Source organism: Lysinibacillus sp. NPDC093712, from assembly GCF_050280025.1.
Lineage (GTDB): Bacteria > Bacillota > Bacilli > Bacillales_A > Planococcaceae > Lysinibacillus.
Genome location: NZ_JBNNUU010000001.1, coordinates 990,990 through 1,075,479, shown reverse-complemented (window position 1 = coordinate 1,075,479; position 84,490 = coordinate 990,990). Strand labels below are relative to the sequence as shown.

General features: G+C 35.3%; 77 protein-coding genes, 2 riboswitches and 1 other annotated feature (1 of these 80 running past the window's edge). Of the genes, 24 read left to right on the top strand and 53 right to left on the bottom strand.

The annotated features are described in order from the left end of the window. Nucleotides 1–281, bottom strand: a 281-nt coding sequence (locus ACQKNX_RS05640; RefSeq protein ID WP_427427974.1) for a gamma-type small acid-soluble spore protein, incomplete at its 3' end; no start/stop codon positions are given. A gap of 301 nt (nt 282–582) precedes the next feature. Here ACQKNX_RS05640 and adhP point away from each other — a divergent pair. From adhP to ACQKNX_RS05625, 3 genes are all read left to right on the top strand, one after another. Further along, complete coding sequence (gene adhP / locus ACQKNX_RS05635) at nt 583–1,599, top strand: alcohol dehydrogenase AdhP (RefSeq protein ID WP_402887402.1); 1,017 nt, start codon at nt 583–585, stop codon at nt 1,597–1,599. 384 nt (nt 1,600–1,983) lie between these two features. After that, nucleotides 1,984–2,304 (top strand): PadR family transcriptional regulator, encoded by a 321-nt coding sequence (locus tag ACQKNX_RS05630; RefSeq protein ID WP_427427973.1) that lies wholly within the window; start codon nt 1,984–1,986, stop codon nt 2,302–2,304. After that, nucleotides 2,297–3,496 (top strand): DUF2812 domain-containing protein, encoded by a 1,200-nt coding sequence (locus ACQKNX_RS05625; protein WP_427427972.1) that lies wholly within the window; start codon nt 2,297–2,299, stop codon nt 3,494–3,496. The genes ACQKNX_RS05630 and ACQKNX_RS05625 overlap by 8 nt, the downstream gene beginning before the upstream one ends. 537 nt (nt 3,497–4,033) lie before the next feature. On the opposite strand, the gene ACQKNX_RS05620 is transcribed toward ACQKNX_RS05625, so the two are convergent. After that, a complete protein-coding gene (locus ACQKNX_RS05620; RefSeq protein ID WP_427427971.1) occupies nt 4,034–4,522 on the bottom strand; it encodes a DUF6241 domain-containing protein in 489 nt (162 codons plus the stop codon). 573 nt (nt 4,523–5,095) lie between these two features. Between ACQKNX_RS05620 and ACQKNX_RS05615 the strand changes: the two genes are divergently transcribed. Both ACQKNX_RS05615 and ACQKNX_RS05610 read left to right on the top strand, forming a co-directional pair. Beyond that, nucleotides 5,096–5,443, top strand: coding sequence for a hypothetical protein (locus ACQKNX_RS05615; protein ID WP_427427970.1), 348 nt, complete (start codon nt 5,096–5,098; stop codon nt 5,441–5,443). 724 nt (nt 5,444–6,167) lie between these two features. Further along, nucleotides 6,168–7,967: a S9 family peptidase gene (locus tag ACQKNX_RS05610; RefSeq protein WP_427427969.1), complete on the top strand. Its 1,800-nt coding sequence runs from the start codon at nt 6,168–6,170 to the stop codon at nt 7,965–7,967. Between the two features lie 327 nt (nt 7,968–8,294). Here ACQKNX_RS05610 and ACQKNX_RS05605 read toward each other — a convergent pair whose 3' ends face one another. Further along, entirely contained in the window at nt 8,295–8,570 is a 276-nt protein-coding gene (locus tag ACQKNX_RS05605; protein ID WP_427427968.1) for a YqhV family protein, read from the bottom strand. Between the two features lie 561 nt (nt 8,571–9,131). Between ACQKNX_RS05605 and ACQKNX_RS05600 the strand changes: the two genes are divergently transcribed. Further along, nucleotides 9,132–10,037: an NAD(P)/FAD-dependent oxidoreductase gene (locus tag ACQKNX_RS05600; protein ID WP_427427967.1), complete on the top strand. Its 906-nt coding sequence runs from the start codon at nt 9,132–9,134 to the stop codon at nt 10,035–10,037. A 279-nt stretch (nt 10,038–10,316) separates the two neighbouring features. After that, nucleotides 10,317–10,814 (top strand): AAA family ATPase, encoded by a 498-nt coding sequence (locus tag ACQKNX_RS05595; RefSeq protein ID WP_427427966.1) that lies wholly within the window; start codon nt 10,317–10,319, stop codon nt 10,812–10,814. A gap of 477 nt (nt 10,815–11,291) precedes the next feature. On the opposite strand, the gene ACQKNX_RS05590 is transcribed toward ACQKNX_RS05595, so the two are convergent. From ACQKNX_RS05590 to ACQKNX_RS05570, 5 genes are all read right to left on the bottom strand, one after another. Further along, nucleotides 11,292–12,248, bottom strand: a complete 957-nt coding sequence (locus ACQKNX_RS05590) for an acetyl-CoA carboxylase carboxyltransferase subunit alpha (protein ID WP_427427965.1) — start codon at nt 12,246–12,248, stop codon at nt 11,292–11,294. Continuing rightward, the gene (accD, locus tag ACQKNX_RS05585) at nt 12,241–13,089 is read right to left on the bottom strand and encodes an acetyl-CoA carboxylase, carboxyltransferase subunit beta (RefSeq protein WP_427427964.1); all 849 of its coding nucleotides are present in this window, start codon (nt 13,087–13,089) and stop codon (nt 12,241–12,243) included. The genes ACQKNX_RS05590 and accD overlap by 8 nt, the downstream gene beginning before the upstream one ends. A gap of 332 nt (nt 13,090–13,421) precedes the next feature. Then, on the bottom strand, nt 13,422–13,595 hold the full coding sequence (locus ACQKNX_RS05580; protein ID WP_427427963.1) for a hypothetical protein: 174 nt from the start codon (nt 13,593–13,595) through the stop codon (nt 13,422–13,424). Beyond that, nucleotides 13,592–13,741 (bottom strand): hypothetical protein, encoded by a 150-nt coding sequence (locus ACQKNX_RS05575; protein ID WP_323645895.1) that lies wholly within the window; start codon nt 13,739–13,741, stop codon nt 13,592–13,594. The genes ACQKNX_RS05580 and ACQKNX_RS05575 overlap by 4 nt, the downstream gene beginning before the upstream one ends. A gap of 1,810 nt (nt 13,742–15,551) precedes the next feature. Beyond that, nucleotides 15,552–16,139, bottom strand: coding sequence for an SCO family protein (locus tag ACQKNX_RS05570; RefSeq protein ID WP_427427962.1), 588 nt, complete (start codon nt 16,137–16,139; stop codon nt 15,552–15,554). A 590-nt stretch (nt 16,140–16,729) separates the two neighbouring features. Here ACQKNX_RS05570 and ACQKNX_RS05565 point away from each other — a divergent pair. From ACQKNX_RS05565 to ACQKNX_RS05545, 5 genes are all read left to right on the top strand, one after another. Next, complete coding sequence (locus ACQKNX_RS05565) at nt 16,730–17,065, top strand: DUF485 domain-containing protein (RefSeq protein ID WP_427427961.1); 336 nt, start codon at nt 16,730–16,732, stop codon at nt 17,063–17,065. Then, a complete protein-coding gene (locus tag ACQKNX_RS05560; RefSeq protein ID WP_427427960.1) occupies nt 17,066–18,619 on the top strand; it encodes a solute symporter family protein in 1,554 nt (517 codons plus the stop codon). It abuts the gene before it with no gap. Nucleotides 18,620–19,078: 459 nt separating this feature from the next. Further along, nucleotides 19,079–19,417: a DUF485 domain-containing protein gene (locus ACQKNX_RS05555; RefSeq protein WP_427427959.1), complete on the top strand. Its 339-nt coding sequence runs from the start codon at nt 19,079–19,081 to the stop codon at nt 19,415–19,417. Beyond that, nucleotides 19,414–20,958, top strand: coding sequence for a solute symporter family protein (locus ACQKNX_RS05550; protein ID WP_427427958.1), 1,545 nt, complete (start codon nt 19,414–19,416; stop codon nt 20,956–20,958). The genes ACQKNX_RS05555 and ACQKNX_RS05550 overlap by 4 nt, the downstream gene beginning before the upstream one ends. 97 nt (nt 20,959–21,055) lie before the next feature. Further along, nucleotides 21,056–21,244 (top strand): hypothetical protein, encoded by a 189-nt coding sequence (locus tag ACQKNX_RS05545; protein WP_340824676.1) that lies wholly within the window; start codon nt 21,056–21,058, stop codon nt 21,242–21,244. 23 nt (nt 21,245–21,267) lie between these two features. Here the strand turns inward: ACQKNX_RS05545 and ACQKNX_RS05540 are convergent, their stop codons facing one another. The 10 genes from ACQKNX_RS05540 to parE form a co-directional block, all read right to left on the bottom strand. Then, nucleotides 21,268–22,017, bottom strand: a complete 750-nt coding sequence (locus ACQKNX_RS05540; RefSeq protein ID WP_427427957.1) for a TatD family hydrolase — start codon at nt 22,015–22,017, stop codon at nt 21,268–21,270. Further along, a complete protein-coding gene (locus ACQKNX_RS05535; RefSeq protein ID WP_427427956.1) occupies nt 22,007–22,756 on the bottom strand; it encodes an ABC transporter ATP-binding protein in 750 nt (249 codons plus the stop codon). The genes ACQKNX_RS05540 and ACQKNX_RS05535 overlap by 11 nt, the downstream gene beginning before the upstream one ends. Beyond that, the gene (locus ACQKNX_RS05530; RefSeq protein ID WP_427427955.1) at nt 22,731–23,504 is read right to left on the bottom strand and encodes an ABC transporter permease; all 774 of its coding nucleotides are present in this window, start codon (nt 23,502–23,504) and stop codon (nt 22,731–22,733) included. The genes ACQKNX_RS05535 and ACQKNX_RS05530 overlap by 26 nt, the downstream gene beginning before the upstream one ends. Then, nucleotides 23,501–23,794, bottom strand: coding sequence for a thiamine-binding protein (locus tag ACQKNX_RS05525; RefSeq protein WP_340824680.1), 294 nt, complete (start codon nt 23,792–23,794; stop codon nt 23,501–23,503). The genes ACQKNX_RS05530 and ACQKNX_RS05525 overlap by 4 nt, the downstream gene beginning before the upstream one ends. After that, entirely contained in the window at nt 23,795–24,790 is a 996-nt protein-coding gene (locus ACQKNX_RS05520) for an ABC transporter substrate-binding protein (RefSeq protein WP_427427954.1), read from the bottom strand. A 193-nt stretch (nt 24,791–24,983) separates the two neighbouring features. Beyond that, nucleotides 24,984–25,095: riboswitch (TPP riboswitch) on the bottom strand. A gap of 342 nt (nt 25,096–25,437) precedes the next feature. Continuing rightward, a complete protein-coding gene (locus ACQKNX_RS05515; RefSeq protein WP_427427953.1) occupies nt 25,438–26,436 on the bottom strand; it encodes a histidine kinase dimerization/phospho-acceptor domain-containing protein in 999 nt (332 codons plus the stop codon). Continuing rightward, complete coding sequence (locus ACQKNX_RS05510; RefSeq protein ID WP_427427952.1) at nt 26,433–27,101, bottom strand: response regulator transcription factor; 669 nt, start codon at nt 27,099–27,101, stop codon at nt 26,433–26,435. Before ACQKNX_RS05510 ends, ACQKNX_RS05515 begins: the two co-directional genes overlap by 4 nt. Before the next feature lie 13 nt (nt 27,102–27,114). Next, nucleotides 27,115–28,089 carry an alpha/beta fold hydrolase gene (locus tag ACQKNX_RS05505; RefSeq protein WP_427427951.1) on the bottom strand — a complete coding sequence of 325 codons (975 nt, stop codon included), beginning with the start codon at nt 28,087–28,089 and terminating at the stop codon, nt 27,115–27,117. A 390-nt stretch (nt 28,090–28,479) separates the two neighbouring features. Then, a complete protein-coding gene (parC, locus tag ACQKNX_RS05500) occupies nt 28,480–30,909 on the bottom strand; it encodes a DNA topoisomerase IV subunit A (RefSeq protein ID WP_427427950.1) in 2,430 nt (809 codons plus the stop codon). After that, nucleotides 30,906–32,882, bottom strand: coding sequence for a DNA topoisomerase IV subunit B (parE, locus tag ACQKNX_RS05495; protein WP_427427949.1), 1,977 nt, complete (start codon nt 32,880–32,882; stop codon nt 30,906–30,908). Before parE ends, parC begins: the two co-directional genes overlap by 4 nt. A gap of 652 nt (nt 32,883–33,534) precedes the next feature. Between parE and plsY the strand changes: the two genes are divergently transcribed. From plsY to ACQKNX_RS05465, 6 genes are all read left to right on the top strand, one after another. Next, a complete protein-coding gene (plsY, locus tag ACQKNX_RS05490; RefSeq protein ID WP_427427948.1) occupies nt 33,535–34,137 on the top strand; it encodes a glycerol-3-phosphate 1-O-acyltransferase PlsY in 603 nt (200 codons plus the stop codon). Nucleotides 34,138–34,155: 18 nt separating this feature from the next. Further along, complete coding sequence (locus tag ACQKNX_RS05485) at nt 34,156–34,446, top strand: HesB/YadR/YfhF family protein (protein WP_401016651.1); 291 nt, start codon at nt 34,156–34,158, stop codon at nt 34,444–34,446. 145 nt (nt 34,447–34,591) lie between these two features. Then, nucleotides 34,592–36,151: a spore germination protein gene (locus ACQKNX_RS05480; RefSeq protein WP_427427947.1), complete on the top strand. Its 1,560-nt coding sequence runs from the start codon at nt 34,592–34,594 to the stop codon at nt 36,149–36,151. Between the two features lie 21 nt (nt 36,152–36,172). Beyond that, entirely contained in the window at nt 36,173–37,369 is a 1,197-nt protein-coding gene (locus ACQKNX_RS05475; RefSeq protein ID WP_427427946.1) for a Ger(x)C family spore germination protein, read from the top strand. Nucleotides 37,370–37,376: 7 nt separating this feature from the next. After that, the gene (locus ACQKNX_RS05470; protein WP_427427945.1) at nt 37,377–37,610 is read left to right on the top strand and encodes a hypothetical protein; all 234 of its coding nucleotides are present in this window, start codon (nt 37,377–37,379) and stop codon (nt 37,608–37,610) included. Between the two features lie 27 nt (nt 37,611–37,637). Continuing rightward, nucleotides 37,638–38,870 carry a GerAB/ArcD/ProY family transporter gene (locus tag ACQKNX_RS05465; protein ID WP_427427944.1) on the top strand — a complete coding sequence of 411 codons (1,233 nt, stop codon included), beginning with the start codon at nt 37,638–37,640 and terminating at the stop codon, nt 38,868–38,870. A gap of 83 nt (nt 38,871–38,953) precedes the next feature. Here ACQKNX_RS05465 and metA read toward each other — a convergent pair whose 3' ends face one another. After that, complete coding sequence (gene metA, locus ACQKNX_RS05460) at nt 38,954–39,889, bottom strand: homoserine O-acetyltransferase MetA (protein WP_427427943.1); 936 nt, start codon at nt 39,887–39,889, stop codon at nt 38,954–38,956. Between the two features lie 104 nt (nt 39,890–39,993). After that, a riboswitch (SAM riboswitch) is annotated at nt 39,994–40,104 on the bottom strand. A 318-nt stretch (nt 40,105–40,422) separates the two neighbouring features. Here metA and ACQKNX_RS05455 point away from each other — a divergent pair. Further along, nucleotides 40,423–40,794 (top strand): nucleotide excision repair endonuclease, encoded by a 372-nt coding sequence (locus tag ACQKNX_RS05455; RefSeq protein WP_427427942.1) that lies wholly within the window; start codon nt 40,423–40,425, stop codon nt 40,792–40,794. Nucleotides 40,795–40,898: 104 nt separating this feature from the next. Here ACQKNX_RS05455 and panF read toward each other — a convergent pair whose 3' ends face one another. Beyond that, nucleotides 40,899–42,344 carry a sodium/pantothenate symporter gene (gene panF, locus ACQKNX_RS05450; RefSeq protein ID WP_427427941.1) on the bottom strand — a complete coding sequence of 482 codons (1,446 nt, stop codon included), beginning with the start codon at nt 42,342–42,344 and terminating at the stop codon, nt 40,899–40,901. Continuing rightward, a complete protein-coding gene (locus tag ACQKNX_RS05445) occupies nt 42,344–42,607 on the bottom strand; it encodes a YhdT family protein (protein WP_427427940.1) in 264 nt (87 codons plus the stop codon). Before ACQKNX_RS05445 ends, panF begins: the two co-directional genes overlap by 1 nt. A gap of 112 nt (nt 42,608–42,719) precedes the next feature. On the opposite strand from ACQKNX_RS05445, the gene ACQKNX_RS05440 reads away from it, so the two are divergent. Next, complete coding sequence (locus ACQKNX_RS05440; protein ID WP_427427939.1) at nt 42,720–42,986, top strand: hypothetical protein; 267 nt, start codon at nt 42,720–42,722, stop codon at nt 42,984–42,986. Here ACQKNX_RS05440 and ACQKNX_RS05435 read toward each other — a convergent pair. The 13 genes from ACQKNX_RS05435 to yeiL all read right to left on the bottom strand — a co-directional run bounded on the left by ACQKNX_RS05435 (nt 42,962) and on the right by yeiL (nt 58,763). After that, nucleotides 42,962–44,428: a class I adenylate-forming enzyme family protein gene (locus tag ACQKNX_RS05435; RefSeq protein WP_427427938.1), complete on the bottom strand. Its 1,467-nt coding sequence runs from the start codon at nt 44,426–44,428 to the stop codon at nt 42,962–42,964. The two genes, ACQKNX_RS05440 and ACQKNX_RS05435, sit on opposite strands and share 25 nt — an antisense overlap. 17 nt (nt 44,429–44,445) lie before the next feature. Further along, entirely contained in the window at nt 44,446–45,177 is a 732-nt protein-coding gene (gene fabG, locus ACQKNX_RS05430; protein ID WP_427427937.1) for a 3-oxoacyl-ACP reductase FabG, read from the bottom strand. Continuing rightward, nucleotides 45,161–46,072: an alpha/beta fold hydrolase gene (locus ACQKNX_RS05425; RefSeq protein WP_427427936.1), complete on the bottom strand. Its 912-nt coding sequence runs from the start codon at nt 46,070–46,072 to the stop codon at nt 45,161–45,163. The genes fabG and ACQKNX_RS05425 overlap by 17 nt, the downstream gene beginning before the upstream one ends. A 12-nt stretch (nt 46,073–46,084) precedes the next feature. Further along, entirely contained in the window at nt 46,085–47,089 is a 1,005-nt protein-coding gene (locus ACQKNX_RS05420) for a 3-oxoacyl-ACP synthase (protein ID WP_427427935.1), read from the bottom strand. Beyond that, complete coding sequence (locus ACQKNX_RS05415) at nt 47,086–48,102, bottom strand: branched-chain amino acid ABC transporter permease (protein WP_402762468.1); 1,017 nt, start codon at nt 48,100–48,102, stop codon at nt 47,086–47,088. The genes ACQKNX_RS05420 and ACQKNX_RS05415 overlap by 4 nt, the downstream gene beginning before the upstream one ends. Next, nucleotides 48,102–48,974, bottom strand: coding sequence for a branched-chain amino acid ABC transporter permease (locus ACQKNX_RS05410; protein WP_427427934.1), 873 nt, complete (start codon nt 48,972–48,974; stop codon nt 48,102–48,104). The genes ACQKNX_RS05415 and ACQKNX_RS05410 overlap by 1 nt, the downstream gene beginning before the upstream one ends. A 15-nt stretch (nt 48,975–48,989) precedes the next feature. Next, entirely contained in the window at nt 48,990–49,697 is a 708-nt protein-coding gene (locus ACQKNX_RS05405) for an ABC transporter ATP-binding protein (protein WP_427427933.1), read from the bottom strand. Next, nucleotides 49,672–50,448 (bottom strand): ABC transporter ATP-binding protein, encoded by a 777-nt coding sequence (locus tag ACQKNX_RS05400; protein WP_427427932.1) that lies wholly within the window; start codon nt 50,446–50,448, stop codon nt 49,672–49,674. Before ACQKNX_RS05400 ends, ACQKNX_RS05405 begins: the two co-directional genes overlap by 26 nt. A gap of 109 nt (nt 50,449–50,557) precedes the next feature. Continuing rightward, nucleotides 50,558–51,802: a substrate-binding domain-containing protein gene (locus ACQKNX_RS05395; protein ID WP_427427931.1), complete on the bottom strand. Its 1,245-nt coding sequence runs from the start codon at nt 51,800–51,802 to the stop codon at nt 50,558–50,560. A gap of 167 nt (nt 51,803–51,969) precedes the next feature. Continuing rightward, the gene (locus ACQKNX_RS05390; RefSeq protein WP_427427930.1) at nt 51,970–52,800 is read right to left on the bottom strand and encodes an alpha/beta fold hydrolase; all 831 of its coding nucleotides are present in this window, start codon (nt 52,798–52,800) and stop codon (nt 51,970–51,972) included. A 34-nt stretch (nt 52,801–52,834) separates the two neighbouring features. Beyond that, nucleotides 52,835–56,023: a BTAD domain-containing putative transcriptional regulator gene (locus ACQKNX_RS05385; protein WP_427427929.1), complete on the bottom strand. Its 3,189-nt coding sequence runs from the start codon at nt 56,021–56,023 to the stop codon at nt 52,835–52,837. A 495-nt stretch (nt 56,024–56,518) separates the two neighbouring features. Further along, nucleotides 56,519–57,499: a diaminopimelate dehydrogenase gene (locus ACQKNX_RS05380; protein ID WP_427427928.1), complete on the bottom strand. Its 981-nt coding sequence runs from the start codon at nt 57,497–57,499 to the stop codon at nt 56,519–56,521. 598 nt (nt 57,500–58,097) lie between these two features. Continuing rightward, on the bottom strand, nt 58,098–58,763 hold the full coding sequence (gene yeiL / locus ACQKNX_RS05375; protein WP_427427927.1) for a transcriptional regulator YeiL: 666 nt from the start codon (nt 58,761–58,763) through the stop codon (nt 58,098–58,100). Between the two features lie 97 nt (nt 58,764–58,860). Between yeiL and ACQKNX_RS05370 the strand changes: the two genes are divergently transcribed. Further along, entirely contained in the window at nt 58,861–60,012 is a 1,152-nt protein-coding gene (locus ACQKNX_RS05370; RefSeq protein ID WP_427427926.1) for an MFS transporter, read from the top strand. 57 nt (nt 60,013–60,069) lie between these two features. On the opposite strand, the gene ACQKNX_RS05365 is transcribed toward ACQKNX_RS05370, so the two are convergent. Together ACQKNX_RS05365 and ACQKNX_RS05360 are read right to left on the bottom strand one after the other, a co-directional pair. Continuing rightward, nucleotides 60,070–61,254: an oxalate decarboxylase family bicupin gene (locus ACQKNX_RS05365; protein ID WP_427427925.1), complete on the bottom strand. Its 1,185-nt coding sequence runs from the start codon at nt 61,252–61,254 to the stop codon at nt 60,070–60,072. A 178-nt stretch (nt 61,255–61,432) separates the two neighbouring features. Continuing rightward, nucleotides 61,433–61,666 carry a hypothetical protein gene (locus ACQKNX_RS05360; RefSeq protein ID WP_427427924.1) on the bottom strand — a complete coding sequence of 78 codons (234 nt, stop codon included), beginning with the start codon at nt 61,664–61,666 and terminating at the stop codon, nt 61,433–61,435. Between the two features lie 292 nt (nt 61,667–61,958). Between ACQKNX_RS05360 and ACQKNX_RS05355 the strand changes: the two genes are divergently transcribed. Next, nucleotides 61,959–62,537: a hypothetical protein gene (locus ACQKNX_RS05355; protein WP_427427923.1), complete on the top strand. Its 579-nt coding sequence runs from the start codon at nt 61,959–61,961 to the stop codon at nt 62,535–62,537. Nucleotides 62,538–62,904: 367 nt separating this feature from the next. Here ACQKNX_RS05355 and ACQKNX_RS05350 read toward each other — a convergent pair whose 3' ends face one another. Then, nucleotides 62,905–64,344 (bottom strand): PLP-dependent aminotransferase family protein, encoded by a 1,440-nt coding sequence (locus ACQKNX_RS05350; RefSeq protein WP_427427922.1) that lies wholly within the window; start codon nt 64,342–64,344, stop codon nt 62,905–62,907. 100 nt (nt 64,345–64,444) lie between these two features. Between ACQKNX_RS05350 and ACQKNX_RS05345 the strand changes: the two genes are divergently transcribed. After that, nucleotides 64,445–65,047 (top strand): LysE/ArgO family amino acid transporter, encoded by a 603-nt coding sequence (locus tag ACQKNX_RS05345; protein WP_427427921.1) that lies wholly within the window; start codon nt 64,445–64,447, stop codon nt 65,045–65,047. Between the two features lie 1,021 nt (nt 65,048–66,068). Here ACQKNX_RS05345 and ACQKNX_RS05340 read toward each other — a convergent pair. The 15 genes from ACQKNX_RS05340 to ACQKNX_RS05270 form a co-directional block, all read right to left on the bottom strand. Continuing rightward, on the bottom strand, nt 66,069–67,049 hold the full coding sequence (locus ACQKNX_RS05340) for a S8 family peptidase (RefSeq protein ID WP_427427920.1): 981 nt from the start codon (nt 67,047–67,049) through the stop codon (nt 66,069–66,071). Nucleotides 67,050–67,442: 393 nt separating this feature from the next. Then, nucleotides 67,443–69,158, bottom strand: a complete 1,716-nt coding sequence (locus tag ACQKNX_RS05335; RefSeq protein WP_427427919.1) for an ABC transporter ATP-binding protein — start codon at nt 69,156–69,158, stop codon at nt 67,443–67,445. A gap of 19 nt (nt 69,159–69,177) precedes the next feature. After that, entirely contained in the window at nt 69,178–70,521 is a 1,344-nt protein-coding gene (locus tag ACQKNX_RS05330; protein ID WP_427427918.1) for a lanthionine synthetase C family protein, read from the bottom strand. A 6-nt stretch (nt 70,522–70,527) separates the two neighbouring features. Further along, nucleotides 70,528–72,267, bottom strand: coding sequence for a thiopeptide-type bacteriocin biosynthesis protein (locus ACQKNX_RS05325; protein ID WP_427428267.1), 1,740 nt, complete (start codon nt 72,265–72,267; stop codon nt 70,528–70,530). Nucleotides 72,268–72,292: 25 nt separating this feature from the next. Continuing rightward, nucleotides 72,293–73,585, bottom strand: coding sequence for a lantibiotic dehydratase (locus ACQKNX_RS05320; RefSeq protein ID WP_427427917.1), 1,293 nt, complete (start codon nt 73,583–73,585; stop codon nt 72,293–72,295). Nucleotides 73,586–73,651: 66 nt separating this feature from the next. Next, nucleotides 73,652–73,837, bottom strand: coding sequence for an FDLD family class I lanthipeptide (locus ACQKNX_RS05315; protein ID WP_427427916.1), 186 nt, complete (start codon nt 73,835–73,837; stop codon nt 73,652–73,654). 256 nt (nt 73,838–74,093) lie between these two features. Then, nucleotides 74,094–74,291: an ATP-binding cassette domain-containing protein gene (locus ACQKNX_RS05310; protein ID WP_427428266.1), complete on the bottom strand. Its 198-nt coding sequence runs from the start codon at nt 74,289–74,291 to the stop codon at nt 74,094–74,096. Nucleotides 74,292–74,688: 397 nt separating this feature from the next. Beyond that, complete coding sequence (gene ileS / locus ACQKNX_RS05305; protein WP_427427915.1) at nt 74,689–77,781, bottom strand: isoleucine--tRNA ligase; 3,093 nt, start codon at nt 77,779–77,781, stop codon at nt 74,689–74,691. A 55-nt stretch (nt 77,782–77,836) separates the two neighbouring features. Continuing rightward, nucleotides 77,837–78,075, bottom strand: a binding site (T-box leader). A 36-nt stretch (nt 78,076–78,111) separates the two neighbouring features. Continuing rightward, the gene (locus ACQKNX_RS05300) at nt 78,112–78,960 is read right to left on the bottom strand and encodes a DUF2785 domain-containing protein (protein WP_427427914.1); all 849 of its coding nucleotides are present in this window, start codon (nt 78,958–78,960) and stop codon (nt 78,112–78,114) included. A 52-nt stretch (nt 78,961–79,012) separates the two neighbouring features. Beyond that, nucleotides 79,013–79,513 (bottom strand): GNAT family N-acetyltransferase, encoded by a 501-nt coding sequence (locus ACQKNX_RS05295; RefSeq protein ID WP_427427913.1) that lies wholly within the window; start codon nt 79,511–79,513, stop codon nt 79,013–79,015. Nucleotides 79,514–79,575: 62 nt separating this feature from the next. After that, nucleotides 79,576–79,980, bottom strand: coding sequence for a hypothetical protein (locus ACQKNX_RS05290; RefSeq protein ID WP_427427912.1), 405 nt, complete (start codon nt 79,978–79,980; stop codon nt 79,576–79,578). A gap of 213 nt (nt 79,981–80,193) precedes the next feature. Next, nucleotides 80,194–80,841, bottom strand: a complete 648-nt coding sequence (locus ACQKNX_RS05285; RefSeq protein WP_427427911.1) for a hypothetical protein — start codon at nt 80,839–80,841, stop codon at nt 80,194–80,196. 189 nt (nt 80,842–81,030) lie between these two features. Next, complete coding sequence (locus tag ACQKNX_RS05280) at nt 81,031–81,993, bottom strand: DUF3221 domain-containing protein (RefSeq protein WP_427427910.1); 963 nt, start codon at nt 81,991–81,993, stop codon at nt 81,031–81,033. Further along, complete coding sequence (locus tag ACQKNX_RS05275; protein ID WP_427427909.1) at nt 81,986–82,501, bottom strand: sigma-70 family RNA polymerase sigma factor; 516 nt, start codon at nt 82,499–82,501, stop codon at nt 81,986–81,988. Before ACQKNX_RS05275 ends, ACQKNX_RS05280 begins: the two co-directional genes overlap by 8 nt. A 68-nt stretch (nt 82,502–82,569) precedes the next feature. Beyond that, nucleotides 82,570–83,010, bottom strand: a complete 441-nt coding sequence (locus tag ACQKNX_RS05270) for an Lrp/AsnC family transcriptional regulator (protein ID WP_427427908.1) — start codon at nt 83,008–83,010, stop codon at nt 82,570–82,572. Nucleotides 83,011–83,150: 140 nt separating this feature from the next. Here ACQKNX_RS05270 and ACQKNX_RS05265 point away from each other — a divergent pair, with 140 nt between their 5' ends. After that, nucleotides 83,151–83,735, top strand: a complete 585-nt coding sequence (locus tag ACQKNX_RS05265; protein ID WP_427427907.1) for a DJ-1/PfpI family protein — start codon at nt 83,151–83,153, stop codon at nt 83,733–83,735. Between the two features lie 63 nt (nt 83,736–83,798). Here ACQKNX_RS05265 and ACQKNX_RS05260 read toward each other — a convergent pair whose 3' ends face one another. After that, nucleotides 83,799–84,490: the 3' portion of an MFS transporter gene (locus tag ACQKNX_RS05260; RefSeq protein ID WP_427427906.1), read on the bottom strand. It continues 553 nt past the right edge of the window; the window shows 692 of its 1,245 coding nt (coding positions 554–1,245); the start codon falls outside the window, past its right edge; its stop codon occupies nt 83,799–83,801.

Sequence of the window (84,490 nt, the reverse complement as noted above, 5' to 3'; positions counted from 1 at the left end):
TGTTGATTTTGTTGTTTCACTTGGTTTACATCCGTTTCAGTCCCAAATTCCACATCCATTGATTTCATCGAGTTCGTTGAACCAGAAGCATATTTTTTGTTCGTTTCTGCTTGTTGATTTTGTTGTTTCACTTGGTTTACATCCGTTTCAGTCCCAAATTCCACATCCATTGATTTCATCGAGTTCGTTGAACCAGAAGCATATTTTTTCTTCGCTTCTGCTTGTTGATTTTGTTGTTTCACATGATTTACATCTGTCTTATATTGATTATTGTTAGCCATTGAAAATCACCTCCTGCAACTAGTCTGTACAGAAGATGATTTAGTATCCTTAATTTATTTTAGAAAAGGTTAACAAATCTCATTCAGGAAAAGTAAAACGACGATCATCTAGATATAAGATATTTCACTTTATATAAAAATATAGCAATTTTTTGGGAAACTTGACTTATTTTTTATGAATTTATCTAAATATATTGTATTCATTTTAAATCTTTTTTAAAATGGAAGCGAATTCACATTTAAGTGCATGCACATTTGTTAATTAACATGAATTTCTTATTTTTAAGGAGGCATTTTAATTATGAAAGCAGCAGTCGTAACGAAAGACAAAACAGTAAGTGTAGAAGAGAAACAACTTAGACCATTACAGCCTGGTGAAGCATTAGTGCAAACAGAATATTGTGGTGTATGTCATACAGACCTACACGTTAAAAATGCCGATTTTGGTGATGTCACTGGGATTGTTCTAGGACACGAAGGTATTGGTAAAGTTATTGAAATTGCTGAAGGTGTTACTTCATTAAAAGTTGGAGACCGTGTATCAATCGCATGGATGTATGAGAGCTGTGGTCACTGTGAATATTGTACGACAGGTCGTGAAACATTATGTCGTGATGTTAAAAATGCAGGGTACACAGTTGATGGTGCGATGGCAGAACAAGTTATCGTATCAGCTGATTATGCTGTAAAAGTTCCTGATAATTTAGATCCAGCAGCTGCTTCTTCTGTAACTTGTGCAGGCGTTACAACTTACAAAGCTGTGAAAGTATCAAATATCCGTCCTGGACAATGGATAGGGATTTTTGGTATTGGTGGTCTAGGAAACTTAGCTGTACAATACGCGAAACATGTTTATGGTGCAAAAGTAATTGCATTTGATATAAATGATGATAAACTGGCGTTTGCTAAAGAAGTAGGGGCAGACGTAGTTGTCAACTTATTAAATGAAGACCCCGTTACAAAAGCGAAAGAACTGACAGATGGAAAAGGTTTAGATGCAACAGTGATTACAGCTGTAGCTAAAACGCCGTTCAACCAAGCTATTGATGTTGTTAAAGCTGGCGCACGCGTAGTTGCAGTTGGTTTACCTGTAGATAAAATGGATTTAGATATCCCACGTTTAGTTCTAGACGGTATTCAAGTAATTGGTACATTAGTAGGAACACGCCAAGATTTGCAGGAAGCATTCCAATTTGCAGCAGAAGGTAAAGTAGTACCGAAAGTAACATTACGTAAAATCGAAGAAATAAATGAAATTATGGAAGAAATGGAACAAGGTAAAATTACGGGCCGTATGGTTATTGACTTTACAAAATAATTGAGTTATTTATTGCAAGACAGGTGTAAATTTAATTTACACTTGTCTTTTTTATTGCTTTGGATTTTTTAAATATTTATGTAAGGTAAGTAGTTTATAATCAGATAACACTACATGCTACATAATTTTGTTTACTTAAAAATATACACTTTTGTCATAAAAAAATCGTGATACTAATACCTTATGCTTAGTTGAAATTGAGAAAAATACATTAGGCTGTTAGTTCTTTCTCAAATCATCTAACATGTAATTTTTTTCACAACAATTGACCACATACAAAATTATTTATATTTATTTACATTAGCCATACCATTAAGTACTATTATGTTATACGATATATCGCATAACATAATAGTTTATTGAACGAAAGAAGGGATGTAACCTATGGCATATAATGGGGGACCGATGACAGAAGCAATGTATTATGTATTACTAGCGTTAATGCGTCCTAACCACGGGTATCAGCTAATGCATTCCATTACAGAAGTTTCGAATGGCCGATTAAAAATGGGACCGGGGACACTTTATGGTGTACTCTCCCGAATGCAAAAAGACGGTTTTATTTCATTAGCGGAAGATGATGGCAGAAGGAAGACCTATCAAATTACAACAGAAGGAGAGCAAGCGCTACGTTTCGAGTACAGTCGATTAAAAGCGTTGATAAAAGATAGCACCATTTTAGAGGAAGGTGATGAGCATGAATAAAATCGTCCGTAAACTTCGACCTAGTGATTATTGGCGCATCGGAGAACATGAATCTTGGTTCTCAGACATGGCAGCAATGGGATTCCATCTAAAAAAGATGGGGTTACATTTCGCCCATTTTGTTAAAGGTGAACCGAAAAAAATGAGGTTCAGAATAGATGTATCCATAAATAAGAAGATTACGCCAGAACAAATACAGATGTATGAAGAAAGTGGATGGGATTATGTGACAAGCTATAATTTTTTTCACGTATATTCTTCACCCGTTGAACTCAATGCACCAGAACTACATACAGACCCCGCTGAGCAATCATACACATTAAAGGAACTGGATAAGAAATTAGTGATGAATGCATGTATAGCTACTGGTGCCATGATCTTAATGTTCGGTATGTTGGGTGCTATTTGGTTTCTTGATGGAACACCTACCCTCATTTTGGTTCAAGGATTGGCTATTCAACAAACTATAGTAACCGCCTTTATCGGATATACGACCTATAATGCGCTACAAGCAGCTTTTTCCATTCGTGCTTTGCGAAAAAATCTTATCGAAGGAAAACCGATTGATCATCATGCCCCTTGGAAAAAACACTACCGATTAAATTCAACTTTAGCTTTCCTCATCACAGTAGTTATTGGATTGAGTGCAATACTTCCATTGTTACAGCTTGTAAAAGGAGAGACGAAAACATTGCCCAAGGAAAATGTGGATTTACCCATTGTCAGATTAGCAGATATCGAGAAAAATCCTGCATTAATTCGAGGAGAAACTTCATATATGAGAGATGGTGTTGATTGGGAAAACCGATATACATATAATTGGGGTCCATTAGCACCGGTGCAATATGATACAGATGAAAGTGGAATCGTTCCCGGCGCAATGTGGGAAGACGGGAGTGGTGAATATTCACCAAGTATTCATACTAAGGTTTATCAGTTGAGCATCTCGGCACTAACGGATAATCTGATTGCTGATTTAATAAAAAGATATAGGTATGGGGATAGTCATGAAGATTTTGTTGAAACAAAACATCCCCAATTGGATCTATTAATTGTTCATGAGGAAGGTGCTTCAAAAGAAGTGTTTGCTTCTAATGGTAAAGCCGTTATATATGTTCGTTACTATGGATATGCAGAAATAAATTCAATAATAGAAAATCTAATAGAGAAGATTCATTTAATATCAGAATAAAAATTAATCAAACTTGTAGTGGACAGATTCAAACTCAATCTGGTCAAATCTCTAGCAATAGAAAAATTCAAATGCTGTTCTAAAGTAACGTCAAACAAGTTAGTCTGATGAAACCTTCAAAAAGGCTTAGCAGATATTCCTAAGCCTTTTATTACTCTAGCTTCATTCCCATACTCTCAAGCATTTCATACATGGACACCATCCTCAATCGGCAAGTTCGCTAACATTCGCTTTGGTTAGTGCTAACTCAGTATAAACCGCCTCTCGATTAAATATAGGAGGTTGTTCAATAAGTTTTTGTTCATTGTAATGAATAGGGGATAACATAGGAGCACATTCTTAACGAGATAGGTATGTACAAATCATCCACTAATATAGTGTGAAAAAAGACTGAAGTCAGAGTGAACTTTCTTTGGTTTTCACTTTGACTTCAATCTATAATTAGAAATATGCAGGTAATTTTAAATAATATGTAATTATAAGTTACCGATGCAATAGTAAATTATTGTAGTGTTGTTCGTTATTTAAGTAACTCACTCATCTATCATAGAGAGAATGTAATAGTTTATTGTCATCTTCAACTGTTGAAAAATCATTTTCTTTCCAACGTTTTAAAATTTCTAAATATGTGTCACTATTAAAAAAGACGGCTTTTTCTTCTTCGGCTATCTGCATCAAATTTTCTATTCGTTCTGGTGTTATATCAATTGAACCATCTTTTGCAAGAGTATCAAGCTTTTGGTACGTCATCTTTAGCATTACTTCTTGTACTAGACGCTCGTCAAACGTTTTATCTCCACTTTTCCAATCATCAAGCATAGCCGCATGAACATCATCTACCCAAGATAAATCTCTAGTCTTTGATGTAATAGATACTTCACTATTATCTTCGGCAACATCAGAACCTGTCTCTTTATTATTTTTAGTTACCCAAAATACACTTACACTTAATACTATAACAACAAATAGAAGACCCCATTTATAGCTTTTTTTCAATTTTTTCACCTCTATTAACAAGTGTCTCATAACAATTATCCCAAATTTATTACGCTCAAACAACCGAAAAGTCTCCTACTTACGTAGGAGACGAAGGTGTTTTTATTTAGTTCTATTAACGCTCGAAAGCATTTGTCGATGCTATATCTATTAGGTATTTGTAGTTTGCATCAGCATAGATCTTTGCAATAACTCGTACAAGTATCCCTTTCTTATTACAATTGGAACGATGAAAAATATAAAGAACAATATTGTATAGTTTTAGAACGATAATAATAAAAGAGCTCAAGTGCCTTCTTCAAGCCATTTTTTCGTTTTATTGCTCGTAGAAGGCATTTATTTTTGCGTTGTGAGAGCGATTGAGATGGGCTACGGTACGCATTACTGTATCTCGATACGTTATATAGCGTTTAGTTTTATTGTTAAAATAAAAAAGATTACATTAAAATTGAACTGCAAATGGACGCTGACATGAATTTACTGAATGTTGTATTTTTTTATAAACCAATAAGAAATAGTTGTGAATGGATAAGAACAATCTCAGTTGGATAAAATATTTGTGAACTTAAAAAGTTCAAATTCCAAGGTTTGGGAGGACTAAATATGTCATCTGAAATGGGAGAAACACCTCGTACTGGTCGAGACATTAACGATGGAATTGTACATTTTGGTGGGCAAGCTGAGAGTGTTTTTAGTTCATTAGCTGAACAAGCTCGACTTTCAATACAAAAGAAAGCAGACGACCTAACTGCACAGTATCTTGATAATAATCCTAATCCAGACTATTATGAATGTGTTGAATGTGTATCAGAGGGAGTTTTGACAGCAGGGAACGAAATAAAGGCTAGCAGTGGTTCTTGGGGAGATTCAGTAGATGCAGCACTTGAGGCTGGTGTTGGAACTACAGTAGCAAAAATAGCATGTAAAAGAATAGCGATGTCTAAACATTAATTTTAAAAAAGCGTAGGCGTAACAAGCTTATGCTTTTTGCTATTTATTGATTTCTTTTATCCTCTCCGCAATAGAATTTTTAGTTGTCAAAGTGTTGCAAGTTCTTGAATATACAGTAAACTCGCTAAAGAATTGCATTGTAACATATACTTTAGATTACTTAATGAGTTAAGAGTTTTTTGTCTTATATGTAACAATACATATTCGGTTGAATAGTAATAAATTTGCATAAAAAACGCAGCTAATAGATAGCTTCGCTTGATAGTGGAATATACGTTAACTCATCAAATTGTGAACGTGAGCTTCAATGGATTTAAGTTGATCTTTGTTAATTTTACTATGAGGTTGTGGAAACCAATGAACTTCATTATCATGAAAGATTCCTCTATAGTTATTCCCCTCAATGTTTATTTTAAATTGAAAATGCTCGTGAATATGACCTTCAAACAACGGTACAATTACTTCAAAATTTTGTAGCATTCCCTGAACTATTTTGCTTATGTCCTCATATTAACAACGTAAAATTAAAGAATAAGCCGAAAAAAGATTAGACTTTCATAAAAATAAAACAACAAAGTAATCTTTTAAGTTCATAACTTAAAAGATACTCACATATATGAAGATGTAGAAGCATTAATTCTACCATTATACATTGAAGAGTAATAATGGTATTTTATAAATAGATAGACTTTTCACTTAATTTAAAAAAGTAGGAGGTTTCATTATGGTATCTTTTTCTAAACCAGATGTAGAACAGTTTTTACGAACATTTTCGATTGGTGATTTTGCGGTTAGTCCAGATGAAAAACAACTAGTTTTCAGTACAAATTTAAGTGGCAAGTATAATTTATGGGCCATGAATTTACCAAGTACGTTCCCGACGCCGCTTACTTTTATTGACCAAAGCTGTCATGGCCTTCTCTATGATAAACAAGGGCGGTTCATCATTGCCGGTTTTGACCAAAATGGGGACGAAAATACGCAATTTTATGGACTTCCGCTTCAAGGTGGGACAATGAAGAAAATTATTTACGAAGAAGGAACTCGCAATGTTGGACCAATTTTATCAGAAGATGGGACTAAGCTTTATTATACATCTTCGAAAGGAAATCCAACGTATTTAAATGCATATGTCTATGATTTGGTTACTGGTGAGGAAGAAACAGTTCTTGTGGGAAAAGATGCGCCCACTTTTTTACTCGATTTTAGTCCGAATGAAGAGGTAGCCCTCTACTATAAACATTTTGCTAATACGTATACTCTCCTATACGCCAAACGAGGAGAGGAACATATTCTTCTGACACCGCTAACAGATCAGCAACATACGGTCAGTGACGCAGTTTTTGTATCGGATGAGCTTATCTATTTATTAACGAACTACGATGCTGATTTTACGTATTTGGCTTCGTATAATTTAGAGACAAATGAGTTCGTAAAATTGAAAGATTTGGAGAATGAAAGCTTTACTACGTTGAAATATAACAAAGAAAAGCATTGTCTGTATTTAATCAGTGAAAAAGGAGTAGAAGATCATTTATACATGCATGATTTGCTATCGGGTAATTGGGAAGAACTAGATTCACCATGCAGTGTCATTGAAAAACTGATAGTCACAAAATCCGGTAGTTTGTATTTATTAGGAAGAGGGGCTACAAAACCACATAATATTTATCAACTGAAGGAAAATGGATGGACATCTTTAACGGAATACACAGTTCCAGGTGTAGATCAAAGCGAATTAGTTGAACCAGATGTAATTACTTATTCTTCCTTTGATGGACTTGAAATAGAGTCCTTATTTTTCAAAGCTAAAAAGGAAAATGATAATGGTGAAATCATCTTTTGGCCACATGGTGGTCCGCAAGCTGCAGAGCGTAAATTTTTTAGAGCTTCCTTCCAATTCTTTTTAAATCATGGGTATAGCATCTTTGCTCCAAATTTCCGTGGTTCTACAGGCTATGGGTTGGCTTTCATGAAAATGGTAGAAGGAGATTGGGGACACGGTCCACGCCTTGATAATGTAGCTGGACTCGACTGGCTCATAGCAAATGACTACGCGGAAAAAGGCAATATTTTATTGATGGGGGGTAGTTATGGGGGTTACATGGCTTTATTACTTCATGGTAGACATGCTGATTATTTCAAAGCCGTAGTGGATATCTTTGGTCCATCTGATTTGTTCTCATTTATCAACTCGGTTCCTGAAGACTGGAAGCCAGTTATGGATCAATGGGTAGGAAACCCTGAAAGAGACAAGCAAAAACTTATTGAATACTCACCATTTACGTATCTAGAAACTATGGTGAAACCAATGCTAGTTATTCAAGGAGCGAATGATCCCCGTGTTGTGAAAGAGGAATCTGATCAAATCGTACAAGCTTTAAAAGAAAAAGGTCGAGATGTCGAGTACATGCTTCTTGAAGATGAAGGACATGGATTCTCTAAAAAAGAAAATGAAATTGCTGTTTATCAAAAAATCCTCTCATTTTTGAATCAATTCGTTGAATCTAAAGTGAAAGCGTAATGATGCGTTCATTGGAAAATAGAACCCCCGACTAAGAAGATACAATGAAAAAATGAAAAAATTCTTTCTTTAAGTAATGGTTGGAAGTTAAATAAAAAAGACTAGGTTCTACTATGATAGGACCTAGTCTCAATTGATATTTAAATATAAATACTATAGTAAATTAAGCTAAATGCCTTAATGTCAAAGTGTTTTCGTATTTTACTATCATTGGTATAGTGATATGTATGTTGAATTGAGCAGTCGTTAGATGTTAAGTAAATATACTAATGTAATTAATATCCATTACAAAACAACTTTTTGAAGATATTTCAAAAAACTTTAATATTACTTAATATGTGAGCTAATAAGAATAAGTGTAACTCCCGTAAATAGGCAAATGATTCTCGTCACAGGAATTTTATCAGCTAGTCCAAATAATGCAATTGCAGTCGTTATGATTAACACTGTTGGACCAACCAAAGCAAGCATCGTATTAATATAGAAAGCTTTTTCTAAACTATTTAACTTAAGCATCAATAATCCAGCACTTACTTCAATACTCCCAGACAATACGCGTAAAATAACCATAGCAAGAAGAGATTTTTCAATAATTGTCATCATCCTATCTATATAAGTATTTTTCGCTTATATTTTAATTCCATTATTAGAATAATTATAGACTTCTGTTTTAATGAAATATTAACATCAATATATGTATGATTCTAATCAAATAGAATTGGTTTTATATATCCATTTTCTGCTTTAAAAAATACATATAATAAAAACCTAAAGATTTATGGGGATTTTTAAAAGATGGAGACTTACAATTATATCAATTGAACAATAAATAAGTTTTCGAAAATTATATTTTTAGCTATTTTTGTCAACAACTTAACTGGTGATAAGCTAAAAAGTTGATAAGGAGTATTTCTCCTTATCAACTTTTTTAGTGTGTCGGACATGTCTGCAGTCTATCGAATTACACTGTATACAAAAAATGCTGTGAACAAAAGTACTTAAGCGAATGAGGCAGGATAGTGGAATAATTAAATGTTCTTCTTTATAAAAACAAAAAAACCAATATTAGTGTGTAAAGAATGGAAATTCATGAAGGGGGAATACTGTAGTTCTCTGTTGCAAATACAATTCAAAAATAAAACCATATCAATACGGAGGTAAAAAATGAATGTCCTTGATTGTATTATTATAGGTGGAGGTCCTTCTGGCTTAAGTGCTAGCTTAACATTAGGAAGGGCCAGAAGAAATATTGCATTATTTGACGATGGAACGAATAGGAATAAAGTGACACAATCATCACATGGATTTATTACTCGAGATGGGATAAAACCACAAGCGTTTAAAGAACTAGCGTTAAAAGAGGTGGAGAATTACCCGTCCGTATCTTATTTTAATGCAACAGTTACTGAAATCATTAAGGATATAAGTAACGAGCAATTTACTGTCAAAACATCTACTAGTGAGGAATTTGTTTCAGAAAAAATAATACTCGCCACTGGTATTCAAGAAATATTTACGATACCAAGTATAAAAAAGTTTTATGGGAAAAGTCTTTTTAGTTGTCCGTATTGTGATGGCTGGGAGCAAAAAGATAAGCCATTAGTAGTTATTGCAGAAAAAGAAGAGCATATACTGCATCTGACTAAGTTAATTTATAATTGGTCGCAGGATTTAGTTGTTTTAACGAATGGAGTTCAATTATCTAAAGAAGGTAAAATGGAGTTACAAATACACAATATCAAAATTATATCGGAAAAGATAAAAGACTTAATCGGTAATGGCGGTTACTTACAAAAAATAGCGTTTGAATCAGGAGCAACAATTAGTAGAACGGGGGGATTTGTTGCCCCATCTTATTATCGTCCAAATCAATTTGCTGAGAGGCTTGGCTGTGATATTCATGAAGATGGAAAAGTTATAACAGATGGTATTGGTAGAACATCCCAAAAAAATATATATATTGCAGGGGAAACCGAAAGATCTAAACCATCCTCTTTAATGATTTCAGCTGCTAAAGGTAATAAAGCTGGGGTCTCAGTAAATACTGATCTAACGATGGAACGCTTTTGATTTGTCATAAGACCTTCTGCTTTAACTTTAGCTAATATAATTACACATCAACGCCAATGTGTCACCACATATACTTCAACCATTGTGTTAGAGTAAGAAATAAAGAAGAACGGATTTTGATTTTAGAATTCGTTTTTTCTTTGTTGTTTAAAAAGGATTGAAGGTTTTTTGTTGAAGTTATTGAACTAACGGCATAGGTTTCCTAAAAAAATGGGTTGTCATTTTTAGTTTTACAAGGTGAGGCAAAAACCAATAAAATAAGCCCGGAGGAATAAAAATATGAAACAATTGGGGACTCTATACTTTTTCTGTGGAAAAATGGGGGCAGGAAAATCAACTAAATCAAAACAATTAGCTATAGAAAAACATGCGGTACTGTTATCTGAGGATGAATGGCTTTCATCCCTTTACCCTTATCAAATCACATCATTTGAAGAGTATCTAAAATTTTCAGCGCAGATCAAGCCGATGGTAAAAAAGCATGTTCAAAACATATTAACAGTTGGTACAGATGTAGTGATGGATTTTCCAGGTAACACTCAAAAACAGCGAAAATGGTTTTTGGATATAGGGTCAGAGGTCAATGCAAACCATCAACTAATTTTCCTTAATTTAAATAACGAGCAATGCTTATTTCAAATTGCCCAAAGGCGTAACGAACAACCCGAAAGAGCAGCTTTTGACACGGAAGCGACATTTAATCAAGTTACTAAATTTTTTGAAGCACCAGAAGCATCCGAGGGTTTGAATATTTTAGAGTTTAGTGGAAAAGAATAACAAGAAGTTCAAAACAGTGTTATAGAACCAGAAAATAATTAGCTCATATACAGAAAATGAAATGGGGAGTTAGAGGATATATTCAAACCCTCCTCCTCGCCAAATAATTTTAGTTTACATAATATAAATTATAGGAAGTTACGTTTCATTTAAAAGTATACTTATGATAGTGAGACAAAATTAAATGTACATAGACATCAAACTAAACTTTAAAGTTTGATTAAAAGTTTGTTACAAACGTTGATTTTATAATAATAGAAAAAACCCATGCATTTTGAAAAAAGATTGTTCAAAATGCATGGGTTTTATTTAAATGCGAAGTTATTTTTATCAAACTATATTACAAATTCGTTCTTTATTATAAATAATCGTTCTTTATTTTAATTGATCAAACTTTTTTACAAACTACAACTCTTTTTTCTTCCATCATTAGGATATTACGAACAAATTCACATGTCCAAAAACCTAAAAATGAATTTAAACTTCTGTATATTGTCCAATCTTTCTGAATTTCTCATAGCGATCTTCAATTAATTGTTCACCATTTAAAGAATTCAATGCTTTTAGTGTGACGCTTATACACTTTTTTATATAAAATGCTTGCTTCGCAACATCGCGGTGTGCACCACCCGTTATTTCAGGGATTATTCCATCAATAACGTCAAGCTCTTTTAAGTCAGGTGCTGTTATACGCATTGCTTCTGCTGCTTGCTTCCCTAGGCTACCATCTCGCCATAAAATCGATGCAGCCCCTTCAGGCGAGATAACCGAATACGTTGAGTTCTCTAACATAAAGACTCGATTAGCTACGCCTAATGCAATTGCACCACCACTTCCGCCTTCCCCAATAACAATACTAATGACTGGTACTGTGAGAATCGCCATTTCAGCAAGAGTTCTAGCAATGGCTTCACTTGGGCCGCGTTCCTCAGCTGCCTTACCTGGATAGGCGCCTTTCGTATCAATAAAACAAATAATTGGGCGCTTAAATTTCTCAGCCTGCTTCATTAAGCGTAATGCCTTACGATATCCTTCAGGGTGTGGCATACCAAAATTCCGTCGAATATTTTCTTTAGTTGATTTTCCTCGTTGATGTCCAACAATTGTTACGGGCTGTTCTTCAAAGAGAGCAATTCCTCCAAGAATAGCTGCATCATCACCAAATGTACGATCTCCATGTAACTCAATAAAGTTTTCACATATAGCTTCTATATATTGTAAAGTAGTTGGTCGTTCTGGATGTCTAGCAACCTGTACACGATCCCATGGCTTCATATTGGCATAAATAGATTGTTCTAGCTGTGTTAGACGTGTTTCAAGTTTTTCGATTTCGCCTGTCATGTCTACATTTGCCTCTGTAGCAATCGTTTTTAATTCATCAATTTTTTCTCGTAATTGTACTACTGGTTCTTCAAAAGCTAAATTTTTAGACATGTTGCACACCGTCTTTTGTATGCATTTTTACAAGTATTGCTACTTGGTTTCGTAAATCCTTCCGATGGAAAACTGCATCAAGCTGACCATGCGCTAGTAAAAACTCTGATTTTTGGAAATCATCTGGTAATTTTTCTCTTAATGTTTCTTCAATGACACGGCGACCAGCAAAGCCAATCAATGCTTGTGGTTCAGCAATATTAATATCTCCAACAGAGGCAAAGCTTGCTGAAACGCCACCGTATGTAGGGTGCGTCATGATCGAAATAAATAATAGTCCTTCTTCACTATGACGTTTTAATGCCACACTCGTTTTTACCATTTGCATTAATGATAGAATACCTTCTTGCATGCGCGCTCCACCACTAGCAGTAAAGATAATAACCGGTACACGTAATTCAATAGCTTTTTCAACGGCACGTGTGATTTTTTCTCCTACAACGGAGCCCATTGAGCCCATACGGAAATGAGAATCCATAATTGCTACAACAATTTCTTCTCCATCAAGAGTACCTACCCCAGTCAGTACAGCTTCGCTTAATCCCGTTTGTTGTTTAGCCACTGAAATTTTTTCTACATAATCAGGGAAATTAAGTGGATTACTTGTTTGTAAATGATCATCCATTGAAACAAATGAACCTTCATCTAAGAAATATGCTACGCGCTCCTGTGCAGTCATTTTGAAATGATGGTCGCATTTTGTACACACTTTATGATTTTTTTCTAATTCCTTTGTTAACTGAATGTGACGGCATTCTGGACATTTTGTCATAAGTCCTTCCGGAAATCCCTTTTCCTGTCCGTCCTCATTCTTTTTATTAAATAAGCTACGTATTGCCATGTTTTACTCCTCCTATGTTTGTCTAAATGCCTTGTTCAGCATTTATGTTCGTAAGCTTTTAATGCTTCTTTTTCATAGCCAAGCTGCATCGATTTCAACATAGTTTGAATGATTAATTTTTCTTCTTCTGTTGATTTTCGATTTAAACGGTCACCGGCCTAAACTGCTAATTGAAACCAGACTTTTAGTAAAAAACGATTTCTGACGTGATGATTATTTCTCGTAAAACATCCAGACAATTAATCGTACCTCTATCTCTAGCTTTACAAAAAACTGTCCCACATAGGTAGTGTTCACAGAGTCACTGTACAACTTATAACGCGGCTTCCAATTCATGAATTTGTCGCGTTAATTCGACATCCTTTTTTTGATTTTTCATCTTCTAATATAAACATCGACAATATTTCTACGAGCCGATGCTTTTGTGTAGAAGCTAGAAACGTACCTCCCCCATGTCTCGTTTCAATAAGACCTATCAACCCTAAACTTCGCAATGCCTCTCTCACAGAGGATCGCCCGACACCCAGACATTCTGAAAGGACTCATTCGGAAGGTACTTTTCACCAGCCTGTATTTTTTCCATTTTAATAAGTTGTCGTAATTGTTGGACGATATCTAAAAACACTTTCTTTTGTTCGGTTTTTTTATCCATACGATCAACTCCTCGGTCAATCTATTCGCTTTGGAATAATTATCGCTGTCGCTTTCCTTTCGCGCAGATAAACAATGCATCCAAAGGCTTTATCTTATTTCTACGAGCTGATGCTTTTGTGTGGAAGCTAGAAACGTACCTCCCACATGTCTCGTTTCTACTCTAAACTTCGCAATGCCTCTCTCACAGAGGATCGCCCGACACCTAGACGTCTGAAAGGACTCTTTCGGAAGGTGACTTTTCACCAGCCACCAGCCTGTATTTTTTCCATTTTAATAAGTTGTCGTAATTGTTGGACGATACCTAAAAACACTTTCTTTTGTTCGGTTTTTTTATCCATACGATCAACTCCTCGATCAATCTATTCGCCTTGGAATAATTATCGCTGTCGCTTTCCTTTCGCGCAGATAAACAATGCATTCGAAGGCTTTATCTTCATTCAGTAGGTGTTTGGATACCTACTATAAAGAAACAAAATCCACCACCTTCAGATGATGGCGTCTCTTACTGAATGAATCCAAAAGTGGTCTGGCCACTTTTGAAGTTGGCTTTATCTTACAAAATAATTATTTAAAAGTAAAGAAGAAACTGTATAAAAATTTATGCAATTTCTAAAATTACTTCAATTTCATATTCTTTTCGTCGTTTGTGCATATTTTACTTTCACTTGAGGTCTACCAAAGCGCTTTTCAATCGTTCTCTCACTGTAAAGCAAGTCATCTTCTAGTAACAGCTCTTGAACAAGATGAGAAACTTGCAGGAATAAGGTTACAGATACCCTTCCAAACTCATCCTGAAGCTAATAAAGGCCATTTGTAAACGGCGACTTACAAGGAAAGCACGTACCTGGCATTGTTCGGACGTGGCCCATTGAGCCAATATCCAGGGTTATTAATCGTAACTTTTTTTTTATGATTGTTCGCCACTTTACTAAATCAAGAGTTTCAGTATAAGTGTATATATCGCGAAAAAAACCAATAAATATGAACAAACTATCCGTATTAAAAAACAAGCAGGGTTAAAAACCTAGCTTGTTTGAAAATAATTTTCATATAAAAAATCCATATAATATCTAAACAGTCAGTTTCGTGTTACCCTTTTTCACTGTTTTATACGCTTACCACCTTTATTAAATGAATATCTGGAAGTTCTTTGTCCCTGTAATTCTTGTTAGAACTTCAAAACCATTTTTTTCTACTAAAAAATAAAGGTAGAGAAAATTTTAGCGTTTAACTAAATCTCTTAATATCTTATCGTATAATCGATAAATAAGAGACGTAATTTCCTCGACTATTTCATCAACAAATTCAACTACTTGTTCGTGTTTTCCACATTCTTATCTTCTTCTATCGAAAACACCATCTTACTTTAAGTGAAAAGGCATAAATCCTGGGTATTACAGCTAAAAATTTTCATCTAATTTTAGGGTAATCACAAATAAATTTAATACTTTTCACTGTACCTTCCTTTTCTGTAATAATAAATACATATGGATTAATTAAGATATTATGCTCAGAATAATCATTATAAAGTTCTAGAAAACTTGCATAAAGATAACTAAATAACAATTTACTAAAAATATTCGTTTATAAACTATAACAATGCACCTTTCTATAAAAATATTGAAAATCGGATTGAAATTTATTTTCATAGTGGAAATAAGGAAATATTTGAGAATAATAATTGTAACTCTTAAAGTTGCAAGAAGGGTTTATGTTTATTTTATTGGTTTTATGTAGTTTAGACTTTGGTGTCTTTTTACAATTAAAATAAACTCAGATAATCGTTAAATCATCTGAGTTTATTCATCTTATTTAGTTAATGCCTTCATATCTGCTACGATTGTTTCAACAGGTACATTTGTAGCGCCGTCATAATCTTTCACGACAACTCCGTCAGCATTTACTAAATAAAAGCTTGACATATGTACAACTTGATCAGAATTCGGATCATTTTTCACTAATGAATTAAATGATTTTCTAGCAAATTGCTCAATATACTGTTGCTTATAGCCAGTTAATAGCTGCCATTTGCTATCATCAATTACTGAATATGTTGTTAAATAATCTTTTAAAACATCTGGTGAATCTACTTCAGGATCTACACTAAATGCCACTATTTGATAATCCTTTACACCTTCATCCTTTAATGACTTCTGCACATCGGTCATATTATATGTCATCGGCGGACAAATCGAGTTGCAATTTGTAAATATGAACATGGCTAGCCAAGGTTTTCCTTTTAAGCTATCAAGACTTACTTGCTCATTGTTTTGATTTGTAAATGAAAAATCCTCTACATCAATGCTCATTTCAGGTTCAAATTTATAACTTCCACAAGCTGCCAAAATGGTGCTTAATACTAGTAATCCAACTAGCATGATCCTTTTCTTTCCCATCAAAATGTACACTTCCCTCCAATATATCATCGTATTTTATTGTATAAATAATAGAATACAAATACAAGATAATGAACTTGAATCATTTCCTTCATTATGTCATTTGCCCTTAAACTGTATGTTTTTGGTATTCTAAGGCTCATTCCACTCCTTTTATTCAAAAAATTTTCAAAAAAAATTCACAACATTTTTTTACTAATTTTCTTATTTCCCAATACGGTATTGTATTGTTATATAACAATGTTTTTTTGCCATTCTTTTATTACTTACATTTTATACAAAAATAAGAATAACATTAAATTTCTCTTTTGCGTTCATTTTTTCTCCTACATTCAATATTATTATCAATATGCTATTTCAGAAATACTATTTTACAACTAAAATACGTTCTCTTTCTTACAGATAATTTCTATTAAATCCTTATTATTTCTACATTATTTCGGCTATCTAAATTTAACTAAAAATTTAAAAAACTAAAAATTTAGTATTGCATTATAGGATTATACCTCATAAAATAAGTGAATATAACGACGATTAACAGAGAAATATGTCGTTTAAAACAGAAATATATAACTTTAGGGGGAATAATAATGGCTAACATTACTGGGAACAAAAACGTGCAATCAGTTGACTATAATGCAATTGAAGCTATGGAATCGTTCAACATTTTCGTGAAAAAGAAAAATACCTTCCTTTTCTCGATTACAGCAGGGTTTTTATTACTTTATATTCTATTGCCTATCCTTGCTTTTCAGCCTGTACTACAACAAAAAATTATTGGCAGTATAACGGGCGTTTGGATTTACTCAGCAGGACTTTTCATCATGACCATTATTCTTTGTACAGTATATGTAAAAAAAGCTGCTTCATTCGATAAAGCTGCTGCTGCAGTTCTTGCAGAGTATCAAGCGAAAGGTGGAAAATAAATGAATTTAGTATCAGTAGGTTTCTTTTTAGGAATCGTAGGTTTAACATTAATCGTTACGTATATTGCAGCAAAACGCACTTCTTCTGCAAGCGATTTCTATACAGCAGGTGGTGGTCTGAAAGGTTGGCAAAATGGTTTTGCAATTGCCGGTGATTACTTATCAGCAGCAGCATTTCTAGGAGTTTCTGGTGCTATTGCATTAACTGGTTTTGATGGCTTCTTCTTCTCTGTAGGTTATGTCGTTGCAAATTTAGTTCTATTATATGTAATTGCTGAACCAATGCGTAATCTAGGACGCTATACGCTGGCAGATATGTTAACGGCTCGCTTTAATGAAAAGCGTATTCGTGGTGTAGCTGCTACTGGAACAATTATTATCGTTATTCTCTATATGATTGCGCAATTAGTTGGTGCTGGAGCACTTATTAAATTATTATTTGGTATTGAGTACTGGGTTGCGGTGTTAATTGTAGGAGTTATGATGACCACTTATGTATTGTTTGGTGGTATGACGGCGACTTCTTGGGTACAAATTATTAAAGCTGGACTTTTACTATTTGGGACAGGTCTATTGGCTACGCTCGTACTAATGAAATTTGATTTCTCATTAGTAAAAATGTTTGATACGATTTCTGCCGATCATGGCGATAAATTTTTAGTACCAGGTATGAAATACTCTAGCTCAATTGACTCTGTATCGATGATGATGGCACTTGTCTTAGGTACATCAGGTTTGCCACATATATTAATGCGCTTCTTTACTGTGAAAGATGCGAAAACAGCTCGTTCTTCTATTTCTTGGACAACTTGGATTACAGCTATTTTCTTCTCGTTAACAATTTTCTTAGGCTTTGGTGCAATGCACTTTGTAGGTCTTGATAAAATCATCGCAGAAAGCATGGCTGGTAATACTGCTGCACCACTATTAGCTGAATTCCTTGGTGGTGATGTATTAATGTCATTCATCTGCGCTGTCGCTTTTGCAACAATTTTAGCGGTAGTCTCTGGTTTAGTATTAACTGGTGCATCTGCTATTTCTCATGATATATATGGAGAGATTATTAAAAACGGTAAATTAACTGAGAAACAACAGGTTGTAGCTGCTCGTACAGGCTCTATTTCTATTGCCATTGTTTCTATTATTCTTGCATTATTTGCTCAAAGCTTAAATGTTTCGTTCTTAGTATCTTTCGCATTCTGTATCGGAGCATCTGCTAATCTACCAGTTATTTTATACACAATTTACTGGAAAAAGTTCAATTCAACTGGTGCTGTTTCTGCAATGGTAACAGGTTTAGTTTCCTGCTTAGTTTTAGGCGCAATGGGTCCGAACGTTTGGAGCCCAATAGAAGGTGCTGCACTCTTTGTTGGGAATCCTTTAGTGCCACTAGCAGTTCCTGCAATTATTACGATTCCACTAGGCTTTATTGCCGGTTACTTAGGTTCCGTTCTTTCTGCAAGCAAAGTGTCTCAAGCCGAAGCAGATCGTATTTACAAAGAGATTCGAGTGAAAGCGAATACAGGTGTATCAGTTTCAGATATTTCTCATTAACAGATTTATATCGTAATCTAACATTAATTATTAATAAAAGGACTCGACTTCGGTCGGGTTTTTTTATTTTTTACTATAAAAATTCAAACATATTACTTATTGAACAATACTATTTATTTTCCAAATTTAAGAAAATATCCATTTTCCACTAGAGAAATAGTGTTTATTTTTTCTGGAAAAAACGCATTTTTTCTCGGTTATTACATCCTTATTTTTGTCAAGAAGCTAGTAATATCCATACCTCGCTAATTTATCTGAATATTCTAAAACCCTTTAATTTCTAGGCTTTGTCATGTATTTTCTGTTTCAAGACTATTTTTACAGAAATTTTTTTTCCATAATTTTTCTGAAATGTATTGCAATTTTGTGAACTGTCTCATAAAATTAAGATGTGAATTCACAAAAGTAGCAAAATTCAGTATTTAAGCAGTAAAAATAAACACAAAATGGGGAATGTTTATGGCGAACAATCAAGCAAGCAAAAGCATTGTAATTGATTATGATGCAATTGCAAAACAAGAATCGTTTAAAGCACTTGTAAAAAAGAAGAACGCATTTCTTTGGTCAATCACTGTATTCTTCTTAGCAGCTTACATGATGCTACCAATTCTTACATCTTACACAACAATCCTACACCAAAAAGCTTTTGGGGAAGTTACTTGGGTATGGATTTACGCAGCAGGATTATTCATTATGACTTGGAGCTTATGTCACCTATATGTTGCGAAAGCAAATAGCTATGACAAAGAAGCAAAAGCAATAATCGCTGAATACGAAAACGGAGGTGGCCGCCTATGAGCCCTATAGCAATATTCTTCTTCGTAGCAATCGTTGGTCTTACATTAATTATTACATGGTGGGCATCTAAACGTACTTCGTCTGCGACTGATTTTTACACTGCAGGTGGTGGCTTAACTGGCTGGCAAAATGGACTAGCTATTGCTGGTGACTACTTATCAGCAGCTTCTTTCCTAGGTATCGCTGGTGCCGTTGCATTATTCGGATTTGATGGATTCTTCTTCTCTATCGGTTATTTAGTAGCTTACTTAGTGGTTCTTTATATTGTAGCTGAGCCATTACGTAACCTTGGTAAATTCACATTAGCTGACATGATTACAGCACGTTTTAACAGTTCAAAAGTTCGTGGTACAGCAGCATTAAGTACAATTACAATTGTTTTATTCTACATGATTGCACAACTAGTTGGTGCAGGCGCACTTATTCAATTACTTCTAGGAATCGACTATTGGGTTGCAGTATTAATCGTAGGTGTTATGATGACAACTTACGTATTATTCGGTGGTATGACTGCAACTTCATGGGTACAAATTATTAAAGCTTGTCTATTAATGTTAGGTACAATCATTATTTCATTCTTAGTGTTAAAAGAGTTTGGCTTCAGTCTTTCAACAATGTTCACAGAAATGACTACTGCAACTGAAAGCGGTGCAGCATACTTAAATCCTGGTCTTAAATATACAAACGGTATTGATACAATTTCAATGTTAATTGCACTTGTATTAGGTACTGCGGGTCTTCCACATATCTTAATGCGTTTCTTTACAGTAAAAGACGCAAAAACTGCTCGTTCTTCAGTAATTTGGGCTACTTGGATTGTAGGTATTTTCTATGTATTAACAATCTTCTTAGGATTCGGTGCAGCAGCATTCGTTGGTAAAGAAAAAATTATTGCTGCTAACGCGGCTGGTAACATGGCTGCTCCACTTCTTGCAGAAGCACTTGGCGGAGACATTCTGTTCTCATTCGTTTGTGCGGTAGCATTTGCAACAATCTTAGCGGTAGTAGCAGGTCTTGTACTCTCTGGTGCATCTGCCCTATCACATGATATTTATGGCCAAATCATTAAAAAAGGTAAAATTACCGAAAAAGAGCAAGTACTTGCTGCTCGTATCGGTTCTATTACTATCTCTATAATATCTATCCTTCTTGCACTTGGTGCGCAAACATTAAACGTTGCGTTCTTAGTATCACTAGCATTCTGTATTGCAGGTTCTGCTAACTTACCAGTAATTATCTATACAATTTATTGGAAACGCTTTAATACTACTGGTGCAGTGACAGCAATGTTAACAGGTTTAATTTCTGCTTTAGTTCTTGTAGCTGTTTCTCCAAACCTTTGGAATCCAGTTGAAGGAAAAGCAATCTTCGTTGGTGAACCGTTAATTATGTTAACGAACCCTGCAATAATCTCTGTGCCACTTGGTTTCCTTGGTGGATTCATCGGAACATTACTTTCTAAAGAAACTGATGATGCAAAATACCGTGAAGTTGACGTTAAAGCAAACACTGGTATTTCTGTACAAGACGTATCTCACTAATATTATGACTAAAAACCTCGTAGGCATGTGCTTACGAGGTTTTACTTTTCTCTCCTTTTTCGGTAATATATTGGTAATATTATATGGAGGTATTATCATGGCACAATCTAAGGCTAAAAAGAAGCGTTTGCATTTAAAACGTACACAAGGTAAAGACGTTGAGAAAAAGCGTCAAACTTCCCCTTTCAGTACACATGAGCGCGTTACAAAAACGAAGCGTGCAACATTAGAACAAAATAGGACAAAGCATAGGAAACAGCCACATGTAGACGATTCGTCGTACTAGATGTGGCTGCTTTTGTCGTATCTTTATAAATTATAAAATATCTTCGTATTTCGTGTTACAATTTTTGCCGCTTCTTGTGCTGTTAAGCCTTTAATAGTTGCAATAACTTCAATGGTTTTAGACATCATATACGGCGAAGTGCGAGCTTTGTCAAAAGGTCCCTCAAATGGCCAAGGACCATCCGTTTCAACCATCATGAGTTCCAATGGATAGCTTTCAATCAATGCTTGAATTTCCGCTTCATAAACACAATCAGGTGTAATTGAAATATAATAGCCATTATGTATCATGCGCACAATCGCCTCTTCACTTCCCTTAAACCAATGAAAATGTGCTTTCTTCACACCATGTTGCTCAAGTAAATCACATGCGATTAAAGCGTCCTCATAAACAGCATGTAACACAATCGGTTTGTGAAGCTCTTTAGCCAACTTAATAAATTGTTCTAATAAATGTATATAACCTTGCTCATCAATGTTCTGAGCTTGTCTGCGATAATAAGGTAACCCGACCTCTCCAACGGCAATCATCTCATTAGCATGAAGCCGTATCCAATCAAATAAAGCTTGTCTGTCCTCGTCACTAGGTAAAGTTTGTTCAGGATGAAAACCATAGGCTGCCTTTACCTTATCGTATGATTTCGTTAACTTCAGCGTTTTCTGACTAGATTGCAAGTCCGTACTCACCGCAATGACATATTGTGCTTCTTCAAGTAGCAGAGGCACTTCTTCTTCCTTATACTGATCTAAATGAATATGTGCATCAATCAACATATGCATCGTCCTTTTCTTCTTTTAAGTAATGGAAAAGTTGCTGTTTTAATTGTGTAAACTGTGCACAATGGCGAATTTCCTCGGATCGTGGTCGTGCAAATGGAACAATTATCTCCTCCTTGATAGTAGCCGGACGTTTTGTTAATACAATAATGCGATCTGCTAAAAATAACGCCTCTTCGATACTATGTGTAACAAACAGGATTGATTTTTTATGTTCCTCCCAAATGGATAACAACCATGCTTGCATTTCTAATCTTGTAAACTCATCTAGCGCTGAAAACGGCTCATCTAGACATAAAATTGGTTTCTCACTAACGATAGCTCGTAGAAATGATACACGTTGTTGCATGCCTCCTGATAAAGCATGAGGATAAGCATTTTCAAAAGACGATAGGCCAACCTTTACTAGCCATTTTCTCGCAAGTTCTATATTAGGTCGATGCTGCAATTCTTCTACAATTGTGACATTTTCCAAAATTGTCCGCCACGGTAATAAGCAAGGTTGCTGTGGCATGTAGCCAATAGTGCCTGTCTTTTGCTGAATGTCTTCTCCATTTAACAAAATAGCACCATGATTCAAAGGCGTTATACCTCCTATTAATTGAAAGAGAGTGCTTTTACCACTACCGGAGGGACCTATGATTGCCACAAATTCGCCTTCCTTTACCGTAAAGGATAAGTTTTTAACTACTTCAAGCGAGCCAAAGGATTTAGATATGTCTTGAATGTTCAGCATGTGATCCCCTCCCCTTTACAACAAGCTTTTCAACAAAGCGGATAACACTAAATAACAACAAACTTAACAAAACTATCGCAAATATCGCCACAAATACACGATCCGTACGAAACGATGATTGAGCAAGTGTCATATAGACACCAATTCCCTTTTTCGCACCAAGCCATTCCGCGATGACAGCCCCCATCACACTATAAGTGGCTGCGATTTTAATACCAGAAAATATAGAAGGATAGGCAAATGGCCATTCTAATTTCCAAAATGTTTGCCCTTTTGTAGCACCTATCATTGCAATATAATGCTTAAGCTCAGATGACGTTTGACGAAATCCATCCATTGCCGCAATAACGATAGGAAAAAAACAAACGAGACAAATAATAATCAGCTTCGGTAACAGCCCGAAACCAAACCAAATAATTAATAAAGGTGCAAGGACAAGCACAGGCACATTTTGTGACACAATTAAAATCGGATACACAAATGCTCGTACCGTCGCTGAACGGTGTAATAATATCGCAACACTCAGGCCGAAAAATATACCAATAGCAAGGCCAAGCACCGCTAGCTGTATAGTAGCGAACACATGGGGCATGAACATTTGATAAGAGTGAACACCCTCCGTAACGATGGCACTCGGTGCTGGTAATAGCCAATGTGGGATATCAGCCAAACGGATAATGACTTCCCACATAACTAACAGGAAGGCGATAAAAATAATCGACCTTCCTTTCGTTACTACTTGTTTCATCCTCGATATTTCTCCGTTAACGTCCCCATTGTAATACCAGTTGGCTGATATAAAATTTTCACTTGCGTAATAACATTAATAGCACCCAATTCAATCATTTTTTTATTCATTTCTTCAATAATTTGGAGTAAGGTAGATAGTTCACCTTCCATTGTCGTTTCTAGTGGCTGCACTTCATAGCGCACACCTGAAGCATCGATAATCGCAATCGCCGCATCAACGAATGGAATCACATCCTCGTATTTTTCTGTTTTAGGTATAATTTGTACACTAATTAATGAATTAGCCATTTATTTTGCCCCTTTCTCTGGTAAGAAATCATTTGTAAATGCTTGCTCTGCATGAAATTCGCCTTCTAAAACGTTGTTCTTTGTCATCCAGTCCGCATAGTTTTCCCAAACTGCTAATTTTTGTTCGCCCCATTGCGCTGCATCATCTTGATATTTGTTTGCTAACCATTCCTGACTTTTATGGACAAGTGCTTTTTCTAAGTCAGGTACCGCTTCAAGCAATATATCAGCTGCTTCACTAGGATGCTCAATTGCATACTCATAACCTTTTGTAGTAGCAGCAACAAATGCCTTCACCACATCAGGATTATCCTTAATCATCTTTTCATTCGTTGCAAGTACAGGTGTATAATAATCGAGTTGCTCACTATAGTCTGTTAAATACTGCATATTTAATTTTTCTCCACGAAGCTCCGCCTCAATACCTGTCCAAGCATAATAGATCCATGCAAAATCTATATCCTTCTGCATCATTGTGAAAAAGTCTAAATCTCCAGCATTCACGATATCTAATTTCTTTATATCAGCCTGTTCTTTTTGCATAAGTGATTGTAAAACAGCTTGCTCAACTGGGGAACCCCAGCCACCATACGTTTTTCCTTCATAATCTTTTGGTGACGTAATGCCTTTTGAAGCATCTGATGCAAAGCCAGATGTATTATGCTGAATAATTGCGGCAATCGATACAAGCGGTACACCTTGTACACGTGCTTGGGTAATGCCTTCCTGATAGCTTACGCCAAACTGTGTTTTGCCCGATGCAACAAGTTGATCTGCACCAGCATCACCAGGTAATATTATGTCTACGTCTAAACCTTGCTCCTCAAAGTAGCCGAGTTTTTTCGCAACATAAAGTCCTGTATGATTCGTATTAGGTGTCCAGTCCAGTACAACGGATACCTTTTCCAATGTGCTTGTTTCCTCTTTGTTCTCTTTTTCGCTACAACCAACTAATGTTAATAATGCAGCAACAAGAACGAAAAACCACTTTTTCATGCTGTGTCCTCCAAGTCTAGTAGTTTGAAAGTGTTCACGATTGAATGTTTTCACCAGAAAAGGTATTCTCAGGCCATTTGCATCGCTTCTAATAGGTTACAACTAGTTTTAGACGGAATAATGAATCCTAAACAAAAAACGCCTAGGAATTATCCCAGACGTTTGCAAACGGTATCAAAAAATAGTATACGAATATTTTTGAATAGATGTTCCCTACGCTGGTACGAGCCAAATCAGGTTCAAAGGGTCAGCATCTAAATGGACGCAATCTCAGCTGGCAACTTCCAGCCCCCCTACATTCTTAACTTATGAACTTTTCGTTGATTATTATACCCATATCTATCGTAAAATGACAAGCTAGTAATTTTCATAATTGAAAAAAATGAGCTTTTACTGGACTATAATCTGCGACATGACTTTTGCAAATAGAAAAGGTTTTAAGCATGGAGTTTGGAGTAGCAGGCTATGCTGTATGGTATTTTGGGACAAATATCGCTTCCGAAAAAACAATCGAAAAATGTGTAAACAAAAGAACCCGAATCCATGTACTCCCCCCAATTCTTATATGATTTATGCATTTACCACGTTAAACATAAAGTTGATCTCAGATACAATTTTGGGAGGCTTTCAATTTGGTGGTGTTGCCATTACAAAAAGTTTGAATGTTGCGCATAACTTATGGTAACTTGAGTACCTTTTTCGTTAGATTGGATTGTACTCTGTAGTTCAAGCATTCGGCAAATATCTTCGATGATTTGTAGGCCAGTACCCTTTTCCTCCACATTAAACCCAACCCCATTATCTTTAAATATAATTAAGTTTTTTTGCAAAGTGATTTCCAATGTATCGCATGCTGCATGACGCAAAATATTTTGGAAGATATTATCAAATAATCTGTGCAACCAAATTTCATTACTCTTCCAATGGAATTTCGTTGAGGAATCGTTTAACACAATAGAGATTTGATTGACTTTATATAAAAAATTCCACTTTAAAATGATGGTATTGATAAGTTTTGGAACGTCTACTTTTTCCATGATTATATAGGAATTATCAACACGAGATAAGCGCTCAAAGTCATATTCATTGGATAATTTTGAAATATAGTTTATTTGTTCGTTTAGAGAATTGAAAATATCCTGATGTTGTGAAAAATCATTTTCGATTGTGTAAAGTTGTAAGCGCATAGCTGTTAAAGGCGTATTAATATCATGGCGCAACTGCGTTAAAAGTTCTAGTTTCATTTGCTCTTGTTGCATTATTTCAATTTCCTTCGATATCGTACGGTCAATGAGAAGGTTTACTGCATTGGTTAAATCCCCTAATTCATCATTTCTAGAGTAAGAAATCTTTTGAAGTCTCTTCTTGTCATTACTCGCCAACTCCATAATGGTTTGGTTTAATTCATTTATTCGTTTAATTAATGAATTAATAGATTTGGAGAATAAAATAGCCAAAGTAAAAAAACTGACGATAAATAAACCTAGCATTATTGGATAGGCTTTTGACTCAAAAAACTGGGTTTCTGTCTCATTTGAAAAATAATTGTAAATTACCGTTACAATAACATTAATCACTACAATAGAAAGAGGAACACTGAATATAACCGATAATAGCAATAGTTGATATTTCTTTTTTAGTTTCATTGTTTGACACGGGTATTCATACGATACCCTTCTCCATATACATTTTGAATAATCACACCATCTGTATCGGCAATCTTGTTGCGGAGCTTTTTAATATACACATTAATTAAATTGGGATTACGATCTTCTAGCTGCCAAAGGTAATCAATGAATTGTTCTTTAGATAAAATAAAATCTGCGTTTTCATAGAGGTAAAAGAATATTTTCTTTTCAATGGCTGTAAATTCGACTTCTTTATTATTTTGATTATTTATGACACGCTTATGAGTAACATCTATGGATAAATGCTGTATTTGTTTGTGAATTCCGTAAGAAGCTGCTAATCTATTCTTTATTCGTATTAATAATTCCCTCGGATCAAATGGCTTCACCATGTAATCTTCTCCAATTTCAAGCCCTCTTAATTTACTATCAATATCACTTCTAGCCGTTAAAAATATGATAGGAATATTATGCCCTAACTGATTAATTCGCATTGAAATCTGATACCCGTCCTCGCCTGGTAGCATAATATCCATAATGACAATGTCCACTTGCATAATAACGGTATATAAAGAAGCACCGTCTTTTAACCAGATTACTTTATAACCTTCTTTTTGAAGTATATTCTCCAATAAACTTCCAATCATTTCATCATCTTCTACAAGTAAAATTGAAAACAACATTTTCGTATATTCCTCACTTTTTTTCAACCTTCTCTTGCAAGAACTTTTGTGTTTCTTCATAGATTTCAGTTGGATAGTACAAGTAAATACTATGCTTGCTTTTTATTTGAATAACATTTGAAACGTCTAACTTCTTTGCAAAATCCTGATAGTCTTTTAGTGATGCTTTCGCCGCTTCAGAATTTTTATCAAGGTAAGCATCAATAAATAAAATAGGTGTTGTTTTTGGAATAGGTAAAGCGGTCGACTTTTTGCTATTAGTTACGGAATGTAGCATTTCTTGTTCCATATCATTGTTGATTCCTTGTTTATTTGAAATCGCCTTAAATATACTTTTTTCTTTTGAAGTCAGAAAATCTTTCTCTAAGACGGCTTCGTTATAGGCTAAAATCGGAAACACTCTTTGGAATCCTAATGCACTTAATATAGTTCCTGCCTTCATAAAAGTCTTTTCTACGAAACCTACAGGATGTTTTATATATTGAGAAGGTAAACCGATATCTAAAGCCACAATCGCTTTAACTTCTTTCGGATATTTCTGCGCCCAGTAAATAGCTTCGATTCCTGAAATAGAATGTGGTACTAAAATATAAGGGGGGTTATTGCCGCTTTTAATTAGTGCCTCCCTAGTTTGTTCTAATATTACATCTATATCTCGATCGTCGTTAAATTCATCACTATACCCATATCCTGCTCTTTCCACAACGGCAATTTTATTTTCTTTTGAGAAATGACGATACAAGCTTTTTAATTCATACATAGGTGCTGCTACTGCTGAGCCAGCCATGAATACAAATGTCTCTCCGTCTTGACCTTCAGAGTAAATATTTATCTTCTTCCCGTTAAAATCGATTAACTTGCCCGTATTATTCTCTAATAACGATGTCTCTTTATTCTCTTTGAACTTATGGAAGCTAAATACAGAGCCGATAAGCACAATCAATATTGTGAAGAAGCTTATCAAAAACCACTTTATCATTTTTTTCATTTTCTACTTCCCCCTTTCAATTATTAATACAAGGTTAAAGTAGAAAAATATAATTCTTATAAACTTTTGATAATTTTTTAGAAGTTAACAGCCACTGTACTAAAGTTTGTACACACATTAAAAAGACACGAATGCTTTTAAATCAATGATTCGTGACTTTCCTAGGAGCGCTTTATAACTGTTAGTTTAAATATATATCTTCTCTTCTTCTACTTAACTTTAACATAAGTATCCAATTTTAGTTTTATGTTTTTATTCAATTAATTTGACCGTTTGAATAAAAAAGCGTGCAAATTAATTGTGCCGTTTTTAACTGCAACACTTATTGAAAATACAGCCCATATCAAATAAAGCCCACGTTCTTTGAATGAACATGGGCAAAGTAGTTTGTTATTCTTCTTTTTTCGTTTTAACTACATGAGAAATGGCACCATCGGTAGCGATATCGACTTTAAAGGAGCCGTTTGAATGACGATCAGCGCGAGTTAACGCTTTAACATCAATGATTTCTTGTACGCCCTTATCCGTTTCAACAATAACCTGTTCCTCATCACTAGCCTTTACCACCGCAACAATTCGGTGTGGATTCGCTTTTAATTCTGTTAACACTTTTAACCCGCGTTTTGCGCGGCTCGCTATATCGACTTCTGCGACATTCATCTTTTTCACGGCACCACGTTGTGTAACAATGACAACATACTCCGTGTCAGACGGTTTTAATATTGTGACACCAACCAGTGCTTCCCCATCTTTTAATGTAATACCTTTCACACCACCAGTTTTAACGCCAGTGACAGGCAGCTCTTCAATCGGGAAGCGAATAGCATATGCAGTATCTGTGATTAATAATAATTCGGCATCATCTGATACAATGTCCGCAAGTATCATTTCATCACCCGATTTCACATTCATCGTTTTAATCGGTTTAGAATAACGTGTAACGGCATAATCAGCTAATGGTGAACGTTTGATTTGCCCTTCTTTTGTAGCCGTGAAAATATATGTGTTCGGCTGTTCAAACGAGTCAAAACCATAAACAGCAATAATGGTTTCTTCTTCACCTGTTGGCACAATACTTGATATATGCTGACCAAGATCCTTCCAACGAATATCCGGCAATTCATGCACAGGCTGATATATATAATTTCCACGATTAGTGAACAGCAGTACATGATGCTGTGTATTTAACGTTGCCTCATACAATAAATAATCCGAATCTTTCATCGCAAAATCTTGCCCATTGGACGCTGCGTGAGAACGAGTAGATGTACGCTTAATATAGCCATCTTTTGTCACTGTAACCACAACTTCTTCACTTGGCACAAGAACATCTAGCGTAATTTTAATTTCCTCAATTTCTTGTTCGATTTTCGAACGACGTGGCTCAGAAAAACGTTTTTTAATGTCGAGCAATTCTTGTTTTATGACACGAATAAGTTTAGCCTCACTATGCAAAATACCTTCTAGCTTTGCAATTAGTGCATTTAATTCATCTTGTTCATGACGTAGCTCTGTAATATCCGTATTTGTTAAACGGTATAATTGTAAGCTCACAATGGCCTCAGATTGAACTTCAGTAAAGTCATATTTCACCTGTAAATTTGTTTTCGCATCACGTTTATCATTCGATGAACGAATCGTCGCAATCACTTCATCTAAAATAGAAAGTGCTTTAATCAAACCATCTACAATATGCGAACGGTCTTTCGCCTTTTGCAAATCATAAATCGAGCGGTTTGTCACCACTTCCTTTTGATGGGCTATGTACGCATCAAGTAGCAGTGGCAAGGTCATCATTGTAGGACGACGGTTATGGATAGCAATCATATTAAAATTGTAGGCTACTTGCAAATCAGTAGTTTTGAATAAGTAATTTAAAATCCCTTGTCCTGGCACATCTTTTTTCAGCTCAACTACTACGCGTAATCCTGTACGATCGGATTCATCACGGATTTCCGCAATGCCTTCAAGTCGTTTATCGACACGTTGTTCATCAATTTTCTTAACAAGATTCGCCTTATTAACATCATACGGTAATTCCGTAATAACGATTTGCTCTTTTCCGCCTTTTAATGGTTCAATGGTTGCTTGAGCACGCACAATAATTTTGCCGCGCCCTGTTTCATAAGCTTTTTTAATGCCATCTACACCTTGGATAATCCCTCCTGTTGGGAAGTCAGGGCCTTTAATAACTGTCATGAGATCATCAACAGTAGCATTCGGTTGATCTAAACGCATTAAAACCGCATCTAACACCTCATTAAGCGCGTGAGGTGGAATATCCGTCGCATAACCAGCAGAAATCCCTGTCGAGCCGTTTACAAGCAAATTTGGGAAGCGAGCAGGTAATACAGTTGGTTCCATATCCTGATCATCAAAGTTCGGCACAAACTCCACCGTTTTTTTTCCTATATCACGTAGCATTTCAGCAGCAATTGCTGACAATCTTGCTTCTGTGTAACGCATTGCAGCTGGAGGGTCACCGTCAACGGAACCATTATTACCATGCATTTCAATCAACATATGACGAGCCTTCCAATCCTGACTCATACGCACCATTGCTTCATATACCGAACTATCACCATGTGGATGGTAGTTACCGATAACATTCCCGACTGTTTTTGCAGACTTACGGAACGGTTTTTCATTCGTATTTCCTTCTGTATACATTGCAAATAAAATACGACGTTGTACAGGTTTAAGACCGTCGCGCGCATCTGGCAACGCTCGGTCTTGAATTATATATTTACTATAGCGACCAAAACGGTCACCCATTACTTCTTCTAAAGGTAAATCTTGAAACTTTTCCGTACTACTCATGCTTGGTCCTCCTCTTGTTGGATGAATTCATTGTCTAAAATATTTGAATCATCCTCCATCCCGAAGTCTACATTTGCTTCGATCCATTTACGGCGCGGCTCAACTTTATCGCCCATTAACGTCGTCACACGACGCTCTGCACGTGCTCCATCCTCAATCGTTACACGAATTAAAGTACGTGTGTCAGGGTTCATCGTTGTATCCCACAGCTGATCTGCGTTCATCTCACCAAGACCTTTATAGCGTTGCAGGATATAGCCTTTTCCGACCTTTTTAATGGCTTTTTGTAAATCGTTTTCGGTCCAAGCATACTCAATGACCTCTTTTTTACCAACACCTCTAGATACTTTATAAAGTGGTGGTAATGCGATAAATACTTTACCTGACTCAATTAATGGACGCATGTAACGATAGAAGAACGTTAATAGTAACACCTGAATATGCGCGCCATCCGTATCAGCATCGGTCATAATGACAACTTTATCGTAGGCAGAATCTTCTACTGCGAAATCCGCTCCTACCCCAGCACCAATGGCATGAATAATCGTTGAAATTTCCTCGTTTTTCATAATATCTTGGAGCTTCGCTTTTTCTGTATTGATGACTTTACCACGTAACGGTAAAATTGCCTGGAATGTACGATCTCGCCCTTGTTTTGCAGAACCACCGGCAGAGTCACCTTCGACTAGATATAATTCGTTTCTTGCAGCATTACGAGATTGTGCAGGTGTTAGCTTTCCTGATAGAATCGTACTACCTTTTTTGTTTTTCTTCCCGTTACGAGCATCCTCACGCGCTTTTCGCGCCGCTTCACGAACTTGTTGTGCACGAATCGCTTTACGAACAAGGGAAGCTGATAGCTCCGCATTCTCTTCAAGAACATATAAAAGCTGCTCTGAAACAACGCTATCTACTGCAGAACGCGCCTCACTCGTACCAAGCTTACCTTTCGTTTGACCCTCAAATTGTAATAAATGCTCTGGAATACGAACAGAGATAATCGCCGCTAAACCTTCACGAATATCTGTTCCTTCAAGATTTTTATCTTTATCTTTCAATAGACCGATCTTACGTGCATATTCATTGAAAACTCGCGTCAACGCAGATTTTGCACCTGTTTCATGTGTACCACCGTCACGTGTACGAACGTTGTTAACAAACGATAAAATCGTTTCTGAATAACCGTCGTTGAATTGGAAGGCAAATTCAACCTCGATATCATCTTGTTCACCCTCTACATATTTCACAGGATGAAGAACATCTTTTTCCTCATTCAAATACGCAACGAAAGCTTCAATGCCGTTTTCATAAAAGAAAACATCACCTTTGCCTTCCTCGCGTTGATCGATTAACTCAATTTTTAATCCTTTTAATAAAAATGCAGACTCACGTAAACGTTCTGCAAGCGTATCATAATTGAATTTTGTGACTGAAAAGATCGTGTCGTCTGGTAGGAAATGGACAAGTGTTCCTGTTTGTTTTGTTTGACCAATTTCTTCAAGTGTCGTTGCAGGGTGTCCACCATTTTCAAAACGCTGCTTATACTTTTTGCCATCACGATGAATCGTTACTTCTAAAAATGTCGATAAAGCATTGACAACGGAAGAACCAACACCATGTAAGCCACCACTCGTTTTATAGCCGCCTTGCCCAAATTTACCGCCTGCATGTAATACAGTGAAAATAATTTCAGGGGTAGGCTTGCCCATTTTATGCATACCTGTTGGCATCCCTCGTCCAAAGTCTCGAACACTTAAGCTCTGATCTTTATGAATAGTGACAATGATATGAGAACCAAAGCCAGCTAGTGCTTCATCCACCGAATTATCCACGATTTCATATACAAGGTGATGAAGTCCTCTGCCGTCTGTGGAACCGATATACATGCCGGGTCGCTTTCGTACCGCTTCTAATCCTTCTAATACTTGAATGGCGTCATCATTATAGACGCTTGGTGACTGTTTATTCGCCAAAAGATTCCCCTCCAAAAAACAAACGCATGTTCTGATTACGTTCTCATCCTAATAATAATAGCATTTCCTGTCAATAGCTAGTGACAGATATATATATTTTTGTTTACGCTATGGCGTAATGTCTTCTATGAATTTTGTTAAACGACCAATCTAAGTCAGTTAACGGACATAAATGACTGCAACTGCCTGTAGCTTACTGCAATGACCACTATACAAAATCCACAACTATCGTCATAGGCTCTATCTTCATTCAGCCAGCAATAAACGCCAACTTCATGCTTACACTCAGCTTACCAAAACGTGATGAGTAGGTGTTTTCTGTTGAATGATGATTTTTTATAGCTTCACATAGAAATTAAAGATAGACTTCTATTCTACCAAAGGAATGTGTGATTGACAAAATTGCCATTTTACCTATATTTTTAAGAAAGGGCTTAGGTATTGATACTATAATAGTGTCGTACAACCTAACATAAGCTAACATAAGCCTGTGACTTTTGAAATCATGGTGAAATATTTTCCTTTTGTATTGAATTCAAGGCCCATGATGAAATCTCCTTCATATCATTGTAGATTAAAGAGAAAAAGTGTAAAATACTTGTTACAAACTATTAGTACCAAGTGTTATTATTTGGATGAAAGGAGTCCACCTATGTTAAACGGACTTATTATTTTATGTGCCTATCTTATCGGCTCTATACCTTCTGGGTTATGGATTGGCAAAATATTTTACAAAACAGATATTCGCGAGCATGGTAGTGGCAATTTAGGTGCTACCAACACCTTCCGTATATTAGGAAAAAAAGCAGGTTTAGTTGTTACAATCATGGATATTTTAAAAGGAACAGCTGCTGTGTTATTAGTTGCACTCCCAGTATTCTCTGATGCCACGATTCACGGACTTATTTTAGGGCTTGTTGCGGTGATTGGTCATATGTTTCCTATTTTTGCAAGCTTCCGTGGCGGAAAAGCTGTTGCCACATCAGCTGGCGTCCTACTAGGCTATTCTTGGCCACTATTCATTTTACTATTCATCGCATTTATCGTAACGTTAAAGCTTACGAAAATTGTCAGCCTAACATCGATGATTGCTGCACTAGTTGCATTAATCTATTCGATTATTTATTTTTTTGTGACAGGCGATTTCGCATTAGCTATATTAGTAGCATTTTTATTTATTTTTATTGTTTATCGTCACCGAGCAAATATTACCCGCATTAAAAATGGTACTGAACCAAAAGTGAAATGGCTTTAACATGAAAGGAGTTCACGCATGAATATCGCACTGACAGATGAAGCGCTTCAATGGTTTAAAAACGAAATGGAAGTCGAAACAGGAGATACAATCCGGTTTTATGCAAGATATGGTGGTTCAAGCCCTTTCCACGAAGGATTTTCTCTTGGGATGACTCGCGAAGAACCTCTCGAAATAGGCGTTCAAACTGTCATTGATGGTGTGACCTACTATATCGATGAGAAAGATCTATGGTTTTTTAACGATTATAACTTACACATTGACGTTGACAAACAACTTTACGAATTAAAATACGACTATTTAAAATAACACAGTGTTTCCTTTCACCAAAATGAAAGGAAACACTTTTTTCATTTTGAACAATAACAATCTTTAGTTTGCACTATTTGGTTTAGCTCTTCGTAAAATTGACCATCCTCTAACTAGTCAATCTATACTTTGAGGAGGAAACATAATGCCAGTTTCAGAAAACAACAATACCTCCCAACAGCAAAATCCTTCTACGAAGTTACTGCACACTTCTCTTTCAGAAAATATTTTTACGATTAAAGAAGCGCTAGGTAATAGTAACGATGTAATTATTCGTGAAATGACACTTGACCAACTCGATAAACTATCAATTGCTCTTATTTATATTGATGGTATATCCGATAAAAACATCATTACAGATTTTATAATAGAAAATTTAATGCTTGATAGCGAAATCGTCCCTGAGCATTCAGAAGAAAAAATACAAGATTATTTGAAAAAACATTGTATAACAGTCGGAGATGTCAAAGATATTTTAGATTTCACAGCACTTTTCTCTTATATTCTAAATGGAGATACCGTTATTTTGTTGGAAGGCCAGTCAGTTGCTATCGTGACCAGCACAAAAGGCGCAAAAGATAGAGCTGTAACAGAGCCACAAACAGAATCAGTAATTAGAGGTCCTAGAGAATCTTTTACAGAGACATTGCGTACTAACACCGCTTTGATTCGTCGTAAAATTAAGAGCCCTAACCTTTGGATAAAATCGCGGGTTATTGGCGAAATAACGCAAACTGACGTAGCTGTTATGTATATTAATGGCATTGCCAACGATAAAATTGTACAAGAGGTGCTTGACCGTTTAGATAAAATCGACATTGATGGCGTATTAGAAACCGGCTATTTAGAGGATTTTATTCAGGACTCTAAATTCTCTTTATTTCCAATGATTTATAATACGGAACGCCCAGATGTCGTTGCTGCAGAGTTGTTAGAAGGTAAAGTAGCAATATTAGTAGATGGAACACCTCTTGTACTAACCGTCCCTGTAGTATTTACATCTTTTTTACAGGCAGCAGAAGATTATTATCAAAATTGGATTATTAGTTCATTAATCCGACTGTTACGTTTTTTTGGTATTTGTCTTGCATTAGTAATGCCTTCCCTATATGTAGCCATTACTACCTTTCATCAAGAAATGCTTCCAACGGCAATGCTTATTAGTATCGCTTCACAGCGAGAAGGTGTGCCCTTCCCTGCTGTAGTAGAAGCACTAATTATGGAGATTGCCTTTGAAATATTGCGTGAAGCAGGTTTACGAATGCCTAGAACGATTGGTCCAGCAGTTTCAATTGTAGGAACTTTAGTAATTGGTCAAGCAGCCGTGGAAGCGGGCGTAGTATCAGCTGTAATGGTCATTATTGTTGCATTAACAGCCATTTGTAGCTTTTTGTTTCCTTCCTATGGCTTATCAAACACGATTCGTGTTCTACGTTTCCCATTGATGATTTTAGCCGCGATGTTTGGTTTATTTGGCGTTATGTTCGGCATTATGATAATCATTCTTCACTTATGCAGTTTACGTTCATTTGGTGTCCCATATATGAGTCCTTTTGGGCCACTAATATTGAAGGATCAAAAGGATGCAATGATTCTGTTCCCACGTAGAGATTTATTCACGAGACCACGGCTAATAAGTCAAAAAAATAATGTTAGAGAGCAAAATTATAGTAATCGTAATGTTAAAAATAAAAATGAACAATAATATGCAAATGAGGAATGCATCATGTCAAACATAAAAATGATTTTCATATTTATCATCCTCTCTTTACTATTAAGTGGTTGCTGGAGTAAACGTGAGTTAAACGAATTAGCAATTGTCGTAGCACTCGGTATAGATAAAATAGACGATGAATATGAAGTTTCTATCCAAGTCGTGGATACTAGTGAAATTTCCTCAAAGCAACCTTCTAGTGGACGATCGCCTGTCGTCACCTACCATGCAAAGGGAAAAAGTGTGTTTGAAGCAATTAGAAGAATGACGACATTAACACCACGGAGACCTTATTTTTCTCATCTGCAAATGGTAGTTATCGGTGAAAAATTAGCTGAAGAAGGAATAAACGAACCACTCGACTTTATTGCCAGAGATCATGAATTTCGAAACGATTTTGATGTCATCATATCGCATGGTTCAACAGCAAAAGAAGTACTAAATGTGTTAACACCAATTGAAAAAATGCCAGCCAATAAATTGTTAAATTCCATTAAGGTATCCGAAAAAGCTTGGGGTTCAACCTTATCTGTTACTACAGACGAATTACTTAACACCCTTAGTAGCAAAGAAAAAAGTGCTGTTTTAACAGCAGTTGAAATACATGGTGATACTAAATTAGGCATAGACCAAACAAATGTAGAACGAATTAAAACACCCGTTATTTTAAAATATGCTGGTATAGCGGTTTTTAAAGAAGATAGATTGGAAGGAATGTTATCAGAAGAGGAAAGCATTTCCTTTAATTTCTTGAATAATAAAATCGGTAGTACGGTCGTAGTACTCGCCTGCCCAAACAAGGGAGATTTATCGACCGAGATTACACAATCGAAAGCGAAAATTAAAGGGACTTTTGAAAAAGGGGTTCCTAAAATTTCTATTAAAATTGATGTAACCCAAAATATAGGCGAAGTAAATTGTGCAATTAATTTAACACAAAACAAAACCATTCGTTTCATTAATAAAAAGACAGAAGAACAAATAAAAGAACAAACGAAAAAAACGCTCGATATAATTCAAAAAAATTATAAGTTGGATATATTAGGATTTGGAGAAGCACTCAATCGGGAAGATCCGAAAAAATGGAAAGAAATTCAAAAAGAATGGTCTACAATATATCCTGAGATAGCTGTCGACATCAAAGTCAATATCGTTACCCAAGGATTAGGCACGATTCAAAATTCATTATTGTACAGTCCAAAGGAGTAGCCCAACGATGTTTATTACAATTGTATTATTGCTTGTCTCTTTGATCATTTCCTTTAGTGTCATTCCCTCTTTAATGAAAAAGGGCGAAAAAAAAACCATTATCGTCTTTTCTATCATATTAACGATTGGAACTGCACTAAATATCGCCATAGGCTTAAAAAAGAACATTCCCAGTCCTTTAGATTTTATTACATTTATTTTTACGCCTATTAGAAAATTATTACTCACACTTTTGCAATAAGAAAATGAAAAGAGAGGGTAGTGTACGATGGAAAAACAACTCATTAGCGCAAGACAATTTACAGTCATTACCCTTCTCTATTCCATTGGGACAGCCATATTAATTGTGCCGGCAAGTATTACAAAAGAACTTAAACAGGATGCTTGGATGGGTGCGGCTATTGGTGTACTTTTAAGCTTTTTATTAATAAAGTTATTTATTTCTTTAGGAAATCAAACCCCAAACCTTACATTTGTAGAAGCGAACGGAAAAATTTTCGGTAAATTCATCGGTGCATTGACATCGCTTTGTTTTATGTCTTTAACCTTTTTTTCAGCGGGCGAATTACTATATTTTATCGGGATTTTTATGCAAACCGAAGTGATGCCCGAAACTCCTACTCTGTCGTTTGCTGTATTATTTACGATTATTATCGTTTTCGCCTCGTATTTAGGGATTGAAGTTTTTGCTCGTTCGGTGGAAATATTGTTTCCAATATTTTTGTTAATTTTTATTATTTTTATTACTTGTATTTCGCCTCAAATCAATATTGAAAATATAATGCCAGTCTATGAAACAAACGCAAAATCATTATTAGTCGGTGTACTTACCTTTATGAGTCTTTTTTCATTCCCGCTTGTTGTATTGCTTATGTTTTTCCCTTCTGGAGTCAATGTAAAAATATCGGCTCAAAAAGGATATTATATTGGCACACTGATAGGAGGAATCGTATTAATCCTCATTATTGCCCTTTCAACACTCGTTCTTGGCCCAACTAATACATCTAGTAAGACATTTCCAAGCTATGCGCTCGCTCAAAGAATTTCGATAGGCAATTTTTTTCAGCGTGTTGAAATTATTATGGCTGTTATGTGGATTATATCGATTTACATTCGGACATTTATTTATTTTTATGCAACGGTACTTGGCTTAGGGCAAATTTTGAAAATAAAAGATCCTCGACCACTCATTTTACCTCTTGGAATGTGTATGTTTGCAATGGCTCAAATTGCTCATCCAAATATTGTGCATTCTAATAATTATAATCAGAAGATTTGGCCATTGTATTCAGGATTATTAACAGTTTTACTTCCATTGTTTTTACTAATAGTCGCAAAAATTCGAAAAATTAAAAAGACAGAAGCCAAGCAAAGCACCACAGATGAGCAGCAAGATTCGAAGGCACAGCAAGATTCAAAAGCACAACAAGATTCAAACACACAGCAAGATTCAAACACACAGCAAGATTCAAACAAACCAAACTCGTCCGAATCACAATAAGTTAACAATATAAACCACATTTCTCACTTTTAATGAGAAATGTGGTTTTTCTAATTATAAAACGGTATGTTACTAGTTCTAAATTAAATATGGTATTCAATTTCATCAACAAAGTCCCATTCGTACGGCGTTTCTTGGTATACATAATAGTTGAGCCAATTCGAAAATAGTAAATGCGTATGTGCTCGCCAAGTATTAATTGGCTCAATAGAAGGATCATTATTTGGAAAATAGTTAACAGGTATAGCAATATCAATTCCTTTTTCAACATCACGGTAATATTCATCAGCTAATGTTGTCGCGTCATATTCTAAGTGACCTGTAATCATTATGTTTTTATTATCCTTTGACTGCACGATAAAGACGCCAGCATCTTCTGAATAGGACAGTAAGCGTAAATCTGGGTGCTTACGTACTTCATCAATGGAAACCGATGTATAGCGTGAATGTGGCGCTGTAAATAAGTCACTAAAGCCACGCACTAGATCGACTGTTAAATCGGTAATTACATGTGAATATACGCCAGAACATTTTTCCGGCAGTTCAAATTTACCGATACCGTAATGGTGATATAGTGCAGCTTGTGCACCCCAACATATATGCATTACGGACGTAACATTTTTCACGGACCAATCCATTATTTCTGAGATTTCTTCCCAATAATTCACTTCTTCAAATGCCATTTTTTCAACAGGAGCCCCCGTAATAATCATACCGTCAAAGCGACGATGGCGAATCTCTTTAAACGTCGAATAAAATAGCTGTAAATGCGATTTACTAACATTTTTTGATTCGTGTGTTGCTGTATTTAAAAATGTAATATTCACTTGTAATGGTGTATTACCGAGTAATCGCAGTAATTGTAGCTCTGTCTTTTCTTTTTCTGGCATTAAATTAAAAATTAAAATATTTAAAGGACGAATTTGTTGCGTTTTGGCGCGGTCTTCCTCCATTACGAATATTTTTTCCCCACGTAAATGTTCTCCAGCTGGTAAGTTTTTTGGAATATTAATAGGCATGTTGCATTCCCCTTTTCGTTAATTTTTTCTCTCTATCTAAATAAAATTAAAAAATCCCCCTCATTCCTTTGGAGCAAGAATGAGAAGGATAATTATCACGTTCACTCTTATCTCTCAAAGGATAAATCCTTTGGTGGAATTAGCACCTTTCTAACAATTGTTAGAGGTTGCTGAAGCGTCATAGGGCCAAATCCCTCAGCTTCTCTTGATAAGATTATTTAATTAAAAAGAATTGTATCATGAACAATTAAGAATTTCAATAATACATAGAATATTTAGTATTTAAATGAATGGAAGCATATTTTTTGTTGAACACTATTATCAATTCTTCCTAAAGCTTTTGTAAGTTACGTAAATACGGGTAAAATCATTTTTAACATCTATTAGCCGACGTAGATGACAAACAAATGACAATTTACAGCCGATTACAGCAAAGTGTTGTAAATAGATTTTTGTACAAATAAATCGTAATGGTAATCAAAGAGGTATTATGTTAACATATACCTTTAGTAACAGAGAGGAACGTGAATATTTTGATTAAAATTGAACTCCCAAAACCAGACTTAGTAATTCGTCAACGTGAGCAAGTATTAAAACCTGGGGATGTAGAAATTCCGCCATTCCATGGTTTTATTGATTTCCATAAAATCACTCGCGAAAATGGTGGCATTTTCTTATTCTACAACGAAAAAAACGAGCTATTATTTGTAGGGAAAGCGCGTAAAATTCGTCAACGCATTAAAAAACATTTTGAAGATAATGTATCACCAATGAAAAAATACCGTGATGAAATTTTCAAAATTGAAGTATATGAAATTGATGATCCAATGGAACGTGAAATTTACGAAACATATGCAATTAACACATTCCGCGCAAAATATAATCTTGAAAAAGTATTTTATTAAAAAAATGCCGTTAGCATAAAACATGCTAGCGGTTTTTCTTTTCTTTTTACCTTCAAAAATGAAAAATACCCTGAGAGATTTGTCCTCCCAAGGTATTTTGATATTTAAATAAATATTTTTTCATCTTTAAATTTATTAGCTGTTAGATAACTTACGATGACAAAAATAATGAATGAAGCCACTATTGGGATTGTCACTGTATGCATGCCAAAGATTGACGGATAAAAACGATCAATCACAATATATAACGTCATGCCCGTAATCATGGAAGCAATAGCGCCGTATTTATTAGCCTTTTTCCAATATAACCCTAGGACAACTGACCAAATAAAGACAGCTTCTAGGCCGCCAAATGCAAATAAATTGAGCCACACAAGTAAGTCTGGTGGATTTAACGCAAATACAACGACCGCCAAACCAATTACTGTAGTTACAATGAAGCTGGCGCGCTTAATTTCTCCATCGTTGGCAGTTGGCTTCACGTAGTTTAAATAAATATCCTTCACGACTGTTGAACTAACTAACATAAGCAACGCATTAACCGTAGACATTGTTGCTGCCATTGGTGCTGCTAAAACAATACCCGCTAAAAATGGCGGTAAAACTTTTAACGTTAGTAGTGGCATTACCTTATCGCCAATTTCAATGCCTGGCATTACTGGACGCGCTAGTACACCAATTAGGTGCATACCGAACATAATTGTCCCAATGGCGATGGTACCAATAATAATCGCTAAATGCATACTTTTCGAATCTTTATAGCTCATAGCACGAACTGCAATTTGAGGTAGCCCAACTACGCCAACTCCTATTAAAATCCAAAATGTAGAGACATACAACGGAGTAAGTTCTCCTTCTGCACCAAATGGGGTCACTAGTTTTGGATTTTCTGCAACAAGGGATGTCATAATTTGATCGATTCCCCCACCTGCAACGATTGTCCCAATTAGTAAAATAACAGTACCAATTACCATTATCGAACCTTGTACCGTATCCGTTAAAGCTACAGCTCGGAAACCCCCGATAATAACATAAATTAATACCGACGCTGCAAAAATAAAGAGTGCCGCAGTATAATTTAAACCAGTTAATGATTCAATTAAGCGCGCTCCACCTACCCACTGTGCCATCATCGCAGAAAATAAAAAGACAATAATACTAATTGCAGATAAAATCACGATGACATGGCTGTTATAGCGTTCACGTAAGAAATCAATTAATGTAATCGCTTGATAACGGCGAGCGATTATCGCAAATTTCTTGCCTAAAATCATTAATACAAAATAACCCGCAGGTAGTTGTGCCATCGCTAACAGTACCCATCCAAGTCCCTTATTATAAGCGACACCTGGTCCACCAATAAAGCTACTTGCGCTTCCGTACGTGGCAATCATGGTCATTGCTAGAATAAAGCCTCCCATTTCACGACCACCAAGAAAATATTCCTGTAAAAACGAGTTCGATGAACGGACATGTTTATTCGCCCATATCCCTATTCCAAAAATGATAATTAAAAATATGAAGAGCGGAAAAATAACTTGCCAATGCATTATTCATCCACCTCCCCATCTTCAAATGGAACCTCTTTGAAAAAGAGTTTTAGGACGAGCCAAATTAAGACAATCATAAAAGCTGTTCCAGCAATACAACTATAGAAAAACCAAGCAGGGAAACCCCAAACATACGTATATTTTGTTGGATCCCCCGAGCCTAGGCCATATGCAAAGCCGTACCAAATAGCAAAGTTGACAATTACAAGTCCAATGCCAATGAGCGCTTCACGATGCGCAATTTTAAAGCGTTGATCTTTCAATATAGAATCCCCCTAACCTACTCTATTTTACTGGTATGTAGGTATTATGGGAAGCATTGTGAAAAAATAGATAAAAAAAACGAAACTTAGCGAATAGCGACTATCGAAAGAGGTGTTTCCAAGCTGTTTTGCTGCTATCAGCGATTTTAAAGGTTTTATCGGCGAATCCATACTCGCTATCAGCGATTTTGAAGGTTTTACCGGCGATTTCGTACTCACTATCAGCGATTTTGAAGGTTTTACCGGCGATTTCGTACTCACTATCAGCGATTTTGAAGGCTTTACCGGCGATTCCGTGCTCACTATCAGCGATTTTAAAGGTTTTACCGGCGATTCAATTCACCTTATTCATCATCAAGAGCTTTTCAATTGCATGTGAAGCGCCTTTTTGTCAATTTTCCCAACGATTGTTTTTGGTAATTCATCAAGAATGATAATTTTCTTTGGGATTTTATAGTGACCTAATTCGTTTCGACATAGTGCCTCCACTTCGTCAACTAGCGTAGCTGTCTCATGTTGGCAAACAATAAATGCCGTTACAATTTCGCCCCAATAGTTATCCGCTACCCCAATAACAGCCGCTTCTGTTACGAGCTGATGACGCAATAAACATTGCTCTACCTCTTGTGGATAAACATTTTCACCACCACTTATAATCATTTCTTTCCTGCGACCGACAATATAAAAATAACCATCCTCATCCATTGTGGCTAAATCACCGGTCCTTAACCATCCATCACGTATCGTATTGTCAGTTTCCTGCTGATTATTCCAATAAAATCTAAACATATGCTTGCCTCTAACAAATAGCTCTCCTACCTCATGAGCAGTGCAATTTTTTCCCTCTTTATTCATAATTTTTGCTTCATTAAATTGCATGCTCTTCCCTACTGCTCCTTTTTTTAAATAGGCATCTTCACAAGAGATATAAAAATTGTTCGGTCCAGCTTCCGTTAATCCATAGCCTTCTTTAAAATAAAGTCCCTTGTTAAAAAATGCATCGTATATCGGAAGTGGACACGGTGCCCCGCCAGATAAGAACACTTTCACAGATGGAAAACTACTTATCTGAAAGTAATTTGTTGAAATCATTGCTTGATACATGGTTGGCACAAATAAAGAAATGGTTGTCTTATAATGATTAATTGCTTTAAGAGCCGTTTCCGCTTCAAACTTATCTCCAATTACTACCGTACCGCCTGCCATAAGCAACGGGATGGATAAAGCATTTAGCCCCCCTGTATGGAACATCGGCATATAGTTTAACGTACAGTCTTCTTCACATAGCCCCCAACTAATAATTGTATTAATTGCATTCCAATTAACAGAATTAAAGGACAGAACTACCCCCTTTGCTTTACCGGTAGTGCCACCTGTATAAATCATTAGCCAAGGTTCATTTAAATCCATTTCTATCGTGCTAGGAACGGTTGCTGATTGCGGAACTTGTTGGATTGGATACATATTTTTTAGTTGTAAAGGACAGCGAATGTCCTGATCATAAAGAAGCAAGGAAGGTGTAGCATCTGCAATAATTTCGTTTAGTTCCTTCGTATTGAGGCGCCAATTTAGAGGGACATAAATAAGCCCTCGTAACCCACAAGCAAATAAAATGGCAAATAGATGCATGTTATTTCTTGCAAAAATCGCTACACGACTTCCCTTCTGTAACCCTTGTTCTTCGAAAAAACAGCTCCATTTTGCAATTTCATCTGTTAACTCTTGATATGTCCATTGTTCCTTTGTTTCTAGGTTAACTAATGCTAAACGATGCGGTGTTAAAGATGCACGATTTAAAATCCAAGCTTGCTCTGCAAACATCTTGAACTCCTCCTTTATCACATCATAATAGCGCCATCCACATGGAGTGTATGGCCATGGACATAGGAAGCCTCTTCAGATGCTAAAAATAAATAAGCATTCGCAATATCTCTTGGTGTTCCTAATCTTTGAAGCGGGACAATCGAACGCATTTTTTCTAGCACTGTTTCAGGCATCTTTTTAACCATATCTGTCTCTGTAAAGCCTGGAGCTACAGCATTTACGTTAATCCCTTTACGCCCAAGCTCTTTTGCCCATGTTTTTGTCATACCTACAATCGCGGCCTTTGTCGCAGCATAATTTGTTTGACCAACATTTCCATAAACTCCACTTACAGAGGAAGTGTTAATAATTTTACCGTATCCAGCAGCAACCATATGGGGGCTAACCTCTTGCGTACAGTGGAAGACCCCTGACAAATTCACATCAAGCACTTGCTGAAATTGATCCTCTGTCATTTTTGTCAGCATCGCATCACGCGTTATCCCTGCGTTATTGACTAAAATATCAATACGGCCAGCTTGTGCAATAACCGTTGTTACAAGCCTTTTTACACTGTCTCTTTCTGCGACATCAACCTGTACAAACGTAGCTTTTTCTCCTAGTTGATTGGCTGCGATAATCCCCGCATTGTCATCAAAATCAGCAATAAAAACAAAGGCACCTTCTTCAATAAACCGTTCTGCAGCTGCAAATCCGATGCCATTTGCAGCCCCTGTAATAATTGCTACTTTATTGTGTAAGCGCATTATGTTTCCCTCCAAATTGTAAAAATGTTTCGATTTCTAACGTAAGTTGTTGTAAATCATCAATAAGAGGAGAATGACCACAATTTTTCAAGCTAACAAACTGCGCATGCTTAGGTAAATCGATCATTGTTTCATCATTCATTTGCTCTGTTATGACTAAATCTCGGTCTCCTCTTAACACTAAAATAGGAATGTCCATTTGTTGTACATCATTCGTTCCTTTTGCTACTTCATTGTCGACAGCACTTACATTAAACATATTTAATGCATGATATACTTCAGCTAGATTTCTTTGCGTTTGCATATCTTCTACATATTCATCATAATGATCTGAATTTGGCTGATGATGAGTATAAATCAATGCATCCCAAATCGATTTTAAGCCTGGCGCATTTTTGCTATCATAGAAACCTTGGACTGTCTTAGTTTTAGACGTATCTACGAGTACTTCTTCATATGTGGAAGCCCTTTTAAATGAGGATTGATTACCCGTTCCTAAATCACTGTAAAATGGATAGCCTCTAGTCGAAGCCGAAGCTAATAAAATCAGCCGTTGACAATAACCAGGATAATTTGTGACAAACTGCATACTCACTGCTCCACCTGTAGACCAGCCAATCAAATCAAAGTGTTTTAATGCAAGCGTATCTACAAATAGTTTGACATCATCACTAAAATCTTTAATTGCGGTAATTGGTTGATGATAAGAAGAACCACCAAAACCACGTAAATCTATGGCGTAAATCGTATATTTTGCATCTAAAGCTTCCACTAGCACATCCCAATGTTTAGAGGAGGTCATATTTCCATGAATTAACAATAAAGTATGGCTACCCCCGTCCCGTTTACGATAAGCAATTGTTTCCCCATTTAATAGTTGAACTGTTTGTAACATTGCGCTTCCTCCCTATCCCCAACGAATTGTAATAGCTCCCCAGACATAGCCTATACCAGCACTTACAAGTGTTACGATGTCCCCATCCTGAATACGTTTTTCCTCTAAAGCAAGTTGTAATGATAAAATTTGATCGATTTGTCCAATATGACCGTAGTTTTCTAAATAAATGGATTGTTCCTCTTGTAAGCCAAGTTCTGACAATATATACGCATGTGCAGACTTTTTCATATGAAGCATCGCTAGGTAGCTAATATGTTCTTCTCTTAATCCACTCTTCGCTAAAGAGGATCGAATGACCTTCAAAAAATTATTTAATGATTTTTGTTCAAGCCGCTCCTTCATGCCTACTGGATCTAATACATCTAATTGATATCGATTTTGTGCTAAAAGTTCAGGAGTGAGTGGCTTCTTTGTACCTCCAACAGGGACTACAACATCCTCTGAAAAAGAACCATCCGTCATAATATCTGCCTCTAACAGGTGGTTTCTATCATAATTCTTTTGTAAAACAATCGCACCTCCACCTGCACCCAAATTATACATAAAGCGCGTTCGAGGATTTTGATAATCTATAAAATCAACATTACGATAGCCACCAGCGAGTAAAACGGTGTGAATAGCATCATCTGACTCCATTAAACTTTTTGCTAATTTAAGTGCCATAATCGTCGTACCACATCGTAATTGCACATCAAATGCCCAAGCATTGACTGCTCCAAGTTCGTCTTGCATTTTAATTGATGCCGTCCAAAGCGGATATTCCTTATGTTCCTCACCTATATAAATTACAACATCAATTGTTTTGGGCTCAATCCCCGCCTTTTGTAAGGCTTCTTGTGCAGCCCAAATGCCCATTTGCACAGTATGATCCTGTTCACCAGGAATTGGCTTTTCGTATATGCCCATCTTCTGGCGAATAATGTGCTCGGGAATAGACGAAAGATGGGCTATTTCGCTTGATGTCATTTTTGTTTGTGGAATATAAATACCTGTACTGACAATGCCTACAGTCATTCAAATCGCTCCTTCTCATGCGACAGTGCCGATGGTGTTTTACGTCTTTCTTTAAGCTTTACTCTCCATTTCCATACCATGAGCCGAATAGAACCGATAATTCCTTTTGGGAAAAAGATGACTGCTAAAATATAGAGAATCCCGAAGAAAATAATCCACCGCTCGAAAATTGGATAATCCCTAGCTAACCCTGAAAGTGTATGCTGTGCATATTCAATAACCGCTGCACCAAGCAATGGTCCGACTAATGTGCCTACTCCTCCTATAATCGTCATTAACAATGCATCAAGTGTTATGTCCATCGTCATAACACTTGTATTCACAAAACGCAGTGACAACGCATAGAGGGAACCCGCTAAGCTTGCTACAGTTCCAGCCACAATTGATGCAATTACTTTGTAGTGTAAAGTGTGAAAACCTAATGATTTCGTTCTTTGCTCATTTTCTCGTACAGCAATTAATATACGTCCCGTTGGCGACTGAACAAATCGATAAAGGGCAATAAAAATTACAACTAAACACGCTAATACAAAATAATAAAATGTAATTCGATCTTTAAAAATTTCTGGCGCTCTAAACGTAAATCCGTCATTGCCATATGTAATGGAACGCCATTTTTCAGCAACAACTAGAAACAGTCCAGAGAAGGCGAGCGTAAGCATCGCAAAAAAGTGACTTTTTAAACGCAATGTTAGCAATCCAACTAGGAAGCTTACAATACCTGCTAAAAACATTCCTATCACAATAGACAATAAAAAGATGGAAAGCGTCGTATCGACTTGTTTTAGCATAACTGCTGTTGTATAAGCACCAATTCCAAAGAACATAGCATGCCCAAATGACACGATACCCGTATATCCGAGCAAAATATCGTAGCTCATTGCTAAAATACCAAAGATAAAAATTTGCGTTAATAAAATAATGAGTGTCCTCGAGTCATTAACGAATGGAAGAAGAACGAGAATAGCTAGCAGTAAAACAAAACTAAGATGCTTCCACGTCAGCTTTTTCATCATGTCGATCTCTCCTTTCCGATTGTAAATAGGCCTTGAGGTCGGAAAATTAACACGATTGCCATTAAAATCATATTGACAGCAAGCGATAACACTGGCACATAATAAGCCATAAAGCTACCAGCGAGCCCTACTAAAATGGCAGCGAGCAGTGAACCAGAAAAACTTCCCATTCCACCTATGACGACGACGATAAAGCCTAAAATAGCATATTCCATTCCCATCTCAGCATAAATAACACCCGAATATGGCGCCATTAACATGCCACTCAATGCCGCTAACGCCGCACCTACCATAAAGACATATAAAAATACTTGTTTAATATGAATTCCAAGCGCCTGCGCCATTTCTTTATCCTGTACACCCGCTCGTACAATTAGCCCGATTTTTGTTCGTTTTAGCATGAATTGGAAAATGCCAAAAATTAAAAAACCTACTAAAATGATAAATAATCGATATTTTATAATAATGACGTCACCTATTTCCCAGCTTCCTGCTAAATAGCTAGGTGTTTTCACTGATACACCATTTGGTCCAAAAACGACTTTAATCATCTCTTGTAAAACAAGCATTAACCCTAAAGTAATTAAAATTTGTTGGATATGATTGCCGTATACCGGTGTAATTATAAATTTCTCCGTCAGTAAGCCTAAAATAGCACCTGCAACGATTGCGCCTACAATGCCAATTAAAAAGCTTTCTGTGTACATATAGGTAAATATTCCGGCGTAAGCGCCCCAAACAAATAATCCACCATGAGCAAAATTTAATACATCCATTAGCCCAAAAATTAACGTCAGTCCTGCTGCAAGCAAAAAGATTAACATGCCTGTAGCCAGCCCGTTGATTACTAAATTTACGATTAGCTCCAACGAAACACACCTCCTTTATCCGATTCCAAGATATTTACGTTTTAACTCTTCATTTTGGATAAGATCTTTCATGTTTCCTGAATGAACCGTTCGACCATCATCTATTAATGTGTACGTGTCACCAATTCGGCTCGCCATGATAAAGTTTTGCTCTACAAGGACGATGGACGTTTGCTTTTTCATTTCAACGATTGCCTCCATTACTTTCTCAACAACAATCGGCGCAAGTCCTTTTGACGGCTCATCAATTAAAATTAATTTACTGTCATTGATAAATGCTCTTGCCATTGACAGCATTTGTTTTTGACCACCTGAAAGATGACCGCCAGCCTTTTTCCAAAATTTCTTTAAATCCGGAAAAAGCTCGAGAACATATTGTTGCCGCTCCATTGCCGCACTGTCTTCCTTGCGCATTGCAACTTTCATATTTTCCTCTATCGTTAAATCCGCAAATATCCCTTGATTTTCAGGAACATAGCCAATGCCTAATTTAGCCACTTTGTGAGTAGGGCTTTTTTTTATTGATTTCATTCGAAATTCGACATCCCCTTTAGAAGCGGGTGTTAGCCCCATAATGGTTTTTAAAGTGGTCGTTTTTCCTGCGCCATTTCTCCCTAGCAAGACACTAACCTGTCCTTCAACCGCCTCAAAATTAACACCTTGCAAAATATGGTATTGCCCAATATGTGTATGAACATCATTTAATTTCAGTAAGGTGTTCATCGTAAAGACCCCCTAAATAGGCATTTTGAACAGTTTCATTTTGCATAATGGCATCTGGTGTTCCATCTGCAAGAAGCTGACCATTAAATAACACCATAATGGAGTCTGACAAATCTAAAATCATATCCATCTTGTGTTCAATAAGCAAAATTGTTTTGTCGCCATTATTTTTTATCGTACGAATCACCTCTAAAATGGCAGGTACTTCTTCTAATGACATGCCAGCAGTAGGTTCATCGAGCAGTAAAATTTCTGTATCTAGCGCTAGCAACATGGCAATTTCTAGCTTTCTCTTTTCACCATGGGACAGCATCGTCGTCAGCGCCTGTCTTTTATTATCAAGCAAAACAAGCGTCAATAGTTCCTCCGCTTTTTCTGTAATTGCCTTATAACTTTTATGATGGCGAAACAATTGATAGCGTATTTTTTCTTTAGATTGCACTGCTAGACGTACGTTCTCTAAAACAGTTAAATTCGGAAAAACATTTGTAATTTGAAATGACCGTCCTAGCCCCATGCGCGTCCTTTCAACCGATGACACTTGTGCTAGTGATTGCCCTTTGAAAAACACATCACCAGTAGTGGGCTTTAACTCCCCACTAATTAAATTAAAGAAGGTCGTTTTTCCTGCACCATTTGGTCCAATAATTGATTTCAAATGTTTTTCAGGCATCGTAAAGTTCACTTGATCGACTGCTGTATGGCCACCAAAACGAATTGTTAAGTTTTCTGTTCGTAAAATGGGCTCCATTTCAATCTCCTTTCTAGTGTTTCTATCACTCTTCATCTGCTCTCAACAGAAATGAGATGAAGAGAGACAGAACGACGTATACTTCTGTCTCTCAATTGTTTGGAAAAGTCTAGTTCATAACAGGTGGTGCAGTTTCCTCAGGGCTTAGTTCACGAATGAGCACTGGCACTGGGTAATCCACACCATCTTGTTGCTCTAAGCGAATAGAATACATTGATTGTAAAGCTTGATGATCTTCTTCTCGGAAAGTCATCTTGCCTTTTGGTGTTTCAAATGACATACCTTCCATAATGCCAATTAGTTTCTTTGCATCTGCGTCCCCTTGTGATTTTTTCAATGCTTCTACAATTGAAATAGCAGCAGACATCCCACCAGGGGTAAATAAATCTGGTACTTCATTAAAGCGTTTTTGATGCTCTTCTACTAACCATTTATTGACATCATTTTGCGGTAACGTATGATAATAAACCGAGAATCCTTCCATTCCTATTAGCGGATTCATAAATTTTAGGGCAATAATATCTGGCGCACCTGTAGAAATTTTTATGCCTTTTTCTTGAATTTTAAGATCGGCAATTTGATTCCAAGGAGAATTTGCCCCAGCCCATACGACAAATAAATAATCTGGCTTTGCATCAATTACCTTTTGTAAATTAGAAGTAAAGTCTGTTGCAGCTGGGTCTGCATACTCCTCTAGCACAATTTCTGCACCTAGTTTCTCTGCAGCTGTTTTAAATGCCTTCACACCATCCCAACCAAATGAATAATCTGGTGCAAATGTTGCAATTTTCACGCCTTTGCCTGCGATTGCAGCTGCTGCTGCGTATGCATCTTGTGAGGAGTTACGCCCTGTGCGGAATATATAGTCATTAAATTCAGCACCTGTAATACTATCTGCTACGGCTGGTTCAACGACCATAATTTTCTCGTATTCCTCTGCTAGCGGTAATACAGCGAGCGTATCACCTGAGCTAGATGAGCCAACTAAAAAATCTACCTTATCATCCTCTAATAGCTTTGTAGCCTTCTGTACTGCTACCTCAGGTTTTGTTTCTGTATCTTCATACACAATTTCGATTTTCTTCCCGTTTACCTCCATGCTACCGTTCGTTGCATATTCAATACCTAAATCAAAACCACGTTGTGTTTGCTTCCCATAGGATTCGAGGGCACCTGTCAAAGAAGCAAGTACACCGATTTTAATTGTGCCCCCCTCAGCTTTCACTTCAGACCCTTTATCCTCATCATTTGAAGCAGGATCATCTGCTGAATTTTCTTTTGCCCCTTCTCCATTGCAAGCCACCATCATCAGTGATAAAACGGCTAACAGTAACCATAACCAAACCTTTTTCATCCCAAAACCCCTTTCAAAATGAGTTGTAAAGAAAGCGCTTTCGTTGCTATGCACTAACTATATAAAAGTCCAGTTACAAATCAGTTACAAATTTCTTTCACTAAAAATAAGTAAATAAAAAAGAGTCCGGTACAAGACCGAACTCAAGTTATATAAAGTATTTTACCCTACAAGAAAGAAGATCGATTTGATTCGATTACTCGATCTAGCCACTCGCTCACAAGTGCATGAAAAATATTGGATTGTTCAATTTGTAGGTTATGACCTGCTCGATCTAAAATCGAGAATGTTGCTCTTGGGAATAACTCTATTACGTCAAAAGCATCTTTATAGCCTACAACCGCATCTTGTTTTCCTAATAAAAAGAGACTTGGTTGATGAAAAATAATATCCTCTAGGTGAAATGTAAAGCCGTAGCTTTGTTGAATCTTTTCTAGAAAATGCTCATCTGCTATTTGGCAACCGGCTAACACTTCATTTGAATATCGTTGCCAGTTAGATTCATCAAGGACAACTTGGTGGGAACTAAAATCGTCTACTTCTTGTTTCGTTAATGTATCTAAAAATGGTTGATCTACAGCTATGATCGAATGTGACGGCACTGTTCGATCTTGCTTTTCTGGTAAAATCAAAGGACAAATAAAAGCAGTACCTAAAATACGATCCCTATGAACTTGCATAATACCTCTTGCTAAATATCCACCATATGATTCACCCACTATTACATAAGGTTGATCGGGCACGAATGTATTGATAAACTCTAGCACAGTCGTTAACATTTCATCTGAATTGCTGATGTTTTCATAATCCTTTGTCTTACCCATACCTGGAAGGTCAATATAAATACGCTTCCAGCCATCACTTTCGTTAAAAATCGGCTCCATACATCCTTTCATAAGCCGATGATCTGGAGAAAATCCATGTAACATCATGATTGGTATTCCTTCACCAATCACTTCATAATAAATATTTGCATTCGTTACTTTCCAAAATGGCATATATGCCCCTCCAATATTTCAACGTATAAGTGTGCTAATTTATTATTAAATCAAAAACAGCCATTGTCGATTCCATCGGTGATGTATTGAGTTCTTTTTGTAATTGTTGCACACATTTTTCATACCATTTTAATGCAAGAGATCGGTTCCCTAATTGATAATAACTATACATTAAAAGTCGGTATCCTTCCTCCCAAAGTACATCTTCTTGAATCATCTTTTCGGCATAAAAAATAGCTTGTTTAAACTGTTGTTGTCGTGTTGCATTTTGAGCTAATCGTTCAAGTACTTCAATATATAAAGTTTGCAGCTTATCACGATCTTGCGTCAGCCAATCGATTTGCTTTTTTTCAGCATATAATACATCTGTGTAACTATCGGCAGCGATTTGCAACCATTCATCTGACAAGAGTGGATCAAATTCTTCCATACCTAGCGCATAATAATAATGAAAACGTTCTGCATCGATATGCAAAAATTGAATATGCTGTAGCTGATACATATTATTTTTACGATGAATAAAGAAGCTATCTTGACGAGCATTTCGACTCGGTTCAAGCACTTTTAATAAAGTGTTTAAAACTACTTTAAAGTCCCGATCCAATGTTTCTACTGACCGCTCTGGCCATAGTGCTTGAGCAATTTCCTCTTTGGGCATATACCTTTGGCGATGACAATATAAATAGACAAAAAGCTCCTTCGACTTTTCTCGCTGCCATTCTTTATCTCCTAATTTGCGATGATCTCTAATTAAATTTAAACTACCAAATAAATTTATTTGCATTTCATCAGCAGGATAAACGATATTCCCGTCCATTTGAAAATAATTCCGCATCGATTGAATCGCTGTATTGTCTTCCTTACAGCTCTCGCTATACTGTAATAGCTCATAAAAAATCGTTAAATTCGTTGGGCCGAGAATCGTTTTTCTTTGAAAAAAATAATCGTAGCCATTGTCCATACAATAACAAGCAAAATGCTGAAAACAATGTGTAAATGCTACTGCATTATTCTCTTTAAAGGCAATAACAGATTGGTAGAAAAAAACATGCATTTCCCCATATTGATCACCACAATCAAGAAATAGCTTTTGTGCCTTTGATAAAATTTGTTTTGCCTCTTGCCATTCATTACAAGAAATCATCACTTTTACTTCAGCAAGTAAAATAAGTGCTGTCATCCAAGCATCCTGAACTTGTTCCGTTTCCTGTAAGCCTAGTGCTAAGTACTTCCGAGCAGCGACAAAATCCCCTAGTGCATGTTTGGCAATTGCAAGTCCCATATATGGTTCAGCCTTTACTCGTGAAATATTAATGGTATTCATTAGCGCAATAGCTTTCTCATAAGCATCACAAGCCTCTACATAATTAGGATAATCTAATAACAGTAAAGCATGAGCTTTTCGATTATAGCCAACTGCCTCGATAAAAATGGACTTTTCACGTACCCCTCTCCGAATACCATGCTGTGCAGAATACCAAGCTTCTTCGCCCTGCCCTAATAAGGCGAAAACGAACGATGCTAAGAGCTCACTTTCCCTATGCATGGCTACCAATTGAGGGGGCATTTCCAATCTTTTAATCAATAGATTTTTTGCCTCCAACAGTTGTCCCGTTCTTAACAATATCCGCACATCAACATTTGCTCTATACAAAACAGCTTCACTTAAATTTACTTCTTCTATAAATTGGTTTGCCTTTTGCGCTTTTCCTAAATTCACTAGATTTTCAGTATACTGTCGTTGTAATTCTACATGTTCATCCTTACTTAATGCCGCAACAGGAGCTAATTGTAATGCTTGTTTTAAATAGGGCTCTGCTAAAGCAGGCTGAATTGTATCAAGATAAATGTGAGCTAATCCAGCCTGTGCCTTTGTCATAAAGAGTGTATCGTTATTCCTTTTAGCAAGCTGCTCACTCATTTCGTAAGCTTGTTTCGCTTTTTCATAATAGGCACGGTAGCGGTGGCACTCCCCTTCAAAAAAATACAAACGGTAAAACTTCATTTTAACATCAGTCGAAAAACGATGAATTTTCTCTAACAGCCATTCAAACTGTCCAGCTTTTACTATACTCTCTGCATGATCTTGCAGTAGTTCACCACTAAAATTTGCATCATCTGATTTAAAGGCATGATGTAAAATGGCATGAACGTTATTGTTATTGACGTAATATAAAGCTGCCTTTTTATGCAAATTCACATAGTTTGTCGGAAATTGCTTCCACTTCATTTCTAAAAATCGGCTAAACAGCGCATGAAAACGATAGGAGCCATTCTCAGCAACCGGTTGAATAAACAGATGTTTCTTCAATAACTGTTTCAGCGTGTCGGCGGTTTCTCTATTATAAAATTGCGTAATTAATTCCACTGAGAAAGTAGGGAAAATAGCTAAATTTAGTAGTGCATCTTGCTCAAATTTACGCATCTTTAAAAATACTTCTTCTGATAAGTAGGTAAACAGATCATTTGAATGAATCGTTAACCAGTAATCTAATGCTTCATTGTTCCATTGCTCAGCTAGCAATGCAATGCTAATTGCCCAGCCTTCCGTAATTTCTAATACTTTCAATATTTCATCTTCCGATAGATGTATCGCAGCATAATCTTCAAAAAAAACGGCGATTTCTTCAGCACAAAATGCTAAATCCCCTTCTGTAATAAAATGTGCTTTCATGTGCATTTTTAGTTTTCTAATAATATCCCAATTCGGTAATGTTCTAGAGGCAAAAATAAAGTGAATATTTGGAGGTGAAAATTCAATAATTTTTTCCATTACATAGTTAATATGAAATTCATGGTCTACTAAATGGTAGTCGTCAATAATGACGAAAAAGTTCTCTTGTATCTCACATAAACTATTAACAAATAGCTTATACCACCGATTCAATTCTTCGATTTTCGGAAAACGTGATAGCTGATTCCAATTATCAAATTGTTCACCAAATAGCGGTATAATTCGTCTAATACTATAAAATAAATGTCTTAGAAAGGGTAATATGTTATCGTCCTCTTCAGAAACACTATACCAAGAGAATTTACTTGATTCAGCATGTAAAAATTGTGCAAGAATAGTAGTCTTTCCATATCCAGCACCGCTATGAATAAATGTACAAGTGTGTCCAAGACCTTTTTTTAGTTTTTTCATTAATGATGCTCTACGAATACAATGATTAGATGGACTAGGTGGAATACATTTCGATTGAATAATAATATCTGCTGTCATTACTTACACATACCTCCCCATAATTACAGTAATACGGGTTGTGACATAAACTACTTGCCATTCTTTTCGAATAGTTAAATTATTGACAGTTTACCATATACTATATGTAGTTTTACATTATTCCAATGAATTGTTTCTGTAATCCTAGTATTTTATGTGCTACAAAAGAGAAAAAGTGTTAGATTAACTGCAATCAATCTAACACTTTTTTGCTATGTTGTTGATGGCGGATGCTTTTCACGGGCACATCGTAAGCCGTCACATCCGCAACGTGCATTTTGTTGCGGCTTACGTTTTGTGCGTCAACCGCTAGATTCTCCGCCTTTCGCTACCATCGACTAGTTTTCACTTTAAAATTATTAAATTTTTTGCAAAAGCAAGAATAGCTAATTTCTTCTCCATAAGAGCAAAAATTTACAAATACTTTTTCCAAACTCTTATTTTAAAACTAAAAAACCCGACTATCATTATAGATAATCGGGATTTGAGCTTTAATTATAATAAATCCTCACGTAATTGCGCAGCTGATTTTGGAGATAACAGACCGAATGGAATATCGAGTACTGTTTTTGCCCCTTTGTCGCCCGCTTGGCTTAAACGGTGTGCTGCACGAGCATACGCTACAAGGACACTTGATGTGAAGTTTGGATTACTTTCAAGTTTTAATGAGAATTCTAGAATTTGTTTATCGTCAGCGCCACTTTCTCCACTGCGAATAACGAAACCACCATGTGGCATACCTGTATGATTTGCATTAAACTCTTCTTCAGAGATAAAGTTTACAGTTGTGTTATATTCATCGAAATAATTTGGCATTGTAACAATTTCTTGCTCTACTTTTGCCGAATCTGCTCCTTCTTCAAGCACTACCCAACATTCACGTGCATGTTTTTCACGAGTAGTAAGCTCTGGATTTTCACCATTTCGAACGCGCTCCACAGCATCTTTGATTGGTAATGTATATTGTACTGCATTTTTTACCCCTTCAATACGACGAATAGCATCCGAGTGACCTTGACTTAAGCCATCACCCCAGAATGTGTACGTTGTACCTACTGGTAATACAGCCTCACCTAAGACACGATTTAAAGAGAATAAACCTGGATCCCAACCTACGGAAATAACAGATACTTTACCAGATTTTTGAGCTGCAGCGTCAACCGCTTCGAAAAACTCTGGAATTTTCGCATGAGTATCAAAACTGTCAATTGTGTTAAACCATTGCGCAAAATGTGGTCCTTGTTCAGGTAAATCAGTAGCGGAGCCACCACATAAAATCATTACATCAATGTCATCTTGAAATTTCTCAGCATCATCTACTAAATATACGTTCGCGTTACTTGCAACGCTTACTGATGAAGGATCACGACGTGTGAAAACTGCTACTAATTCCATATCTGGATTTTGCGAAATAGCAAATTCTACACCGCGCCCTAAATTTCCATAACCTACAATACCTACTCGAATTGCACTCATTAAAATTCCTCCTCACGTTAACGTGACAATGTGAAACCTTTCACGTTAAATCTAATTACAATAATACTTTGAGTTAGAAAAATTCACAATAGTTTGAGTACGTGTTTTTCTCATGAAATTATATAAGTTTTCTATGATTTCTATACATAAATGGCATGAATACGGTTACAAATTACTAAAAAATATAACGAACCATTAAGTTTTCGTAAAAGGCTTGTAAATCAAGACTTTTTCCAACATAGGTCTTGTACAATATAAATAACGATAAAGGGGGCATGTTGAATGAAAGGTAATTGTTATTCACTATGTAAAACAGCGGTTTTTTTAAATCCCAAAGAACACGTAATTTTTGTTTCACCATTGAGGATTCCAGTCGAGGTAAAGCTAAGATATTCTACAAGCAAATACTTTAGAAATCAGCGAGCGAAGAGGAAAACACCTTGTCCTGCCAATATGCCTTTATCCGTCCCAATACATGAAGGAGATAGTAACAAAGCACATAACTTTTACTATAGTGAGAAACAAATAGCTCGCTGGTTCATTAAAAAAAGTGAGTACAATAAAGCACAATGCAAGTGTGCTTTTTGCTAAGTAGTGTTTATTGAATTTCTTGTGCTAATTGAAGAAGTCGTTTTTCATTTATAATGTGGTAGCCATTCTTCTTTTTTTCTAAAATGTTGTCCTCACAAAACTGAGCTAGCACGTAGAGCAAATGACGATAGGAAACCCCCAAATACTCACATATTTCCGTATGTTTTTCTTTATAAATACCTTTGTCAGATGACAACTGTATGAAAGCAGCTAACCGATTTTCCAATGGATATGCCTGATTTTGTGTATATTTTGATGTCATCTTGGACGCTTTTTCACCTAGAAATACACATAATCTACGTAAAAAGGGCGCATCGGCGAGTAACATTTCTTTACATGCCTGCGTGGCTATAGATAAACAAATCGTTTCAGTCACCGTCTGTATCCCCTTTGTATATCTCGCCTCGTTTAATAATTCAATTTCTCCCATAAAGCAAGGTGCTTCAATATATTCAATCAAAGAAACCTTCCCATTCTTATGCGTCACATACAGTTTTGCTTTGCCTTCCATCATATAGTACATCGTATCTGGAAAAGATCCTTCTTTAAAAATCCATTCTCCTTTTTCAAATTTGCATATTTCTATAAATGGATGAATATCAAAAGAAAAAAATTCATCAATTCGAAAGGTTTCTATATAGTAAGAACGTTCTTCACCTGTAAGTTTTTGCATTTTTTATTGACTCCTGTTCAAAATATGAGATATCTCACATTATTGTAGCGAGGAACGTGCTATTATTCAACATAGTTAAATGGAGGTACCAAATTTTATGAACAATCAACGATGGCTTTCTCAAAATTTCTTTGCATTTTTTTTTACTTGGGGCATTTTCTTACCTTATTGGACAGGTTGGCTAGTCGATGCGAAACACCTAACCGTATCGCAAGCGAGTGTCGTTATGGGCTGTGGTCTTTTGGCTCGTGCAACGTCAAATCTTTTTTTCTTTCCAAGCCTCGCAAAATACGTACACAATAAACGACTTATTACGGTTTTAGCAATCGGAGCACTGCTGACGGCTTTACTTTACATTCCAAGCACTAGCTTTACCGCACTTCTATTTGTAACTATTTTATTCAGTATTTTTTACCCCGCTCTACTACCTGCCGTGGAAAGCAGTGCAGCAACGCTAGTACAACATGGCAATGTACATTATGGTAAAAGTCGCTCTTACGGATCATTTGGCTTCGTTATAGCGGTACTTATTATTAGTATGTTAACAGGCGTTTTTGGTAAACAAATTATTTTTTGGAGTATGATCCTTGGCATCATCGGTATGTTATTAATGCAACAAATGGCTACCCCAAAAGAGTTACTGATTGTTCCAACGAAAGAACAACGAGCTCAATCGCTTTCGATGAAAACATTATGGCGCATTAAAGGTTTTCCGATTGTGTTATTTATTGTTATTTTATTACAAGGGGCACATGCTTCTTACTATAGCTATGGCTATATTTATTTAGAGGATTTACATGTTGATCCATTCTATATGGGGATGATTATTAACATTGCGGTTATTTGTGAAATATTATATTTCATGAAGGCTGATACACTGTTTACGAAATGGCGTTCATCCTCACTATTGCTACTAGCGGCAAGTGGATCGTCTTTACGTTGGTTACTCATCTTCCTATTCCCAAACGTTTGGGTATTTATCGGCTCACAAGTATTACACGCCCTATCATTTGCACTTGCACACTATGCATTTATCGGTTATTTAACGAGAAACTTACCGAAGGAACAAATTCCAAATGCACAAGGCATATACTCAGCACTTGCAATGGGATTAAGCACCGCCATTCTTACTTTTTTAGGCGGCTATTTATACGAGATATCGCCAGGTCTTGCCTTTGCCGCAATGCTTATTTGTACAGTACCGGCAATCGGCATTTTACTAGCTACTCGAAATAAATTACAGTTTTAATAAACAAGCAGGTGAAGAAAGACTATGTAATCTTTCTCCACCTGCTTTTCTATATCCTCATCTTGGATAATAAGAAAATCCGGGATATTTTACTACTGGCCATTTTTCCTTGCGTAAAGCATTGAGAAGTTCAGGACCAACATGTAAATTGCTCTTTACTAATTCAGACGGCGTAAGCGCCATCCATTGATTTAATGAAACATCCTGAAATCTATCGCTCTTAAATATTTCCAGGAACCATAACGTTTCATTACCGGTATTCTGAATGTAGTGTCCATTTGCAAATGGCACATATCCGACATCTCCCGCACGATAATCAAAAGTTCTTGCTGTCCCATTCCCTGCAAACACTGTCATGCGACCTGTTCCTTGAAGGTAATATTGCCATTCATCATTATTCGGATGCCAATGTAGCTCCCTCATCGCACCGGGCTCAATCTCGACAAGCGCCGCGGCAATAGCTTTGGAAATCGGAAAATTCGTGGAATCTACAATTCTCACACTGCCACCAGGTGTTTTAATTGGCGTTTGGGCAAGCAAACTATGTTTAAATGTTTGAGGAATTTTACCGTATGGGGACTGTACTTGCTGTGTTTCGATAGGTCCGGGGACTTTATCTTGATAAATGTACACTTGTTCTTTTGGTATATGATTAAAAGCACTCATCGGAACACCAAAATTAGATGACAGCACATCTTTCGGCGTATGTGCAAACCAGTCAGATATAGATAATGTATTAAGATCTGAAAAATGGCCATCGTCAAACACTAGTAGAAATTCACAGCCATCTTCAAGCCCTTGAATCGAATGAGGGATTCCTGGTGGGAAATACCATAAATCACCCGGCCCAACATCGGCGATAAAATTACGCCCATTCTGATCGACCGCTGTGATGCGCGCATGGCCAATAAGCATATAAGACCATTCTGCTTGTTGATGCCAATGAAGCTCGCGCACGCCACCTGGTGTCAAACTCATATTGACACCTGCCAACGTTGTGGCGATTGGCAAATCTCGCACAGTAATTTCTCGAGACCATCCCCCATTATTCAATGTCATATGTGTATCAGAAAAAGAAAATTTCAAGTTCGGTAAAAGGCCTGCATCTGTTATTGGTGGAACTAGCATATCTGGATTTTCTAAATCCCGCATAATATCTCGCGGCCCTTTATCCACCCCGCCCGCACCATCATTGCGAATAGGTTGCGGAACATAATAATAGCCCTCTGGCTTGTTATCCAACTATTCACCTCTTCATCAAGTAGTCGTTATATAAAATGTATGATGTATCATTTGTTTTATTCTTTTAATGTAAGGTTTAGCACTTGTATTGATTAAAAATACATAGCCCCACTTTTGACCAAAGCTAGTCAAAAGTAGGGCCGGTATTTGACCCTATATGTATTTGCATTCTAATAAATTACTCATTCATTCTATGATGAGTAAAGCCTCTAACTAAGAAAAGAATACCTACGATAAAGAAAATTAAACTGAAAAGAAACAACACGTAGCCCGAATCAAAAAATGAATGATAGAAAGCTTCCTTACTTGCATATGTTAAATTTGAGACTAGGATAGCCGTCACAATATATTGTGTTGAAATGCAAATAGCTGCGATAAGTAAAAACAGTGAACCTACAATTTTGTCTTCCATAATACACTCCCCTTTAATTTATAAAAAAGTTAATATTATCTTTATTAAAAACGATATAAACGAAATTTACAAAAAAGTTGAAATTTATCTGATTGTTCTTAAAATTAATTATATAACAACCATTAAACGGGAGGAATATATATGAAATTTCATCTTTTAACCACTTAATAGTTTTAAATTTTTATCATCGCTTTCCTTGTCGCCTCAGCTATTCAATTAACTAAAAGGCACCAAAATGCCAACACCACTATTCCATATAGAAGTATATTAATGAAAGGAGAAGAGGAATAGTATGTTTGCGAAAAAAAATTCAATTGTAACGATTGTTTCATTGTCTTTAATTTCAAATTCAGTTATTTTGCCATTTAACCTTAGTGAAGCTAAAGCGGTGGAAAATAAAACTATAGAAGATGCTACTGACAATGTAATATTTTCTGAACAACAGCTTGAAGAAGCTCAAATTATAACAGATCATGTATCTTACGAAAGAAAAAATGGTGTTGGTGTTTTTACACTTTCTAATATCGCAGAGATGGAGATAAAATTACAAAACATTAATTCTATTATTACTGCTGAGGAGATTAATTTAGCAATTGCTGACATAAATACTAAATTAGCTGAAGAAAACGGAAATGGTGAAACGACAGAATTACTAGTTAAATCTAGAAATCTTATTCAATATGGAACTGATACTGCACCACGTATCGTAAAAAGATCTTGTAGTAAATGGTTAGGGGGCTTAGGTCTTGCTCATGTTACAGCTACTACAGGAGCAGGTCTATTATTAGGTATTCCAGGACCAGTAGGTTGGACAGTTGGGACTGGTATTGCTGCGGCTTACTATTTGGGGGCACTTGCATGTCCAAACTAAAAATTTTTTTGAAAACATACCAGCTTTCTGTTAATTTTTCAACTATCTTTATATTTACATGTCTAACCATGTATCATATCACACGAACCATCTACCCTACTGTCATACTTTATATTCTAATGGTGTTAAACATATTTTCTTTTGAATATTTTTTTAGTCGTAAATACAATACTCCACAAAAAAGAGCTATTCCAGCGACATTATATTTTATATTAACTGGCATTCTATCCTACTTAGGTTTTTTGCAGATACTGGATAAGTAATTGTTGATACTAGCCAATTAATATATATGAAGAAAAGCGTTTTGCTTCGTTTTTTACGATACAAAACGCTTTTTTATATTCCTCTATTTGCACAGGGGATTCTTTTAGTCCATTTTTCTTAAATGCGACTTTGCCACTTGAACCATCATCTCTATCCCATATTGCAATTCTTCTCTCGTTGCATAGGCATATGACAGACGGATATGCTGTGTATCTTGCGCATCATAGATATAGCCAGGATTGATGAGGATATTTAACTGCAATAACTTCATAAAAAATGATTTATCTACGATCGGTGCATTGAATTTTAGCCATATATAGAAACCACCCTTTGGCTTTTCCCAACTCGCCATGTCTTTCAATTTTTCATGTAATAAGCTCTCAACAAAGTTTGCCCTCTGCTGAAGCTCGGAACGTAAGCCTTCAATATGGCGTTCGTACTTTCCCGATTGCAGCCAGTGCAACACAATTTCCTGTGAAATGGCACTTGAACCATAGTCTGTTTGCATTTTAATATCTGCTAACCGCTCAATCACAGTTGTTGGTCCAATTAACCAGCCAATGCGTAGTCCAGGACTAAGTGTTTTGGAAACACTACCAATGTATAAAACTTGCCCACTATCATCCATTGATTTTATTGCTGAAGATTCCTCTTGGAAAAGCAATTCATGATAGACATCGTCCTCAATAATCGGAATACGAGATTGTTTGCACGCCTCATAGAGTTCCTGTTTTTCTAGTGATGTCCACACGCCTCCAGTTGGATTATTTAAGGTAGGAACAGCATAAAAAACAGCCTGCCTTTTTCTTTTTTTATGCGCTAAAGTTTGGGCAAGCCCTTCATCTCGGTCGATCGCCATCATTTGCATCCCGACCGATTGGAAAGGATGAACTGAATTTAAATAGGACGTTTTTTCTTGAAATACAATGGAACCTTGCTCTAGCAGACCGACCGCAATGAGCTGCAATGCTTGTAATGCACCTGAAACGATGCAAACATTTTCAGGTTCAGCCTGTATGCCTCTTTTATGTACATATTGGCAAATGGCTTCGCGCAGACGCTTATTACCTTGAGGAGATGAATACCCTAAAGCTTTCGGATGTAGGGATAACTCCTTTAAGGATGCCTCCATTTCACTCGTTGGCAAAAGGCTTGGTGCAAGCTCTCCAGTTCCTAAGCGAATAATATCATCCCTTTGTTCATATTCGTTGATCAATTGAATGGTATGGTAGTTTGGCTTGTGAAGACTTGTTTCAATATAAGTTTGCCAATTTGGTTGTCTTTGTTTAATTAAGGAATGCCAGGAAGAGTTCGCTACATAAATACCTGAGCCTACTGTCGTTTCCAGTATGCCCGCTGCCTTTAATTCCTCCAATGCCTGCTGAATAGTACTTCTGTTAACCCCTAATTGCATCGCAAGTTGTCTTTGCGTTGGTAACTTCGTACCTGCAACCCAATCCCCTCGCTCAATGCGCTCTGATATCCAAGTCACAATTTGTTGTTGTAAAGTACGATCCCCTTGTCTAGTTGGTTGCCAGTTCATGTTTTCACCTCGTAAATTGGGTGGGTGAAATACCATCCAATTGGTCGTTTTCTTTTAGTTATAACATAGGTAGAATGTGTAATGGAAGGAGGGATTGTCATTGGAGGCATTTCTGCATGGTATGATATTAGCATTTGGACTTATTTTACCTTTAGGTGTGCAAAACGTCTTTGTCTTTTCGCAAGGCGCTACGCAACAGCGTTTTGTACTTGCCTTACCCGCTAGCATTACAGCTGCATTGTGCGATACTTTATTGATTTTGCTTGCTGTTTTTGGTTTATCCGTTATTGTATTGCAATTCGAGTGGCTACGTATCGCCTTAATGTGCGTGGGAATTGTTTTCCTATTATATATGGGCTATAGCATTTGGCGCTCAAATCCGACAACCAGCGAAAAGAACGAAGCACTGCCTGTTAAAAAACAAATTTTATTTGCGCTATCAGTATCCTTATTAAATCCACATGCCATCTTAGACACAATCGGTGTTATTGGTACGAGCGCCTTAAAATATACTGGCACACAACAAGTACTCTTTACTGCAGCCTGTGTACTGATTTCTTGGCTATGGTTTTTTGGCCTCACATTGGCGGGTGCATCTTTTAAAAAGCTTGATAACTCTGGCAAGCTAATGAATATTTTCAATAAATGTTCAGCAATCTTCATTTGGGCAACCGCTATTTATTTACTTAGTGGTTTATTTTAATCAAGTACATAATGTAGATTACATTGATTTATCAACGTTTTGAGTTTTATGTATTACGTTTTAATAAGCTTATCTTTAAATATCGTTATTCATATTTGCAATGATGGTTGCTCCAAGTCGCCTTTTATAATTCTTTAATTTTCATTAAGACCACCCGATATGGAGTGGTCTTAATGTTTAAAAAACCTCTAATTTATAGTAATTTTTCTATAATTTTCAAATGAGTTTCAATCCTAGTAATAGCTATTCTGTATAGTCAGCTTTTTAATGCAAATTTCCCCTTTGTGCTCACGTTATTAATAAAATAGCTATAGCTGTAGCGAGTGCTAACAAAAGAATTTTTTATTTTAATGAATCAAAAAAACCCAATTTCAAAATTAAATTGGGTTTTTCTTTAGTTAAATTTCTATAAAAAATCATTGGGACAAACATTACCCTCATTTATCATTTCCATTTACACTCTCTGTTAAGGCTAAAGCTCGATAAGTCATTATACTTCCTACCGTTAGTATAGTTAATAATAGCAATGACATTTGAAATGTTCGTAGTCGCGAAAAGACTTTATTATTGAATCATAATAAGTATTAATTTTATTTTTACTTAAAATTCCTTCTCTTGCTTTTGAAGATAAAAGATCTAAAATAGAAACGTATTCAAATGGTATAACATAACTATCCTTTAATAAATCAAGTAATTTTAACTTAACGGAGTCCGAATTTAAACCATAACGCTTGAATGCGTACAAGTATTTCAAAAATATATGGGGTATATGGTTTTCAAAATAATATGGCTACTTTGTAGGTGCCTGATAAATAGGGAAATCATGAATCGTCGTATTTTAGAAGTTAGTTTTAACCAATCGGTACATCCATGGTTGGTTTTCGTCTCTACACATTCCACAAAACACAGATATAGCGGAACGAAGGGCGGATATCCCAACAATCACCAAATAGTCTGGCCATATATCGCAGTTACTCATTACCTTCTATATATCGAAAATCTAGAAGTAACTTTCGAAAATTTATGATATTGAATCATGTAAAAGTTTTAATAAATTATATGTATTAATCTCTTGGAGATTATTACAATTATTATTTTCATCTTTTGCTCTATAACTTTTCTTTAAATAATAGTTAATTATTCCAATACTTGGTTTTTCTCCGTTCAACTCTAAAAAATAACTAATGAAAAGAGCAATTGTTCCACTAAAATGTGCACAAGAAATACTTGTTCCATAACTTATAGTAAAGCCCTGCGGGAGGCCCAAATTTTTTCTTAAAGGATCTATGTTTTTTAAATGTTTTGGATAGGTTGTAATGATAACTTGCGTAGGATCATTAGTATCAAAAAACCATTCCCCACCCGGAGCAAGCAAACATTTATCACTGTAATTTGAATATGTTGAGAGTTCACCTAATTTATTGCTAGCTGCAACTATGTAAACGCTGGGGTTAAACCCTAACATATGTAATTCTGGGTGGCCATCTAAATTAATTTTAGTGTTACCTGCAGAAGTAATAATTAATATATTTTTATTAGTGGCCTCTTCTATCAATTGATTAATAATATTCAGTAAATTGGTATCATTAGTTTTTAGAAACATTGAAAGACTTATATTTATTACATCTACATTACAACTTATTGCATATTTGAATGCTTGTAAGAAGAGTCTTAATTTAAACTTTTTATTATCCGTTATTTTGCAAATAATCAAAGAAATATTGGGGGCTACACCCGTTAAAATCCCATTTCCACAAATAATTCCAGCAACCATAGTTCCATGACCATCGTAGTCCATTATATTTGTATGTTCACCTACAAAACTTCTCGAATTTTGAAAGTCTATGTTAGAAAGTAGATTTTCATGAGTATAGTCTATTCCACTATCGATAATAGCCACTTTAATTTCAGAACTTCCTTTAGAAAAATTATAAACTTCCCCATTTTTTGTTAACTTAGAAATATTCCACTGGTATTTGAACAGTGTACTATTATCAGACATTATTTGTCTCAAAAAAGAGTTGTATTTTACGGGAAAGTTCTTGCTTTTCCTCTCGATTTCTTATATTTGCGTTTAAAATTATCTTGGATAGTTCTGAGTTTTCCTCGAATATTCGCTTGTTTTTGTCATATAAATCCTTTATTTCTGGATTATATTTTGACAACTTGTCAACTCTTATATTTATTTTCCTTTGTGGAGTTCCATAGCCCAATGCAACATATGCATTTATTATCAAATCAACGATTATATCAAAGATTATAAACATATTCTAACACTCACCTCATAATTAGTTATATTAACGTTTGTCATTACTAGTTCTAGACGTACTTCTTATTTCAGTGGCTCGTTAAAAGATTTAATTTAAGTGTTGTCATATGGGCATCCTCTTATAAATTAGTTAATAGCTTGAGTTTCTACAAATAAAGCATATTTTTTATGAGTTTCTAATAATTCTTGATGTAATCCAATTCCTGTTATTTCCCCATTATCTAAGAATATAATCTGATCTGCATTTTTAATGGTAGATAATCTATGGGCAATTACTATAGTGGTTCTACTTTTCATCAATTTCTTTAAAGCATCTTGTACTAATTGTTCGCTTTCACTATCAAGACTAGCTGTCGCTTCATCTAATAAAAGAAGATTAGGATCACGTAAAAAAGCCCTACCAATAGCAATTCTTTGTCTTTGCCCACCAGATAGTTTTATACCCCTTTCACCTACAAGAGTATTAAAGCCATCTGGAAATTTTTTTATAAATTCATATGCATTTGCAAGTTTAGCATACTGTATTATTTTTTTATCATCTACATCTTCTACTCCATACATTAAATTTTCTTTAATAGTGCCATTTATCATAGCGCTCTCTTGCATAACATAACCAATAACATTACGCCATTCTTTTAATCCATAGTCTGAAATAGAAACTCCACCATAATAAATAGTGCCAACTTGTGGTTCATACATACGTTCTATTAAATAAAAGAGTGAAGATTTTCCTGATCCTGAAGGTCCGACTATAGCTGTAGTTTTATTTTCAGGAATCATAATATTTATATTTTTTAATACATTAACTTTTCCATCGTAACTAAAGCTTAAATTTTTTATTAATAATTTAGAATCTACATCATTTATAGGGATATTTGAGTTATATATTGCTTCTTTGGGCATAATGTATATTTCATACAATCTCTCTGTAGATCCTATAGTTTTTTTATAATCAGTATAGAATGAGGATAAAGATGCTATAGGAGTTATTGATTGAATTAAGTAAAAGAGTATAGCAACAAATGTACCTGCAGAAATTTCCCCATTAGATACTCTCAAACCACCATACCCTATTATTATTAAAAGCATTAGCATCATTGTACCTGTTACAATTGGCGATACGATTGCTTGAATTTTGGCTTCCTTTAAATTCAAATTAAATAGTTCAAATAATTTTCTTTCCCCATTTTTAAACTCTTTCGTTTCAGCACTATAACTTTTGACAAGCCTTATTTCAGTAAGGACCCGATTTAAAAAACCAATAAAATTAGCAGTTTCATTTTGCAAATTGAGAGATACTTTATAAGTGAGGTTCCCTATAGGTAATATTACAAATAAAGTAACTGGAATAATTGATAACATTGCTAATGTTAGTTTCCAATCTAGTACAATTAACATTGTTACTGAACCAACTATAATAATAATTTGCGAAAGTACATTAGGGATTTTCTCTGAAATAAAACTATTCATATTTTCAATATCATCTGTTAATCTACTTATTGTTTGTCCGCTGTCATTACTATCAAAATATGAAATTGGGAGTCCTAAAATGTGTTCCCACATTTTGCTTCTAATACAATATATTGCATTACCTCCTATATATTTCAGCATATAAAAAGAAACTCCGCTTAGAATGGAGTTAAAAATAAAAAATACAATTAAATATACAACCCAGCTCCATTTAATATTATCAATTGAAAAATCATCAATTATAGTTTTTGTGATAATTGGGAGTACTAAATTTATGAAAGAGGAAAGTATAGATAAGGTAATACTAATAATAATTATTTTCTTTGGCCAATTAACTAATTTAAGTAAGACTATAAGGTGATTTTTTTTCAATTTTTTAATGTCCTTTCTCTTAATCGCTCATTAAAAAAAGCCTTTCCCATTTGGTGAAAGATTTTCTTCCGATGTAATACAAAAGAACTAAATATATTCCAGAATTCCCAGTCAGTAGCCCTGTCTTATTAAATTTGTATTTTTCATTTTCAAATTTTTCTATATCCTTAAAGCCAAATTTTGATTTTTCATCATAACTTTTAATAAGTTCTTCTATAAAAAAACTTTCCATTTCTTCAAAAATAGGAAGTTTCGTATCTTCATTCATTATTATAATTAAATGTAATAATCCTGCTATTCCATGACAATAGCTAGGAGATATCAAATTATAATTGTTTTTATGTTTATTTACAGTATTAAAGAATTCCAATGAAAACTCTTTTAAATAGCTATTGTTTAAGGCTGCCCCTGTTTTCCATATAGTTCTAGCTATAGATAAGTCCCCATAACACCAACTAAAGTTAAGACAATCGCATTTCAAATATTTTCCATAATCATATTTTTCTAATGGAATCTTTTTTTCCCAATAAGATGTATCTTCATTTTTAGTTAAATTATGAATTAACCAATCAGTTATAAAGTATATTGCTTTTTCCAACTCTTTTTTATTGGTATAAACATCTAAAGATAAAGTCAATACTGCAAGAACTCCAGTAATACCATGAGATATACCAACATTAAAATTCCCTTGAGGAAATGCTTTTAATTCACTCTCAATAAATTGATTTTTTTGAGGAATGTACCAATTGGGTATTTCAAGATATTTAAATCTATGATTTCCACATAATTGAATTAAATATCCTATAGATTCATTAAAGAGAATTTCAAAATCATCATCATATTTTTTTGCTTCTAATAAGTAGACGACAATTCCAGATATCCCTTCTATTAAATCGTAATCGGGCATATGAACATCATGATTAATTAGATTTCGTTTTGCTACTTTAAGCTTTTCTTTTATTAGTTTTTTAAGAATACTGTTACATTCATTAAGTAGGCTAACATACCTTGTATTATTTTTTGAAACCGCTTGAATTGCCATACATATTCCTGTTAGACCAGTCCACAATCCTGGATTATCAATTTTAGAAATTCGCTGCCTATTAATACCTAATTTTAGTATTTCGTGTGAATAAGAGGAAAAATTATCTTTAGGGAAAATATAATCCATCTCACCAAGCAAAAAACAGTTGCTTAACAAACCATGATTCAAATCATAATAACTAAAATTATAAAACCATTCTTGAATTTTTTGAGGAAACTTTTTCGAGTCATTTGTTATATATGTTATTAAATCTTGTAGATTTTCAAAGTGATTAGCATAAACAATTGCTTTTTCTTCTATATTTGATTTATTTAGCATAATTGATCACCTTTTCTTATCTCTCATATAATCTTCTTTTTTCATGAAATATAGAAAGTTCATTACTCTTTGTTCACGTTCTGAATGTATACCATATCTATTCAAGTGCATATGCAAAAATGATAAAACAATTTGATTGTAATATTCTTTATTAGAGTGAATTTGTAAATATTTTTTCGAATAATCTTGTATTAATTTATTTAAATCGTTAACATCGCTTGATATAGTAAAATTAATTTCTTTAACAACCTCAAGATATATATTTTTATTATCTTTAAATAGTTTACGATAATCTTTATAGTATTTTTTATCGATACTCATATTCTTCTCTAACCATTTGAAACTACATTCATTACCTAAATAAGACTTCAACAAAATATCTAATGTTATTAATGAATAATACTCCAATTCAGTTTTAGATTTTTTAATAGCTGGTAATAAATTTAATATCAACAGACTATCCTTGCAAAAGATATTTTCAGCATATTTTATTAAAGATTGCCCTCCATATCTTTCAATTTCACGATTATATCCATCAAATGTTGCATTTATGATTAATTTTTTTCCCCGAAGTATATTAATCATTTCATTAATTCTTTCAATTATTGTTAATAGTTGATTTCCCATCTTAATTCTAAGTCTTATATGTGGATAAGGATCAGCATATCTAATGAAATAAAAATGATTTTCCAGTTTATTTTTTTGAATAAAGTCTGAAATATAATAAATAAGTAGATCATTACCTAAATTATTAGGATGATACAATTTTAAGTATAACCACTCATTTCCTAAATCTTTAAATCTGTTTTCTTTTGAATAGTAAGAAAGTGGACGTTGATTTAATACTTGAGATTTATTTGTATTATCTAAAAATGAGCTGCAAATAATTTCATTTACATATTGGGTATGTTTATCAGATAAAACACTAGTATTTATCATCTCATCTGCATCCATAAATTGAAAAACTCTCTTTTTTGATAATTCATTAATGAATAACTCAAACATACTTTCAGAGTGCGTATCTATAAATATATAATTATCAAAATCAATAATTTTGATAAATCTAGGTACTTTATATATAGTGAAAAAGTTTTGAACCAGTTTTGAAAGTGTTTGTATGTCTCTAAAAGATTCTTTTCGTATATCAATATTCCATAATTTGTTTTGTATAACTAAATTCCCGCTTTTTAACTTTGGTAGATATGGGAACCCCTCAAATTCTCCCCAATTAAATGGAATAATTGTTGCTCTCTTATAAGCAGCTAAATCTAATAAAAATCTATAGACATTAGGCATTCCAAATTGGTGATTTGCCATATGCGAAGTCATAGGGAATATTAATTTATCCTTTGATTTTGAAATTAAGTGAAATTGCGCTCCATCACTATAAATATAGATATCATCAATATCGATAGAGTTTTTAGAGGGATTTGTAGTAGAAGCAATCGAAATTTCATAATTAAATTTATTAGAAGCACTCATCACATTAGTTGATTTCCCTCTAATAGGTTGAATATTGATATTTGTCAATTCCTCGTTTAATTGAAGACTACTCTCTCTATCATATATTTCTGTATTAATAACTTCTTGTTGTACAGGAAATATATCAAGAAATCTACCCATAGTTTTACCTGCGAATATGGAAGCAATATTACCAGAAGGGTAAATCGTATAGTTATTATTGCTAAGCTCTTTACTAGATTCAGCGTATATTGAAAAATATAAGTCTAGGCTAGTAGAAGGAATATCTTTAATATCCGGAGGGGTATTATTAAGATATTCTGTTATATCTAATTCGTTCTCCTCTTAATAAAGATTCATATAAAATCTGTTTTAAAAATAAATTATTATCTTCTATTTTTTGTTTGCAATAGTCGTATTCTAACAAACCTACAGGATTTGTATATGTAGGAGGAGGACCTAGCTCAGTTTTATCCTCTAACAAATCTTTTACCGATACGGCATTATATACTCCATAATAATCAATGAATTTCCTTTGATAGTAGTCCATGTAGTCTCTGTTTGAATCGGTTATGCTGGATAATTTAATGATAGTTTTACTAAGTTTTTCCAAATCGTTTTTCAGAGAATTATTTAACACAACTTCTTGAGGATAATAAGAATCTATATGTATATATTCAGTAGCTTCTTCAATTTTTTTCATGTAATTTTCTATTGAATTTAAATTTCTGTAGTTAAAATTCAAATTATTCAGTGAATTAATCCTAGTCATTATTCTGTTTAAAATATCAGAATAAAAATGATTCCCATTTTCTAATTTTACTAGCTTTTCATGTAAATAATATATAGGGTCATCTATTGAATTCGAAAATTTTAACTCAGATATCAAAAAATCCTTTTTTATTAGCTCTAGAATATAATCAAGTACCTTAGATTCTGAAATCTCATTATTAGTTGCCTCATTTAAAATTTTTAAGAAGTCACTAACCTTATTCTCTTCTTCAAAATTGCTGAGTACGAAATTAAGTAAATTACTTTTTTTAAGAGAAACTTCTTCTACTGAGTGATTTTCTTTATTAGCACCATCTGTAAAATAACTCAGATAATATTTGTCTGATATTTCTATCAATAACTTATTACTTTTAAGAACCAAGTTTTTTAAGATTTCTCGATCATTTTCAATCTTTGAAATAAATTTATAAATCCACTCGTGACTAATTCTAATTTTATACTTTTGTTTACTTGTATCTAATGTTATAGAATAATTACCGTCTTTTTTAAATACACCCATACCGACATTAGAAAAGGTACTAAAAGGAGTAGGGCGAGAGAACATTCTTATATAATATTTTAATAAAGAAAAGTATATACTTTTTATGTCTTTTGCTTCTTTCTTATTTAAATTAATGCATGCTTTATATAATTGCGGACTAGCTGTTCTAATGGCAGTTTTAAATTTTTTATTTCTAAGCATTTTATTAATTCGTTCTTTTTTCTCAACATTTTCTTTATCAAATAAATAAATCATTTCAATTGCATCTAGGCCTAAGCTTGGGAATCGAAACATAAAGTTTTTTAATATATATGGCTTTCCCTGTTTCATAAGCTCACACTCTCTGTTTTGCTAGTATTAAGAAGATAGTTTGAATTATATTAAATAATAATTTTATTACCCACAGAAAATTGTACAAGCACTTGTGCAATTACAAGTACAAGAAGCTTTACAAGTCACTCTAGTTACAATTGTTCTGATGGGAGTCACAGTATTAAGATCTCCATCCATTTCCATAGAGCTATTGTCCACTTCGAAATCTAAATTAAAATCATTTTCATTAAAGTTTAAGATTTTTTCCATATCATATTCCTCCATTTAATATTTATTTCTCGTAATGGTTGACGTGTAATTAACGTTTCGCCTCACTATAATATCGGCTTTAATCAAGCCTCATTCAAAATTGGAAGAGCTGTTTGAACAACGCTGAGTGAATCGATATATTAAACTGGACGCGCAATGCAAAATTTGGATTTATAAGAAAGGACTAGCTCTTTCCTATAACTCTACATCCAAATAAAAGCTTCTAACAAATTAATTGGAATACAAAAGTGAAGAACTACACGAAAAGTAATCTAAAAGCAGGCCGTTCAATCAAAGCACCTATACTAGGATGCCTTTTTTCTGAATAGCTATATAATAATTGCCCTTTAGTTGCTGTTATTTGTCCCGTCATTATTTTAAACAAAGTTGATTTCCCTGCCCCATTTTTACCAATAACAGCACAAATTTCGCTGGCATTTATTTTAAAGCTGATGTTAGAATAACATTCTCTTTATATTCCTTACTTATATTTTCTACTTTTATTAATTTGAAAGACATTCTACTCACCCTCTTTGAAAATGAATATTATTTTTACAATTAGTATAAAATGCCTTTTGCAATATGGAAAGTATCTATTTTTTGAATATTTTGTGAACTAAAATGATATTATTTGTAGGAGGAGACATCTTGGAAACGATTAATTATTAAAATCCTAAAGTGGCAAGGCTATTTATCGGTGGAATATCTTTATAGTCTTAGGTTTTTCTCAAGGTTTAATCTTCTTTCTAATAGGGGCAATTTTATGCGTTATTATTTCAAATAAAAATAATAAGAAAAGCCGATTAAAAGGTTTTAGCGCTTCTTATAATCGACTTTTCCAAAACTATATATTAGAAATTAAAAGTAATCTCGATTTCCTTATCAAACAATTTCGCCTGAATGAAATTTTCTCCTGATTGCACTTCCCCGAACAAAATGTCATTTAACAATACATTAGCTTTTAATAAAGCAGTATAGTGTTGGATGATTCTCTTCGTTTCAGCATCTGCAGAGATTGAAATCGAAATATATTGTTCAACAGGTAATTGCCATTTTTTTCGTGTATCTTGGATCGTACGTATTAGCTCTCTTATTTGCCCTTCCTGAAGTAAGTCATTCGTTAGTTGGGTATTCAGTAAGACACGACATCCATTCTCTTCTGCCAATACATAATGCTCCTTCACAAGCGACTCTTTTACCACATGTGTTTTTAACAAAGTACGTTTTTGATTATCTATGTCTAATTCAATCGCACCTTTTAACTGTAGTGTATTTTTCTCAGCTTCACTTAATTGCATGACATAATCCTTTACTTTGTGCACCTGTGGTCCAAATGCTGCACCAGCTGTTTTGTAGTTTAGTTTGTAGTGAATGGTTTCATAAGCAGTAAAGTCCTGTGTCCACTTACATTCCTTCACATTTAATTCATCTCGAATAATATCATTATACTGAGCATAATCTTCCACTTCTCCAACTACTGACATCACCATTTCCTTTAATGGCTGCTTCACTTTAAGTCCTTCACTATTACGAATACTTCGACCAAGTTCAACTACTGCAAGAACATTGGCCATCTGTAGTTCAAGTTGTTGGTCTAGTATTTTTGCATCGTACTTCAGATAGTCTTGTAAATGGACACTTTCACCACATAAACTCCTGTATACATCTTCTGCAAGAAAAGGCGTAAATGGCGCAAGCAGTTTACTTACGTTTGTCAGCACTTCGTACAATGTACTGAAGGCACCACGTTTATCGTCTGATAGCCCGTTTGCCCAAAAACGTGACCGCGAACGACGTATATACCAATTGCTTAGCTCTTCAACAAGTTTGCCAATTTCCCTTGTAGCTTGTGTCATTTGAAAATCATCCATATATTTTGTCACAAGCTGAATTGTATGGTGTAACCGGGATTTTATCCAATTATCTAATTTCGTCCGTTTACCAGTTTTTTTAGCATCGTATTGAAAGCCATCTATATCCGCATACAACTGATAAAATTTAAATGTATTATCGAATGTATCAACGAGTTTGGACTTTGCCTCCATCACAATTTTCTTAGAAAACCGCTTCGAATTCCAAGGTGAACTATCCACTAAAAATGCCCATCGTAAAGCATCTGCACCATACTGTTGAATTAATTCAACTGGCTCTAATGCATTGCCTTTACTTTTCGACATTTTTTGTCCGTGCTCATCTAATACATGGCCTAAGGACAAGACATTTTTGTATGGCGCTTTCCCTGTAAATAATGTGGATACTGCTAATAAACTGTAGAAAAAGCCGCGTGTCTGGTCGATGCCTTCTATGACAACATCTGCAGGAAACTGATTGGAAAATGCATCAACATTATCAAAAGGATAATGATGCTGAGCGAACGGCATTGAGCCACTATCGAACCATACATCAATCACTTCAGGTGTACGTTGCATATCCCCTTGACATGAGGGACAACTACAAATTACGTCATCGATATATGGTTTGTGCAGTTCCATGTTTTCGTCCAATGCTTCTTTTGCTAGTTTATTTAGCACAGCAATACTATTTGGCGCTTCTTCATGACCACATGTCTCACAAATCCATATATTTAACGGTGTACCCCAGTAGCGATTTCTGCTAATGTTCCAGTCTACGATGTTTTCTAAGAAATTGCCAAAACGTCCGTGTTTAATATGGTCAGGATACCATGTTACTTGTTCATTATTTTGTAGGATTTGATCTTTTAATGCCGACATTTTGATAAACCAGCTATCTGTTGCATAGTAAAGTAGTGGTGAATCACAGCGCCAGCAATAAGGATAGCTATGTTCATATTTTTCTTTAGCAAACAGCAGCCCTTTTTCCGCAAGCATTTTGATGATATCGACATCGCAGTCTTTGACGAACTTACCCGTAAGCTCCGGCACTTCTTCTGTATAACAGCCTTTGACATCCACCACATTGATAAAAGAAAGCTGGTGTTGTTGCACAGTTTTATAGTCATCTTCGCCATATGCCGGAGCAGTATGCACAATGCCCGTTCCACTTTGATCCGTTACATAGTCTGCTAATACGACAACATGCCCTTTTTCAACTGTTACATATGAAAATGGCGGTTGATAGGCAACACCGGCAAAGTCTTGACCTACATGCTCACTTAACACTTCAACAGGTGCAGAAAATACTTTATCAACAAGTGTTTTAGCAAGGATATAAATGGTATTGTCATGTTTTACCCTTACGTATGTGATATGTGGATTCATGGCCAACGCTACATTGGCAGGCAATGTCCATGGCGTCGTCGTCCAACCAAGAAAATATTCGTCTTTATCTTTTCGTTTAAACATCGCTGTTACCGATAAATCTTTTACATCCTTATAGCCTTGTGCTACTTCATGAGAGCTTAAAGACGTTTGGCAACTTGGGCAATAAGGGGACACACGATGCCCTTTATATAAAAGCCTTTCATGATGCACATGACTTAAAATATGCCATACAGATTCTATATACTCATTACTTAACGTTAGATAAGGATCATCCAAGTCAATCCAATAGCCTAATTGTTCGGTAAACGTACGCCATTTCTTTTCGTACGTAAAAACGCTACCTTTACATTCCTTAATAAATTGTTCTACACCATAGTTTTCAATTTCTTGTTTACCGGATATCCCTAATTTTTTCTCCACACCTAATTCTACAGGTAACCCATGTGTATCCCAACCAGCTTTTCGTTCAACGTAGAAACCTTGCATTGTTTTATAACGCGCCACGACATCTTTTATCGTTCTGCCAAAAGCGTGACCGACGTGTGGTAAACCATTTGCTGTTGGTGGTCCTTCGTAAAATACAAAGGGCTTACTGGCAGAACGATTTTTAACGGAAGCTTGAAACGTTCTCTCTTCCTCCCATATTTTACGAACTCTTTCTTCTCTCTCTACAGTTGTCTCGTTGTTCTTCTTGACTTCCATATAATTTCCTCCTATACAGTAGTGTATAAAAGGCATACAAAAAACCCCGTCCCAAGTAAGGGACGGGGTTAACCGCGAATACCACCCTAATTCTATTGAAAACCGCTCAATAGCACTCAGCAACGTACAATCATACGTGTTCTTTTTAACGGTAGACACCCGAATTAGCTTACTCATTTCAGCTAATCTTCTCAGAGAGGATCTTCATGAAACATTTGCACACCGACTTCCACCAAAATGTCGGCTCTCTGTAGAACAAAATGAAACACTACTCTTTCTCATCAACGAATTTGTATGCTTTTATTGTCACTCATCGTAACAAACTGCCATTTACTTGTCAATATTCAGACAATCTACGACGCTTTGATGAAGTGCCGCATATTGAGGACTTTCAGCTGTTTTAATATAAAAACTTTTTAAAAATGTTTTCCAGTTAAATCGTACTATACGATAGTGTTGGACATCAAGCTGTTCCTTTTGAGCAGCCAACGTTGCCATCGTTTCATTTAATAATGCGATAACTTCTTGCTGCTGCAAACCTTGTTCCAGCATTGTGAAAATAGGTACTAATAGCCTTTCATCCTCATCATGAATAAAGGCATAATCTGTTTGCAACATCATGTTCCATAAAGGACGTAAAATATCCATAAAAGAAGCTTTCTTGAATTTCGGGCTTTTCACTAATTCATCTACAGCGTCTGACGCATGTGCCACACTATGAGCCCACCCTTTTACAGGTATATAGCCTCTTACATCTTTTTCAGCCAATAAATAAGTGCTGAACCTATTTGTCAGTTCCTCGATTTTGTGCACTTCTATAAAATCAGCTTCATTATCTTTTGCTAATATTAGTGCGATTAGTAACAAAGTAAACGTTCTAGTAAAAACTGAATCTGAATTATCTTCTCCAATGCCTTCACATAATAAAACAGTTAAACAGTAGTCCAACGTGTCGCTTAATATGGCATGATCTAATAAATTTCTTTCTAAAATCATTGTATAGAAGGAACCGTAGATTAAACCGTCTCGCAGTTCGCTATCTACCGAACCAATATGTGCAACCATAGACTGAATGAGTATTTGTTGATCTGCTTGTTGCCAGGCATTACTGTCATTTAGGAATGCTTGTAGTTCCTGCTTTAACTCCATTTCACTTAATAATTGGCCCTGTAATATCATATGTAGTTTCCCCTTTTTTTGTGTTTATTATAGGTCATAACAATGACTTTTTTTATGTGCCTTGCAGATTTTTCACCGCCAACATCGAATGATCCTGCATGATACCTGTTTCAATAAAACCAAATGAAGCGTATAATGTTTTCGCTGCGACATTCCCTATATGGTAAAAGAGGGATACATATTCTGCTTCCCCATCTGGCATCTTTTCCATTTCCATTAACATTTTTTCAAAGGCAAGTTTGCCATATCCTTTGCCCTGATAACTCTTTTCAATCATTATATGCCAAACAAAATAGCTCTTCTTTCCGTAAAAAACTTCCTTTTCAAATGATTCATGATCTAACGTATCATAAATATACATTAAAAATCCGACCGCAATCCCATCGGCATAAATGGCAATAGGATTTGCAGGTATCCCATCGGCATTTAACATATGAGCGTCAGCAAAGCTTCTCAAATTAGTTGTTTCTAGAAAATCTTTCTGATTTTCTGCCACTTCAAGTGCTATTACTTCTTCAATGTTTTCCCCAGTTATCTTTCGAAATTCAATCATTTTTCCACCTCTTCTTAGACATTCAAGCAAAAATACCTCACACATAGAATGAAATATCATAATCAATCTTGATTTAAATGCCATAATTTTTCCAATGAAATGTCCGCTAATTTATAGCCATACTTCTCAATTAGCAAACGATCAATAGCGATTTCTGGTTGCTCGGTATAAAATTTTGTTATTACATCACAATGCGCAAGTGCTAAATGCTCTGTTAATTGCTTTGCCAAATCCGCTAATGGCTCAATATGCCCGTCTTGGACATCGCTTTCTGAATAAATGCTAACGGATACATAATTAGTTCGTTGCTCGTCTTCATAAATGATAAAATCAGCTATATCCAATTCTTCCACAGCAACCTTTCTTCTTTCATCCACGATAACCAAGCTGTAATGGACTCGTTGTATACGTATTGTCCAGACTTCCAAATCTGTTAACCGTAATGTCCGTTCGAAATAATCAATCAATGATAAAGCTCCTCTAGTCATTATTATACAGATAATTACAATAATTGCACCTTAATCCAAAAGAAAAAACAGCTTATACTTGTAAGCTGTTTTTTTGCGTTGCTACTCTGAAATTTCGATTTCATCCAAATTCGCAACAAAATCGTATTGATTTATTTGTGTTTGTAAACTATAGGTGACATTGACGTTTTGACCGATTGTGAATTTCATCCGTTAATCATTGGTATACTTAATACTACTTTCTTGATATAGCCCATCTAACTTCCAACCATCATTAAATCGAACATATGTAAATTCCTTTTTCCAATTATCAGTGTACACAATAACTTTGCTGCTCCATGGAAAGGTCGAAGCGGAGAGCTGTCCGTGGCGAACAATAGATATGTCATCTACTACCTGAAGGAGTGTAGTAGGTGTAATTGTATTCAATATTAAATAATGATGTCGATCTGGAGTATCCTCAATTTCTTGCATTACCTGTTTGTGGAAGTTAATCACCTGTAGATTTGTCTGATAAAGTGAATAGACTAATGAACTACCAAATATAACGATTAGTGTTAGCACAATAAGAACATGCTTTTTCATTAATCCTATGTAAAACGCCCACTTTTTTTCTTTATTATATAAATGGATATATATTGCTATACTTATTGGCCATATAAATAGTAACTGCCAATATAGGACAACCCAAAAAACCTCGCCATCTGAAACGAAATATCGAATAGCATTGTAATTCAACAACCATAATGGCATCGACCAATGCCAAGCTGTTTCTACTTGTGACATACTTTTTATATAAATCAATAGGAGTGGGATACTGAGGAAAAAAGCAGTCGCATTATCCAATACGGCAAATAACAACTCATCACCTCCTTTATTTTAGTAAATATTGGAATTATTGTACCCGAAATCAATGATAAAGAAAAGGTTAGTTAGTGACTTTTGTACAAAAGTAAAATGAGCCTGCAATCAAACAGGCTCGAAAATAATCACATTGACCAACACCCAGTAAGTATAGGAGTCGAAAGGAATCGAGCTATAGCTAATTTCTTATCGATACTCCTCTACTATTTTTATCCCTAAGATATCTTTATAATCTATGAAAGGTTTAGAACCATCATTCCCAATCGCTTTACTATATTGCACTTCTACCTTATCGCCAACTGTTAGCGTTGGGGGGACATCAACTAAAGGGAACCATGTTCCATTTTTATGTTTTTGCACAAGCTCTTCAACGGATAATTGACCTACATCACTAATATCGACACCTGAAATTACTAAAAATTCATGTTCCTTTATTGCTAAGACTCTTCCACTTCTTACTGGTGTCATAGTACTTTGCTTATCAGGAATTTTATATTTCTCTCGTAAGGAGGCAATGTCTTTATGATAATACTGGTCTAAAAAGTCCATGGCTTCTTGTTCGACAAGCCACACCCGAATTTGATCACTAGTATCTTTATAATCGGCACGGCTTACTTCCATTAATAGATTCACTGTGGCGGATTTATAAGCAATCGCCTTGGCATATTCTGCAATAAACTCTTCTTCTGTCATTTGCAGTTTTTGTAGCCGTTCATCTAGTGTAGGCATTGTATCATTACCAAATACATCCATAATTAATTCGAGTTCTTGATTTACTTGCTCTTGTGAAGGCACTATCTTCTTAGATTTTGCATATGCAAAGTTCGATTCAAGATATAAAAAATTATCAAAACTTGCTCGATAGAGACGTTTTTTCCCATTCATGTAAGAATCTTTTTGTAGCTGTATTTCAATAATTCTTTCATCTAAAACTTGTGGAATTAATGTGGCTAGTTGTTGATGTTCTTTGTATTGATTAAGTATAAAAACTCCTAAACATATGCTCAAAATCATGGTTAGCACACCATATTGCCATCTCTTTGAAGATTTTTTTTCGTGGTGCTGTTCTATATGCTGAACAACTTTATCCATAACACGCTTTTTACTTTCTGTTAAATCCCTTACTTCTCGAATATCGACTTTACTCATGCAAAAGCACCTCCCATTCAACCTGTTGTAGTATCGGTTTTAGTAACTCTCGCCCACGTCGTAGCCTCGTTTTAATAGTACTTTCAGGAATATTTAACAGCTTCGCTATCTCCAGCACAGACATTTCTTCAAAATAAAAATGGATGATAACCTCACGTTGCTTTAATGGTAGAGTTAGGATAGCATTTTCAATTAATGATTTTTCATCTTGCTGAACAAGCATATCTCTTCTCTTGATTGTTTGTTGAGTAAAAATCTTTTGTTGCACCTGAATTTTCCGATATGTCCAACTCCTTAAATAATCTTTACTCCTGTTAATGACAAGTGTCGATAAATAAGCCTTTAACTCGCCACGTTCATCGTACTTTTGCTGGTTATTATAAAACTTTATAAAAACATCCTGTACGATATCTTCGGCACTTTGTAGATCTCTTACATAATAATAAGCAAGACGAATAAGTCGTTCTGTGTGCTGTTCCATTATTTCTTCCAGTTCCCTTACTAGCAACGTCTCGCCTCCCTTCTCTACCCTATAAACGGTGCTCAGGATCTAAAGGTTTTATTTTCTGGAAATTTTTATTGTTTTTTATCGAAAAAAGGAAGAATCATTGGTTTTACATATGATGAGAGCACAATATTTGTAGAAGGTGTACCGTAAGGCATCGCGTCATCAATAAACTGTTCTAACGTTTCAACTGAGTATGTTGCAAGTTTGACAATATAGCTAATTTCGCCAGCTACCCGATAGCACTCAAGGACATCTGGATGGGCATTACAAAAATTCGAAAGACTTTTACAATCGATTGACTTAAACAAAATAATAGCCTGAATAGATCGATCCATTTTCTTTAAGTTCACTTTCGTTGTATAACCTTCGATACTCCCTTGCTCTTCTAGCTTTTTAACACGTTCAATGACAGCTGGAGATGACAAATGAACAATTGTCGCTAACTCTTTCATTGAAATTTTTGCATTTAACTGTAATTGGCGCAAAATTTCCGTATCAATCTTATCCATTAGAATCCACCTTTTTTAATAAATTAATTTTCTAATAATTCCTTTGAATATTAGGAAAACACTCATAATTACATTATATAGCGTATGTAGTAAAATCACTTCATTTATTACAATTAAAGCTATAAAGGAGGCTACACAACATGAAAAAAATATTATTACTTTTAGCAAATGGTTTTGAGGCTGTGGAAGCAAGTGTCTTTACAGATGTACTAGGCTGGAATAAATGGGAAGGTGATGGCACAACGGAAGTTGTTACAGTGGGCTTACATAAACAGCTACAATGTACATGGAATTTTCAGGTCACACCAGAAAAATTGCTACATGAGATTGCACTAGAGGATTTTGATGCGCTTGCGATTCCTGGAGGCTTTGAGGAAGCGGGTTTTTATGAGGATGCTTTTAGTGAAGAATTTCAGCAAGTTATTCGTCACTTTAACGATTTTAAAAAACCAATTGCGACTATATGTGTAGCTTCTCTTGCTTTAGGACATTGTGGCATATTACAAAATAAAAAGGCGACAACCTACAATCATCCAACAAGTAAACGATTAGAGCAGCTCCGTTCTTATGGAGTAAATATTGTCAACGAACGAATTGTACACACAGAACACATTATTACATCATCGAACCCAGGCACTGCTTTCGATGTTGCCTTTGGTTTGCTTGAAATGCTAACAACATCTGAAAATACAGTGAGAGTAAAAGATTTAATGGGATTTAAATAACACAAAAGGGTTTCAGAGCGCTCTGAAGCCCTTTTTTAAGAAGCTTACTTTTGTTTATTAGGCTTACCCCATCGATAGTTTTTCACGCTTGCTCTTATGCAAAACGACTATTGCTGCTGTAATAAGAATCATCCCCATAAAAGCAGGAGCTGTGTGGCCAAGTAATACATAGATTTGACCTCCAATGATTGGTCCAATTATTCTTGCTAAAGCTTGAATTGATTGGCTAGCTCCTTGAATTCTGCCTTGCTCACTCGAATCGACTGACTTCGAGAGCATTCCATTGAAAGAAGGTCCAAAAATCGAATCGCCAAATCCAAATAGAAACATTCCAGCGATTAAAAGAGGATAAAAGGTAAATAAAGCCGATGCTGCAATGAGACTGTAGCCTAAAATCTCCGATAACATTCCTACAATTGCAATCTGTTGATCACTAAATCTTTTCAAAAGCTTTGGCATTATGAAGCCTTGTGAAATGATGTCTTGCAAGCCCATAATTGAAAACATAAGCCCGATTAGCGCAGGCTTCCAACTGAAAGTATCCATTGTAAATTGTGAAAAAATTGCTTGTAACGATCCGTTCGGTATCCAAAGTAAAAATGCTGAGACAAGTAGTCTATTTAAGTTTTTTATAGAAAGTACATTTGCAAGCTGGATAAATGGATTTAATCTAGAAAAGGTAATCTCTTTTAATCTATTTTTCTTGTTCAAGCTTTCAGGCATAAAAAAGAAACCGTAAACAACATTCAATAAAG

Excerpts from the sequence above, each read along its gene's own strand:
- adhP (WP_402887402.1), top strand. The coding sequence starts at position 583 with ATGAAAGCAGCAGTCGTAACGAAAGACAAAACAGTAAGTGTAGAAGAG.
- ACQKNX_RS05630 (WP_427427973.1), top strand. The coding sequence starts at position 1,984 with ATGGCATATAATGGGGGACCGATGACAGAAGCAATGTATTATGTATTA.
- ACQKNX_RS05625 (WP_427427972.1), top strand. The coding sequence starts at position 2,297 with ATGAATAAAATCGTCCGTAAACTTCGACCTAGTGATTATTGGCGCATC.
- ACQKNX_RS05620 (WP_427427971.1), bottom strand. The coding sequence starts at position 4,522 with ATGAGACACTTGTTAATAGAGGTGAAAAAATTGAAAAAAAGCTATAAA.
- ACQKNX_RS05615 (WP_427427970.1), top strand. The coding sequence starts at position 5,096 with ATGTCATCTGAAATGGGAGAAACACCTCGTACTGGTCGAGACATTAAC.
- ACQKNX_RS05610 (WP_427427969.1), top strand. The coding sequence starts at position 6,168 with ATGGTATCTTTTTCTAAACCAGATGTAGAACAGTTTTTACGAACATTT.
- ACQKNX_RS05605 (WP_427427968.1), bottom strand. The coding sequence starts at position 8,570 with ATGATGACAATTATTGAAAAATCTCTTCTTGCTATGGTTATTTTACGC.
- ACQKNX_RS05600 (WP_427427967.1), top strand. The coding sequence starts at position 9,132 with ATGAATGTCCTTGATTGTATTATTATAGGTGGAGGTCCTTCTGGCTTA.
- ACQKNX_RS05595 (WP_427427966.1), top strand. The coding sequence starts at position 10,317 with ATGAAACAATTGGGGACTCTATACTTTTTCTGTGGAAAAATGGGGGCA.
- ACQKNX_RS05590 (WP_427427965.1), bottom strand. The coding sequence starts at position 12,248 with ATGTCTAAAAATTTAGCTTTTGAAGAACCAGTAGTACAATTACGAGAA.
- accD (WP_427427964.1), bottom strand. The coding sequence starts at position 13,089 with ATGGCAATACGTAGCTTATTTAATAAAAAGAATGAGGACGGACAGGAA.
- ACQKNX_RS05575 (WP_323645895.1), bottom strand. The coding sequence starts at position 13,741 with ATGGATAAAAAAACCGAACAAAAGAAAGTGTTTTTAGATATCGTCCAA.
- ACQKNX_RS05570 (WP_427427962.1), bottom strand. The coding sequence starts at position 16,139 with ATGGGAAAGAAAAGGATCATGCTAGTTGGATTACTAGTATTAAGCACC.
- ACQKNX_RS05565 (WP_427427961.1), top strand. The coding sequence starts at position 16,730 with ATGGCTAACATTACTGGGAACAAAAACGTGCAATCAGTTGACTATAAT.
- ACQKNX_RS05560 (WP_427427960.1), top strand. The coding sequence starts at position 17,066 with ATGAATTTAGTATCAGTAGGTTTCTTTTTAGGAATCGTAGGTTTAACA.
- ACQKNX_RS05555 (WP_427427959.1), top strand. The coding sequence starts at position 19,079 with ATGGCGAACAATCAAGCAAGCAAAAGCATTGTAATTGATTATGATGCA.
- ACQKNX_RS05550 (WP_427427958.1), top strand. The coding sequence starts at position 19,414 with ATGAGCCCTATAGCAATATTCTTCTTCGTAGCAATCGTTGGTCTTACA.
- ACQKNX_RS05545 (WP_340824676.1), top strand. The coding sequence starts at position 21,056 with ATGGCACAATCTAAGGCTAAAAAGAAGCGTTTGCATTTAAAACGTACA.
- ACQKNX_RS05540 (WP_427427957.1), bottom strand. The coding sequence starts at position 22,017 with ATGTTGATTGATGCACATATTCATTTAGATCAGTATAAGGAAGAAGAA.
- ACQKNX_RS05535 (WP_427427956.1), bottom strand. The coding sequence starts at position 22,756 with ATGCTGAACATTCAAGACATATCTAAATCCTTTGGCTCGCTTGAAGTA.
- ACQKNX_RS05530 (WP_427427955.1), bottom strand. The coding sequence starts at position 23,504 with ATGAAACAAGTAGTAACGAAAGGAAGGTCGATTATTTTTATCGCCTTC.
- ACQKNX_RS05525 (WP_340824680.1), bottom strand. The coding sequence starts at position 23,794 with ATGGCTAATTCATTAATTAGTGTACAAATTATACCTAAAACAGAAAAA.
- ACQKNX_RS05520 (WP_427427954.1), bottom strand. The coding sequence starts at position 24,790 with ATGAAAAAGTGGTTTTTCGTTCTTGTTGCTGCATTATTAACATTAGTT.
- ACQKNX_RS05515 (WP_427427953.1), bottom strand. The coding sequence starts at position 26,436 with ATGAAACTAAAAAAGAAATATCAACTATTGCTATTATCGGTTATATTC.
- ACQKNX_RS05510 (WP_427427952.1), bottom strand. The coding sequence starts at position 27,101 with ATGTTGTTTTCAATTTTACTTGTAGAAGATGATGAAATGATTGGAAGT.
- ACQKNX_RS05505 (WP_427427951.1), bottom strand. The coding sequence starts at position 28,089 with ATGAAAAAAATGATAAAGTGGTTTTTGATAAGCTTCTTCACAATATTG.
- parC (WP_427427950.1), bottom strand. The coding sequence starts at position 30,909 with ATGAGTAGTACGGAAAAGTTTCAAGATTTACCTTTAGAAGAAGTAATG.
- plsY (WP_427427948.1), top strand. The coding sequence starts at position 33,535 with ATGTTAAACGGACTTATTATTTTATGTGCCTATCTTATCGGCTCTATA.
- ACQKNX_RS05485 (WP_401016651.1), top strand. The coding sequence starts at position 34,156 with ATGAATATCGCACTGACAGATGAAGCGCTTCAATGGTTTAAAAACGAA.
- ACQKNX_RS05480 (WP_427427947.1), top strand. The coding sequence starts at position 34,592 with ATGCCAGTTTCAGAAAACAACAATACCTCCCAACAGCAAAATCCTTCT.
- ACQKNX_RS05475 (WP_427427946.1), top strand. The coding sequence starts at position 36,173 with ATGTCAAACATAAAAATGATTTTCATATTTATCATCCTCTCTTTACTA.
- ACQKNX_RS05470 (WP_427427945.1), top strand. The coding sequence starts at position 37,377 with ATGTTTATTACAATTGTATTATTGCTTGTCTCTTTGATCATTTCCTTT.
- ACQKNX_RS05465 (WP_427427944.1), top strand. The coding sequence starts at position 37,638 with ATGGAAAAACAACTCATTAGCGCAAGACAATTTACAGTCATTACCCTT.
- metA (WP_427427943.1), bottom strand. The coding sequence starts at position 39,889 with ATGCCTATTAATATTCCAAAAAACTTACCAGCTGGAGAACATTTACGT.
- panF (WP_427427941.1), bottom strand. The coding sequence starts at position 42,344 with ATGCATTGGCAAGTTATTTTTCCGCTCTTCATATTTTTAATTATCATT.
- ACQKNX_RS05435 (WP_427427938.1), bottom strand. The coding sequence starts at position 44,428 with ATGTTTGCAGAGCAAGCTTGGATTTTAAATCGTGCATCTTTAACACCG.
- fabG (WP_427427937.1), bottom strand. The coding sequence starts at position 45,177 with ATGCGCTTACACAATAAAGTAGCAATTATTACAGGGGCTGCAAATGGC.
- ACQKNX_RS05425 (WP_427427936.1), bottom strand. The coding sequence starts at position 46,072 with ATGTTACAAACAGTTCAACTATTAAATGGGGAAACAATTGCTTATCGT.
- ACQKNX_RS05420 (WP_427427935.1), bottom strand. The coding sequence starts at position 47,089 with ATGACTGTAGGCATTGTCAGTACAGGTATTTATATTCCACAAACAAAA.
- ACQKNX_RS05415 (WP_402762468.1), bottom strand. The coding sequence starts at position 48,102 with ATGAAAAAGCTGACGTGGAAGCATCTTAGTTTTGTTTTACTGCTAGCT.
- ACQKNX_RS05405 (WP_427427933.1), bottom strand. The coding sequence starts at position 49,697 with ATGAACACCTTACTGAAATTAAATGATGTTCATACACATATTGGGCAA.
- ACQKNX_RS05400 (WP_427427932.1), bottom strand. The coding sequence starts at position 50,448 with ATGGAGCCCATTTTACGAACAGAAAACTTAACAATTCGTTTTGGTGGC.
- ACQKNX_RS05395 (WP_427427931.1), bottom strand. The coding sequence starts at position 51,802 with ATGAAAAAGGTTTGGTTATGGTTACTGTTAGCCGTTTTATCACTGATG.
- ACQKNX_RS05390 (WP_427427930.1), bottom strand. The coding sequence starts at position 52,800 with ATGCCATTTTGGAAAGTAACGAATGCAAATATTTATTATGAAGTGATT.
- ACQKNX_RS05385 (WP_427427929.1), bottom strand. The coding sequence starts at position 56,023 with ATGACAGCAGATATTATTATTCAATCGAAATGTATTCCACCTAGTCCA.
- ACQKNX_RS05380 (WP_427427928.1), bottom strand. The coding sequence starts at position 57,499 with ATGAGTGCAATTCGAGTAGGTATTGTAGGTTATGGAAATTTAGGGCGC.
- yeiL (WP_427427927.1), bottom strand. The coding sequence starts at position 58,763 with ATGCAAAAACTTACAGGTGAAGAACGTTCTTACTATATAGAAACCTTT.
- ACQKNX_RS05370 (WP_427427926.1), top strand. The coding sequence starts at position 58,861 with ATGAACAATCAACGATGGCTTTCTCAAAATTTCTTTGCATTTTTTTTT.
- ACQKNX_RS05360 (WP_427427924.1), bottom strand. The coding sequence starts at position 61,666 with ATGGAAGACAAAATTGTAGGTTCACTGTTTTTACTTATCGCAGCTATT.
- ACQKNX_RS05355 (WP_427427923.1), top strand. The coding sequence starts at position 61,959 with ATGTTTGCGAAAAAAAATTCAATTGTAACGATTGTTTCATTGTCTTTA.
- ACQKNX_RS05350 (WP_427427922.1), bottom strand. The coding sequence starts at position 64,344 with ATGAACTGGCAACCAACTAGACAAGGGGATCGTACTTTACAACAACAA.
- ACQKNX_RS05340 (WP_427427920.1), bottom strand. The coding sequence starts at position 67,049 with ATGTCTGATAATAGTACACTGTTCAAATACCAGTGGAATATTTCTAAG.
- ACQKNX_RS05330 (WP_427427918.1), bottom strand. The coding sequence starts at position 70,521 with ATGCTAAATAAATCAAATATAGAAGAAAAAGCAATTGTTTATGCTAAT.
- ACQKNX_RS05320 (WP_427427917.1), bottom strand. The coding sequence starts at position 73,585 with ATGAAACAGGGAAAGCCATATATATTAAAAAACTTTATGTTTCGATTC.
- ACQKNX_RS05315 (WP_427427916.1), bottom strand. The coding sequence starts at position 73,837 with ATGGAAAAAATCTTAAACTTTAATGAAAATGATTTTAATTTAGATTTC.
- ileS (WP_427427915.1), bottom strand. The coding sequence starts at position 77,781 with ATGGAAGTCAAGAAGAACAACGAGACAACTGTAGAGAGAGAAGAAAGA.
- ACQKNX_RS05300 (WP_427427914.1), bottom strand. The coding sequence starts at position 78,960 with ATGATATTACAGGGCCAATTATTAAGTGAAATGGAGTTAAAGCAGGAA.
- ACQKNX_RS05295 (WP_427427913.1), bottom strand. The coding sequence starts at position 79,513 with ATGATTGAATTTCGAAAGATAACTGGGGAAAACATTGAAGAAGTAATA.
- ACQKNX_RS05280 (WP_427427910.1), bottom strand. The coding sequence starts at position 81,993 with ATGAGTAAAGTCGATATTCGAGAAGTAAGGGATTTAACAGAAAGTAAA.
- ACQKNX_RS05270 (WP_427427908.1), bottom strand. The coding sequence starts at position 83,010 with ATGGATAAGATTGATACGGAAATTTTGCGCCAATTACAGTTAAATGCA.
- ACQKNX_RS05265 (WP_427427907.1), top strand. The coding sequence starts at position 83,151 with ATGAAAAAAATATTATTACTTTTAGCAAATGGTTTTGAGGCTGTGGAA.